A 115343-nucleotide genomic window follows, 5' to 3' on the forward strand; every position below is an offset into this window, starting at 1 on the left:
GCTCGGTCATCGTTTTTAGCGACGAGCTCAGAGCTGTTATTGATGAAGAAGGCGAGATGGGAGCGCGATTGCTTACGTTCTCCTATGATGGAATCTTTCAGGAGATTCTGGATCGTCTGGGTGAAATGCCGCTGCCTCCTTATATTAGAGAGACACTGGATGACCGCGAAAGATATCAAACGGTATATGCGAAGCATGAAGGATCGGCTGCTGCGCCGACAGCAGGATTACATTTTACGGATGAACTGCTGAACCGGATACGGGATAAAGGCGTTAATATAGCTTTCATCACGCTTCACGTGGGACTCGGAACATTCCGGCCTATGTCGGTTGATAATGTTGAAGAGCATGTCATGCATGAGGAATACTATTCCTTGTCTCAAGAGACGGCGGATCTGATTAATGAAACGAAAAAACGTGGCAACCGTATATTTGCTGTAGGAACGACAAGTTGTCGAACACTTGAAACGGTGGGGAGCAAATTTGAAGACGGGCAGCTGCAAGAGAGCAGCGGCTGGACCAAAATCTTTATCTACCCGGGATATACGTTCAAGGTGATTGACGGGATGCTTACGAATTTCCATCTTCCCAAATCCACATTGGTCATGCTGGTCAGTGCGCTTGCGGGCAGAGAACAAATCATGCATGCATATGAGGAAGCAATTAAAGAACAATACCGTTTCTTTAGCTTTGGCGATGCCATGTTGATTTATTAAGTTGTGAAGGTATTACGATTAATTTTTAGAGGATGATTAAAACCAATGGCAGCAATTACGTATGAACATATCAAAACCTGTAAACAATCCGGAGCCCGTTTGGGACGTGTACATACACCTCACGGTATTATTGAGACACCAACCTTCATGCCTGTAGGAACACAGGCGACGGTGAAGACGATGAGTCCCGAAGAGCTGAAAGAGATGGATGCTCAAATCATTTTGAGTAACACCTATCATCTGTTTCTGAGACCTGGGCATGAAATTATACGTCAGGCAGGCGGACTGCACAAATTTATGAACTGGGATCGTCCGATTTTGACTGACAGTGGCGGGTTCCAAGTGTTTTCTCTGAGTGAGATGCGCAAAATTACGGAGGAAGGCGTTAACTTCCGCTCCCATCTCAATGGGGACAAAAAGTTTCTTTCGCCTGAAGTGGCAATGGAAATTCAGAATGCACTGGGCTCCGATATTATGATGGCATTTGATGAATGCCCGCCGTATCCGGCAGAGTATGAATATGTAAAAAAATCACTTGAAAGAACGAGTCGCTGGGCAGAACGTTGTCTGGAAAGTCATGCTCGTCCAAATGATCAAGGGCTGTTTGCTATCGTACAGGGAGGCATGCATGAAGATCTTCGCCGCCAGAGCGCGGCAGATTTGACTTCCATGGATTTCCCGGGGTATGCTATTGGTGGACTGAGTGTTGGAGAACCGAAACATTTGATGTATGGTGTGTTGGACTACACCGTTCCTTTGTTGCCGTCCAATAAACCACGCTATCTAATGGGTGTTGGTTCACCCGATGCATTGATTGAGGGATCGATTCGCGGAGTGGACATGTTCGATTGTGTTCTGCCTACTCGAATTGCCCGTAACGGAACTACAATGACCAGCCAAGGACGTCTGGTAGTTCGTAATGCCAAGTTTGCAACTGATTTTGGGCCACTAGACCCTGAATGTGATTGCTACACTTGCCGTAACTATTCCAGAGCTTATCTGCGTCATTTAATCAAAGCGGATGAAACGTTTGGCTTGCGTTTGACGACCATCCACAATCTTCATTTCTTGCAGAATTTGATGCGCAATGTGCGTAAAGCCATAATGGAAGATCGTTTGCTTGATTTCCGGGATGAATTTTTCGATCAATATGGTCTTCATGACAATGACAGAGGTTTCTGATCAGGGGTTTTTGCGGAGCCGAAGTAACAAGTTTTACTTGTAAGTATAGTCGATAAGGGGGAGTTTGAATGTTTCAGGGTATGAATTTAGCGGGAACTCAAGCAGGCGGTGGAATTGTATCTCTGATAGTACCTTTGGTACTTATGGTTGCGATTTTTTACTTCTTGATGATTCGTCCACAGAACAAAAAACAAAAGCAACGTAATTCCATGTTAGGTCAATTGAAAAAAGGCGATAAAATTGTTACCATCGGTGGTCTTCACGGAACGATCGCTGAAATCACGGATGATGTGGTTGTACTGCGTGTAAACGATGTAACTAAACTGACTTTCGATCGTAATGCGATCAGCAGTGCAGTTGCCCGCGATACGGCTGAATAAATCCTAGATGTTAAAAAGCCTGTAAGGCTATGAGTACGTTTGCAGCGTATTCTTCATTGTCAGAGAACTGGATCTCCTTGGAGACCCGGTTCTCTTTCTTTTTTAAGTAACCGTTATAGCCCGATCTTCTATGATCTTCGTGTGTTGACTCCAAATATTCCTCCTAGTGCAGAAATCAGGAAGGCACTTGCAAGCTGCAGACTGTCTTTCCAATTAAACGAGGCGTCGAGTGCCAGAAATCCGATCATCAATACAATTAGTCCGTAAACGATTCCGGTAATCCCTCCGTGGTACCAGCCTCGCTCACCCGACCTCTTGCCAGATACAAATCCTCCCACCAACAAGGACAAGCCATGTACAACGTACGTATACAGGGAAAGATCTTGTTCCCGCATTCCGGTCATCCAGAGAAAGAAGGATAGAATCAATGCACCTAACATCATCCACACAAAAGCATGACAGAGGCCCGAAAGAATCGGGTTAGACATTCGAAATGAAACCATTCGGCGAATCAACTGCATGAAGCAACCCCCTTGTACAAGTTTGAAATTAATACAGTGTATGGTCAAGCCCTCCGACTTATGAACTGAATTTTCCATTAAATGAACGCTTTATATTTGCATGAGCATGTAAGCTTCAGGCCAAAATAGGGATTACGCTTCAGGTACCTGTATAAAATTCAGATCCGAAGGAGGAACCCTGTTGTGAATTTCTCAGATGTCGGAGCACATATCTTTCGAACCATACTAATGTACTTTATTGTCTATGGGTCTATTCGGATAATGGGTAAACGTGAAATCGGGAAGCTGTCAATGTTTGATCTGGTCGTATCCATCATGCTTGCAGAGATTGCGGCATTTGTCATCGAAGATACCAATAAGCCGTTATCCCACGGAATAGTACCGATGCTGACCGTACTGGTAGTGCAGATTGCCATGGCTTTTCTCAGTCTCAAAAGCCGCAAGCTTCGATTGATGATCGATGGGAAGCCAACCGTGTTAATTTACAAAGGTAAATTACATCGAGATGAGATGCGCAAGCAGCGTTACAACCTGGATGACCTGCTGTTGCAGCTTCGGGAACAAAATATAGACAGTATTGGTGAAGTGGAATTTGCCATATTGGAGACCACAGGCAAGCTAACTGTTTTTCCAAAAGGTCAGAGCTCTTCAAACGGAAACAGTGGCTCTTCAGGCTCTGGTTCGACAGGCTCTAATTCCAAACAAAAAGGGCGAAATAACAAAATAGAAGGCCTTGAAAATATCAAATATGAAGGGCTGCCATTGCCATTAATCATGGATGGAAAAGTTCAGGACCAGAACCTCGAACTGATCGAGAAAACCAGATTTTGGCTTAAAAATCAAATTCAGCACAAAGGTATTATGGACTTTAAAGACGTGTTTATCTGTTCCATTGATCATAACGGGAAAATTTACGTGAGTTCCAAAGATGATAAAGATAAATGAACTCTAAGAACGGCGTTTAAACCAGGAACCGATAATGGGAGCACGGGAAAGATCGTGAAAGTCAATCATTTTGGTCCAGCCCATAACCATGAAATAAACGATCAGACCAACAAAAGGCGCGAGAAGCATTCTGAGCCAGAACGGAAGCAGGGTCGCAGTCTGTTCGTAAATCACCAGAGTAGCGCCGCCCATGATGAGCATACCAGCACCTGTTTTGACCCAATCCATCATCTTGAAACGGAACTGTAACAGGCTGCGCACACTTCTTGCATGTAAAAGAGTAACGACTGTTGAATTGACACAAATGGCAATCACTGCACCAAAAATACCGTATTCCGGCCGGGAGGCGAGTACCAAAATCAACGTGATTTTGATGACAGCACCAATAAACGTATTGAGCAGTGCCTTCCCCGGACGATCAAGTGCCTGAAGAGCGGCTTGAAGAGGAGCTTGAATGTAGATAAACAAAGCAAAAGGAGCCATGAGCTTAAGCATGCTTCCAATCGATGCATCATTATACAGGACAAGACACATCGGTTCGGCAAGCACATACATAAACACAGAAAATGGAGCACCTGTTACAAGCGCTAGCCGCAAAGCCTGATGCATTCGTTTATGAATGAGCGCACGGTCACCTTGAGCCGAGGCTTCAGACAATGAAGGAACAAGTGACGTGGCTAACGAGGATGTTAATGCTCCCGGCAGTAGAAGTAGCGGTATAATCATGCCTTGTAATGCTCCATACTGGGCCGTTGCAAGCCCTTTGGAGATACCTGCAATAGCCAGACTCTGTGCGGTTACAATCGTCTCAGCGAGATAGGATAGGGAACCAACTAACCGTCCGGCAGTTACGGGGACGGAAATCGCGAGTAAACGACGGAGAAGTCCAGGCTCTGATCCGGTTGAGTTTTTTAAAAGAGCAGGTTTGGGTTTGATTGGAGTTTCGAGTATCGGTTGATGTTGCTCGAGATATTTCTTCTGTCTGGCATAGTTCCACAATAATACGAGCATACCGACGAATTCGCCAACAAGGGCTCCCAGCATGGCTCCTGCTGCTGCTTGGGCAATTCCTTTGGGCAAAAGGAGCCAGGAGAACCAGATCACACAGATAATGCGAATGACCGTTTCAACGATCGATGAAACAGCCGTAGGCATCATGTTTTGCTTTCCCTGGAAATAACCTCTGTAGACTGCAGATACGGCGATAATGGCAATCATAGGGCTCATGCTGACAAACGTGTGATAGACCCTCTCATCGGTCAGAACATACCGGGTGACCCATGGAGCGAAAATAATACACAAAAACATAAACACAACACCAAGGGTCAGTGTGAAGCTCAGGCTGATTTGCAGAATCCGTTGGGGTGAATAACGGTTGGCACCTGTATCGGCTTCGGCTACGAGCTTGGCTACCGCCAATGGAATACCACCAGTGATCAATGTGACGAGTACGATGAAAAAGGGATAGCTCAGTTGGTAGATGCCAACACCTTCTGCACCGATGATCCGTGGCAGCACAATGCGCGGGATGAAACCGAGAATCCGATTAATAATGCCTGCGGCGAGCAGGATCATGGCTCCTGGATAAATGTCTGTTTCTTCAAGACTACCCCTCTTTCCCGGTTGGAGTGCAGGTTTTCATAAACGGGACAAATCCCTCGTTCTTCATCCTATGCCAGTCCAATATCTTCTCATGACAACTTGGACACGATTAACAAAAAGATCCATCAACAGCAAGAAGGAATATGATCGGGTAAAGTCGAATGATGTAATATTGATGCCGCATAAAGGCTTGGATGTATGAAGGGAGGCTCCCCGTTGGAGGAAATGAATGATGTGGAGTTGGAACAGTCTATAGAGATGCTCTGCCGCAGCAAAGCAGAGGAATTAAGGCTTGTCGGGTACGAATATGTCACCAGCAAAGATGTCTGGAATTGCATCAGTCATAAATATGAAAAGCAGGGCATTCCACCGCTTCACCAACTGGTGAACGACATATTGTCACTGAAAGCAACAAGCTTTATGAACTTTATGACCGTGTCTGCATACCGGGGTCCTCTTCTAAACGAAAGGGATCTTTTTTGTTGGAAATTGACTGCTTTTTACGGCATCGCTATAATAGGAATATTGAGAACGAAAGGGGATCTAGGAACGGCATGAAAAGAATCGTCAGTTTCATTTTGGTCGTGCTTGTGACCGCAGGAGTAATGTTGGGCACAAGTCCAGGGCTGCTCAAAAATATACGCTTGGGCCTTGATTTAAAGGGAGGCTACGAGATCTTATATGAAGCAGAGCCGCTGGAAAAAGGACAAGAAGTCACCAAAGCATCTTTGGTGCAAACAGCAAAAAGTTTGGAGAGCCGTGCCAATGCGCTCGGAACAAGCGAGCCGGAAGTAACAACTGAAGGAACAAACCGGATCCGCTTGAAGCTGGCCGGGGTTACCGACGAGGCTGAGGTCAGAGCCAAAATGAAAGAACCCGCTGTTCTGACATTCCGGAGTAAAGCTCCGAACGACAAAGAAGGCGAGTACTCCAAAATTGAGCTTCGCGGTAATGAGTTTGTCGAAAATGCGGCTAAGGTTGTCTTCACTCAATTAAATGAGCCGATGATCGACATTAAAGTAAAAGATAAAGCCAAATTTTCTGAAATCACAAAACGTTTGATCAATCAACCTTTAGCAATCTATCTGGATGATCAATTGCTTTCAGCACCAGAAGTTAGACAACAATTGACTGATGGGTCTGCTCAAATCTCAGGTTCGTATACTCGTGAAGAAGCGAACCAGCTACGTGATACCATTAACCTGGGTGCATTGCCTTTGAAACTTACGGAGAAGTACTCCCAAAGCGTAGGCGCAACTCTTGGTAAATTGTCACTCGATCAGACGATTAAAGCAGGATTAATCGGTTCCGTGATTATTCTGGTGTTCATGATTGGTCTGTACCGTATTCCGGGATTATTGCGAGCTTTGCCTTAATCACACACACGTGGCTGGTACTTGCAATCTTCTACTTGGGAGAATTTGTACTTACCCTTCCAGGGATCGCGGCATTTATCCTGGGTATAGGTATGGCCGTGGATGCCAACATCATCACGTATGAGCGGATCAAGGAAGAGATGCGGAGTGGTAAGTCCATATTGTCATCGGTTAGAGCTGGTGGTAAGAGTTCATTCCGTACCATCATTGACTCCAACATCACGACGATCATTGCGGCTTCAGTGATGTTCATCATGGGTACAGGTGCGGTTAAAGGTTTCGCATTGGTACTGATTTTTGACATCGTAACCAGTATTATCACGAATATTTTCTTCTCCCGCTTCCTGTTGACCCTGCTTGTGCGGGCTAACGTGTTGAAGAAGCCTAAGTACTTCGGAGTGAAGGAGAGTGAAATTCGTGCGCTTTAATTGGAATTTTGATTATGTTAAAGGCAGTAAAATTGCCTATACCTTTTCCATTATTTTAACGATTGCAGGTATTATCAGTATTCTGGCCCTGGGATTGAATTATGCGGTAGATTTCCGCTCAGGTTCAAATGTAGATATTACGGTATCCAAAGCGATCACTACGGAACAAATTAAACCCATTGTTAGTGATCTTGGCGTTGACACAAAGGATGTTCATATTACAACAGGTGCTGACCGGGTTAACGTTCGTTTCTCGAACGTGCTGGATGAGAATCAGGAAAGCAAGTTTAAGCAAGAGTTCACCAAGCTGGATTCAACCGCTTCGTATGAAGTCAACACGGTTGACCCGGAGATGGCTAAAGAACTGGAACGCAATGCCATATATGCGGTTCTCATCGCAAGTATCGGGATTATGATCTATGTAGCTATCCGGTTCGAATGGCGATTTGGTGTGGCTGCTGTTGTTTCGCTCTTCCATGATGCATTTGTAGTTATCAGCGTATTTTCGATCTTCCGACTGGAAGTGAATCTGACCTTCATTACGGCTGTACTAACCATTGTCGGGTTCTCGATCAATGATACAATCGTTATCTTTGACCGAATTCGCGAGAATATGCGTTTTGCTAAAAAGACTACAAAAGCCGATTTGCGTGAAGTAGTCAACCGCAGTTTGTCGCAAACGATGACACGTTCCTTGAATACCACATTCACCGTGTTTATCGCTTCGCTCTGCTTGTTTATTTTTGGTGGAGAATCCATTCGCATGTTCTCACTTGCTATGGTCATCGGAACATTGTTCGGTGCGTATTCTTCAATCTTCATCGCCGCTCCATTGTGGCTGGCGCTCAAAGGTAAACAAACAGAGAAACCTAAAGCAGCTGTCAAAGCATCCAACTAAACATTGTATTGTCAAGCCGCGTCTGCCAGGCGCGGTTTTGCAACTTTAGGTAGAGTATTAAGGGGGGCATCGCCATGACCAGAGAACGTTTCCCTTCTGTTCACGCTGCCACGTGGAGCGGGATCGCCGGGAATTTGACACTCGCAGTAATCAAGGCTGGGTTCGGTTATATGGCAAACAGCAAATCGTTGCTTGCAGACGGCCTGCACTCTGCTTCAGAAGCTGCTTCTTCATTGTCCGGCCTCTTTCCCTCGAAGTCTGTACAAACCAAAAGAAAGGCTCGTAGGGAGCGGTCAAAGGAACATTCACGTATCGCGAGACCTGGAATTTCGGTATTATTGTCTGTGCTCATCCTTATGGGAGGATTGCAGATTGCTATCTCCGCTTTGGGTAGTCTGTCTGGAGATGAACCAGAGTCGCTAGAGAAGTATACCCATGCACTTGTCGTGGCTTTTGCAGCACTGGCTGTGAAAGAAGCAATCTTTCAATATCAATACAGATATTTCCGTAAACGAAATCAATCGCAGGCTCTGGCGTATGCACAGCAGCATCGTCGGGCACTCTACTGTTCACTTATCGTCTTGGTCGGCATTGTAGGTTCCATGACAGGAGAAACAACGGGGTGGAGCATTCTTCGATATATGGACCCGGCAGCTGCATTAATCGCTTCCTGTTTTGTGCTTCATAAAGGGTACAGAATGATTGTGGATACCGTATATGGTTCGCTTGTTCAGGAACTGGAGCAGGAAGAAGCGCATGACTTCAAAGAAACGGTGCAGCGTGTATATGGCATTATTACAATTGAACATCTGGTCGCACGTGAACAGGAACATGATGTTACGATTGAACTGGTCATTAGTGTGAACCCGAGAATTTCTGTGCTCGAGGCACAGGAGATTGCGAATAGGGCGAAGACACTTCTCCTGACTCGTTTCAGTCATGTTAAAGAAGTACAGATCCAGGTTATACCTTATGATCCCGGATATCCTTATAAATCCAATCATGAACTGCCAGATCCTGAAGCGACATTAATTCAGTAATGAAGCTTGGTCCAGTAGATCAGGAAAGGAGCGTTATCATTGCTTTATTCGCAATACCGGTGGAATACACCGAATATCGATTTGGAGGCGGCTGCGGGACTCTCGCAGGCGCTTTCCGTTTCATCACTTGTTGGACGTTTGCTGGTCAGTCGGGGGGTTCATAATGAATTAGAGGCAGAACAGTTTTTGCATCCTGATCTGAATCAGATGCATGATCCTTATCTGCTTCTAGGCATGAAAGAAGCAGTGCCTCGAATCCAGCAGGCCATTGAGCGTGAAGAACATATTTTAATATATGGGGACTATGACGCGGATGGAGTATCGAGCACATCCCTGATGATTCATCTGATGCGTTATCTCGGTGCTTCCTACGATATTTATATCCCTCATCGTTCCAATGAAGGCTACGGGTTACACAATCATGCCTTGGATTGGGCTCATCAACAAGGCGTCACGCTGGTTATCACGGTAGATACCGGAATCAGTGCGGTAGAGCAGATTGCTTATGCTTCAACACTGGGCATGGAAGTTATTGTGACGGATCATCATGAACCGCCTGAAGTTTTACCTGAGGCTTATACGCTTATTAATCCCAAGCTTCCGGACTGTCCTTATCCTTTTAAAGGGTTAGCTGGTGCGGGTGTAGCATTGAAGCTGGCTCAGGCATTGATCGGTGAAGTGCCTGGAGAATGGATGGAGATTGCCGCGATCGGTACGGTTGCCGACTTGATGCCTTTGGAAGGCGAGAATCGGGTTATCGTCAGTTATGGCATTGAATCCATGCGAGGTACGCGTCTGCCTGGTGTAAGTGCTCTGCTTGAAATTAGTGGTGTGGATCAAAGTCAGGTCACCTCCATTAATATTGCTTTTGCAATGGCTCCGCGTATTAATGCAAGCGGACGTCTGGATCATGCTGGCAGAGCCGTATCGCTTCTCACAACCGAGAATCTGGATGAGGCTCACACTCTGGCAGGTCAACTGGACTTGCTGAATCGTGAAAGGCAGCAGGTTGTTGAGGGCATACTTCTGGAAGCGACAGCCCAGTTGGAACAGAAAATTCAGCTTAACTCGGGAGCAGTGCCGGATGTCATCGTTTTGGCGGGAGAAGGCTGGAATGTTGGAGTTGTAGGTATCGTGGCTTCCAAGTTACTTGAACGGTATTATCGGCCAACGCTTATCCTTGGAATCGACCCGGAGAGCGGCGCTTGTAAAGGCTCAGCACGCTCCATAGAGGGCCTGGACATCTATGAGGCATTAACGGCTTGTAAACACACGATGGATCATTATGGTGGTCATCCAGCTGCAGCAGGTATGAGCCTCCATCGTGATCAGCTTAAAGAGCTGGAAGACGGACTGAATGAGTTTGCGGCATCCGTGCTGACGGAGGAGGACTTTGTTCCCCATCGTCTTGCGGATGATGAGTGCAGAATCAGTGATGTGCCATTGCAGGTCATTCAAGAGATCGACAGACTCCAGCCATTTGGCATGAATAATCCTTCTCCTCGTTTTGTTTTGCGCAATGTGACTGTAAAAGAAACACGGACGATGGGACGCGAAAAACGCCATCTGAAATTGGTTTTGGAGCAGGACGGGCAGCAGCTGGAGACGGTCGCTTTTGGTAAGGGAGCATTGGCTGATTTTCTGCCACCAGGCACCATCATTGATGTTATGGGTGAGTTGTCCGTCAATGAGTGGAACGGGATGAGAAAACCACAATTGATGCTTCAGGACATTCAAGTACCACATGCGCAAGTGTTTGATTTGCGAGGCAGTACGGAGCCTTTGAACGCAATGAAGCAGTTCTTGAGCTCGCTTGAAGTCCATTTACGATACAAGTCAGGCTCTATTGGTGCCATCGTACGGAAAGAAACGAATGTTTCCGAGGGAAATTCATTGTATGAACCGTGCCTTTGGGTATATGATAGAAAGGTCGGGTTGTTTCCGTGCAATGCTGCCGCGCAGCATTATGGGCAGGAACAGGTCCGGACGTTATTTGTGTTTGATACGCCGGAAACCCCGGAACAACTTGATGCAATGCTGGCCTTATTCAGCGGAGCCGAGAATATCATCCTTCTGCACGGATCAGGCAACCGCCGAGATCGCCTTCAGATGCCTTCCAGAGAACTCTTCAAGCGTATTTATATGCTGGTGTCCAAATGGAGAGCTGAACCGGTGGAGGAACAAGAGATCACTCCTGTGCTCAGTCGTCAGTGTGGTTGTACACCGCGCATGATTACAATGATGTTGGATGTATTTGAAGAGTTATCGTTCATTACCCGAGAAGATGGAAAGATTATGTTTGTGGATAACCCGCCCAAGCGTGAGCTAACCGCCTCGCGTCATTATCAGGCGCTGGAAAGTATGGCTGAGACAGAGCAGGTGATGCTGGATGCATCTACCCCTCAACTGACACAATGGATGATATCCCGGATGAAGGGCGTATCTTAGATAGAAGTTGTGCATTTATTTTAGGAGGAGATTATTTTGGATTTTAAAGATTATATTCGTGTCATTCCTGACTTTCCACAACCGGGAATCAGCTTCAAAGACATTACGACATTGTTGAAGGATGGAGAAATGTACCGCAAGGCGATCAATGAGCTGAAAGTAATGGTTTCAGATCTCAAAATTGACGTTATTGCCGGACCTGAAGCACGTGGATTCGTTGTGGGCGCTCCTCTAGCGTACGCTCTGGGTGTCGGTTTTGCTCCGATTCGCAAAAGCGGAAAATTACCTGGAGAGACGATCGAAGTCGGTTATGATCTTGAATATGGCAAGGATACGCTTGCTATGCATACAGATGCGATCGAAAAAGGACAAAATGTTCTGATTGCGGATGATCTGCTGGCGACAGGCGGAACGATTGCTACCTCCATTAACCTGATTGAACAATTGGGTGGCAAGATTGTAGGTGCAGCATTCCTGATTGAGCTGTCTGATTTGAATGGACGTGCAAAATTGCCGGGAATTGATGTATTTACATTGATGAACTACTAGAATTCCAGCATTCATTGCTGTTAAATCACGTGAACTGGATCTCCCGTTTCCCGGGAAATAATATACAGCATTAACTATTTGCAAAAAGCCTGTCCCTCAACCTGTAAAGGTGAGAGAGCAGGCTTTTTGCGTTGTACGATGTATAAAATGAAGAATGAATAAACATGGTTCGTTCAGATCAGTCGGCAAGAAATCAATCCGGCGTTTTCTCGGTTAAAGGCTGTTTCTCCGTTTGATCATTCGACCAACCCAGTACTTCAAATAATTTAAACAACAAGCTCATCAGAATTCCGACGATGGTTGCCAGAGCCATTCCCTTGAGATGAATACCATAAAACGTGATCTCAGTACCACTGAGTCCGATGACGAGTACAAGGGTTGTTAACAACAGGTTGGTCGGTTTGGCAAAATCCACTTTCTGTTCGACCAGAATACGCAAACCGGATGCTGCAATAACTCCGAACAGAAGCAAAGATACACCACCCATAACCGGAACGGGAATGTTAGCTATAAGTGCCGAGAACGTACCTGAGAACGAAAGCACAATGGCAATGACAGCTGCGCCGCCAATAACATACGTCGAGTAAACCCGGGTCAGAGCCATAACTCCAATATTCTCACCATACGTTGTATTCGGTGTGGACCCAACGAAACCGGAAAGAATGGTTGAAACGCCGTTTCCGAGCAGGGAGCGATGAAGACCCGGGTCCTTGGACAGATCTTTACCCACAATGCTGCTCGTTACAAGCAGATGTCCGATGTGCTCAACAATGACAACAAGGGCGACAGGCAAAATGGTGAAGATGACAGACCAGTCAAATGTCGGTGTTGTTACGGTAGGCAGCGAGATAAAGTCAGCGTTCGCTATATTCTCGGTTTTCACCTCACCCATAAAGTATCCAAGCACGTAACCGGATACAATCCCGATTAGAATGTGAATGATCTTGGGGAATCCACGGAAGGTTACTGCACCAATCACAGTGATTCCGAGAGTAACCATGGCTAAAATAATCGGTTTGGCCTGAGGTACCCAGTCGGGGTTCTCAGCAGGGTTCGAATTGATCAGACCAGCCATTCCGGCTGCCACAGGGACAAGCTCGAGACCGATTAGGGCAACAATGGCACCCATAACCGCTGGCGGGAATACGACGTTAATCCAGCCTGTGCCCGCATACTTGATGATAAGAGCTACAATGCAGAAAACAACTCCCGTTACGATGAACGCTCCAAGTGCCATGGGGTATCCGTTATCAGGGTGAGCGAGTAACACGGAAGAAACAGGTGCGATAAAAGCAAAGCTTGACCCAAGATAGGCTGGAATCTTTCCTTTGCACATGAGTATGTACAACAATGTTCCAATACCGTTCATAAGCAAGATCATACTTGGATCGACACCGAACAGGTTCGGCACGAGCACGGTACTGCCAAACATGGCGAACAAATGCTGGAGACTCAGCAGTGAGCCTGAGCCAAGCGGCATTTTTTGATTAACCTGAATTTCACGTTGCAATGAATGTTCATCTCCTTTTTCCGAAACACAAATCTTCAATATAGTACAGAGTTTCTCTTCATTTAGCAATAACATTTTTCCGCTGAGCATTGAAAGCTCTATTTATTTTTACAATCTATCCTTCTATTTCGGTAAATAACGGTAATAATATATGGTAATTGAGGATGACCTCGAAGCCCTGTGGAGGACAGGGCAAGCTCTTTCGGGAATGATACATCACGTATAAAAAAATTGGATATGTGCTCTTATTCGTCAGTAGTTGACGGGAAACGGGCGAAGCGTCATAATTATAGGAAATTACTTTTACGGGGAACCTGTGTTGATATTATGTCACGGGTTCCATTTTGTATAGAAAGGACACGGAACAGATCAGAATGGGCATAGAGCAATTACTCGAGAAGGCCGGGGCATATATCAAAGAACCCGATCTGGTGCGCATACGTGAAGCTTACGAATTTGCTGATCAGGCCCACCATGGACAGACGCGAAAATCGGGAGAACCGTATATTCTGCATCCGCTTGCGGTTGCCGATATTGTTGTAAACATGCAGATGGACACCATCTCCATAATTGCAGCGCTTCTTCATGATGTAGTAGAAGATACTACGGTTTCACTTGAAGAAATCCGCAATCATTTCGGCAATACGTGTGCCATGCTTGTTGACGGCTTGACGAAGCTGGAACGTATTCAGTTCCGCTCCAAGGAAGAACAGCAGAACGAGAACTACCGCAAAATGTTCATCGCCATGGCGCAGGACATCCGTGTCATCGTGATCAAATTGGCTGACCGTCTGCATAATATGCGGACACTCAAGTTTCAGTCGGAAGAGAGTCAACGTCGGATTTCATATGAAACGTTGGAGATTTTCTGTCCGATTGCTAATCGTCTGGGTATCTCTGCGATCAAATGGGAAATGGAGGACATCGCCCTCCGTTATTTGAATCCGCAGCAATATTACCGAATCGCAAACCTGATGCACAAAAAGCGTGCGGAACGTGAGCAATATATAGATACCGTTATGGACGGTATTACGAGCAAGCTGGATGAGATGGGAATTCAGGCAGATCTGTCGGGTCGTCCTAAGCACATCTACAGCGTGTTCAAAAAAATGACTACGAAAAACAAACAGTTTAACGAGATTTATGATCTGCTTGCGATTCGTATTATTGTGGATAACATCAAGGATTGTTATGCTACGCTCGGAATTATACACACGTTATGGAAACCGATGCCTGGACGTTTCAAGGACTATATCGCGATGCCAAAGGCGAATATGTATCAATCGCTGCATACCACGGTCGTAGGTCCCAACGGTGAACCGACTGAAGTTCAGATCCGGACATGGGATATGCACCGCACTGCTGAATTTGGGATTGCTGCCCACTGGGCCTACAAGGAAGGCGCTGCGAACGGAAATAATTTTGAAGATAAAATTACGTTCTTCCGCGAGATTCTTGAACTTCAAAATGAAGCGCAGGATGCGTCTGAATTTGTAGAATCACTCAAAATGGATTTCTTCTCGGATCTGGTGTTTGTATTCACACCAAAAGGTGAAGTTATCGAATTGCCTACCGGATCTGTTCCATTGGATTTTGCATACAGAATCCATACAGAGGTGGGTAATCGAACGATTGGTGCGAAAGTAAATGGTCGTATCGTTCCGCTCGATTATCATCTCAAAACGGGCGATATCATTGAAATTTTGACGTCCAAACATTCTTACGGGCCGAGCCAGGACTGGCTTAAAATTGCAAAATCCTCTCACGCACGAGCGAAGATCAAGCAATGGTTCAAAAAGGAACGACGCGAAGAAAACGTTGAAAAGGGACGCGACAGTTGCGAACGTGAACTTAAGCGCATGGGGCTTGATCCATCTGCCTGGATGACGGACGATAAGTTGCAGGAAGCAGCCAAAAAGTATGCCTTCAATGATATTGAGGATATGCTCGCAGCGGTTGGATTTGGTGGCATTACGGCTGCTCAGATTGTGACCAAAGCAACGGAGAAACTCCGCAAGGAGCAGGAAGAATCCAGCTTGCTGGAACTGAATTCCGAGATGCGTGAGCTGAAGCCTGCACCTGAACGCAAAAACCGTCCGACCAATGGCATTCGTGTCAAAGGCATAGACAATTTGCTTGTTCGTTTTGCGCGCTGCTGTAACCCTGTACCAGGGGATGCTATTATCGGGTATGTTACACGTGGGCGCGGGGTTTCCGTGCATCGCAGTGACTGTCCAAATATTCCGTCCAGTACGGATGGAGAAGAAGCAGCTCGCGTCATTGAAGTCGAGTGGGAAGAGAATATTGAAGCCAACTACAGTGTGGATATTGAGATTACGGGCCATGATCGCAATGGTTTACTCAATGAAGTGCTTCAAGCTGTTTCCGAAAGTAAAACCAATATATCTGCCGTCACCGGACGTACAGATAAAAATAAATTAGCATTGGTGCACGTCACAATTCTGATACGTAATACGGAGCATCTGCATTCGGTTGTGGAACGAATCAAACGGGTGAAAGATGTCTATTCTGTGCATCGGATTATGCAGTAAGGAGCCTGTAAGATGAGGGTGCTTGTACAACGCTGTAAAGAGGCTCAGGTAACTGTTGGGGACGAGCTGACGGGAAGAATTGAATCTGGATTGATGCTACTCGTGGGCATTACACATGAGGACACGGAGAAGGATGCCATATATTTGGCAGACAAAATTGCTGGACTTCGAATCTTTGAGGATGAGCAGGAAAAGATGAATCTCAGTTTGATGGATGTGGGCGGGGCTGTATTATCTGTCTCACAATTTACATTGTACGGGGATTGTCGCAAAGGGAAACGCCCAAGCTTTGCAGCGGCAGCCAGACCTGAAGCGGCAGAATTGTTGTATGAAACATTTAATCAACTGTTACGGGATAAAGGAATTCAGGTGGAAACCGGGCGTTTCGGTGCGATGATGGATGTGACTTTTACCAATTGGGGACCCGTGACTTTAATGCTCGAAAGCCCTATTCGTCAAGAGGCACATGCATAATTGATGGGGAACAGGCCATAATGAGGGATAATTCGGTTTATAACATAAGATGATCAAAGGAGTACCCTACCCTTATGCGCCAATCCGTCAAGGAAACACGTTCCCGAATAGAACCTTTGCTTCTACCTGGAAACCTGTATGAGTCCCTGAAGCTTGCCCGCGCTGCTGCCGAATGTGCAACAACAATTTGGGCCCTTCAGGATTCGGATAAAGGGGAGCAGAGCCGTCTTCCGCGTGACTGAGTGCTGACAGTATTCGATCAAATATTTAGGTAACAAAAGCGAAAAAGTCTTGATTCGATCATCGAATCAAGACTTTTTTTGTTAGGAAGCTTAATCATTTCGGAGTTGGAGTGTTTAATCAAAGTCAAAATAATACAGGTTCGTCTTGTTATAAATGACTCTGGTTAGGGTAATAACAGAACGAGGCGCGATGCGTGCCAGGTTCAGTGTTTATTACGGGCAATGAACAAGAAATGTAGAATATATGTTTCTGCGATTACCCGATTCCAAGAAATTTCGAATACGGAAAGGAGAACATACGTTATGAGTAAAGTTGCTTTTTTATTGGCGAATGATTTTGAAGATTCGGAAATGCAGGTACCATATGATGAGGTGAAAAAAGCCGGACACGATGTGGAAATTATCGGCTTGAAAGCAGGAGAGACACTGAAGGGTAAAGGTGGTAAAGCCTCCTACACTTCAGACAAAGCGATTTCCGAAGTCTCTGCTTCCGATTATGATGCAGTTGTGATTCCAGGGGGATCTTCACCAGAGAATTTACGTACAGATGCGCACATTCTGAAATTCGTAACGGAGATCAACAGTGCGAAGAAACCAATCGCTGCGATTTGTCACGGTCCTCAAATTTTGGCGTCTGCCAATCTGTTGAAAGGTCGGACAATTACGTCCTATCCACCGCTCAAGGATGATATGGTGAACGCGGGAGCAGAGTTTAAGGACCATGAAGCTGTTGTAGACGGCAACTATATCACTTCCCGAACACCTGCCGATGAGCCAGCATTTGTCCGGGAGCTGCTAAAAGTTATTTAATGATATGGAATCAGATAACTATCCGTTAAAAATGATTACGTTATAGGGTGGAACTGGAAGCTTTTAAGTTTACGTTTCATTCGGTATTTATTCCGATAAAGGAGGGTTTGACATGACAAAGCATATTCAGGCGTATTTTCGGACCGAGGACGAGGCGGAGGGAGCAAGAACTTCACTTCAGACGTTCCGTACAGAGCATTTGGAAGTAGGGCAACTGGACAGTGCAGTTGGCAGAGACAAGCGGATTATGGTACCTCTGGTGCCTTATAACACAGCAGGTGGCGTAGGAACCAATGGAGCTATGGGTGTGGGTGCAGCACCCGGGGTTCCCGCTAGTGAAAATGTAATTCCGGTCGTCAGTAATGTGGATCGCGATACCGAGAGAGGTTCCCGTGATAATGTCAATGAGGATGGCGACCTGTTGGATGCTGCGGATGTGTCCTCGGCTGACTATGACGATCTGCATTATGTTTTGTCTGCCAAAGTAAGGGATGAGGATTATGAGGAAATCGTTCATAAACTTCGTTCTAACCAAGCTTATGTGGAAGAATTGAATTAACATGTAAAAGAGAGCCCTTGCAAGGCCTGACTTGGTGTCAGGAGCCTTTGCAGGGGCTTTTAATATGTAGAAAAAATAAATTATAAAAAAAGCGCTATCATTTTTGTAATATTACTGTAATATTAGTTACATAAGCCTTTAACATAGCCCGTTTATAATAACACACATGACCCCCTTTTTTATATATCCTTTGAGCCTGCACACCGTGTGCAGGTTTTTTTTTGAGATGAGAATGTATATGTTTTGGGCAAAGCTTACCCCGTATTTAAATTTTTGCTAGAATAGAGAAATGGATTTAAATATTTTAAAGCGAATTTTTTTCATAGTTAGGCTACATTGGTCGGTAAATCAAGCTTCTAGCGATTGGGCTCAGTCGAATCCAATCCTATGATAGAGAGTGTGAGGAATTCATCGCCAGAGTGATCCGTCATATTCCAGATGAACATATACTCGCTGAAACGGCCCCCGCCCTTTTATAAGAGCGGGGCAGCCGTTTCTGCTTATGGAAATTGACAGCTATATAGAATGCCTCGTTTGAGAAATGAAATCTATAATGCTAAAGCAACAGTGTTCTCATGCGAAATGGCTAGTGAAAGATTTAAGGGGGAATTAGTTTTGAGTAAGGTTGGAAGAAATGATTTATGCCCATGCGGAAGCGGGAAAAAATATAAGAAATGCTGTCTGGACAAGGAGCCCTCTGCGGTAGAATCCGTACTGCGGCTGATATCAACCGAGCAGCCTGTCCAGGAAGCCTCGGTTCAGCCTGAGAGCAAACTGACCTTGACCAAGCTGAAAAAGATGGTGGAGCGCGAACTGAAATGGGCGCATCCGGCTCACGAACAGCTGGCCCTGCAGCTTATTGAGGACATGAGGAACCAATACGAGCGGGAGCTGATTTTGGAAGCTCTGGTGCTATGGAATGGCTATTCCCGTCAGACCCGCCCTACTGTGAAGAAGACAGGCTCGTTCTGTGCCGCAATCGAGTATTTGTTGTCCGAGGAATACGGCTTCAATGTTTCGAAGGATGAGCTAGCCGTTAAATATGAGGTAACGACAGCAACGATCTCCCGAAAGGTTAAGGAGATGTTCAATTACATCGAAGAATACGGCATGGGCGGCGAAACGGACGAGCTGATGATTCTGAACAGCCCAGACACACCGAAGGACAAAGCGCAGGCTCTGCTGAATAAGGCGATGGAATCCAGTTCTTCCAAACGCAGAATACAGCTGGCGAAAACAGCGCTGGAGATGTATTCTGACAGCTCTGATGCGTATCTTATTCTGGCTGAGGAATCGGACAATGAGTCTGATGCACGTGCTTACCTCAAGGCTGGAATCGCTGCTGGCGAACGCGAACTGGGCGAACTGTTTTTTGAGAAGAACAAGGGGGACTTCTGGGGGCTTCATGAGACTCGTCCATATATCCGGATATGCAAAAGCTACGCCGAATCCTGCTGGTTTGGCGGAGATGCCGAAGAAGCGGCACAAATCCTGGAGCATATTTTGGAGCTTAACACGGAAGACAATACCGGAGCGCGTTACCTGCTCGCTGCTGTGTATTTGTACAGCAACCAATTGAAGCAGGCAGAGCAACTGCTGGAGAAGTATGGGAAAGGTGACGCCGCAGCCGCCTTTGCCTATGACCAGATCATTCTGGAGTATAAGAAGAACGGAATCACCTCCCAGCTCAAAATGCTGTACCGTGTGGCCCGGGGTGTGAACAAGCATGTGCCTGACTACCTGCTGGGTTTGAAGCGGCTGCCGCATAACCTCCCTGATTTTGTCGGAATGGGGGATTCCGACGAAGCGATTGAATATGTCATTATGCACTCCCGTCTATGGGCGAATGTGCCGGATCTGTTGAAGTGGATGCTGAAACAATAGAGATATAAGAAGGCAATAGAAGTTGGAATTCATTTGATGAATCCAGCTTCTATTAGCCTTGATATCTGTGGACTCCGCATCTCGTACGGCGTGTGAGAATTTTTTTTAGTGCTATCTTTTTGTGTTAGCCCTTGACTTTAGCACTGCGGTTCATTACAATCAGAAAATAAATTAACTTTAAACGTTATATAATAACTATAGGCGTTATTCAATAATATAACTTGATGATTTGATGACGGGACCAAGTACTCCGTGCCCACATGAACAGAGAGGAATCCCCTGGCTGTAAGGATTCTCTTGATGAGCGGACGAATGACTTCCCCGAGAACAGACGGCGAACACATTAGATTTATATCTGATGATCATTAGCCGGCCTGCGCAGGGCGTGCGTTATACGTAGAGCGGAATGATCTGTGTTTGATCGGATTGCCTGGAGCAACCCGACATCATCACACGATCACCTGAACGGCGAAAGTGTCAGGGATTCCGGAATGTGGGTGGTACCACGGGTGAATGTGTAAACACAATCCCTCGTCCCTTTGTTTGCTGTTTATACAGCGACAGGGCGAGGGATTTTTTTATTATACAGAGAAAAATAGATGCTGGAGGGATGAAAGATGGCTTTTCAAAAACCGACTGGAACGCAGGACTTGCTGCCTGGCGTTGTCGAAAAGTGGCAGTTCGTAGAGGAAAAAGCGCGTGATCTGTGTCGCCGTTTTAATTACCGCGAGATTCGCACACCGATCTTCGAACAGACTTCTTTATTTGTACGAGGCGTTGGGGAAACAACCGATATTGTTGAGAAAGAAATGTACACCTTCAATGATAAAGGGGACCGCAGCATGACCCTTCGACCGGAGGGTACAGCGGGGGTTGTCCGCGCTTATGTGGAAAATAAAATCTATGGCGAACCGGATGTGAGCAAGCTTTATTACATCGGTCCGATGTTCCGGTACGAACGTCCGCAAGCAGGTCGCCAGCGTCAGTTCCACCAGTTCGGTGTAGAAGCCATCGGAGCCCTTGATCCAGCGATCGATGCTGAAGTCATTGCGCTTGGGTATCAACTGTGTGTAGAACTGGGATTGAAAGATGTCAAAGTCGAAATCAACTCGGTCGGTAACCCAACCAGCCGTGCGGAATATCGCGAAAAATTGCTTGGATTTCTCAGACCAATGAAAGACAGTCTGTGTAAGGACTGCCAATCCCGGATGGAACGTAATCCGCTGCGTGTGCTCGACTGTAAAGTTGATCAGGACAAGTTTGTAGGAGCACCGTCCATCTTGGATAGTCTGGATGAAGAGTCCTTGAACCACTTTGCCAAGCTGAAAGAGTATCTGGATGACTTTGGCGTAGATTACGCGGTGAACAATCGTCTGGTACGCGGACTGGATTACTACACCTTGACTGCTTTTGAATTGAAAGCCCAAGGTATTGGCGCGATTGATACAGTCGGTGGTGGCGGCAGATACAACGGTCTCGTTGGAGATATCGGTGGACCTGATCAGCCTGGTATTGGTTTCGGTATCGGTCTGGAGCGCATTCAATTGATTCTGGAACACCAGAACATTGATGTAAGTTCCCTTGCCCCACTCGATGTATATTTTGTTGCTCTTGGTGAAGCAGCCGATCGTGAAGTCAATCGTCAGCTGTTCAAGCTCCGTCAATCCGGACTGTCCGGTGAACGCGACTATCTCGGTCGCAAGATGAAAGCACAGATGAAATCTGCCGACCGATTCAAAGCCCGTTACACTGCCATTCTTGGTGATGATGAACTGGAGCGCGGCGAGATTGCCCTGAAGTCCATGGATACAGGTGAACAACAAACGGTGAAGCTGGATGATCTTGTTGCCACGGTAAGTGGAAAGTAAGCAGTAACACCATTTGAATAAAATCGTCTTCACGCAACCGCACTGTTGAAAAGCGGGTTCTGCCCGCCATACAGAACGGAAATTCACATATGAGGAGTTTGGTTATGAAAAGAAGTCATCATTGCGGCGCGTTAACACCCGCACACATCGGTGAAACTGTAACATTGAACGGCTGGGTACAGACCCGCCGTGACCTGGGGGGCGTACTGTTTATCGATCTGCGTGACCGCAGCGGAATTGTACAGGTTGTTTTTAACCCGGCATACTCTGGCGAAGCATTGCAAATCGCTGACAGAGTACGGAGCGAGTATGTTATCGCGGTAACGGGTAAAGTCGTTAAACGTGACGAAGAGACTGTAAACAAAAACTTGCCTACAGGCGAAATTGAAGTCCAAATTACGGAGATTGAAGTGCTGAACGCTGCTAAAACACCTCCATTCTTCATCGAAGATGGTGTGGAAGTCGACGAGTCCCTTCGATTGAAATATCGTTACCTGGACCTGCGTCGTCCGGAAATGTTCGAAACATTAAAATTGCGTTCCAAAGCATCCAAAGTGTTCCGTGATTATCTGGATGGAGAAGAATTTGTTGAAGTAGAAACACCAATCCTGACGAAGAGCTCCCCGGAAGGTGCGCGTGACTATCTCGTACCAAGCCGTGTGCATGAAGGTGAATTCTTCGCCCTGCCGCAATCACCGCAAATTTACAAACAATTGCTGATGGTCGGCGGACTTGAGCGTTACTATCAAATCGCCCGTTGTTTCCGTGATGAAGATTTGCGTGCAGACCGTCAACCGGAATTCACTCAAGTCGACATCGAGACTTCCTTCCTGCAACAGGATGACCTGCTGCCAATGATGGAAGAACTGATGGCCAAATTGCTGCGTGAGACGAAAGGTATTGAGCTGGAGCTGCCGTTCCAACGGATTACGTATGCAGATGCCATGGGTAAATACGGTTCGGACAAACCGGATCTGCGTTTTGGCATGGAACTGGTTGAAATGAACGATATTGTAGCAAACAGTGGTGTGAAAGTATTTGCTTCTGTCATTGAAAAAGGCGGAGAAGTGAAAGTTCTGAACGCTAAAGGCTGTGGCACATGGAGTCGTAAAGAAATCGATGACCTCGGTCCATTCGCAGCGCGTTACGGCGCAAAAGGTTTGGCATGGATTCAAGTGAAAGACGGCGAGTTCAAAGGACCAATCGTGAAGTTCTTTACACCGGAAGAGATCGAAGCAGTTAAAGAACGTACTGGCGCTGAAGAAGGCGACTTGCTGCTCTTCTCTGCTGACACCAAAAAAGTGGTTGCAGATGTACTGGGCGCGCTTCGTCTGAAAATCGGTCGTCAACTGGGCCTGATCGATGACAGCAAATTCAAATTTGCATGGGTTGTTGACTTCCCATTGCTCGGGTACGATGAAGATGCCAAACGTTATGTAGCAGAGCACCACCCATTCACACGTCCTAAAGACGAAGATGTACATCTGTTTGACACAGATCCGGGTGCGATTCGCGCTCAAGCTTATGACCTTGTTCTGAATGGTTATGAAGTGGGCGGCGGTTCAATGCGTATCTATAAACGTGATGTTCAAGAAAAATGTTCTCTGCCCTGGGACTCTCTCCGGAAGTAGCCAACGAGAAATTCGGTTATCTGCTCGAAGCATTCGAATACGGAACGCCACCACACGGCGGAATCGCTTTTGGTCTCGACCGTCTGGTGATGCTGCTGGCAGGACGTACGAATCTGCGTGAAACGATTGCCTTCCCGAAAACGGCAAGTGCAACGGATCTGCTCATGAATGCACCTTCTGAAGTGGATAACTCCCAATTGGAACAACTTCACATCCGTGTAGCCCGTAAACCGGTGGCGGAAAAGAAATAAAGGAGGCATCGATTCTCAATGCTCCATCAATTTTCAAGAACAGAACTGGCAATCGGACCTGAAGGTCTGAACGCCTTGAAAAATAGTACAGTAGCTGTGCTCGGCATCGGCGGTGTGGGTGGTATTGCAGTGGAAGCCCTCGCTCGCAGCGGTGTTGGCCGTATCATTCTGATTGATAAAGACGTGGTGGACATCACGAACATCAATCGTCAGATTCATGCTTTGACAACGACCGTGGGTCAGAAAAAAGCAGATTTGATGGTGGAGCGGGTGAAGCTCATCAATCCAGAGTGTGACGCCATTGCACTGAATATGTTTTACACGGAAGAGACGTATGAGGAATTGTTCAAGTATGAGCTGGATTATGTGCTGGATGCTTCCGACACGATCATTTACAAAATCCACCTCATCAAGGAATGCCTCAAACGGAAGATTCCGGTCATTTCCAGTATGGGTGCGGCAAACAAAATGGACCCGACAAAATTCCAGGTTGCGGATATTTCGAAAACGACCATGGACCCGATTGCTCGTGTTGTCCGTACGACACTTCGCAAAGACGGTATTAAAAAAGGTGTAAAAGTGGTCTTTTCAACGGAAAAGCCGCTCAAACCACGCGAAGATGTAACACAGAAAATTGTACCTGAAAATGCGCCGGAAATTCGCAAGGCCAAACAGCCACCAGCGAGTAACGCCTTTGTTCCTCCGGTAGCCGGACTGATCATGGTCAGTGTTGCTGTCAAGGAACTGATTGAAATTGCAGAGAACAAGCAGCAGTAATTTGCTGTAAGGGAAAAGCGTAGATGCCGACAAGGTGTCTGCGCTTTTTTGCATACGCAAAACCCTAACCAATGTCAGGGTTACGTGATGTACTTCGATCCCAAAACCGTGTATGATATGTGGTGCTGCACGAAATGATGAAAAATACATAGAGAAATCGCAGCTATATAAGATGAATATAAGATTTGCACAAGAACGAAGAGGACAGAAAAAACCTGGAGAAGCGAAGCGTTCGACTAAAAGCTTTCTGAAAGAAAGCTGCATCGGAAGCATACGCTTATCACCGGATTTAACTTTAAAAACATAAATCTAAAAATCCGGGGATAACAGCGATCAGAAGGTTGTTCTGTCCGCGCAGTGGTAGAGTGTAAATACATTTGTTCGGCTTATATAGAGAGAGGAGAACGGAACGAATGAAACAAGGATGGATGGCCAGAAGACTTGGCCTGGAGCAGGGAGACCAGTGGAAGAAGGAAATTATGGCGGGGGCCATTTCCTATTTTGCCGTGGTGTATATCGTGATGGTCAATGCAACAATTCTGGCGGATGCCGGAATGCCGCTGCAGGCAGCTATGGTGGGCACACTTCTGACGTCCATTGCAGGTTGTTTGCTGATGGCATTTGGCGGCAAATCACCGATTATCGTTGTACCTGGCATGGGCATCAATGCATTTTTCACTTACACACTCGTACATTCGATGAAATTGAGCTGGCAGGAAGCCTTGGCGGTTGTATCGGTCACAGGTGTGCTATTTTCGGTCGTGACGTTTACATCGTTATATAAAATGATCAGTGAGGCCATTCCCAAAAACCTGCAGCATGGCATCACTGTCGGAATCGGTCTATTCCTGACGTTTATCGGTTTGCAAAAAAGCGGAATCGTCATCGCACATCAGACGACGTTTGTAGCCATTGGGCATTTTAACGACCCTGGAGTAATTACTGCTTGTGTTACACTTGTGCTTGCATTGATTCTATTTATACGAAATGTACAGGGCGGGCTTCTGATCAGTATTCTGGCGGGAACAGGACTGGCTTATGTGCTTGGGGCCGTAAACCGGGTGACCCCGTGTCTGCCGCAGAAGCATTGCATCAATATGGCGGTTTGTTCGCTGAGCTTTCCTTCGCAAATCTGGTGGACTTGTCGTTCTGGATTGCTGTATTTCTGTTGCTGCTGATTGTTGTATTTGAAAATATCGGCCTGATTACGGCCCAGACCCATTTGATTGGTCGCCCCGAAAGATTTAAAGGCAGCTTGCGAGCCCTGTCAATTTCGAATATTTTTGCCGGGATCTTTGGAAGCAGCCCTACTGTAGCTGCGGCTGAGACAACAGCCGGTATAGCTGCAGGCGGGCGCTCAGGCTTGACTCCACTGGTTACCGCAGTGCTATTCGGTGCAACATTCTTCTTTATTCCACTGCTGGCTTATATCCCGGACAGTGCCATCGCTCCCATTTTGATCATTATAGGCGGATTGATGGTACAGGATGTGAAGGACATGGATTTCCGTGATTTTACGGAGGCTTTCCCGGCTTTTCTGATCATGGTCATGATTCCATTTACATATAGCATCGTCGACGGTATGGCATTTGGATTCATTGCGTATCCCGTAGCGAAGCTGGCGGTGGGTCAGGGTAAGCAGGTGCCTAAAGTCATGTATGGCATTGCAATTCTCTTTTTGGCGAATTTTGTTCTGCACGGGATATTGTAAAAGATAGGAAACATTATGTTAACTCATACGTATGATCTCTGGTGAACATCGGGAGAACGGGGGAACGGGAATGGAAGAGCAACAACAAGCGGGTCAAGCTGAACCGAAAGTAGGAAAAAAAGGATTCAGGGATTTTGTGAAGCTGATTGCTGCCACAAATCCACCGAAGCTTATTCTGATTATAGCGTTAATCCTGACACTCATTCAGACGACAGCTGGCCTGATTGTCCCGCTGATGACCAAAGGGCTGATTGATGGGCTGACGATGTCCGCGCTGAACAAGTCCGTTATTTTTCTGCTGCTGGGAGCATTCGTTATTCAGGCCATTGCTTCAGGCATCAGCATCTACATGTTGAACTATGCAGGCCAGCGCGTGGTTGCGACATTGCGAACGAAGCTGTGGAACAAAGTATTATCCTTGCCGATGCCATATTTCGACCGAAATCGTACGGGTGATACGATGAGTCGAATTACGAATGATACGAGTCAGATTATGACGCTAATTGCGGATTATCTCGTTTCTTTTGTATCCAATATCGTTGCGGTTGTGGGCGGGGTAGCGTTGCTATTCTATCTGGATTGGGTCATGTCTCTTATTATCCTGAGTCTGGTCCCGCTAACGCTGCTTATTCTGTTACCTGTCGGACGTAAAATGTACAAAATCTCCAAAAAGCAGCAGGACGAAATGGCGGGCCTTACTTCCGTGCTCAGCCAAGTCATAGGCGAGATTCGTTTGGTGAAAGCTTATGGTACGGAGAAACAGGAGGCAGAAGCAGGCGATTCCCGCATTGGCAAGATGTTTGCTTTTGGACTACAGGAAGCTCGGATCTTGGCGTTGATCGGTCCGCTCTTTACATTTGTCATGACGGCTGTACTGGTTGTTATTCTGGGTGTTGGCGGCATGCGGGTGGCTTCGGGATTGCTGTCTCCGGGAGAACTGGTTGCCTTCATTTTGCTGTTGTTCCAGGTCATTATGCCGATGGGGCAATTTACGACACTGTATTCACGTTTGCAAAAGGTTGTCGGTGCGACAGAACGCATTCAGGCTATTCTGGCTCATGAAGAAGAACCGCGTCATAGCACAGCAATTGCTCCCAAGGGAAATGAGACGATTACATTTAACAACCTGCACTTCTCTTATGTAACAGGGGAAGAGGTACTGCATGGGATTAATCTGACCGTTCCTGCCCGTAAAGTGACGGCTATTGTAGGCCCAAGCGGTAGCGGGAAATCAACGCTATTCTCTCTGTTGGAGCAGTTCTATCTTCCGGGGTCGGGCAGTATATCATATGGTGGACAAGCCATCACGGATTATTCGTTGGCTTCCTGGCGCAGCAAGATTGGATATGTCTCTCAGGAAAGCCCACTGATGGCAGGTACAATTAAGGAAAATATGACATACGGACTGGGCCGTGAGGCAAGTATGGACGAAATTCGACATGCGGCAGAGATGGCGTATTCCTCCGCTTTTATTGATAAGCTGCCTCAGGGCTATGATACGGAAGTGGGAGAACGCGGGATTAAGCTCTCCGGAGGCCAACGCCAACGGATCGCTATTGCTCGTGCACTGCTGCGCAGCCCTGATATTCTGATGCTGGATGAAGCGACGTCCAGTCTGGACAGCACCTCTGAACATGAAGTGCAGCAAGCCCTGTCCAATCTGATGGAAGGACGAACAACGGTTGTCATTGCACACCGATTGTCCACCGTTGTCGACTCTGATCAGATTGTTGTTCTGGAACAGGGCCATGTGACGGGAACCGGAACACATGCGGAGCTGATCAGCAACCATCCGGTATACCGTGAGTTGGCTCAGAAGCAGTTTGTGGCACAGGATGGTAAGTCGGATTTGGAGTCGGAGTAATGAAAAGGATGGCCGTTGTTCATCTGTTCTTTGCGAACAGGAGCAGCGGTTTCTTTCATTTTGCTATCCGGGTTACTGTAGCTTTTTGTACATCAATATGATATAGTGGGTATCCTTTTGTGTCGTCAGTGATTGGCTATGCAGAACAAACATATTCTTAGGAGGTAACTGAAACATGTCAGACAGCTTTCAAAGTGCCTATCAAGAAGAAGAGTACAGGTTAGAGCGAACGATGAAGGAAGTGGACAGTCAGCTGGAACGGCTGCACAATATTCCGGTGTACACCGGCCACGACTTCACAGAACAAGTGCTGGAAGCCGGACGCGAAGAGCGCCGCACCGCCTTGTCCAAGAGCGCGCAGCAACCCTATTTCGGACGCTTGGATTTCGAAGAACAGGGCAGTGGTGCACGGAAACCGCTGTATATTGGCAAAATCGGCGTAGACCGCGAAGAGGTGGGAGAGCATCCGCTCGTCATCGATTGGCGTGCTCCTGTCGCAAGCCTGTTTTACTCATTTACTGGAGGGGAAGCCTCCGCAACGTATGAAGCCCCGGAGGGACTCATTGAGGGCTTGGTTTATCTAAAACGAAACGTGGTCATTCGGCAGCGTATCTTGGAACGGGTGGCAGATACGTACAATCGGGACAGCGACCAGCCAGCCGTATCGGATGAATTCCTCGTGTATCGACTGGGAGAGAACAAGGACAACAAGCTCCGCGATATCGTATCTACCATTCAGGCAGAGCAGGATCAGATTATTCGTGCGGCAAGAAACACCGCATTGATCATTCAGGGTGTGGCCGGTTCTGGAAAAACAACCGTGGCCCTGCATCGACTTGCCTTCCTGCTGTATCAATACAAGGAGCAGGTATCTGCGGAGAAGATGGTTATTTTTGCACCCAACCACATGTTCCTGGATTACATATCAGATGTACTTCCAGAGCTCGGTGTAGGGGACATTCAGCAGCGTACATTCCCGGATTGGGCAATGAACCTGCTGGGACTGGACCAGCCTTTGGCGGATACGTCGGAGACATTGAACACCTGGTTTGAAACCCCGGATGCACGTCCTGAACTCAATGATGATGTGCCTGGGCGGTACAAAGGCTCGATCCGCTTCATGGAATTAATTCGCGAGTGGCTGTCCGGGATGGAAGAGGAGTCCGTACCCGATATGGACTTCAGTCCATGGGATGGTGCGGTGCTCCGTAAAGCCGAGATTGAGAACTGGTTCGGGGAAGAGTACAAACATTATCCGCTGGCGAAACGGAAAGAGCGGGTCATGGCGCGTATTCACCGCTGGATTGAGATGGAGCTCAAGAAGCCTTCGCCGGAAGCCGTTCGCAAAGAGCGTAAAAAGAAAGCGGCAACCCGTGAGAAAGCCTACGCCAAAAAATGGCCTCAATATGAACCGCTTACGCTGTACAAACAGCTGTTCAAGGTCGTTAAAGGTGGCTCGGTACCTGCCTCGCTGAGCGCTCTTATCCCCAAATTGGTGATGAAGCAAACGGCAGCAGATCTGAAGCAGGATATTATCCGTGAAGAGGATTTGCCTGCATTGGTGTACATTCATACCTTGGTTCATGATATTGAAAGTTCAGAGCGGTTCGATCACATCGTCATTGATGAAGCGCAAGACTTTTCTCCTTTTCATGTGGCATTATTGGATCAGTTCGTCAAAGGACATTCCTTCACCATACTGGGCGATCTGTCCCAAGGTATTCATGAGTACCGTGGTGTTCATGCGTGGGACGAGATGAGTTCGCTGTTCCCCGAGGAACAGAATGCATATTTTGCATTGACCCGGAGTTATCGCTCGACAATGGAAATTATAGATTATGCCAATACGATTCTGGAGCGGGGCGTCAAGAGCGGGATTACGGCGATTCCTGTATTCCGGAGTGGTGATCCTGTACGGACATTGTCCTATGGGAAAAAAGGACGTACAGCAAGCCTCGAACAGGCTTTGAAGCTGTTAACGGTCAAAGACTATCGCACCGTCTCCATTCTGACCCGTACCCTGCATGAGGCAAAGGAGCTTCATCATGAACTCCAGGCAGCAGGCTGGGAGCTGAACTTGATTGACGGCGGCAAAAAACAGTACACAGGCGGACACTCCGTTTTACCTGTCTATTTGTCAAAAGGGTTGGAGTTTGATGCCGTTATCGTAGCGGACGCGGATGAGAAACACTATTTGCCCAATGCGGGTGATGCGAAGTTGTTATACGTTGGCTGTACACGGGCATTGCACGAACTGTGGTTGTTCAACGATGGCCCATTGCCTGACTATGCTGCTGCAACTCACAATTCAGAAGGTGAGTCCGTTGCCATTCAGGGTTGGCCTGACAGCGAGTCAGAGTGAATTCTTGTTTGTTGAACATCGTATTCATATGGAAAGAGCATGGCGCTGTTCAAGCACCATGCTCTTTTGTACGTTCTCAGCAGAGGTGTGTTATTCACGAAAGTATATTTGCAATCAGGTAGTTGATATTATCCTGCGGTTAACTTGCAGGTGTTCGTTGGTTCAAACCCGGTTTATCCAAGGTTGAATTATGCCTGTTGGGATGACGGTTAACCAGAAAAATGCCCAGACAGATCATTACTCCACCTGCACCGACGATCCAGCCGACATGCTCTTCCAGCAAGACAAAGCTCGACAACAGTCCAAACAGCGGTGCCAGAAAAAGAAAGGAACTGGTTTTGGCTGGATCTGTGTTTTGCAGCAAATAAAACCAAAGTGTGAACTGAATGATGGAACAGAAAATCGTCAGCCATACCAGGACAACGATAGACGTTGTATTCACGATAAAATGGGGCTGCTCTGTAAAAACGCTCAGTAAGAGCAGTACGGCGCCTCCAGCAAGCATTTGATAAGCGGTAAGCACAAATGTATCATGAGCAGCTCCCCAGCGCTTAATAAGCAACGTGGATACAGCAAAGGATATAGCACCACCAAACCCAATCCCTGTCCCAGGATTCAAGCTGAGATGCATTCCAAAGGTCAACGCCACTCCGACAAATCCGAGAATTACACCGGTCCATTGGCTAAAACGATAGGACACACCGTATAATGCAGCACTCAGGATGATGACAAGCAAGGGATTTGTGAACGTGATAATGGCGGACTCTCCCGAACTGATCCAGTTCATGCTGTAGTAGGCACAGCCCATCACGCCCGCCGACTGGAACAGACCGATTACGCCGATTTGCATCCATTGTTTCCACCCCACAGGCATGGGTCGTTTTCTGATGATCCAGGCGAGTAATGCTCCTGCCAATATATAGCGAAGTCCCATTAACAAAAAGGGAGGAGCATACATCATACCGATTTTGCCTACAGGAAACGAGGTTCCCATGATGAGAGTGGTTACGATGATCAGGAACGTATATTTTAGAGGCTTCATCATCCTTAACACTCCTTAAGTGAACTCAGCGAAAGTAAGTTGCTGTGTTCTGATATACCCCGATTGTAGCTCGGAGTTGTTATACTGTATAATGATTGTTAATGGATTGGGTATCATTTTAAATGATGTCTGTCTAAAAAAGGTGATCGTTGGGAGGCTCATTCAATGGAGAGCGGCGATTTAAGGATATTTCAATGTGTGGCACAAGAAGGAAATCTGACCCGAGCTGCGGAGCGCCTCGGTTACGTGCAGTCCAATGTCACAGCAAGGATACGACATCTGGAATCTGAAGTAGGGACACTGCTGTTTATTCGTCATAATCGGGGAATGACGTTATCTCCAGCAGGTGAGATGCTGCTGACATATGCAGATAAAATTATCGGCCTGCTTGATGAGGCTGGAAAAGCGCTCAGCTCTACAAGTGTGCCAGCTGGCCCGCTGCGCATCGGCTCCACGCAGACTGCTGCAGCGGTTCGGTTGCCTGAGCTTTTTGCAAAATATTATAAACTGCATCCGGCGGTCTCCTTATCATTGACTACGGGGAACTCCCAAGTGCTTATGGATCAGGTTATTGGGTATGAATTGGAAGGGGCTTTTATCGGTTGTTCCTGTGATCACCCCGATATTGCGTCTACTCCCGTATTTGATGAAGAATTATATGTGGTCTCCTCCGGTATCGGACCGGAAGACGAAGAGCTCACCAGTAAACCGATTCTGGTCTACAGTATGGGTTGTTCATATCGTCAGGTTTTGGAGGAATGGTTATCGGTTAGTGGCGTAACCCGTCCGATCATTATGGAATTTGGAACCCTTGAAGCGATTATTAGCGGGGTTACCTCCGGCATGGGAATTTCAGTGTTACCTGAGATCGTCATTCGGCACCAGATCGAAAGTGGATCACTGCGAAAGCACACTCTCCCCGCAGGCATGAATCGGATGATGACTCATTTTATTACGCGCAAGGATGCCTTTGTCAGCAGTGCGCTTGGCGCTTTTATGGGTATGCTGCCGCGGGAGTATGATATGATAGAGAATAGAGATTAATCAGGATTTTGATAAGGGTCAAGTAAAGGAAATCCGTTAAGGAAGTGATGAGCAATGGATTTATTTTCGTTTCAGCAGGATTCAGAACCTCAAGCAAGACTGCTCGCTGACCGCATGCGGCCAGAGCGGCTTGATGAATATATTGGGCAAGAGCACATTATTGGACCGGGTAAACTGCTTCGGCGCGCTATTGAAGCCGATCAGATCTCGTCCATTTTGCTTTACGGTCCTCCGGGATGTGGCAAGACGACCCTCGCACATATTATTTCCCAGCATACGCAGGGACAGTTCGTTCGTCTGAATGCGGTGGATGCCTCGGTTAAAGATGTACGTGAAGTCATTGAGCAGGCACAGACGAACAAGCAGTTGTACGGATCAAAAACCATTTTGTTCCTGGATGAGGTACACCGCTTTAATAGTTCACGTCAGGATGCATTGCTGCCTGCAGTAGAGAAGGGCACGATCATTTTTATCGGCGCTACGACAGAGAATCCCTTTCATTATGTGAATGGGGCCTTGATGAGCCGTTCTACGCTGTTTCAGCTGGAGTCTTTGAACAAAGAGCATTCCCTGATTGCGATGCGCCGGGCACTGGCAGATGCGGATAAAGGTTTGGGATTCATGGATCTGCAGGCTGACGACGAGGCATTGGAGCATATTGCGACGATGGCGAATGGCGATATTCGGCGTGCGCTAAACGCGTTGGAACTGGCTGCCCTGACTACACCGCCAGAGAAGGACGGCTCCATTCACATCACGCTCGATGTAGCGGAAGAATCTATACGTCGTCCGATTGTGAAGGCAGATGAATCGACACAATATGATGTATTGTCAGCATTTCATAAAAGCATTCGGGGTTCCAGTGATGCGGCTCTGTTCTGGTTTTTGTATGCAGTAGAAAAGTTGGGTATGGACCCGATGACGTTTATACGTCGTCTGATTGCAGCGAGCAGTGAAGATATTGGACTTGCGAATCCGCAAGCGATGACCCAGGCCATCGGGGCGCTGGATGCTTATCGCAATAATGGCTGGCCTGAAGCCAAGCTGAACATTGCCCAAGCGATCCTGTTTGCTGTTGAAAGTCCGAAGTCCAATGCGGTGTACACTGCGATCTCAAAAGCGATGAATGCCATTGATGAGGTGAAATCTGCTGAGGTCCCTCTTCATCTGCGGGATACCCATTATTCGGGTGCAGTGAAGCTTGGACATGAGGGCTATCAATACCCGCACAATTATCCGGGCCATTACGTGAAGCAGGAATACTTACCGAAGCAGCTTTCGCGTCGTGTATTTTATGAAGCAACGGAACAAGGCAATGAATCCAAGATTCGTCTAAACCAGCAGCGGCGCAGAGAGCTTTAAGATCGATGAACCGGGAGAGGCTTGAACGATGAAAGAAATTTTCTATATTGGAATCGGTGGGATCTTGGGTACGTTGTGCTGATCCGAACGTAGGTAATATTACATGTAGTGCAATCGAATCGGCAGAGCGTTTGGGTCTCCCAGAAGCCCGTATATCACTCTCTGTCTCTTGGTGTAACTCCTAAGTCAAACACGGCCTATACAGCTTTGGACAGGGCTTGGGGAGACGTCCGCAAAGGGACCAAAATCCAGGGGAAAGAGAAGGTAAATAATCTAGTAAAGGTTCAAACGATCTTGGGAAAGGGTTAAACGCTGAATAGTAAAAAAAGGTGCCTTGCTGTAGCTACACCCAGTTTATCTACATTATCCATAACTTTCTCCATTTCACTTGATGAGAGATGTGCACCGAACAGGCGTTTAACATCCATTGGCTTACCGCTACTATCATAATTAGTCACAATCTTTTCTGGATGGGCTACTTGTCCTATTAGGCCAGTTGACTCCCAAACTCCTTGAGAGTCAGTTGAACCATAACCCTTTTATCAAAACGCATTTTTTTTATATTTTAGCAAATGAAGTATGTTAATTTATCGATGTTGTGAAGGAATATTCTTAACGGAGTTTAGTTTAATAAAAAGTTCCATTTTAAAAGGAATCGCGGTTGGCGATTCCTAAGATTATTATTTATTTGCTGCGTTTAGGGTACTAAGTGAATTGTTAAGTGCTGTTTTGCACTTGTTTACATCAGGATTCGATGAACGACCTGCTGCTAATACAACATCAATTGTTCCATCAATTTTCGTCCATGTAGTGCCATCAATTTTTCGAAGCTTAGGTTCTTGTGTATCCCATTGATGTTCTAATTCATCTGCCCCTTTTTTTGCTGTAGCAAAGTCGTTTTTATTTACAGCGTTTAGCATATCATTTTCAATTTTAACAAAATCGTTTAATTCACCTCCTAACGTAGCTTGCTCAGCAGCACCTTGTGATGCAATATAATTACTGAGCCAGTTATAACCGCCTATACCAACAACTAAGAAAATTACGAGTACACCAATCGTTTGTGTTAGCACATGTTTCTTATTTGCATTACTTTGATTTGTTTCCGCTTTATCACTTTTAGCATTTGTATCCATTTTTGAAACGGAAAGGAAAACGATGATCGCTAAAATAGCGATAAGAAAAATGACACTCGTAACGGTTGTCCCGAGTCCTAATCCGCCATTTACTTTTGGTTGAGATAGGTAATCTCCAAGTGACGCTCCAAGAGGACGAGTTAAAATATATGCAATCCAGAAAGCTAATACCCCGTCAAGTTTCAAAAATTTATAAGCTAAGAACACAAGAGCAATAATAATAACAACGCCTATTCCTGTGTTAAGATAACCAAAACCAAGTTGTTCTGAATATAAATCGCCGACTGCAGTTCCAAGTGCAAAGGTGAAAAGGATCGTAAGCCAGTAGAAAACTTCTCTTTTTTAGTAAAAATCGAGTGGATCGATAGTGTTTTTTCACTAAGATACCAAAATAGAAAAGTGAGTCCTAGTAGCACCGAGAAAACAGCTGTATTAACCTCAAGTGGTACGCTCATATTATCTGTCAAATTATCCGTTACCAGTGTTCCAAATACACTTATAAGAACAACTGTTACCCAGTAAATGGCTGGAACATACTTGTTTGCTTTAAGTTGAAAAAACAATGCAATAAAAAACGCAACTCCCATAATAATGGTAGTAAGAGTTAAACCAAGCCCAATGTTGAAATTGATGAAGTCAGCAAATGTTTCACCAACAGTGGTACATAAAATTTTGATGATCCAAAAGAAAATCGTCACTTGTGGCACTTTGTTAAGTAAAATTATCATTTTATTTTGGTTTTCTTGCATATATAATTTCCTTTCTTTAAAGTGGTTTCCCACAACTTTATTATATTTCATTTACTAATAAGGAAGTCTGCGTTGTTTCTCCCACACTGGTTGCCATAGCCCCGATCAAAAGCACCGTCATCAGCAGCGTCGTTACGGTCAGGCCAAGATTGAGGTTTTGGTTCAGCAGGTCCGCTGCCGTCTCCCCAACGGTCGTTGCCAAGATTTTAATGATCCCAAAAAAGATGGTGACTTGCGAGACTTTGTTTAACTTCCGTCTTCCCGGGCTCATGGGCGGCTGGATCAAGCCCTCCTGATTATGCGTCTACTGTTCCAATTTCCCATCCTCCTTTATCGTCATAGAAACCACCGCATCAGCTGCTCATACTGTCCATGTTGATTCGGTTTTGTCCATTAGTGTAACAGCTGAAAATGAGAATTTTCTGTGAAAGTGACCCATCTCAACCGAAGCTACGCAGTAAGCGTTGGATAAAATTACTGATCAAGCGTGAATTCGCCCTGTTGGCCGTGTTTATGAAGCATCCAAACCTTGTCCAAACGAGAGATATGCTGCTCGACTTGGTATGGGGCTACGATTCGCTGGTGGAAAGGAATGTGGTCGATGTGTACATCCGGTATTTACGGAATAAGCTGTATGTTCCCGGCAAGGATATTTCATGTCAGCAAAATTAAGGTCGAGTCTTAGCAAAGATCCTGGCCGGAACTGGCTTTAAAATAAATTGCCGCGCTAATTTGTTGTGTCCATAGGAGGGAACAAGCATGCTTACCCGTCTTCCTAATTCTTATGCGATGGCTCTTGAACTTTGACCTTGCCGATGGAGGATTTCTAGCTTGCTGCGCTCAATTATGCTAAGATGTGTGTAGCTTATGGTGGATTCTCCTTGTGTGAATATGGTGTAAGGAACCTTCATTCTACACGAATCCGGCCATGGGTCCTTTTTTATTTATTTTCAGTAGGTGTCGCACTTCATATTACAATCCGTCATTAATTTAAATCTAGGAGATATTAATTTTCACCAAATCCTATATATAAGACAGAGAATCCCTTTCATTATGTAAACGGGGCCTTGATGAGCCGTTCCACGCTGTTTCAGCTGGAGTCTATGAACAAAGAACATTCCCTGATTGCGATGCGCCGGGCACTGGCAGATGCGGATAAAGGTTTGGGATTCAGGGACCTGCAGGCTGACGACGAGGCATTAGAGCATATTGCGACGAGCAATGGCGATATTCGGCGTGCGCTGAACGCATTGGAACTTGCTGCACTAACTACACCGCCAGAGAAGGACGGTTCGATTCACATTACGCTTGATGTAGCTGAAGAGTCTATTCGTCGTCCGATTGTGAAGGCGGATGAATCGACACAATATGATGTATTATCGGCATTTCAAAAAAGCATTCGGGGTTCCAGTGATGCGGCACCGTTCTGGTTTTTGTATGCGGTAGAAAAGCTGGGCATGGACCCGATGACGTTTATACGTCGTCTGATTGCAGCGAGCAGTGAAGATATTGGACTTGCGAATCCGCAAGCGATGACCCAGGCCATCGGGGCGCTGGATGCTTATCGCAATAATGGTTGGCCTGAAGCCAAGCTGAACATAGCCCAAGCGATCCTGTTTGCTGTTGAAAGTCCGAAGTCCAATGCGGTGTACACTGCGATTTCAAAAGCGATGAATGCCATTGATGAGGTGAAATCTGCTGAGGTCCCTCTTCATCTGAGGGTTACTCATTATTCCGGTGCAGTAAAGCTTGGACATGAGGGCTATCAATACCCGCATAATTATCCGGGCCATTATGTGAAGCAGGAATATTTACCGAAGCAGCTTTCGCGTCGTGTATTTTATGAAGCAACGGAACAAGGCAATGAATCCAAGATTCGTCTAAACCAGCAGCGGCGCAGAGAGCTGTAAGATCGATGAACCGGGAGAGGCTTGAACGATGAAAGAAATTTTCTATATTGGAATCGGTGGCATTATAGGTACGTTTTGCCGATATGGGATTCAATTATGGGTGCCAGTAACAAATGAAGGCTTCCCTTGGGCAGTGCTGCTGATTAATGCCATCGGGAGTCTGTTTTTGGGTTGGTTCTTCACCATAGCTGTTCCAGGCAAAATAACGCCTCAACTTCGTCTAGCGATTGGGGCGGGGTTTACGGGCGCATTCACCACATTCTCCACGTTTACGTTGGATATTGTCCGTTTATCTGAGGAAGGAATGTGGGTGAAGGCTGTTGTATACCTCGTTGTGAGTTTACTTGCAGGGTTATTGCTGTGTGCATTGGGAATGAAGCTTGGACAGCGAATGTTGGGTAAACCAACGCAGGATGGTGTTGCACCATGATCATCTGGATTGGTCTTGCAGGGATGCTGGGAGCAGTGCTCCGCTATAGTTTGGGTAGATGGATATCCGGTTCGCTCGGAACGGCCTTCCCATGGGGGACATGGGTCATTAATATCAGTGGTTCATTGTTACTTGGATTGCTCTATGGCTGGCATCAGTCAGCCTCGATTTCGGACGGAATCTGGGTGATAGGGGGACTGGATTTTGCGGAGCGTATACCACATTCTCTACATTTGGATATGAGACCCTCGGTCTGCTGGGGCAGGAACGTTACTCAAGAGCAGTTGTATACGTCATCAGTTCGGTACTGCTGGGGGTTGCGGCTTCTTTTGCAGGCGTGTGGTTGGCTGCATAAGTGAAAAAAATTATTTTTTTTGCAGGAAAAGAAGGAAAAAAGCCATCCGTCATGGTATACATGAAAGATGGCTTTTGTTATAGGAATACAGGGTATTGTGCAAAATGCATATGGGATGGGTTCATTTCTATTATTGAATCTATTGCAGCGCTGGTACAGGCACTTTTTGAACCTGATCAATCGTTCCACCGCCGAGACACACATCTCCATCATAAAACACAACAGCTTGACCAGGCGTAATCGCTTTTTGCTGTTGGTCAAATTGTACATCCACGCTGCCATCATCCTGCCATGTCAGGGTTACACCCTGATCCGGCTGACGATAGCGGAATTTGGCGGTACAACGGAAGGGTACGTTTGGCATATGCGCTGAACCTGCGATCCAGTTTACACCCGTTGCAGTGAGACCAGTTGAGTACAGACTTGCATGTGCATCGCCTTGAACAACAAGCAGCTGATTTTTCTCCAAATCCTTGTCTGCCACGAACCAGGGCTCACCATTACCGGAACCGCCAATGCCGAGACCTTGACGCTGTCCAAGCGTATAGTACATCAGACCGTCATGACGGCCCTTCACTTCTCCGGTTGCAATATCAACCATGTCTCCGCCTTTGGCAGGAAGATAGTTGCTCAGGAACTCTTTGAAGTTGCGCTCGCCGATGAAGCAGACACCTGTGCTATCTTTTTTCTTCGCGGTGTACAGGCCAGCCGCTTCTGCAATCTTGCGCACTTCCGGTTTCGGAAGATGACCAATCGGGAACATGGCTTTGGACAGCTGGTTCTGATTCAGTGCATTGAGGAAGTACGTTTGATCTTTGTTACTGTCGACACCGCGCAGCAGTTTGAACGTTCCATCTTCTTCAATGAGGCGAGCATAGTGGCCTGTAGCCACATAATCAGCGCCGAGATCCAGTGCTTTGTTCAGGAATTCGCCGAATTTAATCTCGCGATTACACATGACATCCGGATTCGGAGTCCGACCCGACTTATATTCATCAAGGAAATAGGAAAATACTTTATCAAAGTACTCTTTCTCGAAGTTGACAGTGTAGTAAGGAATGCCGATCTGTTCGCAAACCCGGCGTACGTCCTCTGAATCCTCTTCAGCGGTACAGTGGCCGAACTCGTCCGTGTCATCCCAGTTTTTCATGAAAATGCCGATGACATCGTAACCCTGCTCCTTCAACAGCAGTGCGGTGACGGAAGAATCGACACCTCCGGACATGCCAACGACGACCCGTGTATTTTCAATTGTTTTGGACATCGTTATCACCATTTCTCTATATAAATGTGTTTCGTTTCTATTCTAGCATAACCGGACTCAAGTTACGATACACCCGGCCAATTTTGGATAGTGTCCACCACAGGCGTACATTTTCTGAATTTCGTCAATCTTTCTTTTCCATAAAGCAAGCAGATATGTTAACATTAGCTGAGGGTTATGATCGGAATACGGAGGATTAGAGGGACTAGGCCTGTATTTTTAATATCCCCCTGTGGCGGATCCTGGAATCCTGGAAAGACAGGCTTGGGCCACAGCCTGTAATTTATGTTTCACAACTTGTTTTTTCGAAAATTGAAAGAGGTGACTCCTTTGAAAATATCTACAAAGGGCCGTTATGGGCTCACAATCATGATGGAGCTGGCAGCCAGAACAGGCGAAGGCCCTACATCTTTGAAAAGTATTGCCGAGCGCAATCAGCTCTCGGAGCATTATCTGGAGCAATTGATCGCTCCCCTGCGTAATGCAGGATTGGTCAAAAGTATCCGTGGCGCCTACGGCGGTTATATTCTGGCAGGCGATCCGGCTACCGTAACGGCAGGGGATGTTATTCGTGTACTGGAAGGTCCAATCTCTCCAGTGGATTTCACGGAGGAAGATGATCCGGCGAAGCGCGACTTGTGGTTGCGCATCCGTGATAGCATTGCAGAAGTACTGGATTCAACAACGCTGAAGGATCTGATTACATTCCAAAATCAGGAACAAAAAGATAGCTACATGTTTTACATCTAACATAGTTGATGACGAGCATCACAGACGACACACTAAAGCCCCCATATTGGGGGCTTTAGCCGTGCAACAAGCTACATTGTGATTCTTCCAATTCTACGATAGCCTGGAATGAACAAAATTTATGTAATAATGTACTGAAGAAGGCAACGTTTTCGTGGCTGCCCTTCCGAAACGATGTAGTCAGAAGTTCTAACGATGCTTGAGTGCTTCTATATCTGCTTCCATACGCAATTGACGACGGTTCAAAATATCAATGCTGTGCTGATGGGTGTTTAATTCGGCGGTTACTTTACGTTCAAACGTGATTTGTGAAGCTTCAAGACGTTTGGTAACTTCCAGTGTCTCCAGAACGGCCTGCTGAAGCAGAGGAATGTTTTTGGTTTGTTCCTCGATAGTATCAAGCCTGTCTTCGATCTTTTCAAGACGTCCATCGATGTTGTCGAAACGCTTGTCCATTTGTTGAAGCTGATTCAGAATTTGACTGAGAACCTGATCACTCATGTCGATCTCTCCTTTTTGAATGGATATTAAACATTATACACGAAGATATGACACAATAGCATTGGTTTAAATTTTCAATTACACAACATGAAAAGATGGAAGTCCAACATATAACGGGGTGAAATCAATGAAAAGAATATATTTGGATCACGCCGCATCGACACCTATGCATCCACAAGTCGCGGAAGCGATGATGAAAGTAATGACAGGGCAATATGGCAATGCATCAAGTATCCATGCCTTTGGCCGCGAAGCCAAACGGACCGTCAGTGGAGCAAGGGATGTCATTGCGGCGTCTTTGGGTTGTTTCCCGGATGAACTCGTATTTACCGGAGGCGGCACGGAAAGTGACAATTTGGCCATATTTGGCGCAGTTTCAGCGAGGGAAGAACGGGGACGACACATCATTACAACAGCCATTGAACATCATGCGGTACTGCATACGTGCCAGGAACTGGAACGACAAGGCTATGACGTGACCTATTTGCCTGTAGATGAATACGGAAGAATACGTCTGGAAGAGCTAAAAGAGGCCATTCGCCCAGATACAGTACTGATCACCATGATGTATGCCAACAATGAAGTAGGCACCATTCAGCCCATCCGCGAGATTGGTGAACTGGCTCGTCAGCATGATATTTTGTTCCATACCGATGCAGTTCAGGCCCTTGGGACCCAGGAAATTTCCTGCAAGGAACTGCCTGTGGATCTGATCAGCTTCTCTGCTCATAAAATCAATGGGCCTCAAGGCGTGGGTGCGCTCTATGTACGGCGCGGAATTGTGCTTGAGGCGAGATCGCACGGCGGCCTTCAGGAACGGCAACGGCGGGCAGGGACCGAGAATATGGCAGGTATCGCTGGCTTTGCGGAGGCATTGAAAATAGCAGGAGAACAAGCGGCAGCTCGTCGCGAACATGATCTGGCATTGCGGTCATTGCTGCTGGAACAACTGGAGAAACAAGTAGGGGCGGAGCATTTCCACGTCAACGGACATCCTGAATATACGCTGCCCAATATCCTGAACATCAGCTTTCCGGAGGTGTCCACGGAGACGATGCTCATGAATCTGGATATGGAAGGCATCGCTGTGGCGAGCGGTTCGGCATGTACTTCCGGTTCTCTCGAAGTGTCCCATGTGCTGAAAGCAATGAACTTGCCGGAGACATTTTTGCATTCCGCGATTCGTTTTAGCTGGGGATTGGGTAATACTACGGAAGAAATCATGATAACCGCCGAAAAAATTGGAACCATTCTTGGGCGACTGCGTAATAGAGCCTAAGGGCTCATTGCACATGGAACAAAAGGAGGGAAGAAGTTCCATTTCATCGGTTGGATAGAAGCGGTTTTGATGATCGGCGTCTGATTGCCACTCATCAACTTTGGGCATACCTAGCAATAGCGCCGCGGCTATTTAATGATAAGAAGATGAGGGGGACCCTGCGATGAAGCTTCAGGAAATGATCGGACTTGCCGTGTTTGACGTTGAGGACGGGAAGCAGGTCGGCAAAATCCAGGATTTCATTGTGAATGACGATTGGAAAATTGAAGGCATTGAACTTGAAAACAAAGGCCTGTTTACCAGTCATGTCAAAATCGTGCAGTGGCAAGATATCGTTGCCTACGGCGAAGATGCCGTCATGATCCGTAATCAACAGGCTGTCCGCAAAACGGGAGCCGACGACATAAAACACACGTACCTCCTCGGCCAGTCTAAATTGAAGGAGATGTCCGTGCTCACCGAAGAAGGTTTGCTGCTTGGACGAGTCTCTGATGTTTATTTTGACCAGGAGTTGGGAAATACAATAATAGGGATTGAAATTACGGACGGTTTTGTGTCCGATTTGATTGAGGGCCGCAAATGGCTGCCATGTACAAGTGATATGTCCATTGGGGAAAGTGCCATTATGGTGCCGCCGCTGAGTGAACAGCGCTTGGAAAATGCCATTCATTCTGTTAATGGATAGGTGAATGAATATGAAATGTCCAAACTGTAGTTCCAAAGATATTGGGAAAATCGGTTCCCACCAATTTTATTGCTGGGGATGCTTTATCGAATTAACAGTGAACGGTGAGAAAATGTCTGTTTACCAGGTGGAAGAAGACGGCACGCTCAGTTCCCTCGATGATCTGTTCTTCGGGGAAGAGCTGCCGCAAGACTTCCCTCATCTTCATGCTTCTTCTTAATAAGCAGTCTAACTTCTTCTATATGCGGTTTCATGACAAAGAATGTCATTGAATGCTGTCATGAAATGATGACAGATGTATATAGCTGCGGTTACATAGTGGTTCAAGGGACTTGTATAATATATGCTACCCCGAATCACAAGATGCGTCTCCTTCATCATGAAGGGGTGCTTTTTTTGTGTCCAAATTACGACGTCAACCGGATTGTCCATCCATGGGCGAGAATTGTTAGTCCCCACTTCTGGACGGCGATAATAAATATTCCCTTCCTTACATATACTGACTTTCAGAGCCAGTCCAAAAGGGAGAGATGCAAGTGGAGCAATTAACAAAAAACAAGATGTTCCGTTATGCCATCTGGCTGCTACTCGGATTGATTATCCTGTATTTTATCTGGCTGCTGCGGCCATTGCTGCTTCATATATATGGATTTTTGAAAACAGTGCTGGCACCTTTTATCGTGGCCCTCATCATATCTTATGTACTCAATCCGATTGTAAGCATGCTGGGAGGACGTAAAGTTCCTCGAACCATTGCCGTGCTGTTAATCTATGCTTTTTTCCTCACCTGTATCGGGGTCATCCTGATGAATGTCATTCCGGTATTGATTGAACAATTGGAGGAACTGAACGAGCATATGCCGGAGCTGTCGATGCGTGCCCAGAGTTTGATGAATAATATGGACCACAAATTAATGCCACCAAGTGTGCGCACAGGCATGAACAGCTGGTTTTTCCAGATGGAGGATCGGCTGACTCAGGGGATCACGAAGCTGATGGATAATATCGGGACAACCATTAATGTGTTATTCAATGTGTTTATTGTGCCATTTCTCATTTTCTATATGTTAAAAGATTTTGAGGTATTCGAGCGCACCATAGTGGCCTACCTGCCTCGATCACGGCGCAAAGCGATTGTTTCGGTTATGAAGGAGATTGACACGGCCTTGGGGAACTATATTCGCGGACAATTTATCGTCTGTGTGATAGTGGGCATCTTTGCCTATATCGGTTACATCGTCATTGATATGCCTTATGCGTTGCTGCTTGCCAGCATTGTCGCTGTATTTAACATCGTGCCCTATCTAGGTCCATTTCTTGGAGCTGCTCCAGCAGTGGTTATGGCGTCAACGGTATCGTTCAAAATGGTGCTCTTTGTTATCATCGTGAACACACTGTGCCAGGTGTTGGAGAGCAACGTCATCTCTCCTCAGGTGGTGGGGAGGACTCTGCATTTGCATCCGTTGTCGATTATCTTCGCGCTCCTTGTGGGAGGCGAACTGGCGGGCATTGTGGGACTCATTCTGGCAGTACCGGTCTTTGCTGTCCTCAAGGTGATCGTGCAGCACTTTTTTGCGTATTACATCAAACGAAGAACCGACTGACCCAAGCGCCGGTCTGTTCCTCAAGGGTGCGTTGACACCATATAGGCATATCGATATAATGGAGGGGTATGTTTAGAACAAGAAATCGATGATGAAATGAAGTACGCCGAGGGTTCCTTTCCTCAGAGAATAGACTTCTTCGGATCAGATGCAATCTGAGCCCGATGGCTGGAAGAGTCTTGAAAGTTGAAGCGGCGGAAAGCTGATTTCGGAGTGCAGGACAACCCTGCCGGGAGCGACCGTTATTTCGCATCAACGAGGAGATTGTTTGTTTCATCTGCGGATGAGCAGCAATAACCAGGGTGGTACCGCGATTACAATCGTCCCTGACTATCAGGGGCGTTTTTTGTGTTTGTTTTTACTTGTTAACAACCCGGAGCGAATATGCACCGGACTATTATAATTAATTGGGGGCACTCCGTATGAAAGCCAGTGAAATCCGGTCCAAATGGATAGAGTTTTTTGCAAGTAAAGGACATAAAATCGAGCCAAGCGCATCGCTTGTACCTCATAATGATCCATCCCTTCTGTGGATTAATGCAGGTATGGCTCCGTTAAAACCGTATTTTGACGGTCGGGAGAAACCGGAGAATCCACGTCTCGCCAACTCCCAAAAATGTATTCGTACGAACGATATTGAAAATGTCGGTAAAACTCGCCGTCACCATACGTTCTTCGAAATGCTCGGTAACTTTTCCATTGGAGACTATTTCAAGGAAGAAACGATTACGTGGGCATGGGAATTTCTCACAAGCAAAGAATGGATCGGTTTCGATCCGGAACGTCTCTCGGTGACGGTATACCCTGAAGACGAAGAGGCTTTCAAACTTTGGAACGAAAAAGTGGGACTGCCTGCTGAACGTATCATCAAGCTGGATGAGAACTTCTGGGATATCGGCGAAGGCCCGTGTGGACCTTGTACCGAAATTTTCTATGACCGCGGCGAAGCTTATGGCAATGACATGAATGACCCCGAGATGTATCCAGGCGGGGAAAATGAACGTTATCTGGAAGTATGGAACCTGGTATTCTCCCAGTTCAATCACAACAAGGATGGTAGCTACACGCCGCTTCCGAACAAAAATATTGATACAGGTGCAGGTCTGGAACGCTTTGCATCCATTTTGCAAAATGTGGATTCCAACTTTGACACAGATCTGTTCCAACCGATGATTCAAAGAACAGCGGCTCTTGCCGGTGTGAAATATAATGACAGCGTAGAGATTGACGTTGCACTGAAAGTTATTGCCGACCACATTCGTACGGTTGCCTTTGCTGTAGGTGATGGTGTTCTGCCAAGCAATGAAGGACGCGGATATGTCATTCGCCGTTTGCTCCGTCGTGCCGTACGTTACGGTAAAGTACTGGGACTCGACCGTCCATTCCTGTATGAACTGACAACGACTGTCGGTGAAGTGATGGGGATGTACTACTCGGAAGTGGTGGACAAGCAGGAGTTTATCGCTAAAGTGATCAAAACCGAGGAAGAACGTTTCCATGAAACACTCACGGATGGACTTGCTATTCTCGCGGACATGAGCAGCACAGCCAAATCTGAAGGTCGCACGGTTATTAGCGGGCCTGAAGCGTTCAAACTGTATGATACGTACGGTTTCCCCTTTGACCTGACCGAAGACTATGCAGCAGAGCATGGTATGACTGTTGACCGTGAAGGATTCGATGCCTCGATGCAGGAGCAGCGTGATCGTGCACGTGCAGGACGCCAGGAAAGCGAGAGCATGAAGGTTCAAGGCGGACCGCTTGCTGATCTGGAGGTTAAAAGCGAGTTTGTTGGTTATAATGACCTGTTGACGGAAGCAAAAGTGGTAGCCATCGTTGCTGGTGACGCACTGGTAGACTCCGTAAGCGAAGGACAGACTTGCCAGGTCATCCTTGACAAGACTCCATTCTATGCGGAAAGCGGCGGACAAGTAAGTGATCAGGGCTTGCTGCGTGGAGCCAGTGTAACGGCGAAAGTGCAAGGGCTTTTCAAGGCTCCGATGGGACAACATGTGCATCTGGTGACGGTAGAGTCCGGGGAATTGCGTGTGGGTGAAGTGGTTAAAGCTGAAGTGGATGCGTCCAAACGTGGCGATATTATCAAAAACCATACCGCAACCCACTTGCTGCACAAAGCGCTCAAAGATGTGCTCGGAACGCATGTCAATCAGGCAGGATCTCTCGTAGAGCCTCAACGTCTGCGCTTTGACTTCTCGCACTTCGGCAGTATTACGCCGGAAGAATTAACAGAGATCGAGCGTCAGGTGAACGAACAGATCTGGAATCGTCTGAACGTAAACATTGAACTGAAAGCCATTGATGAAGCCAAAGAAATGGGTGCGATGGCACTGTTCGGTGAAAAATACGGTGATATTGTGCGTGTGGTGCAAGTCGGAGATTATAGTTTGGAACTTTGTGGCGGTTGTCACGTAAACAATACATCAGAGATCGGTATCTTCAAGCTGGTGAGCGAGAGTGGAATCGGCTCCGGCGTACGTCGGATCGAAGCCGTTACTGGCCGTGGTGCGTATCTGTATGTAGAAAGTCAGCTTGAATTGCTCAAACAATCGGCATCCCTGCTCAAAGCGAACGTGGCCGACGTGCCTAAACGCATTGAAGGTCTGAATCAGCAATTGAAAGAAGCTGCCAGAGAGACTGAGTCACTGCAAAGCAAGCTGAGTGCCATGGAAGCAGGCGCATTGACAGATCAAGTGGTACAAGCAGGAAATACACAATTGCTTGCAGCTCGTGTAGATGCTCCGAATATGGATGCACTGCGGACAGTGGCTGATGAATTAAAAGTAAAACTGCCTGATGCAGTACTCGTACTGGGTGCTCCAGCTGATGGTAAAGTGAATTTCGTTGTAGCTGTCCCTGCTGAACAGGTAAAACAAGGGCTGCATGCAGGTAAAATTGTCAAGGAAGTTGCGGCAGTATGCGGCGGCGGAGGTGGCGGACGTCCTGATATGGCGCAAGCCGGAGGCAAGGATGCGAGCAAGCTGGATGAAGCGTTGAAACTGGCGGTTTCATTGGTTAGCCAGTAAAGGACAAGCAAAAAACACAATTGGCTCATCCTTTGTTTACTTGTAGCAGTCAGAATATGTTATTATATAAGCAGAAATCAATTCGGCAGGACATGGTCCCCATGTTCATGCAGGAGCGAGGTGTCATCAATGGACTCCATGGATAAGACGGTTAAATTTAATGTGAAAGCCGACGAGCAGGAAGCATCCTCCAAAGAGATTCTTCTCACGGTATATGATGCACTGGTGGATAAGGAGTATAATCCTATTAACCAGATTGTCGGGTATCTGATTTCTGGAGACCCCGCATACATCCCTCGTCACAACAATGCACGCAGTCTGGTCCGTAAAAAAGAACGCGATGAGCTGATTGAAGAGCTTGTTCGTTCTTATCTGGCCAATCACCGGTAATGTACATCGCTTCCGCTGTGATGCAGCTATGCAGGCAGCGGGAAATGAACCGACAGAAGACAGCCTGAAGCTTGAGAAGGCGAGTATTATTCGACCTGAGCAGGCTTGAGGATGGGAGAGCATGGATGAAAATATTAGGTTTGGACTATGGGGACCGAAGAATCGGAGTTGCCGCTAGTGACGCCTTCGGTTGGACTGCCCAGGGATTGGAAGTACTTGAACGCCGCCGGGATGAAGGTGAGTTCGCTCGAATTGCAGAACTTGTGCGTGAGCATGAGATCGGCGAGATTGTAGTCGGACTTCCCAAAAACATGAACGGCACCGTAGGACCGCGTGGTGAAATATGCATTGCTTTTGCCGAACGCCTGCGGGGCGAACTGAATTTACCTGTTCACCTTTGGGATGAACGGCTGACAACCATTGCAGCAGAACGAACGTTACTTGAAGCGGATGTCAGTCGCAAAAAACGCAAGCAGGTTGTGGACAAAATGGCCGCAAGCTTGATTTTGCAAAATTATTTGGATGCCAATAGTAAAAGGTGAGGGGGATCAACAATGGCTGAAGATCAACTGGGTATGGAAGAAGAATCGGAGATTATTTACATTGCGGATGACGAGGGTAATGAAGAGGAATTTGAAGTCATCATGAAATTCGAAGTGGACGGTTCGGAGGCCAAGTACATGATGGTTGCTCCGGTTGAACCCGAAGATGGAGAGACGGATGTGTATGCATTCCGTTATGAAGAAGAGGGCGACGATATTAAACTTTTCGTCATCCAAGATGATGCTGAATGGGATATCGTCGAGGAGACGTTTAATACATTTCTTGCAGAAGATGAAGAGGAAGCGAACTAAATGACAGAATACAGCCGCGAAGACTTGAAATGGACAGATTCGCTGCGTCTGGCTTTTGGTGCTCATGTTGAGCTGGAAGAAGAGAACGGTAAATCGCATCCGTATGACCTGCTGGCTGAGTTTGAAGTGAAGGGCCAGCAGTATGCGGTGCTCCGCAGTTCATTACGTCCTTATGACGAAGTTGAACTTCTGCGGGTTTTACCGGGAAGTGAAGGCCAGATCATGCCGGAATTAGTTACGATTGACGATGATGACGAGTGGGAGAACATCTCTGAACTGTATGATGAATGTACACTCCCCATTGACGAAGATTGATGAATCAGCTTCAAATTGAAGAAACCGGAAGGGCGGAGAAGTCCGCTCTTTTGGTTGTGTAAAGGAGTTGTGTCTTTTTTGAAAGGAAAAGCGATTTTAGTCTTTTTGCTTATCATCCTGGTTGTTGCCGGAGGAGCAGGCGTATATGTCTGGAACATGATGCGTCCGGTACAAGCATCCGCAGAACCTATCGTTTTCGAGATCAAGAGCGGGTCAGGAACTTCCAAAATTGCGGATCAGTTAGAGCAAGAAGGTCTGATTCGAAGTGGTTTAGCCTTTAAGGGATACCTGAAGTGGAAGAAACAAGGATCGAATTTTATGGCAGGTACATATTCCTTAAATCCCGGCGTGTCATACGATGAGATAATTAATAAGCTGAATAACGGTGAAGTTGTGCCAGAATCCATGGTCAAGTTTACTATTCCTGAGGGATATACCGTATTACAAATGGCGGACAAACTATCTGCTGAGGGCATTGTGGATCGTGAGGAATTTATCAAGCTTGCCAATGATCCATCTGCTTTTGATATCGACATCATCAAGGACATTCCAGTGGATGAAGAATTGCGATATGTGCTGGAGGGATATCTGTTCCCAGAGACGTATGAGCTGAAAGAGGGTAGTTCTACGCAAGAGGTCATGCAGCGAATGCTTGAGGAATTCCAGACCAAGGTTGATTCTATCCCTGATTTGGCGTCCAAGCTCAAGGAGAGAAATCTGTCTTTGCATGAAGTGTTAACGATCGCATCGCTTGTGGAGAGAGAAGTCGTGGTGGATCAGGAACGCGCGCTTGTGGCAGGCGTAATCTATAATCGGATCAACCAGGATATGAAACTGGAGATTGACGCTACAGTACAGTATTTACTGGATAAGCCGAAGGCTAGATTGCTTTACAAGGATCTGAAGGTACAAAGTCCCTATAATACGTATCTGAACAAAGGGCTGCCACCGGAACCGATTGCGAGTCCAAGTCTGGCATCCATTGAAGCAGCGTTGAATCCAGAAGCTTCGGATTACCTGTTCTATGTGACCAAGAAGGACGGTACATTCGGACATCTGTTTGCCAAAACATATAAGGAACATCAGCAAAATATAGCCAAAAGTAAGGCTGCGCAATAAGCGGAGGGGATGTATATGAGTACGAAACATGAACTGCTCGTTACGGCGGCAAATGTGAAAGAAGCAGAGGTGCTGCTCCAGGCAGGAGCAGATGCTCTGTTAATTGGGGACGATCGCTTCGGCATGCGTCTTCCCGGCAGCTTCAGTGTGGAAGAGACAGCAGAGGTCGTTGCCGATGCAGCGAAACATCAGGCGCGTGTATACGTGTCCATGAATAATCTGATGTCCAACGAGTTGCTAAAGGAATTGCCTGAATATGTTCAGGCGCTGGGTAAAATCGGTGTTCATGGCGTGGAGTTCAACGACCCGTCTGTGCTAGCCGCAATTAAGGAGCATGCTCCTCATATCCAGCTGCACTGGAATGCTGAGATGACATCAACCAACTATGCAACGGCCAACTACTGGGGAACCAAAGGCGCGAGTCGTGTCGTGCTTGCTCGGGAGCTGAATATGGACGAGCTGACGGAGATGGTGCCATTTCTGAAGGTGGAAGCCCAGGTCCAGGTGCATGGCATGACGAATATTTATCATTCCAAACGGAGTCTGGTGCAAAGTTATATGTCCCATCAAGGGCGTCCAGTAGAGGGGCATTTGGGTAAAGAACGAGGTTTGTTTCTGATTGAGGCTGAACGTCGGGATGAGAAGTTCCCGATCTATGAAGATGTGAACGGAACTCACATCATGAGTTCGGAGGATATCTGTATTCTTGAGGATCTTCATCTGTTGATGGAAGCCGGGGTGCACAGCTTCAAAATCGAAGGCATGTTAAAACCGCTTGCGTATAACGAAGCTGTTGTACGTGCATACCGTGTAGCTCTGGATAGCTATGCGGCTGATGCCGATGCTTATGCATTTTGTGAAGAATGGCTGGACGAGGTTCGTCAACTGCAGGACCCTGAACGAGAGTTGTCGTTTGGATTTTTCTATAAAGAACAGGTGTATTAATAGACGAGGTGAACGAAATGGAAACAGTGGCGGTAAAGCGGAAGTTCTCGGGTAAACGTAACCGTCTGGACAAACCGGAGCTGCTTGCTCCGGCTGGTAATCTGGAAAAGCTTAAATTTGCAATCCATTATGGAGCAGATGCTGTGTATATCGGTGGACAGGCATACGGATTGCGTTCTAACGCGGATAACTTTACCTTTGAAGAAATGCGCGAAGGCGTGGAATTTGCCAAAAAATACGGAGCCAAAGTCTTCGTTGCCACCAATATATATGCACATAATGAAGATATCGAAGGTATTCAAGCGTATTTGCAAAACTTGTATGATGCAGGAATTGCAGCCATTATTGTGGCAGATCCAGCGATTATTGAAGTAGCTCAGCGTGCAGTGCCGGGTTTGGAAGTGCATTTGAGTACTCAACAATCGACTTTGAACTGGCAAGCTGTGAAGTTTTGGAAGGATGAAGGCCTTCCACGCGTCGTTCTCGGACGTGAGACAAGCTTTGAGGAAATTGAAGAAATCAAGGCCAATGTGGATATCGAGATCGAAGCCTTTATTCATGGAGCTATGTGCTCGTCCTATTCCGGACGGTGTGTGTTGTCCAACCATTTTACGGATCGGGATTCCAATCGGGGCGGCTGCTGCCAGTCCTGCCGTTGGAAGTATGATTTGTTTGAAGATGCCCGAGAAGGTACTGTATGGGTCAGTGAAGAAGAAATGCAAATGCAGGCCCCTGCCCCATTCAAATTGGGAGAGAACCAGCTGCCGTTATTCCAGGAGCAGGACAATTCTTTTTCCATGGGTTCGAAGGATCTGTGCATGATTGGGCATATTCCCGAGCTGATTGATGTCGGTGTGGATAGTTTCAAAATTGAAGGACGTATGAAGTCGATTCATTATGTGGCTACCGTAGTTAACGTATATCGTCAGGCTATCGATTCTTATATGGCTGACCCGGAGAACTATGTATTGAAGCCTGAATGGGTAGAGGAAATGAACAAGGCGGCAAATCGTCCATTGAATACCGGCTTTTTCTATGATACACCGGATCATGAGGATCACATCTATGAACCGGAAGAAAAAGCGGTACCTTACGACTTTGCCGGATTGGTTATCGACTATGATGCAAATACAGGGATGGCGACCATTCAACAGCGCAATCATTTCAAACCAGGACAGGAGATCGAATTTTTCGGTCCGGGGGCCACTTTTTCAAACAGGTTGTAGGGGAATTGCAGGATGAAGAGGGCAATGTGCTCGATGCAGCTCGTCACCCGTTACAGCGTGTGAAAATGAAGGTGGATCAACCTGTTTCCTACTTTGATATGATGAGAAAAAAGAAATAGGTTCAAATGCCTAGTTTTCAACAAAATAATGCTATGATTTAACAATATAGTGTTATAAAATTTACAAATTAGACCTCCGTCTATCGGTATATGGGGGTCTTTTTTTATAGAAAAATAGGAAAAAAGTTGTAAAAAATTTCGGGAAAACGAAAGGGGAAAGGGGAATGTTGTCGAATACTACATATTTATAGGGGAGAGAAGAAAAATCCAACAAGTAAATTACTGGCAGGTGAATGGGATTGGTTCAAAAGAAGCAGAAAGACAGTGGGGAAGAATTGACAACACCCGAGAAGGTTAAGTCCGAGAAGGTACAGAAAGTAAAAAAAGAGAAGGTAGCAAAAAGGAAGACCGGGGATGCTCCAGACAAACAATCCTTTAAATTGGATCGGAGTAAGCTGAAGTTGGGATGGAATAAAACAAAAACCCAATTGAAAAAGCAGAACTGGAAAAATGTTGGGGGAACAACGTTTACACAGATTAAGAAGGCTAATCCGGTTAAATCGGTGGGCGTTAAACTGTTTTTGGTCTTTTTTGTAGGAATCATGTTTTTTGTCATTGGTTTAGGTCTATTATCCTATGCTAAAGCCAAAGATACGATTGAGAAGAATGCATCCCGATCGAATCAGGAAACGATTGAACAAACCAAGCAGAAAATGGACATCATTTTGGAGCGGTTTGTAGATACATCTACACAAATTTTCTTCGATCCGGAAATGCAGTCCTTGCTTCAAAAAATGTCTGATAAAAACTTGTCGGCATACGATACGTTTGTAAATTCAAGCTCCATCAACAAACAATTATCGAACATTGCTTTTACGAATAAATCTATGGAAGCGATTTATCTTGTGCCGACGGATGAAACAAGATCCACTATGGGTACAGGAAGCAGCAGTTCTTCTATGGGTGATATTCGTAAAGAGGCCTGGTATGACGAGTTGGTTCAAGCTGGTGGATACCGCTGGCTCCCAACGGAAACCAAGGAAGATGGCGGTACACCCACGTTCCGGATTGCACGTTCAATGAAGAATCTGCAAGGGACAACCCAGTCCTATGTATTAATCATTGAGTTGAAACTGGAAGTTCTGGAGCAGCAGTTGAAATCACTCGATTTGGGTGAGGGAGCTGTACTTCAACTGATCGCTCCGGACAACAAAGTTGTAGCATCGACGATAGCTGATGACACAGGGAAAGATACAGATTTGGCTTTTGTCAAAGACTTGAAAGAAAAATCGGGCAGCACGAATACGGATTATACCGTTGATGGAAATTCAACGAATATGCTGGCGTCATACAGCACCATGGACACATCCGATTGGAAACTGATCGGGATGGTTCCGACTTCTGTCTTGGTGAAAGATGCCAAGGGTATTCTGACGCTCACCTTGTGGATGGCATTGATTGATGCCGCTATTGCGATACTGATCGGTATTTGGATGGTTCGCATGATTGCCCGTCCATTGGGCAAATTGAAAGATCTGATGCAAGAAGGGGCAAAAGGTAACCTCAAGGTGCGTACACCGTATACCTCCCAGGATGAAATTGGTCAATTATCGGCCGCATTCAATCTGATGATGGAGCAAATTACGAAGCTGGTGGAGCAAACCAACCGTTCTGCACAGGAAGTATTGGATACCGCTTCTGAGCTGAGCAGTGCATCCAAGAAAACAGCAGTTTCTGCTTCCGAGATTGCAGTAGCCACTGAAGAAATTGCGGGTGGAGCAAGCAGTCTGGCAACAGAAGCAGAGCGTGGAAACGAATTGACCGACAATATCTCCCGTCAGATGGAGAGTGTGGTCGCCGCGAATGAACAAATGGGTGATTCAGCCCGTCATGTAGAGAAATCCAGTCAGACAGGTACACAGCATCTGAATCAGTTGATGACCAAAACGCAGAAGACCGAAGAAATGATCGGTGCGTTGGTAAACAAGGTAGATTCATTGAAAGAGAGTACTTCTTCTGTTCTGAAGGTGCTTGACGTCATGCAAAATATTACCAAACAAACGAACATTCTCTCCTTGAATGCAACCATTGAAGCCGCTCGTGCCGGTACAGCTGGACGTGGATTCATGGTGGTAGCGAATGAGGTCCGCCAGTTGGCTGAACAATCCAGACAATCCATTGATATGGTCGGCGACATTACGGACAAGATTATGACCGAAATGAATGAGACCGTAGATCAATTGTCTGCAGCTTATCCGCTATTCAAGGAACAGATGGATGCCGTGAAAGATACCAACGTCATATTTGCTTCAGTACAGCAGCAAATGGGTGCGTTTGTTGAGAGTCTGAGCATGGTCACTGGGTCAATTGGAGATTTGAATCAATCTCAAGGTACGTTGTCCGAAGCGATGAGTAATGTCAGCGCCGTAGCTGAACAATCTTCTGCGACGTCTCAGGAAGTTGCTTCCTTGAGCAGTGAACAGCAAAATATCAGTAACCAGCTGGTGAATTTGTCTGCAAAACTGGAGAATGTGTCGACAGAATTGAAAGATACATTGTCTCGCTTTACGGTCTAACCCAACCATTAATGGATCTATCGAGAAACCTGTCCCTTCTAGGGGACAGGTTTTCTTGGTGTTTACCGAATAATTCCAATATGAGTAACGCATACTATGCCAAAACGTTGAACGGGGGTGGCCCAATGCATGTACAACTGAAACGGCGCATTTATATTACATGTATTCTTCTGACAATTGTGTTTGGTTTGCTTATGTTTCGTTTGGCCTGGGTTCAGATGGTTCAGGTGAATCGCACGATGCCAGGGTTTCAACGCACCGTTCGTGAAATGTCTGTTTTGCAGCGTGAACGAGGTGTTATGCTGGACACGGGGCGAGGGCAGTTAACGGATTACAAGGGGGTGCCATTAACAGGCAAGCTGGAGTGGGGGGTGGTACTTTTCCCGCATACGGATCAATCCAATCATTCATACCCATCTTCTACGGCGCATTCAGGAATTAAGGAACTGGCAGCATTACTACATACAGATGTGAAGTCGTTACAAAAGGAATGGAATCAAGGAAATGCACCCCATTTCTGGACAGGAGGTACAGACCAGCCGATCACGTTGACCGATTCTCAGCTTACTCGACTGCGTGAATTGAAGGCAGACGGAGCGAGTGTGTATCCCATAATGACGCGTTATGGACAAGGCGCTACGGGCATGCAATGGTTAGGTTATCTTGCTGAACAGCCTGGATCTATCCATGGGCATCCGCGTCACAAAAATGAGGTGAAGCAGCCTTTTGCCATGAAATCTGGAGCAGCAGGGCTGGAAAAAACATTGGAACCTTTATTAATGGGAATAGGCCCCACCCTCGTTTCACGTATGGTTACAGGCTCAGGAGAGGTTATCCCCAGTATCCAGCCGCGCGTCATCGCACCCTCCAATACACACTATCCTTTGCGTGCGGAGACGACAATCAATATCGATTTACAGCAAGGGATAGAGCAGATTGTGAAGAAATCCGGGATGAAGGAAGGATCTGTCGTTGTACTGGATGCGGCCAGCGCAGACGTGCGTGCCATGGTTTCCGCGCCGTTCTATAACCCACAGCATGTAGATCCCCAACAAACAGCTTGGGCGAATCGTGCCGTACAGGGGGCTGTACCGGGTTCCATATTCAAAATCATTACAGCCGCGGCCGCGCTTGAATATCACGTTGTATCCAAAGGAGAGACTTTTCATTGTGGTGGAGAATGGGGAAATATGGCCTGTCCTGCTGGAAGGAACATGGGCATGGCACACTGAATCTGGAGCAAGGGTTTGCCGAGTCCTGTAATATTGTATTTGCTGAAACCGCCCGTCGGCTGAGTATGGAGCAGTTGGAGCGTACGGCGGATGCTTTGGGATTGGCACGTCCGATTGGCTGGGAGGGAAAACAGGTCGCCGGAATGCCCGTGCTGCATCATTTTGATCACGAAGATGCAGGACGAGTGAGGCTGCCATCCGTTTCCCCTCAAGATGAGGGAGCGAAAGTACAGACTGCTATCGGTCAGCGCGACGTCCTGGTGACCCCGCTGCAAGCAGCCAATCTGATCGTTACGCTCTTGCATGAGGGCAAGGTGACTGCACCACGCCTCGTTCAGCGTATCCGGTATGCCGACGGTGATACGATGTTGGACATGCCGATGCATGATTCACCTTCTTCAGCAGGACGGATCTCTCCAGCTACGGCGCATCAGCTGTTGTCCTGGATGAAGAAGGTAGTCAGTGACGGAACGGGAAAATCCCTGCAACATGCACGGTGGCAAGTGGCAGGGAAGTCAGGTACAGCACAGGTACAGCAGCACGGAGAGAAACGTAACCATCAATGGTTCATTGGATATGGACCTACCGAGAAACCCCAATATGCTGTAGCTGTCCTTGTCCAAAATGTGGCTCCAAGCAGCCGTCATCAAGCAACGGCGATATTTAGGAAAGTGATGGACTATCTGGCTGAATCCTCATGATCCCCGGAAGAAGCAGGTTCCTGTACCGAAGGCTCAGCTTTCATTCCAGCGGTGGCGCTGACCGGTGTGTCCATCACTAACGGGGATGATTCGAATTCATCCTTCGGCAAGTGAATCCATTGCTGAAGATATCCTTGTTGCAGCAATTCTTTGAGCAGAATCAGCAGCACCGGAGACAACACCACACCGGCCAGACCGAAGACAGAGAGCGAGATCAGCATAAAGGAAAGCATCAAGTAAGCGGAAGAGACTCCGATTGAATTACCCGATATTTTCGGCTCCAGCAGTTGGCGTGTCAGCATGGTTACAGCAAGGACCACAATTAAGCCAATCGCAAGGCTGCTATTCCCCACAATGAACAGATACACAATCCACGGAATGAATATGACAGGAACACCTAACAAAGGCACAAGGTCAAAGACGGCACAGATGGCTGCGATGGTGAAGGCATTGGCAGTTCCCAGTATCAACAAGCCTGCATAAATCAATACAAAAGTAATCAGCATCATCAACATCTGGGCCTTCAAATACGAACGGATCGTCTTGAATACATGATCTCGCATAAATTCAAGAGCCAGCTTCAATGTTTTTGGCGTTTTGGCCCGGGCAAATTTACGCCAGGATTCAATCTCGATACTGAGAAAGAACGCCAGAATAATGGCAATCCCGAAATTGGTAATAAAGGAAGAAAACGAACTGAGAAAACCGATGACGATTTGTGCACCACTGGTTACCCATTTGGACAGGAATCCGGTCAGTGTAGCAAAATAGTCATTCACTTTCTCGGTTATTCCGTCAGGTAAAGCATCGGACTTGTCCTGAATGAAATAAACCAGATTGGTGAATTCACGCTGAATCATCTCGATATAATAAGGGAAGTTATCCTGCAAATTAGAAATTTGGGATACGATAATTAATCCCAATCCAAAAAAGGCAGCAACAATAACCGCAAGAAACAATAAAACCGAAATGGCAGCGCCCAGTGTTTTGGGCAATCCTTTGCGATGCAGGAATCTTGCCAGGGGTTCGATCATCCAATACACTATAAATGAAAGAAAAACTGGCGCAGCCAATTGATATAATCGACTGAAACCGTACATGATAAAGTACACGGTTAATACGAGCAGCGCAATGTCAAAGACGGTGCGCCCGTACTTTTTGTAAAGCGGCAGCATGGGCAGGGCTCCTTTGTAGTCGTTAAGGTAAAAATTAGGATGCATTTATTGTACACGATAGCTTTCTTTTTGGGAAAAGAGGATTCAAGAAAAGGCTGAATTATGATAAAATTAAAGGCGGTTTATTTTGGTTAGTGCTATATTATGGCACGGTAATTCAGCATGAGAAGCGGGGAGTTTGTAGCATGACAAATTTACTTCAGAGCATATTACTGTGGTTATTGTACATTTCATCGTTTTACGCCTTTATTCCGAGTTTAGTTAGCAGACTTTTCGGTTTTCGTGTGTTCAGGCGCGGGAGAAGTGAGAAGGAGTTTTCCTTAACTTTTGATGATGGGCCAGATCCGGAATACACACCTAGATTGCTTGATTTATTGCGTCAGTATGAGGCGAAGGCAACGTTTTTTGTAGTCGGGGAGCATGCTGCCCGTCATCCCGAACTGATTCAGCGCATACATGAGGAAGGTCATCTTCTCGGAATTCATAATTATATTCACAAAACCAATTGGTTAATGCGTCCGCGTACGGTTCGAGATCAGATTCAACGAACAGGGCAGATTATTCAGGAGGTAACGGGGGTAAGAACTTGTTATTATCGTCCACCTTGGGGGATTATGAACCTGTTTGATTTTTTCAGTAAAAAAGATCGCCGAATTATCCTCTGGTCATCCATGTTTGAGGATTGGAGAAGCAGTGTGGGCGTTGAGAAATTGACGGAACGAATGTTGAAGGAGCTAAGGGGCGGAGAGGTCATGCTTCTGCATGATCGAGGGACTACCCTCGGCGCTGATGCACACGCGCCGGAGCAGATGCTCCAGGCGCTCGAAGTCGTATTGCAGGAGGCCGACAGGCAGCGATTGCATAGTGTACGCATCGATACGTTGATGGGGGCGTTACGGTGAGCGAACCTAAAAGTACAAGTCAGCCACAAACGCATTTGTCCTTTTGGAAACGGATGGTTGTTGCGCTATGGCTAGGCTGGGAGAAGTTGTTTCATTGGGTATACCATCTGCGAACAGCTTCGCCGGAAGACCCTTTGCTGCACTATCGCTCCCGTGTTTACCATGGAGCATTGGTTGAAATGAACGACGGTCATGTGATTCGTAACGGAGATCCGGTAATTGAACTTCATTTTGATAATAAAAAATTATTCGATTTGGGTATGACTTCACGCTCAAGCATGCATTTGGCCATTCGTATGATTCGGGCTATGGAGCAGCAGCTTCCTGATTTGGCCCGACAGGTAACACTTGAACCTGAACTCCGTTCAGCCAAGGCTCTATACGGTGTGAGCATGATTAACCGGGGGCCGGAGAAATTTGGATTTACGGTTCGGGAACTGGCTCCTGGGCCGTTCAGCTCTGCATCCAAAGTGTATCTGAAACTTCTGCTAAGTGTCATTCATCCGGCTGGAACGAAACGTTTGAAGCAGCGCTCCGAACAATTGGTTCCCAAAATGATTGCCATGCCGCTTGATGTGCTGCTGGATCGGTATGGACAGCACGCATTGGTGGCTGCGACGGCGGAACAGTCCTCTGAGGAATTGTTGGTTCCTGAACAGGATCTTGTACCTGAACACAACTAAAAGCGAAACGAATAAAACAAAAGGGTTGCTCTCGGCCGAAGTCGGCTGAAGAGCAACCCTTTATTTATGTTTCCCGATAAGGCAATTCATCGGATATCCTTACACTTGAATTAGATACTCAGTACGCCACCATTGCTTGCATTCGTTACCAGTTTGGAGTAACGAGCGAGGTAACCGGTTTTTACTTTTGGTTCAAAGCCTTTCCAACCTGCACGACGACGTTCGAATTCTTCGTCACTGATATGCAATTCGATGATACGGTTATTCAGATCCAGTTCAATGATGTCTCCTTCTTCGACAAAAGCGATTGGACCGCCTTCAGCAGCTTCCGGAGAGATGTGTCCGATACTGATTCCGCGAGATGCGCCAGAGAAGCGTCCGTCGGTGATCAGACCGACTTTGGCACCAAGGCCCATACCTACGATCTGGGAAGTAGGCGCGAGCATCTCAGGCATACCTGGACCGCCTTTTGGTCCTTCATAACGGATAACGACAACGTGTCCTTCTTTTACTTTGCCATTCGCAATGCCTTCAAGCGCTTGTTCCTGGGAATCAAAGCAGATAGCAGGACCTTTGTGATATCCGCCAACCGATGCGTCAACAGCACCGACTTTGATGATAGCTCCTTGTGGTGCAAGGTTACCAAACAATACAGCCAAGCCGCCTTTTTCGGAATGCGGGTTGTCCAGATGGTGGATGACATTCGTATCCTGGATTTCTTGTCCTTCAACGTTCTCACGGATCGTTTTACCGGTTACCGTAATGCAGTCACCGTGAATCGCACCTGGTTTCTTAAGCAATTCGTTGAGAACTGCACTTACGCCACCCGCATTGTGCACGTCTTCAATGTGAAGATCGGAAGCAGGAGCAAGTTTCGCCAGATGAGGAACGCGGTTGGCAACTTCGTTGATGCGCTCGATTGGGTATTCGATACCTGCTTCATGAGCCAATGCCAGCGTATGAAGTACCGTATTCGTAGATCCGCCCATAGCCATATCCAGTGCAAAAGCGTTGTCGATAGCTTCTACAGTAACGATATCACGTGGTTTCAGATCCATTTTAATGAGTTCCATCAGTTGCTTAGCAGATTGTTTAACAAACTCACGACGCTCAGGAGCAACAGCCAGGATGGTTCCGTTGCCTGGCATAGCCAGCCCCATCGCTTCAGCCAGACAGTTCATGGAGTTCGCTGTGAACATACCGGAACATGATCCACATGTCGGACAACCGAATTGTTCAAGCTCAAGAAGGCTCTTGTCATCGATTTTACCTGCTTGATAAGCACCTACGCCTTCAAATACGGAGGTCAGGGACAGAGCTTTACCATTGCTGTCACGACCTGCCTTCATAGGTCCACCGCTGACGAACACGGTTGGGATATTACAGCGAAGCGCACCCATCATCATACCTGGTGTGATTTTGTCACAGTTCGGGATACATACCATGCCGTCGAACCAGTGTGCAGATACAACCGTTTCCACGGAATCCGCGATAATGTCACGGCTTGGCAGCGAGTAACGCATACCAATGTGTCCCATGGCAATTCCGTCGTCAACTCCGATGGTGTTGAATTCGAATGGAACGCCACCGGCTTCACGAATAGCATCCTTAACAATTTTACCGAATTCCTGTAGGTGAACATGGCCGGGCACGATATCAATATAAGAGTTACATACGGCAATAAATGGTTTGCCAAAGTCCTCTTCTTTAACGCCCGCTGCGCGGAGCAAACTGCGGTGCGGTGCACGGTCAAAACCTTTTTTGATCATATCGGAACGCATCTTCTTGGCTGACATGGTGTATTTCCCCCAAATTTATAATATTGAGCAACATGAATGGAAATATAAATGGCAGTGCATCTGTCGTTTAATTTCATCCGTACTCTTAAAAATAGACCAGTGATACTGGCTTCGAGCTTCCCGTAGTTTATGAAACTCTTTGCTGCTTTAAACCCGTGAACAACCCGGTTTTTCTATAGAGTCTATCACAACCGTCGTTATATTTCTACAATGAATAGAAAGAAGCTTCAATCCATTAGTGGAATGAAGCTTTCTTGATTTGATGCACTCTCTCGGGTGTTCTTTCGCCGCTGCCCATGGGGATAGGCTAACTGCTTCTGCCTTTGCGTCCAATCTCCCGGTAGAATTCTTTATTATGTGTTTCGGAAGTTGCTTCTCCACCTTTGCGTCCAATTTCCTTATAGAACTGAGAATCGTGCGCATCTGAAGTCGCTTCTCCACCTTTTTTACCTATCATTTGGTAGAAGCTGCGATCATGATTTTTGGAGGTGGCCTTGCCACCTAATCTACCCGCTTCCTCGCGACTCATTTTGTGTTCAGACGTCTGTGGGCGTGCCATTACAAATCACTCCTTATATCATAAGTAGATTGTTGTAGCGCGTATTCCTACTTACCACAACATTTCCAGTATGAAACAAGTTGAATCTGATGGAGAGGAGCAGGATTTCAGCTCATCTGAACCAGGATGCTGAGCGTTTCAATCCCCCCTGACGATTGAGGTGAAAGCGGGAAATATCGGGCTCTATGAGAGGACGAAAGGCATGACGGACGGCTGGATGAGCCAGCGTTATAGCGAACATTAGCGCAATGGAGACAATCACCGGAATGTACAAACTGGTTTCCATATAATTGTAAACCCCAGACCAGATGGCCAGACGAACGAGAAATCCATGTAAAAGGAACACATAAAGAGTGCGCCGTCCCAGATCGGTCAATCTGGATGTTAATGAAGGGACCCAGGCGAGAAATAATGCTCCCGATCCGATCTCAAGGGCATAGATTCCGAGTCGGTAAATTCCGGCAAACCACTCATGGTGTCCAAGCTCTGCGTAAGTCATGCTACCCAGTAACCAGCCTGGTGCAATGCTGAGTCCTCCCAGTCCGATCCAACCAAGAAGAGCAGCAGACAGCGCAGCTGCAATTTTGCGGCCCCAGCCGGATCGCAAACGGGAGCGGATGGACGCTCCGTAGTCATACCCAATAACAAAGAAAGGAAGAAATACAAACGTGCGGCTGAAGCTCAGCCAGAAACCGTCAATGGGTAAATACCCGGCACATACCCCCAGCATCACGGCACCGAGCAGTCTGTATATCGGTTTCCAGGAGAGTGTAAGACGAAGCAGCAGCCGCCAGCAGAAATGACTTGCGAGAAACCAGAGCAATAAATAAGGTGCAAAGAAAGACAAACGCATATGCGGTGTGTGGAATATGGTGAAATCCGTTAGTGCATACAGGGACTGAAACAGAAGGTACTGTAATGCAATCTGCTTAAGCACATTACGGCCAGATGCACCTTGGAGTGAATGTCTGGCAAAGTAGCCGGTTACCCATACAAACAGCGGCATGTGAAACGTATATATCCACAGAAACAGAGCCTCTGCTCCTGCAAATCGTGTAATGATCGGTTCGAGAGCATTGCCCGCAAGTACACAGACAATGAGCATAAAGCGCAAGTTGTAAAAAAAGAATCCTGATCTTCGTGAATTATGGTCGGTTTGTTCATGGTGTAACCCCCTTGATAACCCTTGGCAATTGCAATCTGGTTCTGTAATAAGGGTAATATGGATATGCATCATTTATTGTGATATATTTCACAATAGAAAGCGCTATCCTTTCTCAAAACTGTGACAACAAAATGAACGCTCCGGGATTGACAACGGTTGCATAGAGGCTGACAATGGGGAAAGAAGATGAGAAATTGTAAATATAAGGAGGGGAGAGTTCATGTCGACGAATACCCGCCGAAGCCCTGAAATTGTTACGTTTGGCGAAAGCATGGGTTTGCTGACGGCTAAGGATACACGAGGTCTCGAATATGCGGCGACATTAGATAAGTCATTTGGCGGAGCGGAAAGTAATCTGGCAATTGGTGTATCCCGGCTTGGGCATACCAGCGGCTGGTTTGGCCGCCTGGGCAATGATCCAATGGGAAACATGATCATGAAGGCTATTCGTGGTGAAGGTGTAGATGTATCCCGAGCAAGGATGAGCGACAAAGAGCCCACCGGTTTGATGATTCGTGAGAACGCTTCCGGGAAAGCCTCGGTACACTATTATAGGAAGCTATCCGCTGCAAGCGCGATTACTCCTGAAGATCTGGACTCGGATTATATTGCAGGTGCGCAAATCCTTCACGTGACAGGCATCACCGCAGCAATAAGCGCGTCGGGACTTGCTACGGTTGAAGCTGCTATACATATAGCCAAGCAGGCTGGTGTGAAAGTGAGTTTTGATCCGAATTTGCGTCTTAAACTGTGGGCAGCTGAAGAAGCACGTCCAGTTCTGCTTCGTCTCGCTGAGCAGGCAGATTATTTCTTGCCGGGTCTGGATGAGATGAAGATTCTGTATAACGAAGAAGATGATCAAAAAGTACTTGAGCGTTTGTCCGCCATGAATGCAGTCTGTATCGTGAAGGGCGGCCCTGATTTGACCTACGTATTGGTGAATGGTACCTAACGGAAGTTCCGTACTTCAAGGCAGATCATGTCCTGGATACAGTCGGGGCAGGAGATGGATTCTGTGCGGGCTTTTTGTCCGGCCTTATTAAAGGATATTCTCCGCAGGAAGCAACTCGTCTCGGGAATTTGACCGGTTCCATGGTTATACAGGCTGTTGGCGATTGGGAGGCGCTCCCAACGTGGGAGCAGGTCGAGGCCAAGCTGAACAATGTAGCTCATGTTGAGCGCTAGTCGCTGCTGATATCATATATGTCTCATCTTCGTTCATTAATGTAAGGCTTGTAATACACAACCACATTGACAAGGGAGAGAATGAAATGAAGAAGCTTCAGCTGCTGCAAAAAATAACGGATAGTGGGGTTGTTGCAGTTCTGCGTGCAGATTCTGCGGATCAGGTGATCGCCATGGCTGAGCAAGCCATTGCGGGTGGTATCAAGATTATCGAGATTACGATGACGGTGCCTAGTGCCCTCAAAGCCATCGAGAAATTAAGCCGTGTATACCATTGGAACACACAGGATCCAGAGAAATTTGCCATTATTGGAGCTGGAACCGTACTTGAACCCCAGACAGCGCGTGCCGCAATCATGTCAGGTGCCGAGTTTGTTGTGGGTCCTTCCCTGAACCCGGACACGGTGAAAATCTGCAATCTGTACCGGATTCCGATTCTCCCAGGAGTGATGACCATTGCCGATGTACAACGTGCACTGGAACTTGGCGTGGATATTGTAAAGTTGTTCCCGGGCAATCTCTACGATCCGTCCATTATCAAAACGATGAAGGGACCTATGCCGCAAGCGAATTTTATGCCGACTGGCGGGGTTTCCTTGTCCAATCTGGGTGACTGGATTAAGGGAGGAGCCGTTGCTGTAGGTATTGGCTCAGACCTCACAACGGAAGCAGTGAAGACGGGGGACTTGAGTCATGTTCGCCGCAAAGCGGAACAATATATGGATGCTTACCGCAAGGCCAAGGCCGAATAGCGATGAATGATGGAGAAGGGGAGCCTCAGGAATGAAGGCTCCCGTTCTGCAAGCCGCGGCACCTGCGGAAGTACAGAAAGGTGATGAACGTTGAGAAATCGATATAATACAGGGCGCAAGAAGAGGGGCATCGGGAAGTTCCTGCTCGTTCTTCTGGCGCTCATTGTTATTGGGTGTGGGTTTGTGGCATGGAAGCTGTTCACGCCTTATGGACCACAGGAGATGGCTCAGACAGCCATGGAAACTGCAGATCAGGTGACTGTAACTGAAAAAGACAACTGGATTGATTTTGTACCGGACAAATCTGCTGGGGTGAGTGTTATTTTTTATCCAGGTGGATTGGTTAAACCGGAAAGTTATGCACCTCTTGCCCATGAACTTGCGGCAGCAGGACATCATACCATTATTGCAAAAATGCCGGTCAATCTGGCGGTGCTCAAACAGAATCTCGCCGATGATATTATTAAAGCCTATCCGGATGAACCATTTGTTATGGGAGGGCATTCTCTCGGTGGATCGATGGCGGCACGTTATGCGGCTTCCCATCCGGATGCACTTCAGGGCATTTTCTTTCTCGCATCCTATCCGGATGAAAAAGGCAGTGTGAAGTCATTGGGGATACCAGCGTTGTCCATACTGGGCACGAATGATGAAGTGGTGAATGCAACAAAGTATCAGAATGGTCGGGCATATTTGCCGGAAGATACGGTGTATTACACCATTGAAGGTGGTAACCATTCGCAGTTCGGTGACTATGGCCACCAGAGCGGTGACGGCGAAGCTGGGGTCAGTGAAGAGGAACAATTGTCCCAAACGGTTAAAACGATTGTAGGCTGGCTGGATACAATCAAATAAGCTGTCAGTTCAAAGTTGAATGGGACGAATGCATAGCAGTAAGTAACTGGAGGTGATCGGGATGTCCATGCTTCAAATCCATGGTAAGCAAGTTGCCTGCCGAGGTATTCTATTTGATAAGGATGGAACGCTGCTGGATTTCTTGCAATTATGGGGGCCTTGGGCGGAGTCTTTACTGAATCAACTGGAATCACAACTGTCAGAGCTTGGGGCCTCGTTCACGGTCGAGCGTGAGCAGGTTCTGGGTACGGTCCGCAATCGTGAAGGTCATCTAATCGGATATGATGTTCAAGGGCCGCTGGCAATTGCCACGGTGGACGAGAGTAACGGACTGCTAGCTGGGCAATTGTATGCAGCAGGCATGCCATGGAATGAAGCAATCACTACGGTCCGGCGTTTTTCCAGTGTGGCCATGCGTGAGATAAAGCAGAGAAAAATGGCCGAGCCGATGCCTGGATTAAGAGCATTTTTGCAGAGCTGCCAGGAGGCATCTATCCCCATGGCAGTCGTCACTTCGGACAACACAGCTGCTGCGGAGGAACATATGGAATGGATGGGAATTCGGTCCTATTTTACATCAATTGTAGGCAGTGACCGGGTAACCAAAGGCAAACCGGATGGAGAGGCTGCGGTTCTAGCTTGCCGGGAGTTACATATTCTTCCTGAGGAAGCTGTTGTGATCGGTGACAGCAATGGGGATATGCAGATGGGACGTAACGCAGGGGCATCCTATATGATTGGTTTCTGTCCCGAAGTCGTGGGAAGTGACTATTTGCATGAAGCTGATGACGTCATTCAGGGTTATAATGAGTTAAAGATCATCTCTGAACGTTCTTTCCAGGGATGATCTCGTAAAAGGAGGAGAGAGGATGAACGCAACAGAACAACTGGCTGCCTGGATTAAGGAAAGTTCGAACATTGTTTTTTTCGGAGGGGCCGGAACTTCAACGGAAAGCGGGATTCCCGACTTCCGCTCTGCCGCTGGCTTGTACCAGACAGAGCAGCATTCACCCTATCCACCGGAAGAGCTGCTGAGCAGACGTTTCTTCGACCAGCATGCTGATATTTTTTATGATTTTTATCGAGGCAAAATGCTTCACCCCGATGCGGTGCCCAACGGCTGCCACCGACTTCTCGCCAGATTAGAGCAGGAAGGAAAACTTCAGGCTGTCATAACGCAGAATATCGACGGGTTGCACCAGAAAGCTGGCAGCAGTAATGTCCTGGAGCTTCATGGTTCAATCCATCGAAACGCTTGTATGGATTGCAAGAGGTTCTACGCGCTGGATGACATTATTACAGCCAAAGATACGGTTCCTCGTTGTCATGCATGCGGTGGCGTAATCAAGCCCGATGTCGTGTTATATGAAGAGGAACTGGATCAGACGATATTATATCGTTCGGTAGACGCTCTGTCTGCAGCAGATTTATTGCTGGTAGGTGGAACTTCACTGACCGTGTATCCTGCGGCACAATTGATTACGTATTTTCAGGGAAAACATACGGTCTTGCTTAACGCTACACCTACGGCTTACGACCGCCGAGCTGATTTGCTGATTACTGATCCTATTGGTGAGGTAATGAATAGGGTAGACCAGCTTCTTGGTTAAGTAAGTCAACATTGTCCGAATAACCGCATTCTCCGGCATACGGACCGGGTACGAAAGGCGGAACCTGGGGAAAGAAGGGATTCATGATGGTCTACGTAGCCAGCGATGCACGCTACGAAACAATGAAATACAACCGCGTTGGACGTTCAGGTTTGAAACTGCCAGCGATTTCACTTGGGTTATGGCATAATTTTGGTGGCATTAACAATGCGGAGAACGGCCGAAATATGATTACCCGTTCGTTTGATCTGGGCATTACGCATTTTGATCTTGCCAACAATTATGGTCCGCCGGCAGGTTCGGCAGAGCAGTTATTCGGTCAGGTATTGGCACAGGATCTGAAGCCATATCGAGATGAACTCGTCATCTCCACCAAGGCCGGGTACTATATGTGGCCTGGACCTTACGGGGAATGGGGTTCTCGTAAAAACCTTGTTTCCAGTCTCAATCAGAGCTTGAAGCGCATGGGTCTTGATTACGTAGACATCTTTTATTCTCATCGTTATGATCCCGAAACACCTCTGGAAGAAACGATGATGGCGCTGGACCATATTGTTCGTTCCGGCAAAGCACTGTATGTCGGCATTTCCAATTATCCTGCAGAGCAGACGAAGCAAGCGGCCGAGATTCTCAAAGGCTTGGGTACCCCTCTGTTGATTCATCAACCTAAATATTCGATGCTGGATCGCTGGATCGAGGATGGGCTGCAGGATGTACTTCATGAGAACGGAACGGGCAGTATTGCATTCTGTCCATTAGCGCAGGGTGTTCTTACGAACAAATATCTGAATGGTATCCCGGAAGATTCACGTGCCAAGGGACCATCTGTATTCCTGAATGAGAACAATATCTCGCCAGAGACATTGCGCAAAGTACGTGCTCTGAACCAGATTGCAGCATCTCGTGGTCAGAGTCTGGCTCAATTTGCACTTGCTTGGGTATTACGTGATGGCAAGGTAACTTCTGCACTGATTGGTGCCAGTCGTCCTTCGCAGATTGAAGAGAATGTGGCTGCACTCAGTCAGTTGGAATTCTCCACAGAGGAATTAGAGCGTATTGAATCGATTCTTCGTCCCGAACCGGATCATAAATAAAGTTCAAAAGGTGCATCTTAGCCATAATGGCGGGATGCACCTTTTTTATCATTACTTTTCTATATGTATGCAAAATGCAAGAAAGCATCCTTTTCGGTATAAAGAATCATCGATTGTTAGGCGGTGCTTGGCGAGTCCCTTGTGCCTGCGGCCTCTTAAGAATGTTCTCCCTGTAGAGGCTGGGGGCTTCACCGTGGAATCGCTTGAACTGTTTGGAGAAATACAGCGCATCTGGCAGCCCTACAGAGGCAGATACCTGTTCAATGGACAGGTCAGGGCGTTCCCGCAGCAGCTGGCGCGATTTGTCGATCCGCAGTTTGAGCAGGTAGGTGACTGGGGATAGTCCGGTTTCCTGTTTGAATATGCGGGATAGATACGCACGGTTATAGCCAAGACTTGATGACATTTGCTCAATCGAGACAGGGTAGGCATACTGGGTAGACATATATTGAATCATCTGTTTTACCGTTCGACGTATTGAAGATTCACCTGGTATTAAGGTTTGGCCTTGAGAAAGGTGATTTTGTGCTTCGGCTAGAATCATATATAACGTACCCAGTGATGTAAAATGAGAGCTTTCTTTCCGCTCGGCAAAAGCCATCTGCATGACAGATAACCAATCTGAAATTCCACAAGCTGGTCCGGCATGAAAGACGGATTTCTCAGGACGGAATCCGGCTTCCTCTGCATGCTTCGCAGCCTGGCTGCCAGTAAAGGCCATCCACCGGTATTGCCAGGGATGACGTGCATGGGATTGGTAGCTCACAAGCTGCCCCGGATGAATGAGGAAACAATCTCCTGCGGATAGCTCGTAGGAATGCAGTTCAGTACGGAACGTACCGGACCCTTTTTCTACATAGTGCAATAGATAATAATCGTATAGCTTTGGTCCAAGGGCGTGACCGGGGAGGGTTTGGCTTGCACCTGCAAAGAGGACATGCAATGCCCCTTTTTCATAATAGACAGGATTGGAGGCAACCGAGTAGCTGAGTGCCCCACTTTTACCCGAGGGCTCCGGCGTGGTGCGTTCGGCTGGTGAACCCGCTGCATCTTCCATACGTTGTTCAGTCATGATGACATTCCTTTCCTTCCTTGATGTTCCATTCATTATACGTCGAAAGGTCACATTTATCCATATGGAACACACATGGTTGCATTTCAAGGGGGACCGCCTTCTTGTATAATAACATTAAGAAAACCAACAACATTGAGATGGGGTGCAGCAGCAATGAACATAAATGAATTGAAACAAAAGTTTATTGACAAGTACGGAGAGAGTGGAGCGGACATCCGTGTATTCCATGCCCCTGGGCGGGTGAATCTGATCGGTGAGCACATTGACTATAATGGTGGATACGTGCTTCCGGCAGCGCTTGAATTCGGTACCACATTGATTATCCGCGAGCGTGAGGACAACAAGTTGCAGTTGGCTTCCACCAATATGCCCTATGAAGGAACGCTGGATACGTCCTCCATTGGCAAGGAGAAAACAGGGGAATGGACGGATTATCCGGTCGGCGTCATGGTTGAACTTCAAGGCAAAGGCGTGAAAGTAACCAAAGGTTATGATTTCCTCTACCATGGAGAAATTCCGAACGGCGCAGGACTTTCCTCTTCCGCATCGCTGGAGGTTCTCACCGGGTATGCCATTCAGTCCCTCGAAGGTGTAAAGGATATCGATACGGTTCAGCTGGCGCTTGTGTCTCAAAAGGCGGAGAACGAATTCGTCGGTGTTAACTGCGGCATTATGGATCAGTTTGCTGTAGCCAATGGCGCAGAGGATCATGCGATCCTGCTGATGTGTGACACCCTTGAGTATGAAAAAGTTCCATTCCGTACCGGCGCCTATAAGCTGGTCATTGGTAACACGAACAAACGCCGCGGTTTGGTGGACTCGGCTTACAATGAACGGCGTTCTCAATGCGAGCAGGCACTTGCCATTTTGAAAGAACAGCTGCCTGCGCTGAACTACCTGGCGCAACTTACACCAGAACAGTTCATCACACTCCAGGATCATATCAAGGATGAGAAGGTAAGACAGCGTGCCCAGCACGTGGTGGAAGAGAATGCACGTGTACTTGCATCGGTGGAGGCACTTCGTGATAACGATCTCGAAACCTTCGGCAAGCTGATGAATGCTTCTCATGAATCGCTTCGTTATCTCTATGAAGTGAGCTGCGAAGAGCTGGACGTGATGGTAGAGGAAGCACAACGAATTCCGGGAACTCTTGGTGCACGCATGACCGGAGCCGGATTCGGCGGATGTACGGTATCCCTTGTCCATGAGGACGATGTGGATCGTTTTGTAACTGAAGTTGGAGCAGCCTATGAAGCACGCACCAGTCTCAAAGGCGAGTTCTATGTATGCGGAGTGGGCGACGGCGTTAAAGAATTGAAGGAGGCGAAGTAAGATGGCGATTTTGGTGACAGGTGGAGCAGGATATATTGGTTCTCATACGGTAGCGGCTTTGTTGGAGCGTGGCGAAGAGGTTGTTGTTGTGGATAACTTGCAGTCAGGGCATCGTGAAGCTCTGCTGGGTGGGAAATTATATGAAGGAGATCTGCGTGACAAGGAACTTCTGGCGAAGCTGTTCGCTGAGAATACCATCGATGCAGTCATTCACTTTGCAGCCAATTCATTAGTTGGCGAGAGCATGAAAGATCCTGTGAAATACTACGACAACAATGTGTTTGGCACATTGTGTCTGCTGGAAGCGATGAATGCAGCGAATGTACGTCGCATCGTCTTCTCCTCTACAGCTGCCACTTATGGCGAGCCGGAGAAAGTGCCTATTGAAGAGAGCGACCGCACAGAGCCTACGAACGTATACGGTGAAACCAAGCTCATGATGGAGCGCATGATGTCCTGGTTCGACAAAGTACAGGACATCAAATACGTCTCCCTGCGTTACTTCAATGCAGCCGGAGCCCATGACAGTGGCAAAATTGGTGAAGATCATCAGCCAGAGAGTCATCTCATTCCACTCGTGCTGCAAACGGCTTTAAAACAACGTCCTCATATCGCCGTGTTTGGTGACGACTACGCGACTGAAGACGGAACTTGTGTACGTGATTACATCCACGTAAGTGATCTGGCGGACGCGCATCTGCGGGCCGTAGACTATCTCCGTAAAGGCGAGAACAGCAACGTGTTCAACTTGGGTAACGGTCAAGGCTTCTCAGTTAAACAGGTTATTGAGACGGCCAAGAAAGTGACCGGTCTGGACATTCCGGTTGTTCAGGAACCACGTCGTGCGGGTGATCCGGCTGTACTGGTGGCATCGTCTGCCAAAGCCAGATCCGTACTGGGCTGGAACCCGAAATGGACGAATCTTGAAGATGTCATTCAAAGCGCATGGAGCTGGCACCAGTCTCATCCTGAAGGCTACGGAAAAAACTAGGAGGCGAATATTGATATGTCACAGACTCATATTGCAGCAGGTGCCACAGAGCGGACCCGGAGCAGCAGGAAGCACTGCATGCCATTGAACGTCTGGTAGCATTTGCCTTGCAGAACAAACTGATTGAAGAAGCGGATCTGGATTACAGTCGTAATCTGCTGCTGGAGCAGTTCGGGTTCTCTGAGCCGTATGCCGGAGTATTAAACGAGACGGTGTTGGATGGACCACAACCGTTGCTGGATACACTGATTGACTACGGATTTGAAATTGGACTTATACCCGAAAATACGGACACGTACCGTGATTTGCTCGATGCGAAAATTATGGGTCAATTAATGGCCCGTCCATCCGAGGTGGTGCGCGCATTCCGCCATACGGAGCAGACCGAAGGCATTGAGGCGGCTACTTCCCAATTTTATGAGCTCTCGATTCACTCCAACTACATTCGGATGGACCGCATCTCCAAAAATGTGTACTGGACACAGGATACAGCTTATGGCGATATGGAGATTACAATTAACCTGTCCAAGCCGGAGAAAAGCCCGAAGGAAATCGCGATGGCAAAGCTGCTTCCGCCTCCGGTGTATCCAAAGTGCCAGCTCTGTCGTGAAAATGTGGGCTATGCCGGTCGGGTCAACCACCCGGCTCGTCAAAACCTGCGTGTCATACCATTGGAATTGAACGGCGAACCTTGGTTCTTCCAGTACTCGCCATACGTGTACTACAACGAGCACTGCATTATTTTCCATCACGATCATGTGCCGATGAAATTGACCAAGGATACGCTGCGTAGGCTGCTGGCCTTCGTGGGAGAGTACCCTCATTACTTCATCGGTTCCAATGCCGATCTGCCCATCGTTGGCGGCTCCATACTGACCCATGACCATTTCCAGGGTGGACGTCATACCTTTGCGATTCAAAATGCGAAGCCAGAGGCGGTATTCCGCCATCCAGATTCGCCGGGACTTACGCTTAGCCTTGTGAAATGGCCAATGTCCGTACTGCGACTGGCTTCACATGATCCGGCTGAGCTGCTCGAAGCGGGCAATGCCGTTTATGAAGCGTGGAAGGTGTACAGTGATTCTACTGTGGAGATCGAGGCATTCAGTGAGGTTGACGGAGAGCTGATTCCGCACAACACGGTTACTCCGATCGTTCGCCGCAGTGCAGACGGTGGCTATGAGATGGACCTCGTACTGCGGAACAATCGCACAAATGATGAACATCCCGAAGGGATTTTCCACCCGCACCGCGAGATGCATCATCTGAAGAAGGAGAACATTGGACTCATCGAAGTGATGGGGCTTGCCATCCTGCCAGGTCGTTTGAAAGAAGAGCTGGACAGCATCGCGGATATTCTCGCTGGGGATATCAAGCTTGCCGAGGCAGCCAAAGCTTCCGAACATGTGTTGAACAAGCATCTGAGCTGGGCAGAGGAACTGATTGAACGTTTCGGTCCCAACCTGAACAAGGAGCAAGCTGTTACGCTTGTACAACAGGAAGTAGGTTTGAAATTCGCCGAAATTCTGGAGCATGCAGGTGTCTACAAATACGATGAGTCAGGGCGTCAGGCCTTCCGTCGTTTCTTGACCAGCATGGGATACACTGAATAACAGGTATAACGAGAAACACCAGCTCATACAAGGGCTGGTGTTTTGATTTGTTTGACTTGTAAAAATCGAAGAATACTTCTTTTCAATTCACACATGTATAATGTTAGAAGAAAAGTCATTGATACTCCTTATCATGAGAAGAAAAGGGGATACGAAAATGGAAAAAAAGGCTTTGAATTTACCATTGGTAGCCGATGCAGAGGAACAGCAAAACATGGTGGGACAACCAAGTGAACAAGTGCGCAACAAGGTGATTTCGTTTGTGGATTCACATGTCCAGCAATTTCTGTCCATGTCGCCATTATTTTTCCTGTCCACTTCAGACAGTTCAAGTAAAAGTGATGTATCCCCTCGTGGTGATGAAGCAGGCTTTGTGAAAGTTCTCGATCAATATCGGCTTGTTTATCCCGAACGTCCGGGTAATCGCCGAATCGACTCGCTGCTGAATATTCTGTCCAACCCGGGAGTTGGCATGATCTTTCTAATTCCAGGTATGAATGAAGTGCTGCGTATCAATGGGAGGGCTTCGATTACCAAGGATGAGGAATTTACCGCAAGTATGGGCTGGAGCGGTAAAACCATTGGGGCGGCTGTCATTGTGGATGTGGAAGAATGCTTCATTCATTGTCCAAGAGCGTTTAAACAGGCGGGATTATGGTCGTCTGAGACATGGGTGGATAAGGAAAGCCAGCCTTCAACCAGCGAAATGTTCCGTGCACACTTGCAGATCAACGGGTTGATATAAAGTGAGTGGCTATGGATTTGTTTTTATATAATCGGGGTACTATAATGGGAGTTGCAATAAAATATGAATCTCCATTGGAGGCGACATAGATATGAGATCTTTTCAATTTTATAATCCAACCCGATTGATTTTCGGTAAAGGTCAGCTGGAAGCACTGAAAACTGAAGTACCGAAATACGGCAAACGGGTTCTGCTTGTATATGGTGGCGGCAGTATCAAACGCAGCGGTTTGTACGATCAGGTGATCGGATTGCTCAAGGAAGTTGGAGCTGAAGTTACGGAGCTGGCTGGTGTGGAGCCGAACCCGCGTCTTTCGACTGTTCACCAAGGGGTAGACCTCTGCAAAACAAATAACATCGACTTGATTCTTGCTGTAGGCGGCGGCAGTGTACTGGATTGTGCCAAGGCAATTGCCGTAGGTGCCAAGTATGATGGCGACATGTGGGACTTTGCTCAGCGCAAAGCCGTTGCACAGGATGCTCTTCCACTCGGTACCGTGCTCACAATGGCTGCAACCGGTTCGGAAATGAACTCCGGTTCGGTTATTACGAATCAGGATACACAGGAGAAATTGGGCTGGGGCAGCGCGTATTCGTTCCCTGCGTTCTCGATCCTTGATCCGGTAAATACATATACCGTTCCTCTGGACCAAACGGTTTATGGCATGGTGGATATGATGTCCCACGTACTGGAGCATTACTTCCACCTGGATGCCAACACACCGGTTCAGCTCGGATTCTGTGAGACAATTCTGCGCACAGTTATGGATGCAGCACCTCGTCTGGTTGAAGACCTGGAGAACTATGAACTGCGTGAAACGATTCTGTACTGTGGAACGATGGCATTGAACGGCGTACTGAACATGGGTCTCGCTGGTGACTGGGCTACTCACAATATCGAACACGCGGTATCCGCAGTATATGATATCCCACATGGCGGAGGATTGGCGATTCTGTTCCCGCATTGGATGAAGCATAATCTGGACGTAAACGTGGATCGTTTCAAACGTCTGGCGATCAATGTGTTCGAAGTTAACCCTGAAGGTAAATCGGACAAACAGATTGCTGAAGAAGGCATCCAAGCGTTGAGCAAATTCTGGACATCCATTGGTGCGCCTAACCGTCTGGCTGATTATGATATCGATGACAGCCAAATTGAAGTTATGGCTGATAAAGCCATGCTCTTCGGCCCATTTGGTAACTTCAAAAAATTGCAACGTGAAGATGTTGTATCCATCTACAAGGCTTCTCTGTAAAAACAAAACATGAAGGCACAGCCATGTGTTCTGGAACCGCAAGTCTCCTTTAACGGAGATTTGCGGTTTTTTGATGTGAATAAGAGCAAATCTGAGAATGATCCAGCTAGTGGGTCATATTGCAATGAAAATAACCATTATCGGGTCTTGAATACAAATGAGGAAAGATTTTGAAACATCATGGCACCTTGCTACGTATTTATTTACATGAGGAATGCCCAGTTGGATGGAATTGCGGCAGAAGAGAGGAGGAACGGGGAATGGAGTCAATCTATTGGGGGTGTCTGATTGGAGGAGCCATATTTGCAGTCGTCAGCCTTGTGCTAGGTGACTTGATTGATGGCTTGCTGGACGGGGCCTTTGAATTGCCTGGCCTTGATTTTTTCAAACCTGTTGTGCTGGCTGGTTCCATAACGACGTTTGGCGGGGCCGGTATTATGCTGACACGTTATAGCTCGATAAGTGCGATTTCGGCACTGATACTATCCCTGCTTATAGGTATTGCTGCAGCCATGCTGGTATTCTTTGCATATATCAAGCCAATGCGTAACAGTGACGTCTCCATTGCGTTTTCCATGAAAGAGCTATCCGGGAAAATTGGAGAAATTACCATTCCGGTACCGGAAAAGGGTTTTGGAGAAGTCATGATTCGAATTGCTGCCGGTAATACAGTTCACACGGCATCCAGCTTCGAACATCGTCCCATTGCGGCGGGAGCGCGTGTTGTAGTTGTAGATGTAACCGAAGGTGTGCTGCGTGTATCGGAATGGGATGAAGATGTATTTAAAGATGTTTAAGGTAGTTTAACCGTTAGCATGTAAGCACTTATGGAATAAGGGGAGAGATGTGGAATGAGTAATTTTAATTTGGATATGGATGTATTGTTGATTCCTGCAATCGTTGTCGGTGTGATTCTGATTCTTGGTTTGGCTTTCTGGGCGAGGTACAAAACGGTTGGGCCGGATGAAGCGATGATCGTAACAGGTTCGTTCCTTGGCAGCAAAAACATTTCGGACGATGACTCCGGTCGAAAAATTAAAATTGTTCGTGGCGGCGGCGCATTTATCTTGCCGGTGTTCCAGCAATCGGAATTTATCTCACTGTTGTCCCATAAGCTGGATGTTTCCACACCGGAAGTATACACGGAACAGGGTGTACCGGTCATTGCCGATGGTGTCGCTATTATCAAGGTGGGAAGCGCTGTAGAAGACGTGGCTACCGCAGCGGAGCAATTCATTGGTAAACCAGTGGAGTCGTTAAGAGGTGAAGCACAGGAGGTTCTGGAGGGTCATTTGCGGGCCATCCTCGGAACGATGACGGTGGAGGAAGTATACCGTAACCGAGATCGCTTCGCGCAAGAGGTTCAAGGTGTAGCAGCCAGAGATCTGAAAAAAATGGGACTGCAAATTGTCTCGTTTACAATCAAAGACGTCCGTGACAAACAAGGTTATCTGGATGCTCTCGGTAAACCGAGAATAGCAGCCGTTAAGCGGGATGCTGAAATTGCGGAAGCGGAAGCGATGCGGGATGCACGTATTCAGAAGGCCAATGCGGAAGAGCAAGGGCAAAAAGCGGAGCTGCTGCGTGATACGAATATCGCTGAAGCTGCAAAAGAGAAGGAACTGAAAGTTGCGACGTTTAAGCGGGATCAGGATACAGCGAAAGCGGAAGCGGATCAGGCGTACCATATTCACGAAGCGCGTGCAAGACAAACCGTGGTAGAGGAAGAGATGAAGGTTGAACTCGTTCGTAAGGAACGTGAAATTGACCTGCAAGAGAAAGAAATTATCGTACGTGAGAAGCAATATGATGCTGAAGTGAAGAAAAAAGCAGAAGCCGATCGTTACGCGGTGGAGCAGGCTGCCGAAGCGGATAAAGCCAAAAGAATGCGTGAAGCCGATGCGATACAGTATTCCATCGAGACGCATGCTAAGGCAACAGCTGAGCAGAAGCGGCTGGAAGGGCAGGCTATGGCGGATGCAGAACTTGCCAAAGGTACAGCGGATTCAGAAGTTATTCGTCTGAGAGGTCTTGCTGAAGCAGAAGCGAAGGAGAAGCTGGCCGAAGCGTTCCAAAAGTTTGGCGAAGCAGCCGTGCTCGATATCATCGTCAAAATGCTGCCTGAACTTGCTGGTAAAATTGCCGAGCCGATTTCCGCAATTGATAAGCTGACCGTTGTGGATACAGGTAAGGGTGAAGGCGCTGCTCGTGTAAGCAATTATGTAACAGAGCTCATGGCAACGGCTCCCGAGATGCTCAAAAGTGTCTCCGGCATTGATGTGGAGCAGTTAATTAAAGGTTTCACCAAGCCTAAAACAGCAGCACCGATTGCTATTCAACAGAGTGAGCCTGTAACGACTCCCTCTATAATCGACAAGATTGTGGAAAAAGCTGGTGTTGATGAGTAAGACAACGAGTCGTAAAGCACTTATGCTCTATTGACCTTAAGACGAATTTTTGTTACTTTTTAAGCGAGACGTCCGGCGCGGTTTGCCCGCTTCCGGATGTCTTTTCGTTCTTACTATGGTGTGACTGAATCACACCTAAGATGGTGTGAAAAGAGGTGCAAACATTGAGTAGCCTGCAAGTAGCCAAAGCTCTAAATAATAATGTAATTATTGCACAGCATCCTGAACATGGAGAAGTTGTCGTGATTGGTAAAGGCATCGGCTTCAATCGGAAAACAAATGACATTATTCCACTGATGGCTGTGGAGAAGATGTTCATTCTGAGAAACCAGCAGGAGCAAGAGCAGTATAAACAGCTTCTTCCACAAGTGGATGAAGCCTTGATTGAAATCATTAATGAAGTCATTACGTATATTGCAGAACATACGGACGTTCCTTTAAACGAACATATTCATATCGCATTGACCGATCATATTTCTTTTGCATTAAAGCGGAAAGAACAAGGCATTGTCATCCAGAATCCATTTCTATATGAAACCCGTGAAATCTATCCTGACGAATATCGCATGGGTGATTATGCGGTGCGTTTGATTAAGGAAAAGTTGGGCGTAGATTTGGGAATGGATGAGATCGGTTTTATTGCCCTTCACATCTACAGTGCCATGACCAACCAAAATATTTCTCAAGTTCGGGAGCATTCCCAACTGATTACCGATTTGGTGAGCCTGGTGTCCACCCAACTGGATTATTCGTTTGAGACGGAATCACTCGACTACTCCCGGTTGCTGACCCATCTTCGATTCGCCTTGGAGCGCGTCCGTCGGGGAGACAAAGTGGAAGAACTTCATAAATTGGATTCCCTGTTGAAGTTGGAGTATCCTGAAATGTACTCGCTTGCATGGAAGCTAACCAAGGTGATGGAAAAGAGGTTGAATCTCCCTGTATATCCTGCTGAAGTAGGCTATCTGACCATTCATTTGCAACGCTTGAATCAAAGGAAAGAAGAAGAGAACAAGTGAAATAATTCCACTAGTGGAATTCTAATTCGACAAATTTCGTGTAAAGGCTTGCATCGCTTTTAAAGTGGTGCTACAATGATTTCCGTAATCAAGCAACTGAATAAACACAAACGACGTGTTACTGATTCGATCAGGCATGAGTTATATAGAGCGTGATTGTTCTTTCCTTATACCGGGTATGCTATACCCGAAGGTTGGATCAATTTCCTTTATTAACTCGTGCCTTTTTTGTTTTCCCTTGCTTGCTTCACAACATAAAAAATTAAAAGAAAGGGTGATACGACGCAATGTTTAAAAAGCTTTTTGGTGTGTTGCAAAGAGTAGGTAAAGCTCTTATGCTACCTGTAGCCATCCTGCCAGCGGCAGGTCTACTGCTAGGAATCGGTAATATGCTTGTGAACCCGGATTTCCTACAGTATGCTACTGTGTTAGATACTCCATGGGTGAGCTCAATCGCGACGATTATGATGAATGCAGGGCAGATCGTATTTGATAATCTGGCATTGCTGTTCGCTGTCGGGGTAGCCGTCGGGCTGGCCGGAGGTGAAGGTGTCGCAGGTCTTGCGGCCATCATCGGTTACTTGGTCATGAACGTTACTCTGGGTACGGCTGTTGGTGTTACGCCTGCGATGATCGGTGAAGTACCAGGTTACGCCAGCATCTTGGGTATCCCTACATTGAGTACCGGCGTGTTCGGAGGTATTATCATAGGTATTACCGCCGCACTATGCTACAATCGATTTTTCAAAATCGAACTGCCGTCTTACCTCGGATTCTTTGCAGGTAAACGCTTTGTCCCGATTATCACTTCAGTTGTTTCCCTCTTGATCGGGTTGCTTCTGGTGGTCATCTGGCCTCCGATTCAAAATGGACTGAATGCTGTATCTCACTTCATGGTAGATACAAGTCCGACATTATCGGCGTTCATTTTCGGGGTCGTAGAACGGTCACTTATTCCGTTCGGTCTGCATCACATTTTCTACTCGCCATTCTGGTTTGAGTTCGGTGAATATGTGAACAAAGCTGGAGATGTCATTCGTGGCGACCAGCAAATCTTCTTCAATCAACTGCGTGATGGTGTGAACCTTACCGCAGGAACGTTCCAAGTTGGTAAATTCCCGTTCATGATGTTCGGTTTGCCAGCTGCGGCACTTGCGATGTACCATGAAGCAAGACCGGAACACAAAAAGTATGTTGCAGGGATCATGGGATCAGCTGCGCTGACTTCGTTCCTGACAGGGATTACAGAGCCGCTTGAGTTCTCATTCCTGTTTGTAGCACCAATCCTGTTTGCAGTACACTGTATCTTTGCAGGTTTGTCTTTCATGACAATGCAAATTCTGGGAGTCAAAATCGGGATGACGTTCTCCGGTGGATTCATTGACTTCCTGATCTTCGGGATTATCCCGAATCGCACACCTTGGTGGGATGTTATCATCGTAGGTTTGATTCTTGCAGTGATTTACTATTTCGGATTCCGATTCATCATTCGCAAATTCAACCTCAAAACACCGGGACGTGAGGATGCAACTCCTGAAACAGCATCAGGTGGAGGCTCCGGATCAACGGATGATCTGCCTCACAACATTCTTGCTGCATTCGGTGGACAAGAGAATATCAAACATCTGGATGCCTGCATTACTCGTTTGCGGATTGAAGTAAATGAGAAATCCAGTGTAAATAAAGATCGTTTGAAACAATTGGGTGCATCTGGTGTGCTTGAGGTGGGTAATAATGTACAGGCCATCTTCGGTACACGCTCAGATACGATTAAATCCCAGATGCAGGATATCATTGCAGGACGAGTACCGGCACCAACGCCAGCAGCTGAGGTCAAACCAACTCCTGAAAAGGAGAAGGAACAGGGAGCAGAGGGCGAACGTATTGTTGCCGAGGACATCGTTATGCCTGTGAATGGTGAACTGATGGACATCACAAACGTTCCTGATCCGGTCTTTGCCGAGAAAATGACAGGTGACGGCTTTGCTGTTCTGCCTCATGATGGCAAGATTACATCGCCTGTATATGGCAAAGTGTTTAACGTATTTCCAAGCAAACATGCCGTGGGCATCATGTCTGACGGAGGCAAGGAAGTGCTTGTTCATATAGGTGTCAACACGGTGAAGCTGAAAGGTCAGGGCTTTAACGTGCTCGTGCAGGAAGGTGATCTGGTATCCGCAGGACAGCCGATTATGGAAGTAGATCTGGAGTATGTCAAAGCCAACGCGCCATCGATCATCTCTCCGGTCATTTTCACCAACCTGCCAGAAGGCTCAACAGTGACGCTCAAGAAGAGCGGCGTACTGAAAATTGGCGATCAGCCAATCATTGAGATAAAATAAGAAGTGTTACGACAATGGCAAGCAAGTGTAAATAGATGCAATGCCTAAACTAAATTATTGAAAGTGAGATGATTGTAATGCAACAAACATTCAGAATTACAGACGAAGATGGTATCCACGCACGTCCGGCGACAGCCCTGGTTAATACAGCAAACAAATTCAAAGGTGCAGAATCCTTTGCAGAAGCTAACGGTAAAAAAGTAACTTTGAAATCCATCCTGGGCGTACTTTCCCTTGGTCTGGAACAAGGCGACACCATCAACATCATCGTTGAAGGTGAAGGCGAAGCAGAAGCTCTTCAAGCTCTGACAGACGTTATGGTTAACGAAGGGCTGGGCGAAATTAATGCTTAATGTTTCTGGGATCGCGGCTTCGGCGGGTATTGCTATCGCCAAGGCGTTTATCTTGGAGCATCCCAATTACTCTGTAGAAAAACGCGAAATCAACGACGTTGACGCAGAGATCGCGAAACTCGACTCAGCTCTGGGCAAGTCCCAGGCTGAGCTTGAGGCGATCAAAGAGCGTACTTTACAAGAGCTTGGCGAGAAAAAAGCTGAGATTTTTGCTTCGCATTTGCTCATTTTGAATGACCCGGAACTGATTGATCCGGTTAAAGCGAAAATTGCAGATGATAAGGTTAATGCGGAATTCGCATTGAACGAAACAGCAACGCAATTTATCGAAATGTTCGAAAACATGAAGAGTGCTTACCTGCAGGAACGTGCTGCAGATATGCGTGATGTAACCAAACGTGTGCTGAATCACTTGCTTGGTATCGAATTCATGAGTCCAGCTGAGATCAGTGAAGAAGTGATCGTGCTTGCGGAGGATCTTACGCCTTCCGACACGGCTCAACTGAACCGTCAATATGTAAAAGGTTTTGCAACGAATATTGGTGGACGTACTTCGCACTCCGCAATCATGGCTCGTTCGCTTGAAATCCCTGCTGTCGTTGGAACCAAGGACATTCTGGCTCAAGCTAAACAAGGCGATATGATTATCGTTGACGGTTTGGACGGTCATGTACTTGTTAATCCAACGGATGATGTTATTGCTGAATATCGTTCCAAACAGGAGCAATACGATGCACAACGTGCCGAGTGGAGAAAACTGCGTGATGAGCCAACGGTAACAGTGGACAACGTTCATGTGGAACTGGCAGCCAACATTGGTACTCCGAATGATGTTGCCGGTGTTCTGGAAAATGGCGGCGAGGCTGTAGGCCTGTACCGTACCGAGTTCCTGTATATGGGCAGAGACAAGCTTCCTTCCGAGGACATTCAGTATAATGCTTACAAGGCTGTACTGGAGAAAATGGAAGGTAAACCTGTTGTCGTTCGTACACTCGACATCGGTGGAGACAAAGAGCTTCCATACCTGGATCTGCCAAAAGAAATGAATCCATTCCTCGGTTTCCGCGCAATTCGTCTGTGTCTGGACCGTCAGGATATATTCCGTACGCAATTGCGTGCATTGCTGCGTGCAAGCGTACATGGTAACCTGCGTGTCATGTTCCCGATGATCGCAACACTGGGGGAATTCCGTGAAGCGAAGGCTGTCCTGCTCGAAGAGAAGGAAAAGCTGGTCGCTGAAGGTATTGCTGTTTCAGACAGCATCCAACTGGGAATCATGGTCGAAATTCCTTCGACTGCGGTTCTGGCGGATCAATTTGCCAAAGAAGTGGACTTCTTCAGTATCGGAACAAACGATCTGATTCAATACACAATGGCTGCTGACCGTATGAACGAGCGTGTATCGTATCTGTATCAACCCTATAACCCTGCCATCTTGCGTTTGGTTAAAATGGTTATCGATGCAGCGCACCGTGAAGGTAAATGGGTTGGCATGTGTGGAGAGATGGCCGGAGACGAAACAGCAATTCCATTGCTGCTCGGTCTCGGACTGGATGAGTTCAGCATGAGCGCAACATCCATTCTGCCAGCTCGTAGTCAGATCACCAAACTGTCCCGTGCAGACATGCAAGAGCTTGCTGCCAAAGCACTGGATATGCAAACGGCTGAACAAGTCGTTGAATTGGTTCAAAGCATTCAAGCGTAATTTTATGGGGTTTCCACCCGATTTTAAGGGTTTCTTTTTCCGATAAAAAAGCTGCAGTCGTGCAGCGATTTTGCCGGTATCTGTTGTTACAGCAGATACCGGCTTTTTTTGTTTTAAGCGGAACTTTCTATTCTGCGGTTATCTATCGCAAAGAAGACGAAACATCGGTGATCATCCGCTGAGCCTTCGAAGAGACATACGATCAAAATTGAAAGCACTGGACCGAAGAGAATGAGATAAAACTAACAGGTTAAAAGGAAACAGCCGCACATAAGTGCGACTGTTTTTGGTCATTTATAACGATTAGCTTTCAACTGCAAGCGCAGTTCAATACAGGCTTACGGGCTGCTGTTGTTTCATCCAGACGGGTAACCGGTGTGCCATAAGGGGCATTGAGTACCAGTTCAGGTGTCTCTTCTGCTTCCTTGGCAATGCGGATCATCGTATCAATGAACCCATCCAATGTTTCTTTGCTCTCGGTTTCCGTCGGCTCGATCATAATGCACTCCTCCACGTTCAGCGGGAAGTACACGGTTGGCGGGTGATATCCAAAATCAAGCAATCGTTTGGCGACATCCAGTGTACGTACACCATACTGCTTCAATCCCCGGCCAGACATCACGAATTCATGTTTGCACACGCCTGGATACGGAATCTCGTAGTAAGGTGCGAGACGGGCCATCATGTAGTTGGCGTTGAGCACCGCGCATTCGGATACCCGGCGCAAGCCTTCAGGTCCATAGGTGCGAATGTAGGCATAGGCACGGACTAGAATACCAAAGTTGCCGTAATACGCTTTGACCCGGCCAATGGATTGATCGCTTTCGCGATCCAATGCATATATGCCCTCATCATTTTTGATGACCATCGGTTTCGGCAGAAACGGAATTAAGCGGCTCTTCACGCCAACCGGGCCGGCACCAGGTCCACCACCGCCGTGCGGAGTGCTCATCGTTTTATGCAAGTTTAGATGTACCACGTCAAAGCCCATATCGCCAGGGCGGGTGATGCCCATAATAGCATTGGAGTTGGCACCATCATAGTACAGCAGGCCACCAGCCTCATGCACGATGGAGGCAATCTCCTGAATGTCTTTTTCAAAAAGTCCGAGTGTGTTCGGATTGGTCAGCATCAACGCTGCGGTATCCGACCCTACAGCAGCGCGGAGTACGTCCAGATCTACCAGACCGTCTGCGCGGGAAGGGATTGTTACCGTTTCGAAACCTGCAACGGTTGCACTTGCCGGGTTGGTGCCGTGAGAAGAATCCGGTACGATGACTTTCGTACGCTGTTCACCACGACCTTCGTGGTAGGCCCGGATCATCATGAGTCCGGTCCATTCGCCGTGTGCGCCAGCGGCAGGTTGCAGTGTAACGGCATCCATACCGGTTAGGCCAGCAAGGTCATTTTGTAACGTGTAGAGCAGTTCAAGTGCACCTTGAATGCTGGATTCGTGCTGATATGGATGAATTTTGGCGAATCCGTTGTAACGGGCCACATCCTCATTAATCTTCGGATTATATTTCATCGTACAAGAACCTAGCGGATAGAATCCGTTATCTATTCCGAAATTACGACGAGACAGAGCAGTGTAGTGGCGAATGACGTCAACTTCAAAAACCTCAGGCAATGCTGCTGCTTCCGATCGAAGCATTTCCCGGGGAATCAGGGAATCGGCAGCTTGCCGGGGAACGTCGCATTCTGGCAAGGAGTACGCAACCCGACCCGGGCTACTGAGTTCAAAAATCAATGATTGCTCCGGTGCTGAAGAGGCAGCTTGGGCAGAGATTTTTGTAACTGTTTCCGCATGGCCCGAAGTGGAGACTGAGGTTACTGTTTCCGGTTGTCCTGTTCCTGAAGTTGCCTTTGTTGTCGTTTCCTGAGTCACAGCGATCCCTCCAATACACGTGCGAATTCGTCTATCTCTTCCTTGCTGCGTCGTTCGGTAACGGCAATGAGCATATGTCCGGCGAGCTCGGAATACTCTCTTCCAAGTTCATACCCGCCAATGAAGCCGGCATCGAGTAATTTCAGTTGCAGGGCATCCACATTTGTTGCTTCAGGCAGTTGGATAACAAACTCATTAAACGTTGGTGCAGTAAACGTAGAGAGACCCCTGGAATTGCGGTAAGTGTGTTCAGGGCATAATGGCTCTTTTGCAAATTCAAATCAGCGACATCGATCATACCTTGTTTACCCATGATGGACATATAGACAGAGGCACTCAGTGCGAGCAAAGCCTGGTTGGAACAGATGTTGGACGTCGCCTTTTCACGACGAATATGCTGTTCACGTGCTTGCAGCGTGAGTACAAAACCACGCTTTCCGTTGCGGTCCGTTGTCTGGCCTACAATTCGGCCAGGAATCCGGCGCATATGAGCCTGGGATACGGCGAAATATCCGCATGTCGGGCCGCCAAGTGAAGCGGCGATACCAAGGGGCTGTGCGTCGCCAACGACGATGTCAGCACCCAGCTTGCCTGGGGCTTCCAGCAGACCCAGCGATAGCGGGTTGGCGCTGACCACGAGCAGGCTTTTGTGCGCATGCGCAAGATCTGCGGCCTGTTTTACATTTTCCACGGCGCCGAAGAAGTTCGGGCTCTGGATCATGACGGCTGCGGTGTCATCGGACACAGCGGCTTGCAGGGCATCCCAGTCTGTTACACCATTTTGATACCCAATCTCAACGATCTCCAGATTGAGGCCATGTGCATAAGCTTGCAATACCTGACGGGATTCGGGATGCACGGTACGTGACACAATCAGCTGTTTGCGGCGGGTTGCCGCTGCGGCAAGATTGCCTGCTTCTGCGAATGCAGTCGCGCCATCGTACATGCTGGCATTGGCTACAGCCATGCCTGTTAACTCACAGATGTAGGATTGAAACTCGAAAATCGCCTGTAATTCTCCCTGGCTGATCTCGGGTTGATAAGGAGTATAGGCAGTATAAAACTCGGAACGGGAGATGACATGATTAATGACGGAAGGAACGTGGTGATCATAAATGCCTGCACCCAGGAAACTGGCGTGTGTCTCGAAGTTGGCATTGGCTCCCGCTTGCTTTGACATATGACGTGTGAGTGCATATTCATCCAGTTTGGAGGAAACAGGCAGTTCACCCTGATAGCGAATCTCCTGTGGAATGTCATGGAACAGATCCTCAATTGTTTCCACACCGATGGTTGCCAGCATGGCACTCTGATCCTGCTCGGTCATGGGAATATAGCGGTGCTTGCTCATGCTTGATCAGCTCCTTGAGTAGGTGTCTTTGGCGCACGTGTCCGTTTATGAAAAGGGGTCTTCACGACCTCGGCTTTCAGTTTCTTGTCACGAATCTCAATCTCCAGCGGGGTACCCAGTGCAGCATATTTGCTGTCAATCAAGGCCAGCCCCAGATTGCGTTTTAGCGTAGGGGATTGGGTGCCTGTGGTTACTTCACCAATCTGTACGCCTTCGGCGTATATCGGATAATGGGGGCGGGAATACCACGCTCCAGCACTTCGATGCCGACCAGCTTGCGGGCAGGCCCATCATTTTTTTGCTGCAACAAGGCTTCATGTCCGATAAACGGCCCGGCATTCAGCTTCACAAACATGCCAACGCCAGCCTCCAGCGGCGAGATGGTTGCAGACAGCTCCTGTCCATACAGGGGAAGCTTGGCTTCAAAGCGCAGCGTATCCCGGGCACCCAGTCCGGTCGGAACGAGTCCGTAACCTTCTCCCGCCTGCATCAATCCGTTCCAGACCACAGCGGCCTGTTCGGCAGGAACATAGAGCTCAAATCCGTCTTCACCCGTATATCCGGTGCGGGATAACAGTAAAGTAACGCCACATACCTTTGCATTCGGTACAAAACGGAAAGGCTCAATCGAAGACACATCAGTGTCTGTCACCTTTGCGAGAATATCCACAGCAAGTGGGCCTTGCAGGGCAAGCAGCGCCGTTTGTTCGGAATCATTAGTCATCGTTACGCCTGGCGACATGTGCTGCTGCAGCCATGACCAGTCCTTGTCGATGTTGGAGGCATTAACCACCAGCAAATAATGCTGGTCTTTCAGTTTATAGATCAACAGATCATCGACCACGCCGCCATCCGGATAACACATTAACGTGTATTGAGCCTGACCGGGAACGAGTGTTGTTACATCATTGGTCGTCATGTGCTGTAAAAAAGCTTCCGCGTGTTCACCTTGTACGGTGAATTCACCCATGTGGGATACATCAAATAATCCGGCACGTTCTCGTACCGCTTCATGCTCTTTCTGAATTCCGCTGAATTGTACCGGGAGCTCCCAGCCACCAAAATCAATGCATCGTACGCCTTCATACTGCTGATAGAGTGGAAAGAGTGGGGTTCTAAGCAAATCGGACATCCAATCACCTCGTCATGGGCCGTCAACCGGCCGAGTGTCTAACCGTGGATCAATGAATCTGGCATCAACATTTAATTATAAAAGTAAGGTAAGGACGCTATAGGCAGCGCCGCTCTATAACCTGTTTTCGTTTTTTTGGGAAAAGGAAAAGGACAGGCCAAAGAACCGGCATGCCAGAAGCACGCTGTATTCTTAGGCTCTGTCCTTGGTACCTGAGAGTTACCCCGCCGCATGATGCAGCAGGTTTCCCCTTGGGTGATCCTAACGCCCACACAGGGCGAATAGATGCTCTCCAGAGTTGCGTCCCGTAAAAGTCCTTTTGCCTGAGAGATTCACCTCCCGCTTGTCGGTGGTTTACTCCTTCGGCGTTACCGCATGTACACCCTGATTCGGGTGTCAAGGGTAATCTCTCCCTTTACATTCATCCGCGGGTAATGCATAGACCAACAAACATATTTACTACTCTCATTAAAGCCTGAATCGACTATTGATGTCAAGAACGATATCATAGAAATCAACAAAAAATCCGAATGATATTTCAATATGATTCTGTAATGTTCGTATATTTTTAAAGAGCACGCTTACTTTTCTAATATTCACCATTATATGTAGAGAGAGCCCAATGGAGTTACAGGCATATAAGGAAGAAAGTCAAATAAATTGTAAGGTATCTTGACATTTGAATCTAAAATATCATACGCTATGTTTTGGGAAAAAGGTTAAGGTCAAAGAAGCGCATGCACTCATTAATGAAAAGCGAGGCGGATATCGATGAGCGAATTAAAAAGTGATTTCCTGTACAGTGAAGAGCACGAATGGGTGCAGACCGTAGGGAGGATACCGTACGTATTGGCATTACCGAATTCGCGCAGCATCAGCTGGGTGACATTGTGTTTGTAGAATTGCCTGACCTTGAATCGGATGTAAAGGCGGAAGACAGCATTGGAACAATTGAATCCGTCAAAACCGTTTCGGATTTGTTTTCTCCTGTAAGTGGAACAATTGTTGCTGTAAATGAGGCATTGCAGGATTCCCCGGAGCTAGTTAATAACTCTCCATATGAAGAAGGCTGGATGATCGAAATCCGTGTTGAGGGCGATTTGACAGCAGCACTGTCCACATTGATGAATGCGGATGCGTATCGTAAACATACGGAATAAAACTAGGGTTGCATTTTCCGCTGGAGACTGAATTTCAGCCTCAGGCCAAATGCCGTTTAACTTAAAAAGAATGAATCGATTGATTATAGATCCGGATGGTAATCCTGCTAATCCGGAGAATACTTAGGCGCAATTGTCTCACCTGTAACGGGCTGAGCAATTGCGCTTTTTGCCGTTGTTATTAGAGTATTTCAGATTATTTGAATGAAATGAATAACACCCTAACGTGTTTCATCATCAATCCTGAATGAGATAGAAACTGCTCATTAAAATTGAATAAATTTACAATTTTATTTGTCATTAAAATGGGGTAATTCGTGGGTATGATACAGGAAAGGGAATAACAGGTTCCATTCCTTATACAAGGTTCAAAATGGGACAATCCTTCAAATTTAAATCTTGTCATCAACGTTCATGACGGAAGTAGGTTTTCATTTCGTTGTAGAAGATACCGTTTTCATTTACGATATGGTTGTGAAATTAAGATTTATTACAGATTTGTACCTTCGTTCGTCTGGATCATCGTGTCAAAATTCAGTGGAATTAAGGTTTAATATGTTGAGGAGGTTTTTAGTATGAGTTCAGTGGACGCAAAGTCCGGAAAAAGCGGAGGAATACGGGTCGGCGTTCAGAAGTTTGGACGTTTCCTGAGTGGTATGGTTATGCCGAACATGGGTGCATTTATCGCCTGGGGTTTAATTACGGCATTGTTCATTCCAAAAGGATGGTTCCCTAACGCAGATTTTGCATTGTTGGTTGATCCAATGATCAAATATTTGCTGCCGTTACTTATCGGTTACACAGGCGGTACGATGGTACACGGCCAACGTGGTGGTGTAGTCGGTGCGATTATGACCATCGGGGTTATTGTCGGCAGTGACATCCCCATGTTTCTTGGTGCCATGATTGCGGGACCGTTGGGAGCCTGGGTCATTAAGAAATTTGACAAGGCTGTCGATGGCAAAATTAAATCCGGGTTTGAGATGCTCGTTAACAACTTCTCCGCTGGTATTATTGGTGGGATTTTGGCCCTTCTAGCGCTTAAAGGTATCGGGCCTTTCGTTGAAGCGATTAGCAAGGTGTTATCGGCTGGGGTAGAAACCTTGATGAATGCTGGTCTTCTCCCGCTGGTCAACTTGATCATTGAGCCAGGAAAAGTATTATTCCTGAACAATGCCATCAACCATGGGATTCTGACACCGATTGGTACGGATCAGGCAAGAGAACTGGGACAATCCGTATTATTCATGCTTGAATCCAATCCGGGACCTGGACTTGGCATTTTGCTGGCCTACTGCTTCTTTGGTCGGGGATCAGCTAAATCTTCCGCTCCAGGTGCTGTAATTATCCATTTCTTTGGCGGGATTCACGAGATTTATTTCCCTTACATTCTGATGAGACCGATACTGATTCTGGCTGCGATGGCTGGTGGTGTAGCGGGTACATTGACTTTTATGCTGACAGGAGCTGGTTTGGTTTCAGCACCGTCACCGGGTAGTATCATTGCTTACTCTTTGTTAACACCTAAGGGTGGATATCTTGGCATGTTTGCAGGGGTAGCCGTAGCTGCGATCATCTCCTTCCTTGTGGCATCTGTGCTGCTCAAAACAGGTAAACAGAAGGATGACGAAGATCTGGATACTGCATCCAGTCGTATGAAAGACATGAAAAATCAGGGCAAAACGGGTAACCTCACCGTTGATAAAGACAATCGGGAAGCTGACCGTGCGGCTGATATTGCTTCTGCGGCAGTAAAAACGGACATAAACAAAATTGTCTTCTCCTGTGATGCAGGAATGGGTTCGAGTGCCATGGGTGCATCGATTCTGCGGAAGAAAATGAAGGCAGCCGGTGTGGATGTCGCTGTAACGAACACGGCGATCAGTGAGATTCCGCAAGATGCCGACATCGTCATCACTCAGAAAACATTGACAGACCGGGCCAAATCCGTGGCTCCAAATGCAGAGCATATTTCCATCGATAACTTCCTGAAGAGTCCTGAATATGAGGCACTGGTGGAGCGCCTCAAATCGGACTCCTGATGAGTAATATTACAAGGAGACAGCGTGAGATCGTGGAGTTCCTGCTGGAGCATCCGCATGAGGTAACTGCTGGCGAAATAGCTGTTGCGGTCAAAGTAAGCACCCGTACTGTGCATCGGGAGCTGCAGATGATTGAACAATGGCTTGAGCCCCTTGGCATGAGATTGGAAAAAAATCGGGAACCGGGGTTCGAATTGATCCCGGTTCCGATGATTTGGCTGTATTGCGCCAACAACTTGAGCTTAACGAATATGTAGAGTTTACGCCCGAAGAGCGTAAACTCTTCATGCTTTGTATTTTGCTGGATGAGTCCGAGCCTGTGAAGCTGCTTGCGCTGGCCTCAGATCTGAAGGTAACCGTGTCTACGGCGAGCAATGATCTGGACGATCTGGAGCCACGCATTCATCTGGCAGGCTTGAAGCTGGTTCGCAGACGCGGATATGGGGTCAAGATCAATGGAAGCGAGTGGGCTCATCGCATGGCTATTTCTGCGCTCGCTCTTGAATATCTGGATGAATCCGATTTGTTCGGTAGGCAAGCGGAGCAGGGCGTCTCCAAAGTAAACAGTAAACTATTGGAAATGATTGGGCATGAGGATGTACTTACGGTCGAAAATGCGTTGTGGCAGCCAGATATTGAGTGGTTGGAAAATATTCCGGAGCGTCAATACATGAAGCTGCTGATTCAAATGTCTGTAGCGGTTGTGCGTATCCGTAAGGGCTTTGGTATTGGTCTGGGCTCTCAACTGGATAAAAAAGACGTTGGAAATTCGCTGCAAGGCGACAAGGGGAAGGTACCAGAATATTTGGCTTCCCGTTTGTGCGGTGTTCTGTCTGCCCAGCTTGGAATTGATTTTGTGGACGAGGAGCAGGCTTATTTTCACAGACTGCTGATTGAAATCGAGCGATCGATTCATTCCTCACGTCTGCTGCCCATAGACGATCTGGTCTTACTCAATATGGTTCGTTCTCTCACAGATCGAATGCAGGAGAATACCCATTATTCGTTCCATGAGGATCGGCTGCTGCGTGAGGGTCTAATTGCTCACATGGAGCCGGTGCTGGAACGAATGGATGGACGGCAGCTCATCCGTAATCCATTGCTTCAGCAGATCCGCAAGGATTATGAATCATTATTTGAGGATGTAAAGAAAGCGGTGCGAGAGGCTTGGCCCAATACGGATGTGCCGGATGAGGAGATTGGATTTTTGGTGATGCACTTCGGTGCTTCCATTGAACGGCTGCGGGTGCTGAAGCGAGAAATCAGGGCTGTCGTCGTCTGTACCAGCGGAATCGGATCTTCACGAATGTTATCGAGCCGTCTGTCCAAGGAAATTCCCGAAATTCGGATTGTGGACAGCGTGTCATGGTATGAAGCCGCACGTATACCGAAGACGGAATATGATTTGGTTCTCTCTACCGTGGATCTGCCAATGGATAAACATCAATACTACAAGGTGAGCCCACTACTGACGGCAGAAGAAAGTGAACGTTTAAGGCACTTCATCAGGACAACAACGCTTCAACGGGAACATAGTCCCCACCTGAAGCAGAGTCAAGGGCAACTGGACGATTTACCGATCCGGTTGGGCTTGAAGCCACCCTGATTGAAATTGTACAGATTATCGGCAAGTTTCAGGTGTTCCCACTGGATAATCAAGAGATCGGATTTTTCAAAACGGCCTACGCCATGTGCAGCGTTTTGCATCAATCTGGTGTGTTGAACAATCCAGAAGAGATTGCCAGGCTGCTGGAGGAGCGTGAAGAGGTTGGAAGCCAGAAAATTCCCGGGACTTCCCTCGCGCTGTTTCATACACGCAGTGATGGCATTCACAGTCCTTCAATCACGCTTTTCCAACTGACAGAGCCGCTTCTGCGCACGCCGGAAGACCCGGCAGGTGTCAGCCATGTGCTCTTGATGCTTGGACCGAGACAGTTATCGAAGGAAAGCTTGGAGGTACTGAGTGAGATCAGTGCGCTATTGTTGCAGGAAGAAATGATTGCATTACTTGAAAAAGGCAACCGGGATGACCTTATTCATTACTTGTCCCAAGAACTTGCGGGATTTTACCGCAGCAAAACCGAAATTGGAGGTATTCAAACATGAGTGTGTTAACTAAAGATAAAGTCATCATGAATGCAACGGCTCAGGACAAATACGAAGCGATTCGTATGGCAGGTCAGATTTTGAAAGACGCGGGACATATCACCGCAGAATACATTGACAAAATGCTGGAGCGTGAAGAGATTGTCTCCACGTATGTGGGCAACGGACTGGCGATTCCACACGGCACGAAGGAATCCAAATCATTCATCCTGTCCACAGGTATATCGGTTATTCAGTTCCCGCAAGGTGTTGATTTTGGGGAAGAAAAAGCGTATATGGTGATTGGTATCGCCGCTCAGGGCGGAGAACATATGGAGATCCTGACCAGCATCGCAGTCATCTGTGCTGAGGAAGAGAACATGGAAGCTCTGCGTCATGCTCAAACCGCTGAAGAAGTCATTACTATTTTGGAAAGTGAAATGGAACTATGAAGGCCCTTCACTTCGGAGCAGGGAATATTGGACGTGGTTTCATTGGTTTGATCCTGTCCCGTGCTGGCTACAATGTCGTTTTCTCGGACGTTAACCAGGAGCTGGTTAAGGCTCTAGAGCAGCGTGGAGAGTACACGGTTGAGCTGGCTAACGAGGCCAAGGACCTGGAGACCGTTACCGGTGTGAGTGCAATCGATGGAACGAATCTGGATACCGTCGCTCAAAACGTTGCAGAAGCGGAACTGATCACAACGGCCGTGGGTGTAGGCATTCTGAAACATATTGCTCCCGGTATTGCGAAAGGTCTTACAGCCAGACTGGGAACAGGTGATGTCTTCCAGCCCCTTCACATTATTGCCTGTGAAAATGCAATTGGAGCCAGCACTCAGCTGAAAGAACATGTATATGGTCTGCTTGATGAGCGTACTCGCCTGCTTGCGGATCAGTACGTGTATTTCCCGGATTCAGCCGTAGACCGTATTGTGCCGATTCAGCATCATGAGGATCCATTACATGTACAGGTAGAGCCTTTCTATGAATGGGTCGTTGACCGTTCACAAATGGCCCCTGCTTTCAAACCGGTTGAGGGTGTAATGTATGTGGATGATCTGGAGCCGTATATCGAACGGAAGCTGTTTACCGTAAATACCGGACACTGTATTGCCGCCTATATTGGATATGTAAACGGGTTTGATACAATTCAGAAGGCTATTGCCGATGAAAAAGTCAAATCTATTGTATATGGGGCCTTGCAGGAAACCGGGGCAGTATTGGTGAAGCGTTTTGGATTCAATGCGGATGACCATCAGCTGTACATTGCCAAAATATTGGAACGGTTCGTTAACCCACATCTGACGGATGAGGTAACTCGTGTAGGACGTTCTCCGCTGCGGAAGCTGTCCCGAATGACCGTCTGGTTCGCCCGGCTCTCCAGGCTTACGAGTACGGAACGGAGACAACACATCTGGCGATGGGAATGGCGGCTGCCTGCAAGTTTAATATTTCCGAAGATCCGGAAGCAGTGGAGCTTCAGACTACGATCCAGCAAAAAGGGATTGAAGCAGCACTCAGCCAGTATACGTCCATGGACGAGAACCATCCTGTACTGAAGCAAGCGGTAGCGCATTATCAACAAATGCAGAAGTAACATTCTTCATTACAGTACAACGTAATATCGACAGAAGAAGAGCCTCACAGGGTTAACTGTGAGGCTCTTTATTTTGCTCTGCCTTCTTTTTATACTTATCCAGACATGCTTCGCATATACAAGACTTCCTGCGTTGTTCTGCCGGAATGGGGTCAAATACCCCTTCGGGGAACACGGCCTGGTTACACCAGCATGCTGAATGAGGGCGGCCTGCTGCATAGGAACAGCCATTGGCTTCACCACATAAAGGACATACAAGGACTTCTGCAGTCACCTTCTTTGTATCCTGCTCAACAGACATATGAGTCTTCCTTCCCCGTTGAATTTCTTAACCACGAACGATCGATAGGTTTATTAAAGTATATCAACTCCACCCATGATATCAATCCTGTGGTTATTCTTCAGGAGGCAATTCAATCGTCAATCCTTCCACATGCTTGCGACCCATCAGTTTGCGCTTCTTCCGGTTTTCCTTGGTCTCCAGCACAATGTCGAGGTCATAGTCGTCGCCCGGATAAAGTTCCTGTGCAGATATATGCAAAGTCAGGCGTTTCTTGTGAATTTTGACTTTGCGTCCGCGCAGCATGACTCCGATATTCCCGCGACTGTCCTCCACATCGCAGACAATTCCTGACTGGTTCAGATAGGCTGCATAGACGCGATCCCCTTTTCGGAATGCTTTGGCAGGGGATGTGGGTTTTGATGCTCCAGTCCAATTGGACTGGTTTCTAAGGCCAGTTTGTACGGACGGGCTGACAGGTTCGTTGACAGGTTCCAACGTGTTCCTTGTTTTATTTGAATGCTTTTGTTCAGCCATGCTGCTTTTTGGTGATGGTGAAGAATTCACGTCGGGCACAGCTGATGTAAAGTTTGGAGAGACACGTTGCGAGACTCCCTGATCTGAAATGAGCTTGGAGCGCTCAATAATGCGCTGCGGCATCCCCAGCTTCAATGCAATGGAATAGGCATAGCTTTCCCGGCTTCTCCAATCCGCAATCGATAGAGAGGCTGGAGCGAGACTGTATCAAATTCCATTCGTGCATTCTCAAATCCAGACGTGGCTGCCGCAAAATGTTTGATTTCCCCAAAATGGGTAGTGGCGACAACAGTAGCTCCGCGGCTGTGCAGCTCCTCCAGCATAGCGATCGAGAGTCCCACTCCTTCACCGGGATCGGTACCGGAGGCCATCTCATCAATAAGCACAAGCGTCGATGAATCGGCTTGAGCCAGGATGCCAATCATGTTGCGAATATGTGCAGAAAAGGTGCTGAGTGCTTGCTCCAGGCTCTGCCCATCACCGATATCGACGGCAACCTCATGATACACGGCCATCTCGCCCTCTTCAGCGACAGGGACAAGCAGACCGGATTGCATCATCAGGGTGAGCAGACCTAGTGTCTTGAGGGCAACCGTTTTGCCGCCTGTATTCGGTCCTGTAATGATCAGTGAGGAATACGTGTGACCAATTGCAAAATCAAGAGGTACCATGGATGCGCCCATTAATGGATGGCGTGCTCCTTGAAGCCGAACCCGTCCATTGGCATTGACGCGTACAGTTTGTCCGTCCATGGTCGCCGCATATTTCGCTTTGGCGAATAGAAAATCCAGAACCCCTACCGTTTCCGTATTTAGCGCAATTTCACGATGATAAGACTCTGCCATGGAGGTTAAGTCACCTAGGATTTTCATCTCTTCCCGTGATTCCTCCGCTTGCAGTGAAGCCATCTCCATTTGCAAACCTACTAATTCCGCTGGCTCAATGTATACGGTTTGGCCGCTGCCTGACTCATCCAGCACACTGCCTTTAACGTGTTTGCGGAATTCTTTCTTGATGGGCAGCACCGTTCTTCCACCACGTTGGCTAATGACATTCTCCTGCATAATGGAGCGGTGTTTGCTTATGAGAGAATCCAGCTTGCGCTTCATGCGCTCCTCATTCACCGTCATTTTTTTACGAATACGTATTAGCTCCTTGCTTGCCTGATCCTGAAGGCGACCATTATGGATGCATCGTTCAATCTCGCTCAGCAGGGACTCCATCCATATCATGGATGAAGCGTATCGGCTGACTGTAGGAGCAATCTCGGATTTACCCTCCATGTATTTCATAAGCTGTGCGCAGCTGCGTAGAAATTGGGTGAGATGGCTGAAATCCCGCTCCGTGAACAAATAACCGGTGCCGAGCAGATCCATGATGGTCTCCATGCCGTCCAGTGAAGGGATGGGTACACTTGCGCCGTAACGAATCAAAGCAGCAGCCTCAGCGGTCTCTTCCAGCCGCATTTGAATCAGAGGCGCGTCCACCATGGGCTTCATGTCTCTTGCATAACGTTTGCCCAGATAGGATAGGGCACAGGCTGCAACGTTTTTTTGAATTTGGGAATAACCCAGACTGTTTAGTGTGTTTTCATTCATGCTTGATCTCTCCTTGGTTATAAAATGGAATTTCGGTTTAAGCGATGGAACATATTCCCGGAAAACGCAAAAGGGCGGAGAATGAACAAACGTCATTCTCCGCCCTTAACGTAGGGGAAAGCAGGGCCCGTTATAGGTCTATACAAAAAAATCCACGCTGAACACAGCGCGGAAATAGACCCGGACACGTACAATCCCGGAGGCGATTTATGATATCCGCTGTTCTTAACTAAGTACAGGGTAATGGCGCATCAAAAAATACACGTATGCCATAAGGCACAAGCGAATCGAAGGCCAAACTCCTGAATATGAAACTTGGTTAGTTAAGAACGCTCACCGACATCAAAATCTCTCCTTTGATTGAGGAATATGCAACCAATATAAACTGGAAATTGCCTTAAAGTCAACCTTCAATAATAAATAGTGGACTTGAATAACAATGGGTTTTAAAATAACAATAGTAAATTAATCCAATGAAAGCGATATTATACATACGTTTTGCATGAGATCGGGAAGTAATTCCGAAAGCGTTCTCGTTCAAATAACGCAAAATGAACACAAAGGAGGATGCTCTTTTTGCCTAAATATCTGCTGCGTTTGCTCTGTTTTACCATGATTCTTGGAGCCCTTCCGGTCATTGTTATTGGTTCAGTCTCCTATTCGATTGCTTCGCGTGACATTGAGCAGAAGGTACGTGAGAGTAATTTGCAGATTCTGCATCAGACCCAAATGCGGGTAGAGCAAGTGCTGCGCAGTCTGCAATTGTCGTCCATCCAATATGTGAATTCTCCATTGGTTTTACAAGCGATGAAAAAACCGTTGGACAGCAGCGAATTCCAGGACATTCGTGATCTGACCTCCGGATTTAATAATTTGCAATCGGTTACAAATATTGATCAGGCCTATCTCGTGAATCTGGATGAAGACTGGGTCGTTTCGATGAGATCCTTTGGAAAGTTGGATGATTTTAGTATTCGGGACCGGATTGGCTCCTATTTGAAATATACTAACAGCCTGTTCTGGGTGACGCAAAATGTGAGTTCAACCAAAGAAAGTAGTGTGCCAGTATCGGCCGGAGTGGGTGAAGCGGCACAAGAACCCGCGCCTACCCTTATTTCATCTGACAATGTGGTCAGCATGGTATTCAAGATTCCGATGATCCCAACGAATGTGAAACCCAAGGGATTTCTGGTTATAGACATAGCTGATACAGAGCTAAGTACATTTCTGAGTCGAAATTCAAATTCAGGAGATATGTACGTCCTTGATCGGGAGCAGAAATATTTTCTAAACGATACACAGCAAGACGGGAAATACGATGCGCTGAATCAGGAAATCCATGAAAAGGTACAAACGACGGGACTCTCGGAGGGCTTCTTCAGTGCAGAAGTAGAAGGAAGTCAGGTGGCGGTTAGCTACAGGCAATCCCCACTTAATGGCTGGTTGTATGTGTCCGTTGTATCGCTGGGTCAGATAACCGCTCAGTCGAAGAAAATTGCATTGGTTACGGGAGTGGCTACACTGGTCATGTTATGTGTGACAGGACTGGTAGCCATCTACGGCAGCCGCAAGATGTATTCTCCGATTTCCAGACTTCTGCAGTTTACGAAAGGACTGGATTCTCCAGTGGCTCCGTCGGGACGCCGTCAGGATGAATTTATATACATCGAAGAGCGATTATCAACCTTATTCAGCTCGGAGAAAACGATGCGTGAGCAGATGAAGGGTCAGCATGTTCATTTGCAGGAATTTTTTATGACCAAACTGCTTACAGGCAAAATATCGGAAGATGACTTCAGATATCAGGGACAGCTCTATGATTTTCCGACATCCTGGTCACGGCTAGGGGTACTCACGCTTCAGATCGATACCCTTGAAGGGACAAGGTATGAAGAGCAGGACCGGGACCTGCTGCTGTTCGCATTAAACAATATGGTCGGTGAGCTGCTGCCTTCGGATATTCGATTTGCCCCTGTCATGATTGATGACGCCCAGGTTACGGTGCTGGCCTCCGTGCTGGAGGATGAAGTACAGCTCAAAGAATGGATGCATTCCCAAGCCGAATTGATTCGTGAGCGGGTCGTAACCTATCTGAATCTGCCCGTAAGTATCGGTATCAGCCGCTCCTATTCTGCAATAGGTGATTCACCAAGAGCTTATCAGGAGAGTCGTGAGGCTCTGCAAGGCAGGGTAAGTCTGGGGAGCCGTATTATTTTGCATTATGAGGATATTCAGCCGCGCGGTCAGACGGAGGCAGCGTTATATACACAGCTCAGGATGATTGAAGACCAGCTGGCTTCTGCACTCAAGCAAGGAGACGAGGAGAAAACGGATGTGTACTTTAAGCGGTATCTCGGATTGCTTGCAGACAAGAAGCTGCACTTCAGCGAGTACCCCGTTATCATGGTTCAGCTGTTGTCCCGTGTGTACCAGCTTGTGCAGGAGCAGGGTGGTAATGTTGCGGAAGTGTTGGGTGAAAAAGCTTCCATGGCTCGATTGTTGAAGTTGTCCACATTGGATGAAATGACGAATTGGTTCCGCAAATGTTTATTCCAACCTGTCATTCGATTCTGGCGCGAACAGGAAGAGTCTCAATATCTGAATATAGCCCGCCGGATGATTCGACTGATTGAGGAGCGTTATGATCGCGATTTGTCACTGGAGGCTTGCGCAGAAGAACTGAATTTTCATCCAGTCTACCTGAGCCGTGTGTTCAAAAAGGAGGCTGGTGTGAATTTTACGGAATACCTGGCCGAATATCGGATGGAAAAAGCCAAAACCTGGCTGCAGACGACCAACCTGAAAATATCGGAGATTGCTGAGAAACTCAATTACACGAACCCCACCGCTTTTATCCGAACCTTTCGTAAAATTACTGGAACCACCCCCGGAAAATACCGGGAGCAGCAGCGATAATAGCCACCTGCTCTGCCTGCCATGGCAGGCAGGTTTTTCTTTGTTTCAGGGTCAGCCTTTTTACTGTGATTGGAGCAGAGTTAAGACAGGAATATCGGAGGTTAAATGGGGTTCATTGAGGGGAGCAGCCCAGGGATATAAACGTCCTAAACCCTTGATACATAAGGGAAAACAAGAAGCTAAAACGAGACGATAGCCAGTTACCCGTTTATCCTCCACAATGAAGACATGAATTCAGGAAGTGATATTTTGTAATCGTTTCCAATGTGGGGAGGAACACACTATGAAAGCCGAAACGGCGGCTCGGACACGGCCCGCTACCCGCAGTGACAAAAACCTGCTGTGGAGGGACATTATCAAAAACCGGTGGCTCTATATTATGTTGATACCGGGCGTGCTCTACTTTGTTATTTTCAAATATATACCCATGTACGGCATTACGATGGCTTTTCAGGATTACACGCCTTACAAGGGCATTCTGGGCAGCGACTGGGTAGGATTCAAGCACTTCCAGCGTTTCTTCGGGGAACCGCAGTTCTGGACCTTGTTCCGGAATACGTTTTTGCTAGCGATTTATAATATGGTGTTCTTCTTTCCACTGCCCATTGTATTGGCACTGATGATGAATGAAGTTCGCCGTGAACGGTTCAAACGATTTGTACAGACGCTGGTATATGTACCGCACTTTGTTTCCTGGGTTGTGGTGGTGGGTGTGTTCTACATGCTGTTCACAACCGAGGGCGGCGCCATTAACGAATTACTTTATAATCTGACGGGACAAAAAGTGGCTTTCCTGCTGGAGCCCGGCTGGTTTCGAACGATGATTGTTGGACAATCCATCTGGAAAGAGGTCGGTTGGGGCACGATTATTTTCCTGGCGGCACTGTCTGGTGTAGATACACAGCTCTATGAGGCTGCACGGATGGATGGTGCCAATCGCTGGCGACAGACGTGGCATATTACGCTGCCTGCCATCCGCAGCACGATTATTATTTTGCTCATTCTGCGTCTGGGCAACTTCCTGGATACAGGCTTTGAACAAATCTTCCTGATGCTGACGCCGACGAACCGGGATGTGGGTGAGGTATTCGATACTTATGTCTACACCAAAGGTCTCACACAGGCACAGTACAGTTATAGTGCTGCTGTCGGTTTGTTCAAGTCGGTGGTTGGACTTGCGCTTGTACTAGGTGCCAACACGATGGCCAAAAAATTCGGGGAGGAAGGCGTCTACTAACGCTTGGCAGCAGACGTTCTTCACCAGACAGGAGTGAACATTAAGATGCAACAGGATAAAACGTGGGGCAACCGGATCTTTGATATCCTCAATCATGGCTTTCTGCTATTAATCGGAATCGTGACCGTTATCCCGTTCATTTATATTTTGGCCGTCTCGTTTACCAGCCCGCATGAAGTGGCCAAAGGAGGATTCATTCTTTTTCCGAAAGAATTTTCCCTCGCCGCTTATCGCTACATCTTCTCTACAGACACATTGATTCGCAGTCTGGGCGTATCGATCTATATCACCGTAATCGGTACGCTGCTTAACCTGTTGTTTACGTCGCTTATGGCGTATCCGCTCTCCAGAAGATACTTGCGTGGCCGTCAGCCGATCTTGCTGGGTGTGCTGTTCACGATGCTGTTCAGCGGTGGGATGATCCCAACCTACTTTGTCGTAAAATCATTACACCTGACCGATACGTTATGGTCTCTGATGCTGCCTACCGCAATTAGTGCGTTCAACCTGATCGTACTTAAAAACTTCTTCCAGGCCATTCCGGACGAACTGGAGGATGCCGCCAAAATCGATGGATGTAACGATGTGGGTGTGTTGTTCCGAATTGTTCTGCCTTTGTCGATGCCGGCAATGGCTACATTCTCACTCTTTTACGCGGTGGCTCACTGGAACAGCTTCTTCAACGCTGTCATTTATATCAACGATAGTGAAAAGTGGCCCGTACAAGTGTGGCTGCGTGAGATTGTCATCCTGGCCCAGAGCCGGATCGGAGATACGAGTATCGAAGAGACCGAGATTCAGCCGCTTACCATTCGAATGGCCGTTATCGTGTTCTCCACGATTCCAATCATGCTGGTCTACCCGTTCCTGCAAAAGCATTTTGCCAAAGGAGTGATGCTGGGCTCGGTAAAAGGTTAAATTGGTATACGTTTGACTATCGGAACTGGATCATGACTGTATATAAAAAGGGGAGGTTTTCGTTTGATGAAAGCAACAATAAAGAAAGCCGCAGCTGTTTTGAGCACACTGGCACTGGTGACAGGTCTGTTGGCAGGGTGTGGATCGGATGAAGGTCAGGCTGCCGAGGGCGGCGTTCAGAACGTGTCCATTGCAATCGTACAGGTGGGAGATGTACCTAGCAAAGGGAATGAGGTCCAGCAAAAGATTGAGGCGTATACCAATACCAAGCTGGACATTCAGTGGATTCCGGCTTCGGCTTACAATGACAAAATTAATGTCATGATTGCATCCGGCGATATGCCCAAAATTTTGAAAGTACAGTATAACCCGACTGTGACGAGTGCAATGCGTAACGACGTATTCTGGGAAGTTGGACCATTGCTGAAGGATTATAAAAATCTGTCTGCACAAAACGAGCGTTTCTTTGACAATATCAAAGTGGAAGGCAAAATCTATGGGTACCCGGATTCTCTGATATTGCCCGTGCAACGGTCATTTACCGTAAAGATTGGTTCGATAAACTGAATCTCAAGGTACCAACGACACCGGATGAATGGTATGAAACGATTAAGACGCTGGCAACCTCCGATCCGGATGGAGACGGTCTGAATAATACGTTTGGATTGATGCTTTTCAAAAAATATAACGAGGATCAATACTCCTTCACTACACGTCTTGGCGTGAGCTTTGGTGCTCCAAACAAGTGGAAAGTAGAGGATGACGGCAGCTTTACACCTGAATTCATGACACCAGAGTATATGCAGGTGCTGGATTTGCTGAAACGTTTGTACAGTGAGAAGCTGCTGAATCAGGACTTTGCCGTATTTGACTCCACAGAAGCGGAGAAGAAATTTGATACAGGCGTAGCTGGCATCCGTGTTGGTGTTGCCCAGAACGGGAAGAGCCAGCAAGAGCGTCTGTCCAAGAACGACCCGAATGCCGTGGTAGACATTGAAGGTCTGCTCGGTGTGAATGGTGACCGCGTTGCAGGGCAGACGGGTAACTCCGGCATTCTGGCTTTCCCGAAAGCAACGGTGAAATCGGAGGAAGAGCTGAAAAACCTGTTATCTTTCCTGGATAAACTGATGGACCCGAGATGGCGACGCTGCTGATGCGTGGTATTGAAGATAAACATTACAAGAAGGTTGGCGAAGATCAGGTGGAGATGAGCGACTTCGACGCATTCCAGCGTGAAGTGAAGCCTTATCGTGACAACCTGCCTTACGTCGAAGGATATAATGTGCCGAAGTTGAAAGATACTGAACTGGGTGAGAAGGGTACGGAACTTGCCAAAGAGCTGGCAGAACATGCTGTGCCAAACCCTGCATTAACTTTGTATTCGGCTACGTATGGTGACCGTGGGGCAGATCTGGATCAGATGATTGCAGATGCGCAGACCAAATATATTATGGGCAAAATCGATGAAAATGGCTGGAAACAGGAAATTGAGAATTGGGGCAATGCGGGCGGTACCAAAATTCGTGAGGAATATGCCGAGGACTACAAAAAACAGGCTAAATAAAAAGCCGGAAGCGGAGGAACCCCATGAAAGAAACAATGCAATTCACACCAGTACGGATGGCTGAACAGTTCATGGAAAGTTATCGCAATCATGAGCTGTATCCGACCTGGCATTATGAAAATGGTTGTCTGCTGAAAGCGCTGGAAGAGCTGTATACCCATACCGGTGAACAAAAATATTTCGATTACATCCGTGAACTGATGGATAATTTTATTCAGGAAGATGGCTCAATTCGCTCCTATGCAGTCGAGGAGTATAACCTGGACCAGATTAACCAGGGAAAATCATTGTTCCTGTTGCTGAACAAAACCGGTGAAGAGAAGTACCGTAAAGCCGTAGATTTGCTCATGGTCCAGCTTAAGGGGCAGCCCCGTACGAGTGAAGGTGGATTCTGGCATAAGAAGGTCTATCCGTTCCAGATGTGGCTGGATGGGCTTTATATGGCCACTCCGTTCCTAACACAGTATGGTGCCGCTACAGGCGAAGAGAAGTGGTTTGACAAGGCGGCATTACAGCTGCTGCTGGTGGAGAAGCGTACACGGGATCCACGCAGCGGTCTGATGTACCATGCCTGGGATGAGAGCAAGGAACAGCGCTGGAGTTCGGGAGAAACCGGATGTTCTCCGCATGTATGGAGCCGGGCGATGGGCTGGTATGTGATGGCGGTAGTGGATACACTGGATCATCTGCCTGTAGATCATGAGCAGCGCGGCCAGATTGTGGGGATCTTCGAACGTGTAGCGAATGCGCTTGTACATGTACAGGACCAACAGTCCGGGCTATGGCCTCATCTGCTTGATCAGCCGGGGCGTGAGCGCAACTATCTGGAGGCTTCGGGATCCTCCATGTTTGTTTACGCACTGGCTAAGGGGGTACGGCAGGGTTACCTGAGTGGCAAGTTCAAAGCGATTGCAGAAAAGGGGTATCAGGGTCTGCTGCAGCATCTGCTGCAAACGGATCGCGAAGGCGTATTGTCCCTGACGCAGTGTAACGGAGGAGCAGGTCTGGGCGGTACCCGTATCGTGACGGGTCATACGAGTATTATGTGACTGAATCCATTCGGATTAATGATCCGAAATCGGTTGCTCCGTTTATTTTGGCAGGAGTGGAGATGGAACTGGCGACACGCTAGTTCTTTTCTTCAGACTCATTTATGATAGCGCATTCATTGTGCGTACCCTGAACAATTTCGTTATCCAAAGGAGAGATGGTTCATGAGTCCAAAAGGTCAGATGTCCCGTTTAGGTGGATTAGTTGTGGTTGGTGCAATGTCCGCTGGACTGCTTGCAGGCTGTGGGGGAGAAAAAGCGCCTGCGGCAGGGGATGGCAAGCTTCCCATTTCGATTTCTTTGATGCAGGTAGGTGATGTGCCGGCCAAGGAGAATGGGATTGAACAAAAGATTGAGGAATATACCAACACGGATGTCAATGTACAGTGGATTCCGCAGTCTGCTTTTGATGATAAAGTGAACGTCATGGTAGCTTCGGGCGAGATGCCAACCATTATGCGGGTGAATTATGTACCCACAACATTTAATGCAGCCAAAACGGGGCTGTTCTGGGAAATTGGACCTTACCTGAAGGATTATAAAAACCTGTCAGCTCAAAACGAGGCTTATTTTGACAATATCAAGATCGAAGGCAAGATTTACGGAGTGCCCAACTTTCGCGATATCGGGCGTACAGCCATGGTGTACCGCAAGGACTGGTTTGACAAGCTGAAGCTGGATGTACCGAAAACGCTGGATGACTGGTACGAAGTGATGCGTTCCATTCGCAAGGATGATCCTGATGGTAACGGCAAGGAAGATACGTATGGAACGGTGCTGTTCAAAAAGTACAACGAAGGTGTATCCTCTCCGCTTACACGAATCGCCGTAAGTATCGGTGGGGTGAACAAATGGGGTGTGGACGACGCGGGCAAACTTACGCCCGAATTCCTGACCACAGAATATGTGGACACGATGAAGCTGTTCAAGCGTCTGTTCAGTGAGGGATTGATCAACAGTGACTTTCCTGCGCTGGACCCTTCCGATGCGGACAAAAAAATTGACTCCGGTCTGGTAGCCATGAAGCTGAACGGTGTTGCCCAGAACGGAAAGTCATTCCAGCAGCGGCTGACACCAAACGTGCCGGATGGCGAGATTGATGTGGCTCCGTTTCAGGGACCGGATGGTATTCGAATTGCCGGGGAACCGGGGAATTATGGCATGCTTGTCATTCCCAAAGCTTCCGTATCGGACGAAGAACAGTTAAAACAGGTGCTGACGTTCCTGGATCAACTGTTGGACGAACCCCTCAGTACGCTCCAGCTGCGGGGTCTTGAGGATGTACACTATACGAAGACTTCGGATGGCAAAACCGAGTTCAAGGACTTCGACGGGTATCAGCGCGAAGTGAAGCCGTATCGTGACAATTTGCTAAGCGTTGAAGGATATAACGTGGCTGAGCTTGTCGATGTACCGATCGGTATGAAGGGCACGAAGATGGCGCGGGAGAATGAGCAGTACGCCATTCCGAATCCGGCGCTGACCCTGTCCTCTGCCATCTATACGGAGCGCGGCCAGGAGCTGGATCAGATGATCTGGGATGCACAGACCAAGTACATTATGGGCAAAATTGATGATGCTGGATGGGAGCAGGAAGTGGAGAACTGGAGAAAATCCGGCGGAGACCAGCTGATTTCCGAATTTGAAGCGTCTTATGCTGAGCTAAACGGAAAGTAGTAATAGTAATTAAAAAAAGAGTGGTCAAATGGAATGGAATCGTTTATTCTATAAGAGTGATTTTTTTACAAAATTAAACAGTGATTACACCTTAAAGAATAAGGCTATGAATCTGCGGATTCGTGGCCTTTTTTTGTGCATTAAGAGGTGAATTAGTTCTTAGGGAGGAGGTTTGTCTTGAAAAAACAATACCTATCGCCTAGATTGACATGGTAGAATATTGATTATTATGACAAATTTAGGTTTTGGTTTGAAAAGAAATACGAGAGTACTGAACAAGCAGCATTAAGCAGAAGTTTGCCCCATATTAAGGTACATAGGAGGAAAGAAAATGAAAAAAGTAATATTAACAGGAGTGGCTGCACTAACTCTACTTTCCGCACAAGCATCTATCGGCCCACAACCCGTAATAGCTGCAATTACCGACGACATCAAGGTTGTACAAAAATTCAAAGACATTACTGGCCATTGGGCAGAGTCCAGTATACTTCAGGCTATTCAGCGAGGCTATGTCGATGGTTTCCCAGATGGGAAATTCCTGCCCAACAATATAGTTACCAGGGCAGAATTTGTGAAAATGACGGTATCTGCTTTAGATCTGGAGGTCGGTTCTATATCCGGGAGCTGGTATATCTCGTACGTCAACGCTGCCCAATCAGCAGGGATCTATAAAGCAGGCGACTTTTCAAATTCGGATTGGACAAAGCCAATGTCTCGGGAGGAAATGTCAAAAGTAGCTGTCCGAGCACTTGGGGTTACCGACGTAGAAGACAAACAATGGATGTACTTGGCCACCAAGAACGGTGTTATCACAGGCACGGCACCAGGTGAAATCTCGCCAGAGGGAACTACAACTCGCGCTCAAGCAATTGCTGTTATTGAACGGGTTTTGTCAATAAAGGATGGCAAGACATTGGTATCTGATAAGTATGCTGTCGCGGCTGCGGAACTGTACTGGCACAAGACCAATATTTTCACTGTTGCAGAAGAAATATTTAATGGTCCGAAAAACTCCAATCACAGATTTGGTATTGAATCATGGAAACAGTCCAACCTTACCGTTTCAGCCCCTAACGGCTCTGTTCAGGGTCGCGTAAACAGTCTGATTGCAATTGATTGGAATGACCCGAAAGACCCTAATCGAAAACTGCTTCCATCCAAAGATAAGTTCTTCTGGCTCTACGGGGACAAGAAATGAAATTCGCTGACAATGCTGAGTGTTATATCTTGTTACTTGACTCCGAACTGACAGTTAATAAGAATCCACAAGGATATAGAACGAATAGACTTGCCCTTTCTGTTCGAGGATATAATGGAACATCAAGTAAAGAAAGACTTACCGAAGCAATGCCTATTCGCTCAAAGGATTCTAATAAGGAAATATACGGTTTAGTGATTCCAAAAGGTGGATTTTCCCATAATGGATTATTGGAAGTTGGAGTTGAAACAATTACTGCTGGATCTCCTGTCTATCAAAGTAGACTAGCAGTATCCAAGCTTTAATAGGTAAGGATGTGGTCCTTTGAAAACCAGAATTCTTCCCATAGTTTTGCTCTCAGTTTTCATTTTTCAACTTCTGCCACCAAGCTGTTTTCTTAATACCGCAATAGCTGCTGGAGAGGTTACTGAGATTATTGATTATAAGATGAATGGGAACGGATATGTATATGGCGGGCTTCTTTTCTCAGATAAGCCTTCACTATCGACAGAACCAATCATTATTCCTGAAAAAGCTGGAAAAATCATAAAGAAATTAGAGTGGTTGAGCAAGTCTGGCGACGTACTCCGTTCAGTTTCCATACCTTCTGGGAAAATTAAATTTACTGAAACTGATAAGTTAACTGACACATTAAATGGAACGAGGTATAAAGTAAGCTCTATAAATAATACAAATTATGGCGGTGTCTACTATTGGGACAGATGGACAGCTGGCGATTCAGGAAACTTTAACGGAAAATATTGGCGTGCTGGGGGAGGACGAGTATCAGTTACTACGAGTCAACCCAGCCAATACTGTCCAAGCGGAGTTCCAACGGAAAACAAAAACCCTAACACGGGCGTAAGTTTTGGTGCCGATCTACCGAAATTTCCAGGATGTACAGATCCTAACCTAGCAGCTGATATTCCACGTTCCAAGGGTTTTTATATTGTTGCTGATGGAAATTCACTCGATGGAATATGGGTTCAAGATGCTGGGATTTCCAAAATCGATGTAGTAGCATCTAAAATTACTATCGACAAAACGTCTCCAATAGATGATGTACATGGCTCTCAGGGCTACACTGATGCAAGTACCATTGCAGGTCAAGTCGTTGACGTACCAAACTTGAACTTGATTACGATCAGCTTTAAACAAACATTTAACAATGACACTTATAGGAAATACTGGGCGAATCCAGGAGCAAAACAAGTATGGTACTTTTCGAAATTCATAGCCGACTTTGATTCCTACACCTACGTATACAAGGATAAGAAATTGAAAGTTACGTATGCAGATGGAACATCCGGACTCGAGATCAGCGGTAACACTTGCGTAGCTCCAAACGGAACAACTCAGTTAACAGCAACTTTGACAAAGGTAGATGGAAGTGTTTGGCCCCTACAAAGCCATGCCAAGCTCACGTGGTCAAGTTCTAACACATCTACGATGACGGTTAATAGTTCTGGATTAGTAGCAGCGGTTGCCCCAACTGGCACAGCAACGATTACTGCACACTTTGTTGACGCTACCCAAGCGCTTGATGAAAAGGATAGCTTTGAGATGACAGTTGGCTCGGGTGCTTCATGCACCGACAGTGGCGGAGGAGGCAATCAACCCGAAATTCCTGAAGGTAATGGATCGGGACAATGCAGTTGGACGATTGGAAGTCCTTCTCCAGGGACAGTTATGAGGCAAAGTGACATGGACCCAGGTGCCAATGGAGTTATTCGGGCTGACGACAGGGATTCCGAAAAATTCGATGTTCTTAAAGGCATTCCAACAACTGAATCTCTTTATACCAACACGTTAGCTGATGAATATTTGTTCAAACAGGATTGGGGAAAAATGTCTGGAAAGACCACATATGACTGTACTGTTGAAGTTACGTATGCACGTCAATGGACAGTACCCGGTCCTCAAGTATGTACTGAAACTGGTTGTACTCCAGGACCTCCGGTGACAAAAACGGATACTCAGTCCAAAACATATACATTCCAATTATTCAGGGATTACTCGTACTGGCAAATTAATAATTTGGAAGTATACAAGATAAAGCAGGCTGAAATGAGTAACTATGCCTTGCCTGGTGGGAAGGTCACCATGACACCTTCAGGGTATACGCCACCATCACTTGATTCGAGTAATGATGCGGATGTTAATAGTCACGTTAGACCAGCTAATACATCATCAATCACTTTTTCTCCACCACTTCTAACAGGGGGATTGAACTCTCCACCATCTCTTCCGGATCACACATCCACGCTTAAAGGGATGGCTGAAAGCAATACGCCCCAAAGCAAAGTGAGTAATGATATGGTCAATTTTAATGGTCCAACGATCATGAGTTCTTCGGAAACGACGAAGGATGGGCCAATTCCGTCTAATATTCCTAATCCGACTACTATTAACGGTGATGTACTGTATAAGCCTAATAACATGATCAGCAATACGCTCATAAATAAGGCAAATACCACGAGTTCCGGCGAAATTTATTACGATTTGTTGCCGGGCAATGTAAATGGGGAATCAACAAGGTTTTTCCAATCAACAGCATAAATACGGTCACGGTACATACACCTGTCGTGAACTACGCCTGGGTATCGGATGACCAGCCACATAACCAGAAGACGACTCCGAATATAAACCGGGCAGCGCTCATTCTGGAGCGTCCGTTTATCGTAAGAATCCCGACCTCGGGGCAGCATTTGGATGCTGCAAGTTACCCCGGCTACGGAAACCGGGACTACGCCAAGTATTTTCGTATCAAGCAGGTGCGGTTCCCGTTTGATGTCTATAACGAAGGTCGCAGCCAGTTCATCCCCGCCAAGACGTGGGTAGATATTCCAGTGAATCAGCTGGATACTCCCTTTTATCTTCCGGTTTGGGTGGATGAGGGGACTATGAAGTCGAGTTCCGCAATATTGCCGAAAATGCACCAGCGAACTTCACTGAACAGCAGGATGCCAATACGAATCTGGCGCATCATGTAGCGTCAGACACGGTACCTGTGGAAGTCATCGGACGGTTGTATGATTTTCGCGTGACCGATATTTCCGACTATAACTGGGAGAATGTATTTCGTAAGCAGATGGGCAGTCCAGAGCCTACAGGAGTCGGCTACTGGACGGGCCTTTACGGTATAGATGGGGACCCCAGAGGGAATTTAGCTCCGTTCATTCTTCCGATTCGTCCAGGCAGTCATCCTGTGCAGGGGTTCAAAAATGTGGCAGTCAAAACAGGATACCATATCAAGTTTGACCTCAAAACAAAGGGTAATATGTGTGCGACTTGTTTTGCTATAACTGAGTAATCAGGAAACGCAAGGACATCCACGGATGTCTAACTTTCTATCCAAGTACAGGAATGAAGAATCCATGTTTTTCCGAAACTGTACCATTAATACTCCTACATGCGTTTTGTTCGGCAGGATACAACGTATGAAGCTAGGTGAAGTCGGCAGAAGAAGCTATAGCCACCACCATAATGGAAGGTAAGCTTACCGATATGCCGGATGGCTGAAAAATTGTCTATGGTGAGGATATCCTCAAAGGATTGACGAATCTCTGAATGTAAGGATCTAAATGCCTACCTCATGGAAACATGTTGACCAACGAATGTTGGGGCAAGCGGCGCAAAGTACGATTACATGTTAGGAAATGCGCTATACCGAACTATGGCGGTATCCAACTTGCAGGTCCAAAGGAGACACCTAAGGGCAAAACGGATAGCTAGGATAGAAGGAACAAGGAAAGCAAGGGACGTCGCAATGAAGGACTGCCATCCCAGACGGTTGCTATAAGGTAACGAAATGCATCTATCCTTGTGAGAGTAAGGGTGTGACCTATGAAACTTCTGTAATGGAAGCGGAGGAATAGCCCTGAGTCTTGATACTTTGAATTAACAACTTTCCAAAAAGTGAACTGTATCGGTCAGGTAAGAATGTGGGGACAATCTCATACAGGAGGTTGCCACAATACAGGCTCTACGTTACTGGGATTACTACAACCTGACGGAAACCTTTACCGACTTGCACGCGAGAGCTAAACGAGGAGAGACATTTGATCGTCTCTATGAATTAATTACTTCAAGAGACAATATCCTTCTTGCCTACCGCACAATCAAATCGAACAAAGGCTCCAAAACAGCAGGAACAGACGGCAAAACAATTGAGAAACTTAAACCAATGACAGAGTTGGAACTTGTGAACCTGGTCAAAGCGAAACTTAATAATTACCAGCCCAAAAAGGTCAGACGCGTTTACATTCCTAAACCTAATGGAAAGAAAAGACCACTAGGAATTCCATGTATCATTGATCGTTTGATACAACAATGCTTCAAACAAATACTTGAACCTATTGCTGAAGCACATTTCTACAAACATAGTTACGGGTTTAGACCCTTACGATCTACACACCATGCTTTGGCAAGAGTTCAGTTCTTGGTTAACAAAAGCAAACTACACTTTATCGTAGATATCGATATCAAAGGTTTCTTTGATAACATTAACCACAGAATTTTGATAAAGCAATTATGGAATCTCGGAATACGCGACCGGAAAGTCTTACAAGTCATCAGCCGAATGCTAACAGCGGAGATAGAAGGGGAAGGTAAGCCCGAAAAGGGAACTCCACAAGGAGGAATTTTATCCCCTCTACTTTCTAATATTGCCCTGCACGACCTCGACATCTGGGTTTCTGGGCAATGGGAGAATTTCCCGACCAAACATGTATACACCCAAAGGAACAGATACAACGGTCTCAAAAAGACCAAACTTAAAGAAGGGTTCATCGTAAGGTACGCCGACGACTTCAAAATCCTTTGTCGTAACTGGGAAACCGCTAAGAAATGGTATCATGCTGTAAGACTCTATCTGAAAAACCGTTTGAAATTGGATATTTCCCCCGAGAAATCGAAAATTCAGAACCTGAGAAAGAAAAAATCTGAATTTCTTGGTTTCACCATAAAGGCTACATTGAAGGGGAAACAAGCTGTAGCACATACCGGGTTGATTGATAAGAAAAAACAAGACATCAAAGTGCAATACAAAAAACTTATTCAACGAATAAAACAATCACCCACGGCTGGTAATGTATATAGGTTCAATAGTTTTGTACTAGGGATTCACAATTACTTTAAGAAAGCCACACATGTTTTTATTGAGTTCTCACGAATTGCCTATGACCTGAAAAAGTTCACTTATAATCGTCTGAAACGCATTGGCAAATACGAACATCCAGATCATCCGTCCCTTACATATAGGCGATTTTACTCAACGAGGTACCGGACGTTTAAAGTTGACGGGGTTTATCTATATCCAATAGTGGACGTAAACACCTCAAACAACCTCAACTTCAGCCAAAAGATAACCCCCTTTACTGCTGAAGGACGGAAAAACATTACGAGTATGATGGATAGCTTCACAAAGTCTGAAACGACAAAGTTGATGAAGTCAGACAATCCAAAACGTAGTGTGGAGTATCTGGACAACAGAATCAGCCGATACAACATGGTGAAGGGCAAGTGCGAAATTACGGGGATATTTCTTTATGCTGACGAAGTACATTGTCATCATCATCTTCCGTCTCACATGGGCGGAATGGACAATTACAGCAATCTGAGAATCTTGCATAATGACGTCCATACACTCATCCATGCCACGAATCAAGAAACGATTATAAAACTCTTAGGAGTGCTTAATCTTACAGGAAGCATGATCCAGAAGGTAAACCAATACCGTAAAAAGAGTAACTTGGCACTGTTGTTCAAAAAGTAGCAAGATGGAACGCCGTGTGCGGTGAAAGTCGCATGCACGGTGTGGAGGTGGGGAAAAGGTGGAGAAAAAACTCAAAGCCTTACCTATACCGATTTGGCATGCAGGATGGTGTACGAATTACACCGAGTTTCCATTTTGTGAATCGGGATGGTTCTTCGCGCCAGGAAGTGGATCTGTACTATCACCGGGGCCAGGAGCGTCTCATTCGCATCGGATCGGCGCAGGATTTGGAGAAACGCTTTGTTGTTCTGAACGCGCGGCTGCGGAATGTACCCAGTACGGAGCTGGGGGATGCGGCTAGGTATCGCTATACCTACGAGCTGACACCGCAGGAGCAAAGCCAGAGCACCCTTGCAGAATACATGGTCCGTTTCGTGGATCAGACTTCTCACGAGAAAACATGGGTGGGCCGTTATGACTGGCTGCTCCTGTCCTCGCCTATCCGCACACTGATAGGACCAAAGACGGATATCCCACCTGGCGTCAATGTGGATCGGGCTAATGCAGCCATCCAGCGCTGGTATGGGGAGTACAGTCTGCCGGCCGATGTGTACGCTGTACAGAAGGGAGCCGATCTTGAAGCACTCGCCAGACAACATCCCCTCGATGAGAAGTCGGCGACCTTCCTGAAGGATGGGTATATCGTGGTCAACTTCAATATTGAGAGTTTGCGAGGTGGCAATACGGATGCCCCGCACTTGCAATATATTCATGCCCCATTGATGAATCAGTGGCAGATGGAGGGCTTTAACCGGAGTCCGGCAAACAGTCAAGGCAATAACTGGCCGCTGAAGGATGGTGATGTTGTGTTTTACCATGCGGATCAGTCCAGCCGGAACGATTTTCAGTCCCAGGTGCCGCATTAGAGAAAAAGGGCTAATCCCTCAACAAGCTGTGTTTTACGTGAAATGACGTGAAACATGGCTTGTTTTTTTTATGGTCTTTTTCATCCCCAAGATTATGGTTAAGTGACAGAAGGGGTATAAAAAGTAAGGAGCATTCGTTCCACATTTATTTTATTGTCATTGAAAGGGGAATACACAACATGATTGATGATCACCAGAAGCTAGAAGGATGGAATGTAGTGGATACATACCGGGGTAGAGATCTGGGTGTAACGATGGAACCACAAGCCTGTAGTTTCAAAGTGTGGACGCCTGTTGCAAAACAGGTGGATGTACTAATATATCCGCCTTCAACAGGGGGACTCCCAATGAGCCGAAGAATCAGGCAATACAAAAAGAAATACCGATGCACGAACAGGATCAGGGTATCTGGTCCCTGAAGCTCGAAGGCGAGTGGCAAGGATATCGTTATATGTACCGCGTTACCTTTGAAGACGGACGTCAGGAGGTTGCGGTTGATCCTTATGCACGGGCTGTGACCATGAATGGAGAAATGGGGGTAATTGTCAGACTGGAACAGACCGATCCGAATGGATGGCATGAGGATATCCGTCCAGAACTGGTGAGCCCGGTAGATGCGGTCTTATATGAGCTGCATGTGCGCGATTTCTCGATCCATGAGTCATCCGGCATGAGACACAAAGGAAAGTACCTGGCTT

General features: G+C 47.1%; 85 protein-coding genes, 19 pseudogenes and 2 riboswitches (2 of these 106 only partly in view). Of the genes and pseudogenes, 84 read left to right on the top strand and 20 right to left on the bottom strand.

The features are described 5' to 3' along the window. The 3 genes from queA to yajC all read left to right on the top strand — a co-directional run. On the top strand, nt 1-716 hold the 3' portion of the coding sequence (gene queA, locus ACTWJ7_RS09725; RefSeq protein WP_301878369.1) for a tRNA preQ1(34) S-adenosylmethionine ribosyltransferase-isomerase QueA. It extends 313 nt beyond the left edge of the window; the window shows 716 of its 1029 coding nt (coding positions 314-1029); its start codon lies off the left edge, out of view; the stop codon is at nt 714-716. A gap of 45 nt (nt 717-761) precedes the next feature. After that, nucleotides 762-1898: a tRNA guanosine(34) transglycosylase Tgt gene (tgt, locus tag ACTWJ7_RS09730; RefSeq protein ID WP_094939106.1), complete on the top strand. Its 1137-nt coding sequence runs from the start codon at nt 762-764 to the stop codon at nt 1896-1898. A gap of 68 nt (nt 1899-1966) precedes the next feature. Then, nucleotides 1967-2278 (top strand): preprotein translocase subunit YajC, encoded by a 312-nt coding sequence (yajC, locus tag ACTWJ7_RS09735; RefSeq protein ID WP_301878368.1) that lies wholly within the window; start codon nt 1967-1969, stop codon nt 2276-2278. Between the two features lie 128 nt (nt 2279-2406). Here the strand turns inward: yajC and ACTWJ7_RS09740 are convergent, their stop codons facing one another. Beyond that, nucleotides 2407-2799, bottom strand: coding sequence for a TIGR04086 family membrane protein (locus ACTWJ7_RS09740; RefSeq protein WP_301249186.1), 393 nt, complete (start codon nt 2797-2799; stop codon nt 2407-2409). A gap of 228 nt (nt 2800-3027) precedes the next feature. Between ACTWJ7_RS09740 and ACTWJ7_RS09745 the strand changes: the two genes are divergently transcribed. Further along, nucleotides 3028-3744 carry a DUF421 domain-containing protein gene (locus tag ACTWJ7_RS09745; protein ID WP_079350742.1) on the top strand — a complete coding sequence of 239 codons (717 nt, stop codon included), beginning with the start codon at nt 3028-3030 and terminating at the stop codon, nt 3742-3744. A gap of 3 nt (nt 3745-3747) precedes the next feature. On the opposite strand, the pseudogene spoVB reads toward ACTWJ7_RS09745, so the two are convergent. After that, nucleotides 3748-5348 (bottom strand): annotated as a pseudogene (gene spoVB / locus ACTWJ7_RS09750) (stage V sporulation protein B). 223 nt (nt 5349-5571) lie between these two features. Here spoVB and ACTWJ7_RS09755 point away from each other — a divergent pair. From ACTWJ7_RS09755 to ACTWJ7_RS09780, 6 genes and pseudogenes are all read left to right on the top strand, one after another. Beyond that, a pseudogene (locus ACTWJ7_RS09755) lies at nt 5572-5799 on the top strand (post-transcriptional regulator); the annotation flags it as partial. Between the two features lie 101 nt (nt 5800-5900). Then, nucleotides 5901-7150 (top strand): annotated as a pseudogene (gene secD / locus ACTWJ7_RS09760) (protein translocase subunit SecD). Beyond that, nucleotides 7140-8048, top strand: a complete 909-nt coding sequence (gene secF, locus ACTWJ7_RS09765) for a protein translocase subunit SecF (protein ID WP_301878366.1) — start codon at nt 7140-7142, stop codon at nt 8046-8048. The pseudogene secD and the gene secF overlap by 11 nt, the downstream one beginning before the upstream one ends. 74 nt (nt 8049-8122) lie before the next feature. Next, entirely contained in the window at nt 8123-9088 is a 966-nt protein-coding gene (locus ACTWJ7_RS09770; protein ID WP_285078910.1) for a cation diffusion facilitator family transporter, read from the top strand. 39 nt (nt 9089-9127) lie between these two features. Beyond that, complete coding sequence (gene recJ / locus ACTWJ7_RS09775) at nt 9128-11536, top strand: single-stranded-DNA-specific exonuclease RecJ (RefSeq protein WP_079350714.1); 2409 nt, start codon at nt 9128-9130, stop codon at nt 11534-11536. Between the two features lie 36 nt (nt 11537-11572). After that, the gene (locus tag ACTWJ7_RS09780) at nt 11573-12085 is read left to right on the top strand and encodes an adenine phosphoribosyltransferase (RefSeq protein ID WP_024633046.1); all 513 of its coding nucleotides are present in this window, start codon (nt 11573-11575) and stop codon (nt 12083-12085) included. A 193-nt stretch (nt 12086-12278) separates the two neighbouring features. On the opposite strand, the gene uraA is transcribed toward ACTWJ7_RS09780, so the two are convergent. Continuing rightward, on the bottom strand, nt 12279-13595 hold the full coding sequence (gene uraA, locus ACTWJ7_RS09785) for a uracil permease (RefSeq protein ID WP_079350713.1): 1317 nt from the start codon (nt 13593-13595) through the stop codon (nt 12279-12281). 374 nt (nt 13596-13969) lie between these two features. Here uraA and ACTWJ7_RS09790 point away from each other — a divergent pair, with 374 nt between their 5' ends. The 12 genes and pseudogenes from ACTWJ7_RS09790 to ACTWJ7_RS09845 all read left to right on the top strand — a co-directional run bounded on the left by ACTWJ7_RS09790 (nt 13970) and on the right by ACTWJ7_RS09845 (nt 30580). Beyond that, nucleotides 13970-16147 carry a RelA/SpoT family protein gene (locus ACTWJ7_RS09790; RefSeq protein WP_024633048.1) on the top strand — a complete coding sequence of 726 codons (2178 nt, stop codon included), beginning with the start codon at nt 13970-13972 and terminating at the stop codon, nt 16145-16147. Nucleotides 16148-16159: 12 nt separating this feature from the next. Then, nucleotides 16160-16621 (top strand): D-aminoacyl-tRNA deacylase, encoded by a 462-nt coding sequence (dtd, locus tag ACTWJ7_RS09795; RefSeq protein WP_024633049.1) that lies wholly within the window; start codon nt 16160-16162, stop codon nt 16619-16621. Between the two features lie 74 nt (nt 16622-16695). Next, entirely contained in the window at nt 16696-16863 is a 168-nt protein-coding gene (locus ACTWJ7_RS09800) for a hypothetical protein (RefSeq protein ID WP_160319650.1), read from the top strand. Between the two features lie 303 nt (nt 16864-17166). After that, nucleotides 17167-17673 (top strand): type 1 glutamine amidotransferase domain-containing protein, encoded by a 507-nt coding sequence (locus ACTWJ7_RS09805; RefSeq protein ID WP_024633050.1) that lies wholly within the window; start codon nt 17167-17169, stop codon nt 17671-17673. Nucleotides 17674-17785: 112 nt separating this feature from the next. Next, the gene (locus ACTWJ7_RS09810) at nt 17786-18232 is read left to right on the top strand and encodes a hypothetical protein (protein WP_024633051.1); all 447 of its coding nucleotides are present in this window, start codon (nt 17786-17788) and stop codon (nt 18230-18232) included. Nucleotides 18233-18847: 615 nt separating this feature from the next. Next, nucleotides 18848-20116, top strand: coding sequence for an SEC-C metal-binding domain-containing protein (locus tag ACTWJ7_RS09815; protein ID WP_301878364.1), 1269 nt, complete (start codon nt 18848-18850; stop codon nt 20114-20116). Between the two features lie 617 nt (nt 20117-20733). After that, entirely contained in the window at nt 20734-21984 is a 1251-nt protein-coding gene (gene hisS / locus ACTWJ7_RS09820) for a histidine--tRNA ligase (RefSeq protein ID WP_024633053.1), read from the top strand. A gap of 104 nt (nt 21985-22088) precedes the next feature. Then, nucleotides 22089-23866 (top strand): annotated as a pseudogene (gene aspS / locus ACTWJ7_RS09825) (aspartate--tRNA ligase). Nucleotides 23867-23884: 18 nt separating this feature from the next. Beyond that, on the top strand, nt 23885-24643 hold the full coding sequence (locus tag ACTWJ7_RS09830) for a tRNA threonylcarbamoyladenosine dehydratase (protein WP_024633055.1): 759 nt from the start codon (nt 23885-23887) through the stop codon (nt 24641-24643). A 413-nt stretch (nt 24644-25056) separates the two neighbouring features. Further along, nucleotides 25057-26354, top strand: a pseudogene (locus ACTWJ7_RS09835) (NCS2 family permease). Between the two features lie 70 nt (nt 26355-26424). Further along, on the top strand, nt 26425-28218 hold the full coding sequence (locus ACTWJ7_RS09840; RefSeq protein WP_024633057.1) for an ABC transporter ATP-binding protein: 1794 nt from the start codon (nt 26425-26427) through the stop codon (nt 28216-28218). Between the two features lie 175 nt (nt 28219-28393). After that, nucleotides 28394-30580: a HelD family protein gene (locus ACTWJ7_RS09845; protein WP_301878362.1), complete on the top strand. Its 2187-nt coding sequence runs from the start codon at nt 28394-28396 to the stop codon at nt 30578-30580. 139 nt (nt 30581-30719) lie between these two features. Here ACTWJ7_RS09845 and ACTWJ7_RS09850 read toward each other — a convergent pair whose 3' ends face one another. After that, nucleotides 30720-31625, bottom strand: a complete 906-nt coding sequence (locus ACTWJ7_RS09850) for a DMT family transporter (protein WP_367620510.1) — start codon at nt 31623-31625, stop codon at nt 30720-30722. A gap of 162 nt (nt 31626-31787) precedes the next feature. Here ACTWJ7_RS09850 and ACTWJ7_RS09855 point away from each other — a divergent pair, with 162 nt between their 5' ends. From ACTWJ7_RS09855 to ACTWJ7_RS09865, 3 genes and pseudogenes are all read left to right on the top strand, one after another. Continuing rightward, the gene (locus ACTWJ7_RS09855) at nt 31788-32666 is read left to right on the top strand and encodes a LysR family transcriptional regulator (protein ID WP_443145371.1); all 879 of its coding nucleotides are present in this window, start codon (nt 31788-31790) and stop codon (nt 32664-32666) included. 54 nt (nt 32667-32720) lie between these two features. Beyond that, the gene (locus ACTWJ7_RS09860; RefSeq protein ID WP_079350687.1) at nt 32721-34028 is read left to right on the top strand and encodes a replication-associated recombination protein A; all 1308 of its coding nucleotides are present in this window, start codon (nt 32721-32723) and stop codon (nt 34026-34028) included. A 77-nt stretch (nt 34029-34105) separates the two neighbouring features. Further along, a pseudogene (locus tag ACTWJ7_RS09865) lies at nt 34106-34268 on the top strand (recombinase RarA); the annotation flags it as partial. Between the two features lie 65 nt (nt 34269-34333). On the opposite strand, the gene ACTWJ7_RS09870 reads toward ACTWJ7_RS09865, so the two are convergent. The 3 genes and pseudogenes from ACTWJ7_RS09870 to ACTWJ7_RS09880 all read right to left on the bottom strand — a co-directional run bounded on the left by ACTWJ7_RS09870 (nt 34334) and on the right by ACTWJ7_RS09880 (nt 36184). Beyond that, nucleotides 34334-34516, bottom strand: a complete 183-nt coding sequence (locus tag ACTWJ7_RS09870) for a hypothetical protein (RefSeq protein ID WP_443146357.1) — start codon at nt 34514-34516, stop codon at nt 34334-34336. Between the two features lie 636 nt (nt 34517-35152). Continuing rightward, nucleotides 35153-35913, bottom strand: a pseudogene (locus tag ACTWJ7_RS09875) (COG4705 family protein); the annotation flags it as partial. Nucleotides 35914-35953: 40 nt separating this feature from the next. After that, nucleotides 35954-36184 carry a hypothetical protein gene (locus ACTWJ7_RS09880; RefSeq protein ID WP_079350686.1) on the bottom strand — a complete coding sequence of 77 codons (231 nt, stop codon included), beginning with the start codon at nt 36182-36184 and terminating at the stop codon, nt 35954-35956. Nucleotides 36185-36390: 206 nt separating this feature from the next. Between ACTWJ7_RS09880 and ACTWJ7_RS09885 the strand changes: the two are divergent. Next, nucleotides 36391-36585 (top strand): annotated as a pseudogene (locus ACTWJ7_RS09885) (winged helix-turn-helix domain-containing protein); the annotation flags it as partial. Nucleotides 36586-36698: 113 nt separating this feature from the next. On the opposite strand, the pseudogene ACTWJ7_RS09890 reads toward ACTWJ7_RS09885, so the two are convergent. Continuing rightward, nucleotides 36699-36782 (bottom strand): annotated as a pseudogene (locus ACTWJ7_RS09890) (helix-turn-helix domain-containing protein); the annotation flags it as partial. Between the two features lie 165 nt (nt 36783-36947). On the opposite strand from ACTWJ7_RS09890, the pseudogene ACTWJ7_RS09895 reads away from it, so the two are divergent. The 3 genes and pseudogenes from ACTWJ7_RS09895 to ACTWJ7_RS09905 form a co-directional block, all read left to right on the top strand. After that, nucleotides 36948-37823: pseudogene (locus ACTWJ7_RS09895) on the top strand (replication-associated recombination protein A); the annotation flags it as partial. Between the two features lie 28 nt (nt 37824-37851). Then, entirely contained in the window at nt 37852-38253 is a 402-nt protein-coding gene (gene crcB / locus ACTWJ7_RS09900; RefSeq protein WP_301878360.1) for a fluoride efflux transporter CrcB, read from the top strand. After that, on the top strand, nt 38250-38612 hold the full coding sequence (locus tag ACTWJ7_RS09905; protein ID WP_443145372.1) for a fluoride efflux transporter FluC: 363 nt from the start codon (nt 38250-38252) through the stop codon (nt 38610-38612). Before crcB ends, ACTWJ7_RS09905 begins: the two co-directional genes overlap by 4 nt. Before the next feature lie 135 nt (nt 38613-38747). Here ACTWJ7_RS09905 and mnmA read toward each other — a convergent pair whose 3' ends face one another. Further along, nucleotides 38748-39872, bottom strand: a complete 1125-nt coding sequence (gene mnmA, locus ACTWJ7_RS09910; protein ID WP_301878357.1) for a tRNA 2-thiouridine(34) synthase MnmA — start codon at nt 39870-39872, stop codon at nt 38748-38750. A gap of 330 nt (nt 39873-40202) precedes the next feature. Here mnmA and cymR point away from each other — a divergent pair, with 330 nt between their 5' ends. Continuing rightward, the gene (gene cymR / locus ACTWJ7_RS09915) at nt 40203-40622 is read left to right on the top strand and encodes a cysteine metabolism transcriptional regulator CymR (RefSeq protein WP_024633066.1); all 420 of its coding nucleotides are present in this window, start codon (nt 40203-40205) and stop codon (nt 40620-40622) included. A 189-nt stretch (nt 40623-40811) separates the two neighbouring features. Here the strand turns inward: cymR and ACTWJ7_RS09920 are convergent, their stop codons facing one another. Continuing rightward, nucleotides 40812-41123: a hypothetical protein gene (locus ACTWJ7_RS09920; protein WP_301878320.1), complete on the bottom strand. Its 312-nt coding sequence runs from the start codon at nt 41121-41123 to the stop codon at nt 40812-40814. Nucleotides 41124-41250: 127 nt separating this feature from the next. On the opposite strand from ACTWJ7_RS09920, the gene ACTWJ7_RS09925 reads away from it, so the two are divergent. From ACTWJ7_RS09925 to ACTWJ7_RS09990, 14 genes and pseudogenes are all read left to right on the top strand, one after another. Further along, nucleotides 41251-42402: a cysteine desulfurase family protein gene (locus tag ACTWJ7_RS09925; RefSeq protein ID WP_301878319.1), complete on the top strand. Its 1152-nt coding sequence runs from the start codon at nt 41251-41253 to the stop codon at nt 42400-42402. Between the two features lie 163 nt (nt 42403-42565). Continuing rightward, on the top strand, nt 42566-43087 hold the full coding sequence (locus ACTWJ7_RS09930) for a PRC-barrel domain-containing protein (RefSeq protein ID WP_024633069.1): 522 nt from the start codon (nt 42566-42568) through the stop codon (nt 43085-43087). Nucleotides 43088-43097: 10 nt separating this feature from the next. After that, on the top strand, nt 43098-43307 hold the full coding sequence (locus ACTWJ7_RS09935; RefSeq protein ID WP_024633070.1) for a hypothetical protein: 210 nt from the start codon (nt 43098-43100) through the stop codon (nt 43305-43307). Nucleotides 43308-43623: 316 nt separating this feature from the next. Next, nucleotides 43624-44691: an AI-2E family transporter gene (locus tag ACTWJ7_RS09940; protein ID WP_079350678.1), complete on the top strand. Its 1068-nt coding sequence runs from the start codon at nt 43624-43626 to the stop codon at nt 44689-44691. Between the two features lie 422 nt (nt 44692-45113). After that, the gene (gene alaS, locus ACTWJ7_RS09945; protein WP_079350677.1) at nt 45114-47735 is read left to right on the top strand and encodes an alanine--tRNA ligase; all 2622 of its coding nucleotides are present in this window, start codon (nt 45114-45116) and stop codon (nt 47733-47735) included. 129 nt (nt 47736-47864) lie between these two features. Next, nucleotides 47865-48125, top strand: coding sequence for an IreB family regulatory phosphoprotein (locus ACTWJ7_RS09950; protein WP_024633073.1), 261 nt, complete (start codon nt 47865-47867; stop codon nt 48123-48125). 125 nt (nt 48126-48250) lie between these two features. Continuing rightward, nucleotides 48251-48667 (top strand): Holliday junction resolvase RuvX, encoded by a 417-nt coding sequence (ruvX, locus tag ACTWJ7_RS09955; RefSeq protein ID WP_053779129.1) that lies wholly within the window; start codon nt 48251-48253, stop codon nt 48665-48667. A 12-nt stretch (nt 48668-48679) separates the two neighbouring features. Continuing rightward, nucleotides 48680-48979 (top strand): DUF1292 domain-containing protein, encoded by a 300-nt coding sequence (locus tag ACTWJ7_RS09960; protein ID WP_024633075.1) that lies wholly within the window; start codon nt 48680-48682, stop codon nt 48977-48979. Continuing rightward, nucleotides 48980-49294 carry a DUF1292 domain-containing protein gene (locus ACTWJ7_RS09965; RefSeq protein WP_024633076.1) on the top strand — a complete coding sequence of 105 codons (315 nt, stop codon included), beginning with the start codon at nt 48980-48982 and terminating at the stop codon, nt 49292-49294. 78 nt (nt 49295-49372) lie between these two features. Continuing rightward, the gene (gene mltG / locus ACTWJ7_RS09970) at nt 49373-50413 is read left to right on the top strand and encodes an endolytic transglycosylase MltG (RefSeq protein WP_443145373.1); all 1041 of its coding nucleotides are present in this window, start codon (nt 49373-49375) and stop codon (nt 50411-50413) included. A gap of 15 nt (nt 50414-50428) precedes the next feature. Then, complete coding sequence (locus ACTWJ7_RS09975) at nt 50429-51358, top strand: peptidase U32 family protein (protein ID WP_301878316.1); 930 nt, start codon at nt 50429-50431, stop codon at nt 51356-51358. A 17-nt stretch (nt 51359-51375) separates the two neighbouring features. Next, nucleotides 51376-52703: pseudogene (locus ACTWJ7_RS09980) on the top strand (peptidase U32 family protein). A 233-nt stretch (nt 52704-52936) separates the two neighbouring features. Continuing rightward, a complete protein-coding gene (locus ACTWJ7_RS09985; RefSeq protein WP_443145374.1) occupies nt 52937-55219 on the top strand; it encodes a methyl-accepting chemotaxis protein in 2283 nt (760 codons plus the stop codon). 1007 nt (nt 55220-56226) lie between these two features. Then, nucleotides 56227-57152: pseudogene (locus ACTWJ7_RS09990) on the top strand (penicillin-binding transpeptidase domain-containing protein). Here ACTWJ7_RS09990 and ACTWJ7_RS09995 read toward each other — a convergent pair. Further along, a complete protein-coding gene (locus ACTWJ7_RS09995) occupies nt 57131-58327 on the bottom strand; it encodes an AI-2E family transporter (RefSeq protein WP_301878313.1) in 1197 nt (398 codons plus the stop codon). The pseudogene ACTWJ7_RS09990 and the gene ACTWJ7_RS09995 overlap by 22 nt on opposite strands. 185 nt (nt 58328-58512) lie before the next feature. Here ACTWJ7_RS09995 and ACTWJ7_RS10000 point away from each other — a divergent pair, with 185 nt between their 5' ends. Then, on the top strand, nt 58513-59229 hold the full coding sequence (locus tag ACTWJ7_RS10000) for a polysaccharide deacetylase family protein (RefSeq protein WP_443145375.1): 717 nt from the start codon (nt 58513-58515) through the stop codon (nt 59227-59229). Next, nucleotides 59226-59912, top strand: coding sequence for a YkoP family protein (locus ACTWJ7_RS10005; RefSeq protein WP_443145376.1), 687 nt, complete (start codon nt 59226-59228; stop codon nt 59910-59912). The genes ACTWJ7_RS10000 and ACTWJ7_RS10005 overlap by 4 nt, the downstream gene beginning before the upstream one ends. A gap of 110 nt (nt 59913-60022) precedes the next feature. Here ACTWJ7_RS10005 and ilvD read toward each other — a convergent pair whose 3' ends face one another. The 3 genes from ilvD to ACTWJ7_RS10020 form a co-directional block, all read right to left on the bottom strand. Next, the gene (gene ilvD / locus ACTWJ7_RS10010; RefSeq protein ID WP_024633084.1) at nt 60023-61708 is read right to left on the bottom strand and encodes a dihydroxy-acid dehydratase; all 1686 of its coding nucleotides are present in this window, start codon (nt 61706-61708) and stop codon (nt 60023-60025) included. 310 nt (nt 61709-62018) lie between these two features. Further along, nucleotides 62019-62270, bottom strand: a complete 252-nt coding sequence (locus ACTWJ7_RS10015; RefSeq protein WP_301878312.1) for a KGG domain-containing protein — start codon at nt 62268-62270, stop codon at nt 62019-62021. A 112-nt stretch (nt 62271-62382) separates the two neighbouring features. Continuing rightward, a complete protein-coding gene (locus tag ACTWJ7_RS10020; protein WP_443146358.1) occupies nt 62383-63375 on the bottom strand; it encodes an acyltransferase family protein in 993 nt (330 codons plus the stop codon). Between the two features lie 280 nt (nt 63376-63655). Here ACTWJ7_RS10020 and ACTWJ7_RS10025 point away from each other — a divergent pair. The 6 genes and pseudogenes from ACTWJ7_RS10025 (at nt 63656) to mgrA (ending at nt 68931) form a co-directional block, all read left to right on the top strand. Further along, a pseudogene (locus tag ACTWJ7_RS10025) lies at nt 63656-64620 on the top strand (sugar kinase). 86 nt (nt 64621-64706) lie between these two features. Further along, nucleotides 64707-65372, top strand: coding sequence for a bifunctional 2-keto-4-hydroxyglutarate aldolase/2-keto-3-deoxy-6-phosphogluconate aldolase (locus ACTWJ7_RS10030; RefSeq protein WP_024633088.1), 666 nt, complete (start codon nt 64707-64709; stop codon nt 65370-65372). A 90-nt stretch (nt 65373-65462) separates the two neighbouring features. Beyond that, nucleotides 65463-66227 (top strand): alpha/beta fold hydrolase, encoded by a 765-nt coding sequence (locus ACTWJ7_RS10035; protein WP_079350670.1) that lies wholly within the window; start codon nt 65463-65465, stop codon nt 66225-66227. A 61-nt stretch (nt 66228-66288) separates the two neighbouring features. Next, a complete protein-coding gene (locus tag ACTWJ7_RS10040; protein WP_079350669.1) occupies nt 66289-67074 on the top strand; it encodes an HAD family hydrolase in 786 nt (261 codons plus the stop codon). A 22-nt stretch (nt 67075-67096) separates the two neighbouring features. Beyond that, entirely contained in the window at nt 67097-67837 is a 741-nt protein-coding gene (locus ACTWJ7_RS10045; RefSeq protein WP_079350668.1) for an NAD-dependent protein deacylase, read from the top strand. An 86-nt stretch (nt 67838-67923) separates the two neighbouring features. Continuing rightward, complete coding sequence (mgrA, locus tag ACTWJ7_RS10050) at nt 67924-68931, top strand: L-glyceraldehyde 3-phosphate reductase (protein ID WP_079350667.1); 1008 nt, start codon at nt 67924-67926, stop codon at nt 68929-68931. Nucleotides 68932-69037: 106 nt separating this feature from the next. Here the strand turns inward: mgrA and ACTWJ7_RS10055 are convergent, their stop codons facing one another. Next, nucleotides 69038-70003, bottom strand: a complete 966-nt coding sequence (locus ACTWJ7_RS10055; protein WP_443145377.1) for an AraC family transcriptional regulator — start codon at nt 70001-70003, stop codon at nt 69038-69040. Between the two features lie 156 nt (nt 70004-70159). On the opposite strand from ACTWJ7_RS10055, the gene ACTWJ7_RS10060 reads away from it, so the two are divergent. The 11 genes from ACTWJ7_RS10060 (at nt 70160) to ptsP (ending at nt 83772) form a co-directional block, all read left to right on the top strand. Continuing rightward, nucleotides 70160-71341: a galactokinase gene (locus tag ACTWJ7_RS10060; RefSeq protein ID WP_301878311.1), complete on the top strand. Its 1182-nt coding sequence runs from the start codon at nt 70160-70162 to the stop codon at nt 71339-71341. Nucleotide 71342: 1 nt separating this feature from the next. Beyond that, nucleotides 71343-72332: a UDP-glucose 4-epimerase GalE gene (galE, locus tag ACTWJ7_RS10065; RefSeq protein ID WP_301878310.1), complete on the top strand. Its 990-nt coding sequence runs from the start codon at nt 71343-71345 to the stop codon at nt 72330-72332. 74 nt (nt 72333-72406) lie between these two features. Then, on the top strand, nt 72407-73945 hold the full coding sequence (locus ACTWJ7_RS10070) for a UDP-glucose--hexose-1-phosphate uridylyltransferase (RefSeq protein WP_443146359.1): 1539 nt from the start codon (nt 72407-72409) through the stop codon (nt 73943-73945). Between the two features lie 157 nt (nt 73946-74102). Further along, nucleotides 74103-74690: an MSMEG_1061 family FMN-dependent PPOX-type flavoprotein gene (locus ACTWJ7_RS10075; RefSeq protein WP_301878309.1), complete on the top strand. Its 588-nt coding sequence runs from the start codon at nt 74103-74105 to the stop codon at nt 74688-74690. A gap of 91 nt (nt 74691-74781) precedes the next feature. Continuing rightward, on the top strand, nt 74782-75945 hold the full coding sequence (locus tag ACTWJ7_RS10080; protein WP_301878308.1) for an iron-containing alcohol dehydrogenase: 1164 nt from the start codon (nt 74782-74784) through the stop codon (nt 75943-75945). Between the two features lie 260 nt (nt 75946-76205). Further along, on the top strand, nt 76206-76742 hold the full coding sequence (locus ACTWJ7_RS10085) for a protease (protein ID WP_301878307.1): 537 nt from the start codon (nt 76206-76208) through the stop codon (nt 76740-76742). Nucleotides 76743-76796: 54 nt separating this feature from the next. After that, nucleotides 76797-78353, top strand: coding sequence for a flotillin family protein (locus ACTWJ7_RS10090; RefSeq protein ID WP_079350660.1), 1557 nt, complete (start codon nt 76797-76799; stop codon nt 78351-78353). 164 nt (nt 78354-78517) lie between these two features. Then, nucleotides 78518-79372, top strand: a complete 855-nt coding sequence (gene glcT / locus ACTWJ7_RS10095) for a glucose PTS transporter transcription antiterminator GlcT (RefSeq protein WP_301878306.1) — start codon at nt 78518-78520, stop codon at nt 79370-79372. A 287-nt stretch (nt 79373-79659) separates the two neighbouring features. Further along, nucleotides 79660-81714 (top strand): glucose-specific PTS transporter subunit IIBC, encoded by a 2055-nt coding sequence (gene ptsG / locus ACTWJ7_RS10100; protein WP_079350659.1) that lies wholly within the window; start codon nt 79660-79662, stop codon nt 81712-81714. Nucleotides 81715-81791: 77 nt separating this feature from the next. Next, nucleotides 81792-82067: an HPr family phosphocarrier protein gene (locus tag ACTWJ7_RS10105; RefSeq protein ID WP_024633102.1), complete on the top strand. Its 276-nt coding sequence runs from the start codon at nt 81792-81794 to the stop codon at nt 82065-82067. After that, nucleotides 82060-83772: a phosphoenolpyruvate--protein phosphotransferase gene (ptsP, locus tag ACTWJ7_RS10110; protein ID WP_285078846.1), complete on the top strand. Its 1713-nt coding sequence runs from the start codon at nt 82060-82062 to the stop codon at nt 83770-83772. Before ACTWJ7_RS10105 ends, ptsP begins: the two co-directional genes overlap by 8 nt. A 310-nt stretch (nt 83773-84082) precedes the next feature. Here ptsP and gcvPB read toward each other — a convergent pair whose 3' ends face one another. The 3 genes and pseudogenes from gcvPB to gcvT all read right to left on the bottom strand — a co-directional run bounded on the left by gcvPB (nt 84083) and on the right by gcvT (nt 88143). Continuing rightward, the gene (gene gcvPB, locus ACTWJ7_RS10115) at nt 84083-85561 is read right to left on the bottom strand and encodes an aminomethyl-transferring glycine dehydrogenase subunit GcvPB (protein WP_301878455.1); all 1479 of its coding nucleotides are present in this window, start codon (nt 85559-85561) and stop codon (nt 84083-84085) included. Between the two features lie 95 nt (nt 85562-85656). Further along, nucleotides 85657-87011, bottom strand: a pseudogene (gene gcvPA / locus ACTWJ7_RS10120) (aminomethyl-transferring glycine dehydrogenase subunit GcvPA). Beyond that, a pseudogene (gene gcvT / locus ACTWJ7_RS10125) lies at nt 87008-88143 on the bottom strand (glycine cleavage system aminomethyltransferase GcvT). The pseudogenes gcvPA and gcvT overlap by 4 nt, the downstream one beginning before the upstream one ends. Before the next feature lie 197 nt (nt 88144-88340). Beyond that, a riboswitch (glycine riboswitch) is annotated at nt 88341-88441 on the bottom strand. A gap of 3 nt (nt 88442-88444) precedes the next feature. After that, nucleotides 88445-88568, bottom strand: a riboswitch (glycine riboswitch). Nucleotides 88569-88914: 346 nt separating this feature from the next. Here gcvT and gcvH point away from each other — a divergent pair. From gcvH to ACTWJ7_RS10160, 7 genes and pseudogenes are all read left to right on the top strand, one after another. Next, nucleotides 88915-89303, top strand: a pseudogene (gene gcvH / locus ACTWJ7_RS10130) (glycine cleavage system protein GcvH). A 575-nt stretch (nt 89304-89878) separates the two neighbouring features. After that, a complete protein-coding gene (locus tag ACTWJ7_RS10135; RefSeq protein ID WP_024633108.1) occupies nt 89879-91345 on the top strand; it encodes a PTS mannitol transporter subunit IICB in 1467 nt (488 codons plus the stop codon). After that, a complete protein-coding gene (locus tag ACTWJ7_RS10140) occupies nt 91345-91602 on the top strand; it encodes an HTH domain-containing protein (protein ID WP_443145378.1) in 258 nt (85 codons plus the stop codon). The genes ACTWJ7_RS10135 and ACTWJ7_RS10140 overlap by 1 nt, the downstream gene beginning before the upstream one ends. Beyond that, nucleotides 91569-92951 carry a BglG family transcription antiterminator gene (locus ACTWJ7_RS10145; protein ID WP_443145379.1) on the top strand — a complete coding sequence of 461 codons (1383 nt, stop codon included), beginning with the start codon at nt 91569-91571 and terminating at the stop codon, nt 92949-92951. The genes ACTWJ7_RS10140 and ACTWJ7_RS10145 overlap by 34 nt, the downstream gene beginning before the upstream one ends. A 32-nt stretch (nt 92952-92983) precedes the next feature. Beyond that, complete coding sequence (locus tag ACTWJ7_RS10150) at nt 92984-93451, top strand: PTS sugar transporter subunit IIA (RefSeq protein WP_443145380.1); 468 nt, start codon at nt 92984-92986, stop codon at nt 93449-93451. Beyond that, on the top strand, nt 93448-93882 hold the full coding sequence (locus ACTWJ7_RS10155; RefSeq protein ID WP_024633110.1) for a PTS sugar transporter subunit IIA: 435 nt from the start codon (nt 93448-93450) through the stop codon (nt 93880-93882). Before ACTWJ7_RS10150 ends, ACTWJ7_RS10155 begins: the two co-directional genes overlap by 4 nt. After that, nucleotides 93879-95029, top strand: a pseudogene (locus ACTWJ7_RS10160) (mannitol-1-phosphate 5-dehydrogenase). Before ACTWJ7_RS10155 ends, ACTWJ7_RS10160 begins: the two are co-directional and overlap by 4 nt. A gap of 52 nt (nt 95030-95081) precedes the next feature. Here the strand turns inward: ACTWJ7_RS10160 and ACTWJ7_RS10165 are convergent. Together ACTWJ7_RS10165 and ACTWJ7_RS10170 are read right to left on the bottom strand one after the other, a co-directional pair. Further along, nucleotides 95082-95330 carry a cysteine-rich CWC family protein gene (locus tag ACTWJ7_RS10165; protein WP_301878301.1) on the bottom strand — a complete coding sequence of 83 codons (249 nt, stop codon included), beginning with the start codon at nt 95328-95330 and terminating at the stop codon, nt 95082-95084. 93 nt (nt 95331-95423) lie between these two features. Beyond that, nucleotides 95424-97444, bottom strand: a pseudogene (locus tag ACTWJ7_RS10170) (endonuclease MutS2). Between the two features lie 576 nt (nt 97445-98020). On the opposite strand from ACTWJ7_RS10170, the gene ACTWJ7_RS10175 reads away from it, so the two are divergent. From ACTWJ7_RS10175 to pulA, 14 genes and pseudogenes are all read left to right on the top strand, one after another. Next, on the top strand, nt 98021-100360 hold the full coding sequence (locus ACTWJ7_RS10175) for a helix-turn-helix domain-containing protein (RefSeq protein WP_301878298.1): 2340 nt from the start codon (nt 98021-98023) through the stop codon (nt 100358-100360). Nucleotides 100361-100643: 283 nt separating this feature from the next. Continuing rightward, nucleotides 100644-101597 carry an ABC transporter permease gene (locus tag ACTWJ7_RS10180; protein WP_063566889.1) on the top strand — a complete coding sequence of 318 codons (954 nt, stop codon included), beginning with the start codon at nt 100644-100646 and terminating at the stop codon, nt 101595-101597. 45 nt (nt 101598-101642) lie between these two features. Continuing rightward, nucleotides 101643-102515 carry a carbohydrate ABC transporter permease gene (locus ACTWJ7_RS10185; protein WP_024633116.1) on the top strand — a complete coding sequence of 291 codons (873 nt, stop codon included), beginning with the start codon at nt 101643-101645 and terminating at the stop codon, nt 102513-102515. A gap of 66 nt (nt 102516-102581) precedes the next feature. Next, nucleotides 102582-104079 (top strand): annotated as a pseudogene (locus ACTWJ7_RS10190) (extracellular solute-binding protein). Between the two features lie 23 nt (nt 104080-104102). Further along, entirely contained in the window at nt 104103-105128 is a 1026-nt protein-coding gene (locus ACTWJ7_RS10195) for a glycoside hydrolase family 88/105 protein (RefSeq protein WP_443145381.1), read from the top strand. 165 nt (nt 105129-105293) lie between these two features. Then, nucleotides 105294-106805: an extracellular solute-binding protein gene (locus ACTWJ7_RS10200; RefSeq protein WP_301878293.1), complete on the top strand. Its 1512-nt coding sequence runs from the start codon at nt 105294-105296 to the stop codon at nt 106803-106805. A gap of 331 nt (nt 106806-107136) precedes the next feature. Beyond that, complete coding sequence (locus tag ACTWJ7_RS10205) at nt 107137-108003, top strand: S-layer homology domain-containing protein (protein WP_443145382.1); 867 nt, start codon at nt 107137-107139, stop codon at nt 108001-108003. After that, on the top strand, nt 108000-108308 hold the full coding sequence (locus tag ACTWJ7_RS10210) for a hypothetical protein (RefSeq protein WP_443145383.1): 309 nt from the start codon (nt 108000-108002) through the stop codon (nt 108306-108308). The genes ACTWJ7_RS10205 and ACTWJ7_RS10210 overlap by 4 nt, the downstream gene beginning before the upstream one ends. 19 nt (nt 108309-108327) lie before the next feature. Continuing rightward, a complete protein-coding gene (locus ACTWJ7_RS10215; RefSeq protein WP_443145384.1) occupies nt 108328-110562 on the top strand; it encodes a DUF5704 domain-containing protein in 2235 nt (744 codons plus the stop codon). Between the two features lie 26 nt (nt 110563-110588). Further along, the gene (locus tag ACTWJ7_RS10220; RefSeq protein ID WP_443145385.1) at nt 110589-110996 is read left to right on the top strand and encodes a hypothetical protein; all 408 of its coding nucleotides are present in this window, start codon (nt 110589-110591) and stop codon (nt 110994-110996) included. Between the two features lie 35 nt (nt 110997-111031). Next, nucleotides 111032-111316 carry a hypothetical protein gene (locus ACTWJ7_RS10225; RefSeq protein ID WP_443145386.1) on the top strand — a complete coding sequence of 95 codons (285 nt, stop codon included), beginning with the start codon at nt 111032-111034 and terminating at the stop codon, nt 111314-111316. A gap of 663 nt (nt 111317-111979) precedes the next feature. Further along, entirely contained in the window at nt 111980-113779 is a 1800-nt protein-coding gene (gene ltrA, locus ACTWJ7_RS10230) for a group II intron reverse transcriptase/maturase (protein WP_301878453.1), read from the top strand. Between the two features lie 32 nt (nt 113780-113811). After that, nucleotides 113812-114645 carry a hypothetical protein gene (locus tag ACTWJ7_RS10235; protein WP_367620509.1) on the top strand — a complete coding sequence of 278 codons (834 nt, stop codon included), beginning with the start codon at nt 113812-113814 and terminating at the stop codon, nt 114643-114645. Nucleotides 114646-115030: 385 nt separating this feature from the next. Further along, nucleotides 115031-115343, top strand: the 5' end (the start) of a protein-coding gene (gene pulA / locus ACTWJ7_RS10240) for a type I pullulanase (RefSeq protein ID WP_443145387.1). 1361 nt of this gene lie beyond the right edge of the window; 313 of the gene's 1674 nt are visible here — the first part of the coding sequence; it begins with the start codon at nt 115031-115033; its stop codon lies off the right edge, out of view.

The sequence above is a fragment of the Paenibacillus sp. 1A_MP2 genome (assembly GCF_052244825.1).
Taxonomy (GTDB): Bacteria; Bacillota; Bacilli; order Paenibacillales; family Paenibacillaceae; genus Paenibacillus; species Paenibacillus vandeheii.

Excerpts from the sequence above, each read along its gene's own strand:
- tgt (WP_094939106.1), top strand. The coding sequence starts at position 762 with ATGGCAGCAATTACGTATGAACATATCAAAACCTGTAAACAATCCGGA.
- yajC (WP_301878368.1), top strand. The coding sequence starts at position 1,967 with ATGTTTCAGGGTATGAATTTAGCGGGAACTCAAGCAGGCGGTGGAATT.
- ACTWJ7_RS09740 (WP_301249186.1), bottom strand. The coding sequence starts at position 2,799 with ATGCAGTTGATTCGCCGAATGGTTTCATTTCGAATGTCTAACCCGATT.
- ACTWJ7_RS09745 (WP_079350742.1), top strand. The coding sequence starts at position 3,028 with ATGTACTTTATTGTCTATGGGTCTATTCGGATAATGGGTAAACGTGAA.
- ACTWJ7_RS09770 (WP_285078910.1), top strand. The coding sequence starts at position 8,123 with ATGACCAGAGAACGTTTCCCTTCTGTTCACGCTGCCACGTGGAGCGGG.
- ACTWJ7_RS09790 (WP_024633048.1), top strand. The coding sequence starts at position 13,970 with ATGGGCATAGAGCAATTACTCGAGAAGGCCGGGGCATATATCAAAGAA.
- dtd (WP_024633049.1), top strand. The coding sequence starts at position 16,160 with ATGAGGGTGCTTGTACAACGCTGTAAAGAGGCTCAGGTAACTGTTGGG.
- ACTWJ7_RS09800 (WP_160319650.1), top strand. The coding sequence starts at position 16,696 with ATGCGCCAATCCGTCAAGGAAACACGTTCCCGAATAGAACCTTTGCTT.
- ACTWJ7_RS09805 (WP_024633050.1), top strand. The coding sequence starts at position 17,167 with ATGAGTAAAGTTGCTTTTTTATTGGCGAATGATTTTGAAGATTCGGAA.
- ACTWJ7_RS09810 (WP_024633051.1), top strand. The coding sequence starts at position 17,786 with ATGACAAAGCATATTCAGGCGTATTTTCGGACCGAGGACGAGGCGGAG.
- hisS (WP_024633053.1), top strand. The coding sequence starts at position 20,734 with ATGGCTTTTCAAAAACCGACTGGAACGCAGGACTTGCTGCCTGGCGTT.
- ACTWJ7_RS09830 (WP_024633055.1), top strand. The coding sequence starts at position 23,885 with ATGCTCCATCAATTTTCAAGAACAGAACTGGCAATCGGACCTGAAGGT.
- ACTWJ7_RS09840 (WP_024633057.1), top strand. The coding sequence starts at position 26,425 with ATGGAAGAGCAACAACAAGCGGGTCAAGCTGAACCGAAAGTAGGAAAA.
- ACTWJ7_RS09845 (WP_301878362.1), top strand. The coding sequence starts at position 28,394 with ATGTCAGACAGCTTTCAAAGTGCCTATCAAGAAGAAGAGTACAGGTTA.
- ACTWJ7_RS09850 (WP_367620510.1), bottom strand. The coding sequence starts at position 31,625 with ATGATGAAGCCTCTAAAATATACGTTCCTGATCATCGTAACCACTCTC.
- ACTWJ7_RS09855 (WP_443145371.1), top strand. The coding sequence starts at position 31,788 with ATGGAGAGCGGCGATTTAAGGATATTTCAATGTGTGGCACAAGAAGGA.
- ACTWJ7_RS09860 (WP_079350687.1), top strand. The coding sequence starts at position 32,721 with ATGGATTTATTTTCGTTTCAGCAGGATTCAGAACCTCAAGCAAGACTG.
- ACTWJ7_RS09880 (WP_079350686.1), bottom strand. The coding sequence starts at position 36,184 with ATGAGCCCGGGAAGACGGAAGTTAAACAAAGTCTCGCAAGTCACCATC.
- crcB (WP_301878360.1), top strand. The coding sequence starts at position 37,852 with ATGAAAGAAATTTTCTATATTGGAATCGGTGGCATTATAGGTACGTTT.
- ACTWJ7_RS09905 (WP_443145372.1), top strand. The coding sequence starts at position 38,250 with ATGATCATCTGGATTGGTCTTGCAGGGATGCTGGGAGCAGTGCTCCGC.
- mnmA (WP_301878357.1), bottom strand. The coding sequence starts at position 39,872 with ATGTCCAAAACAATTGAAAATACACGGGTCGTCGTTGGCATGTCCGGA.
- ACTWJ7_RS09920 (WP_301878320.1), bottom strand. The coding sequence starts at position 41,123 with ATGAGTGATCAGGTTCTCAGTCAAATTCTGAATCAGCTTCAACAAATG.
- ACTWJ7_RS09925 (WP_301878319.1), top strand. The coding sequence starts at position 41,251 with ATGAAAAGAATATATTTGGATCACGCCGCATCGACACCTATGCATCCA.
- ACTWJ7_RS09930 (WP_024633069.1), top strand. The coding sequence starts at position 42,566 with ATGAAGCTTCAGGAAATGATCGGACTTGCCGTGTTTGACGTTGAGGAC.
- ACTWJ7_RS09935 (WP_024633070.1), top strand. The coding sequence starts at position 43,098 with ATGAAATGTCCAAACTGTAGTTCCAAAGATATTGGGAAAATCGGTTCC.
- alaS (WP_079350677.1), top strand. The coding sequence starts at position 45,114 with ATGAAAGCCAGTGAAATCCGGTCCAAATGGATAGAGTTTTTTGCAAGT.
- ACTWJ7_RS09950 (WP_024633073.1), top strand. The coding sequence starts at position 47,865 with ATGGACTCCATGGATAAGACGGTTAAATTTAATGTGAAAGCCGACGAG.
- ruvX (WP_053779129.1), top strand. The coding sequence starts at position 48,251 with ATGAAAATATTAGGTTTGGACTATGGGGACCGAAGAATCGGAGTTGCC.
- ACTWJ7_RS09960 (WP_024633075.1), top strand. The coding sequence starts at position 48,680 with ATGGCTGAAGATCAACTGGGTATGGAAGAAGAATCGGAGATTATTTAC.
- ACTWJ7_RS09965 (WP_024633076.1), top strand. The coding sequence starts at position 48,980 with ATGACAGAATACAGCCGCGAAGACTTGAAATGGACAGATTCGCTGCGT.
- ACTWJ7_RS09975 (WP_301878316.1), top strand. The coding sequence starts at position 50,429 with ATGAGTACGAAACATGAACTGCTCGTTACGGCGGCAAATGTGAAAGAA.
- ACTWJ7_RS09985 (WP_443145374.1), top strand. The coding sequence starts at position 52,937 with ATGGGATTGGTTCAAAAGAAGCAGAAAGACAGTGGGGAAGAATTGACA.
- ACTWJ7_RS09995 (WP_301878313.1), bottom strand. The coding sequence starts at position 58,327 with ATGCTGCCGCTTTACAAAAAGTACGGGCGCACCGTCTTTGACATTGCG.
- ACTWJ7_RS10000 (WP_443145375.1), top strand. The coding sequence starts at position 58,513 with ATGACAAATTTACTTCAGAGCATATTACTGTGGTTATTGTACATTTCA.
- ilvD (WP_024633084.1), bottom strand. The coding sequence starts at position 61,708 with ATGTCAGCCAAGAAGATGCGTTCCGATATGATCAAAAAAGGTTTTGAC.
- ACTWJ7_RS10015 (WP_301878312.1), bottom strand. The coding sequence starts at position 62,270 with ATGGCACGCCCACAGACGTCTGAACACAAAATGAGTCGCGAGGAAGCG.
- ACTWJ7_RS10020 (WP_443146358.1), bottom strand. The coding sequence starts at position 63,375 with ATGCTCATTGTCTGTGTACTTGCGGGCAATGCTCTCGAACCGATCATT.
- ACTWJ7_RS10030 (WP_024633088.1), top strand. The coding sequence starts at position 64,707 with ATGAAGAAGCTTCAGCTGCTGCAAAAAATAACGGATAGTGGGGTTGTT.
- ACTWJ7_RS10040 (WP_079350669.1), top strand. The coding sequence starts at position 66,289 with ATGTCCATGCTTCAAATCCATGGTAAGCAAGTTGCCTGCCGAGGTATT.
- ACTWJ7_RS10045 (WP_079350668.1), top strand. The coding sequence starts at position 67,097 with ATGAACGCAACAGAACAACTGGCTGCCTGGATTAAGGAAAGTTCGAAC.
- mgrA (WP_079350667.1), top strand. The coding sequence starts at position 67,924 with ATGGTCTACGTAGCCAGCGATGCACGCTACGAAACAATGAAATACAAC.
- ACTWJ7_RS10055 (WP_443145377.1), bottom strand. The coding sequence starts at position 70,003 with ATGACTGAACAACGTATGGAAGATGCAGCGGGTTCACCAGCCGAACGC.
- ACTWJ7_RS10060 (WP_301878311.1), top strand. The coding sequence starts at position 70,160 with ATGAACATAAATGAATTGAAACAAAAGTTTATTGACAAGTACGGAGAG.
- galE (WP_301878310.1), top strand. The coding sequence starts at position 71,343 with ATGGCGATTTTGGTGACAGGTGGAGCAGGATATATTGGTTCTCATACG.
- ACTWJ7_RS10075 (WP_301878309.1), top strand. The coding sequence starts at position 74,103 with ATGGAAAAAAAGGCTTTGAATTTACCATTGGTAGCCGATGCAGAGGAA.
- ACTWJ7_RS10080 (WP_301878308.1), top strand. The coding sequence starts at position 74,782 with ATGAGATCTTTTCAATTTTATAATCCAACCCGATTGATTTTCGGTAAA.
- ACTWJ7_RS10085 (WP_301878307.1), top strand. The coding sequence starts at position 76,206 with ATGGAGTCAATCTATTGGGGGTGTCTGATTGGAGGAGCCATATTTGCA.
- ACTWJ7_RS10090 (WP_079350660.1), top strand. The coding sequence starts at position 76,797 with ATGAGTAATTTTAATTTGGATATGGATGTATTGTTGATTCCTGCAATC.
- ptsG (WP_079350659.1), top strand. The coding sequence starts at position 79,660 with ATGTTTAAAAAGCTTTTTGGTGTGTTGCAAAGAGTAGGTAAAGCTCTT.
- ACTWJ7_RS10105 (WP_024633102.1), top strand. The coding sequence starts at position 81,792 with ATGCAACAAACATTCAGAATTACAGACGAAGATGGTATCCACGCACGT.
- ptsP (WP_285078846.1), top strand. The coding sequence starts at position 82,060 with ATGCTTAATGTTTCTGGGATCGCGGCTTCGGCGGGTATTGCTATCGCC.
- ACTWJ7_RS10135 (WP_024633108.1), top strand. The coding sequence starts at position 89,879 with ATGAGTTCAGTGGACGCAAAGTCCGGAAAAAGCGGAGGAATACGGGTC.
- ACTWJ7_RS10140 (WP_443145378.1), top strand. The coding sequence starts at position 91,345 with ATGAGTAATATTACAAGGAGACAGCGTGAGATCGTGGAGTTCCTGCTG.
- ACTWJ7_RS10155 (WP_024633110.1), top strand. The coding sequence starts at position 93,448 with ATGAGTGTGTTAACTAAAGATAAAGTCATCATGAATGCAACGGCTCAG.
- ACTWJ7_RS10165 (WP_301878301.1), bottom strand. The coding sequence starts at position 95,330 with ATGTCTGTTGAGCAGGATACAAAGAAGGTGACTGCAGAAGTCCTTGTA.
- ACTWJ7_RS10180 (WP_063566889.1), top strand. The coding sequence starts at position 100,644 with ATGAAAGCCGAAACGGCGGCTCGGACACGGCCCGCTACCCGCAGTGAC.
- ACTWJ7_RS10185 (WP_024633116.1), top strand. The coding sequence starts at position 101,643 with ATGCAACAGGATAAAACGTGGGGCAACCGGATCTTTGATATCCTCAAT.
- ACTWJ7_RS10195 (WP_443145381.1), top strand. The coding sequence starts at position 104,103 with ATGAAAGAAACAATGCAATTCACACCAGTACGGATGGCTGAACAGTTC.
- ACTWJ7_RS10200 (WP_301878293.1), top strand. The coding sequence starts at position 105,294 with ATGAGTCCAAAAGGTCAGATGTCCCGTTTAGGTGGATTAGTTGTGGTT.
- ACTWJ7_RS10205 (WP_443145382.1), top strand. The coding sequence starts at position 107,137 with ATGAAAAAAGTAATATTAACAGGAGTGGCTGCACTAACTCTACTTTCC.
- ACTWJ7_RS10210 (WP_443145383.1), top strand. The coding sequence starts at position 108,000 with ATGAAATTCGCTGACAATGCTGAGTGTTATATCTTGTTACTTGACTCC.
- ACTWJ7_RS10235 (WP_367620509.1), top strand. The coding sequence starts at position 113,812 with ATGCACGGTGTGGAGGTGGGGAAAAGGTGGAGAAAAAACTCAAAGCCT.